The organism is Epilithonimonas caeni DSM 17710 (genome assembly GCF_000426465.1).
GTDB lineage: Bacteria > Bacteroidota > Bacteroidia > Flavobacteriales > Weeksellaceae > Epilithonimonas > Epilithonimonas caeni.
In genome coordinates this window covers 288358-403700 of sequence record NZ_AUFK01000014.1, presented here as the reverse complement: position 1 = coordinate 403700, position 115343 = coordinate 288358, and the positions used below count along the sequence as shown (strand labels likewise).

Sequence of the window (115343 nt, the reverse complement as noted above, 5' to 3'; positions counted from 1 at the left end):
TTCGGCCCCGGTTACTGAAACGACAAGGCAGACTACAGTTTCCGAACCTGAGAAAAGTTCCTCATCTGTAACTTCTTCAGAAGATGATTATGTGACTTACACTGTTCAGAATGGTGATACAATGTTCAGTATTATGAACAGATTCAATGTGACATTGGACCAGTTGATTAGCCTTAATCCAAATCTTTCTGATGGACTGAAAGCCGGAATGGTTTTGAAAATCAAGAAACAAGATCCGATGTATTCTAAAAAAAGCGGTGATGTTTTGAGTGTTGTTGTGATGCTGCCTTTCGGATACGATGCGAACGATGCCAAGTACAGAACAATGTCTATGGATTTCCTGACGGGTGCAAAATTGGCAGCTGAGAGAAATGCAACTAATGGACAAAAACTGGACATCAAAGTGGTAGATGCCGGCAACGAAACGACTTTCAAGAACAGTCTTTCCCAAATCAATCCTGATAATACAGATTTGATTGTTGGGCCTTTTTTCAAATCAAGTGTTCTTGAAGTTCTGAGATTTGTAAATGATAAAAAGATTCCTGTCGTTGCGCCATTTGCGAACTCGGAAGACCTTTTTGATTACAGCAATCTGATTATCATCGAAACTGAAAACTCTGTTTATTCGGATAGAATCGTAAAAGAAGTAGGTCAGGTTTATCAGGACCAGAAAATCTACATCGTGGCAGATAATTCCAAAGCTAATGCTAACGCGATTAAATCCGGTTTGGAAAAATCATTGTCAAAACCCAATGTGGTTATTGTTAATTCTTCATCAGAAATTCAATTAGAAAACAATATGATGACAGGGCAATCTGTTCCTGTGATTGCAATTCTGGCTGACGATGACGAGTCTGCGGGTGCTGCATTTGCTTCAAAAATTATTGCGCTTGGAAAGCAAACAGATGGCGTAAAAGCCTTCAGTATGTTCTATAGTCCAAGCTTTGAGAAAAATGTGGATGACCTTTCAAAAGCGAGTCTGGTTTATCTGATGGACAGAAAAATCAACTACGAGGGCGATTTCGAAAAAGAAATTCTTGCCGCTTACAAAGGCAAATATTGTAAAACACCATCAAAATATGCCGTTATCGGTTTTGATGTGATGAACGATATGTTGACGAGAGAAAACAAAAAAGGTGAAATCTTCAAACAGATCGGCAAATCACAAACGCAGCTGGCTACAAAATTTGAATTTGTAAAAGCAAAACCAAATGGCGCTTACATCAACAACGGTTACAGAGTAGTGAGATTGATGCAGTAATATAATTGATAGGCGATGAATGATAATTGATTCAAGATTCGCTGATTCGATATTAATAATAAACAAAATTTAAACATTGATGAATCATCATTTATCATTCATCAATCATCATTTATAAAAGTATGAAAGCACTTGTATTTCCTGGGCAGGGTTCACAGTTTGTCGGGATGGGAAAAGAATTGTACGATTCCCGAAAAGATGTGAAAGACCTGATGGATTCTGCCAATGATATTCTAGGTTTTGATATTGTTTCTGTAATGTTCAACGGAACTGACGAAGACCTTAAAAAAACCAGCGTTACCCAGCCGGCTATTTTCCTGCACTCGGTTGCTGCAGTAAAAGTAGCGAACGGACTGGGCGCAGAAATGGTTGCCGGACATTCTTTGGGCGAATTTTCTGCTTTGGTCGCCAACGGCGTTTTATCTTTTGAAGACGGATTGAAATTGGTTTCCGAAAGAGCACAGGCGATGCAGATGGCTTGCGATATCAACCCAAGTTCTATGGCTGCCATTCTCGGTCTGGAAGATGCGAAAGTTGAAGAGATCTGTGCAGAAATCGAGGGAATTGTTGTTCCTGCCAATTACAACTGTCCCGGACAATTGGTGATTTCCGGAGAAACAGCGTCTGTGGAAAAAGCTTGTGAAGCCTTGAAAGCCGCCGGCGCAAAAAGAGCTTTGTTGTTGCCTGTTAATGGTGCGTTCCATTCGCCATTGATGATGCCGGCTCAGGAGAGATTGGCTGCTGCGATTGAAAACACGAAGTTCAGAAATGCAACGATTCCGGTTTATCAGAACATCACGACAACTGCGGTTTCTGACCCGGAAGAAATTAAGAGAAATCTTATCGCACAGTTGACGGGTCCGGTAAAGTGGACTCAGAGTGTTCAGAATATGATAAAAGACGGCGCAACTAATTTTATAGAAGTTGGACCAGGAAAAACACTTCAGGGTTTGATAAAGAAAATCAATCCGGAAGTGACTGTTGCTTCTGCAATTTAATTAAAGAATTTTAATCCGAAGTGCCGAAGTAGGCTGCATAAGATTCTACGCTTTGTCTGCTAAATCTAAATTCCCTGTGGGAAATTTAGCAAAGCTCCGTAGGAGCGAGATGTTGTAGAAAAAATAATAAACAATTAAGTGAGCTCCGTAGGAGCGAAATGATTGTAATATTGATGGTCAGCTTTTCTTGAAGCTCCGTAGGAGCGAGATGTTTATAGGAAATAATGACCAATTGAGTGAGAGCTCTATAGGAGCGACACATTGGTCTTTAGATTAATAATTAAAAAATAATAGCGCATATATGAAGAGAATCTTCTCTCCCGGTAAATTAATGCTTACCTCAGAATATGTTGCTGTTGATGGCGCTCTTGTCCTGGCTGTTCCAACAAAGCTGGGACAAGAGCTTTTTTATACGGAGAATGAAGACCAAAAGTCATTGATAGTTTGGGAAGCTTATCATCAGAATCAATTATGGCTAAAGGCTAAAATTGATTATAAAAATTGGGAAATTATTGAAACCAATGATTCCAAAGCGGCAGAATTCATTCTTAAAACGCTCAGAAATGTTCAGAGTCTTTCTGAATCCAAACTAAAAAATGATACTTCTTATCACATCAAAACCAATCTTCAGTTTCCTTCAGACTTTGGATTGGGAAGCAGTTCTACATTAATGAACAATCTTGCAGAATGGGCAGATATCGATGCTTTTATTCTGAACGAAATCAGTCTTGGCGGAAGTGGATATGATGTTGCGGTTGCGAAGGAGAAATCTGCAGTTCTCTACAGCCGTTTTCCGGAAAGGACTTATCATAAAATTGATTTCGATCCGAGTTTCAAAAATGAACTGATTTTCATTCATCTCAACCAAAAGCAAGATACAAGAGAAGGAATTTCTCATTATAAGTCCAAGCCGACTTCAACGGAATTAATCAATGACTATTCTAAATTAACCAAATTGATTGTCAACAGTCAGAATTTGGAAGAATTTTCAGAATTAATGACCATTCACGAGCAAAAACTGTCCGATTTCCTCGGAGTTCCAACTGTGAAAGAAAAATATTTCCAAAATTGTCCGGGCTTTGTCAAAAGTTTGGGAGCTTGGGGTGGAGATTTCGTTCTGACGTCCAAATTTGGAGATTATGAAAGCTATTTCAAAAAGCAGGGTTTCTCCAAAATCTTTCAATGGTCAAGTTTAATTAGTTGATTATTAATTAATTATAAATTTCATTTAAACTGATGAAAGTCAGTTTATAAAAACTTTGATAATTCGCCGATATTTTTACATTTGTCGCAACACCCTTAATCTTCAAAAAAATTAAAAATGGACAAGTTAAAATCTTATCTTGAACGTCAAGGTATTTTCAATCCGAAAGAGATTATCCACAACCCCACTTACGAAGAAATTTTCCAGGCGGAAATGGACCCGAACAATTCCGGATTTGCTAAAGGCGTTTTGACAAAGTCGGGCGCTGTGGCTGTAAAAACAGGAATTTTTACAGGAAGGTCTCCAAAAGACAGATATATTGTAAAAGACAATATCACTCAGGATACGATCTGGTGGGACGGAAACATCAACCGCCCAACTACAGTCGAAGTTTTTGATGAGTTAAAAGATATCGTGACCAAAGACCTTTCCGGCGACAGAATCTACGTTATCGATACGTTTTGCGGTTCTAACGAGGATACGAGACTGAAGGTTAGATTCGTGACAAAAGTGGCCTGGCAGGCTCATTTTGTGATGAATATGTTCATCCGTCCTTCTCACTATGACCTTCAGAATTATGGAGAACCGGATTTTGTGGTCATCAACTCTTCCGAATCTGTAAACCCTAATTGGAAAGAGCACGGGCTTAATTCGGAAGTGTTTGTAATGTTCGATTTGACAAAGAAAATGCAGATTATTGGCGGAACCTGGTATGGTGGTGAGATGAAAAAGGGCATGTTTTCCATTATGAATTATTATCTTCCCCTGAAAGGAATGGCATCTATGCACTGCTCCGCAAACGTAGGAGAGGATGGGGATGTGGCTGTTTTCTTTGGACTTTCCGGAACCGGGAAAACCACACTTTCCGCAGATCCGAAACGTTACCTGATCGGTGATGATGAGCACGGCTGGGACAACAATGGTGTGTTCAATTACGAAGGTGGTTGCTATGCAAAAGTGATTGATCTTAGTAAGGAAAAAGAACCGGATATTTACGGTGCTATCAGAAGAGATGCATTGCTGGAAAATGTGGTTACAGATGACGAAGGTAATGTAGATTACGCTGACGGTTCTATTACGGAAAACACAAGAGTTTCCTATCCGATTTATCATATCAGCAAAATTGTCCTTCCTTCCAAAGCTGGTCATGCAAGTAAGATCATTTACTTGTCGGCTGATGCATTCGGGGTTTTGCCTCCGGTTTCTATCTTGACAGACCAACAAGCCCAATATCATTTTCTTTGCGGGTATACATCCAAATTAGCAGGAACAGAATTGGGAATCACAGAACCGACACCTTCTTTTTCACCGGCATTCGGAGAAGCATTTTTGACGCTTCATCCGACAATGTATTCTAAAACGTTAATTGGAAAAATGAAAGAGCACGGTGCGAAAGCTTATTTGGTAAATACAGGCTGGAACGGAACCGGAAAAAGAATTTCTTTGAGAGACACCAGGGCAATCATCGATGCGATTATCGATGGAAGTATTGATAAAGCTGAAACCAACAAAGTTCCTGTGATGAACCTGGAGTTCCCGATATCGTTGCCAAACGTTTCCGAAAACATCCTTGACCCGAGGGATACCTATGAGAATAATTCGGATTGGGAAGCCAAAGCTAAAGATCTGGCTGCGAGATATATCAAGTATTTTGAGCAGTTCACCGATAATGACGAAGCTCTGGAACTGGTTTCTTCGGGACCGATTTTGTCAGAAGTTCATCAGGACTAAAAGATAATAGAAACGCTTCTAATTGGAAGCGTTTTTTTATTTAAAAGGCTTCGAGAGCCTCAGCCTGACAGCATAAACTATTGAATTAATTTCCCATCTTGTTGCATAATAACTTTATTTTTTTGTTCAACTGTTAAATCGATTTCTGGTGCATCTTTTACCCCAATGATTCCCCTGTAAATAATGTAACTGAACTCGTCTTTTTTGAAAGTAATGGTGTGATTGCCTCCGCTTCCTTCCATTCTGATTTCGCCATTGGCCAAAATCAAATCGGGTTTTGTAGATTCTTTTTTGCCTATTTTCCATGAAGCATAGCGGTATTTTCCGTTACTCAATTCATCAATTCTAACCAGATAATTTTTGGTAGTGAATTTATAAACAGGCGATTTATATTGTTTCAAAGACGAAAACAGATTTTTCTTTTCGTTAGCAATAATGTTGTTTTTTTGATTTGTTTCAAATTGGCTTTGATAATTAAGCGCTGTAATTCTTCCATCGGTATCAATCCACAGGTCTCCGTTATCCAGCATTATTCCGCGCCAGCCAACTTCTGACCATTGATCAAGTTTCGAATTTGAGATTTAATCAATGATTTTCTCATCAAAAATCTGATTGAACCTTTTCTTGAGATCAGCACCGTTTTTAACATTGGGAATTGGATATTCTCTGCTCAAAGGATAATTAACAATTTTAGAAATCCCATCAATATTTTTAGCCTGAAATAACCCGATTACTTTCTGAATATTATCAGTTTTAGTTTTATCCAGTTTTTCATTTTGAGAAAATACGAGACTGGAAATTATTAAAAATAAAAATAAAAACTTGTATTTCATGAGTAATCAATTGTTATTTGAGGAAAGGATTATGCTCTTTTTCGAAACCGATTGATGTTGATTCTCCGTGTCCGCTATAGACTTTGGTGTTTTCTGGTAAAGTCAGCAATTTATTGTTGATACTTGAAACCAGTTGTTCGTAATCACCTTTGTAAAGGTCAGTTCTCCCGATGCTCATCATAAAAAGCGCATCACCGGAAATCACAAATCCATTGTTTTCATTATAAAAAGCAACACTTCCCGGCGAATGTCCCGGAACATCGTAGATCTCAATGGTTTCCGGTCCTAAATCTAATTTTTCTCCTTCTTTGATCTGCTGAATCTTTCCTTTGAACGCCGGAAAGAAAAAACCATAATTTTTTGCGGTAAAAGATGCACGATCAAGAATTTCCATCTCATCAGGATGTATCAGGACCGAAACATTAAATGTATCATGAGCCCATTGTAGACCGATAATATGGTCAATGTGAGCGTGAGTGAGCAATATATTTTTTATTCTAAGTTCATTCGTTTTGATGAAATCATGTAAAGTTTCGGTTTCCGCTTCGGGCATATTTCCCGGATCTATAAGAAAAGCGTCCTTTTCATCGTTATAAATGATGTATGTATTCTCTGAAAATGGATTAAATGCAAAGGATTTTACGTGCAGCATTCTTTTTATTTTAATTGTAAAAATATAAAACATTAACTTAGCAAGATGAAGGTTATTAAACTATTTTTTCTTTTTTTAGCTGCAATTTCTTTTGCGCAGGAAATTAAAAGCATCCAGGTTTTCAATCCCAAGACCAATGATGAGACAGCTGTCATCGGACAAGGGGAGCAATTGATTTTGAGATTTGACGATCTTTCAAATACAAGCCAGCTTTATCGTTATACTTACAAACATTATAATAAGAACTGGGAAGACGATGGTCTTTTTTTTACAGAATTTGCGAATGGAAGCATGAATGCATTGATAGAGAATTTCCAGTTTTCTTTCAATACCTATCAGAAATACACACATTACCAGCTGACTTTTCCAAACGAAAAGATTCAGCCCAAGATTTCGGGTAATTATGAGATCATTGTTTACAAAGACTCTCAAGACAAACCTTTGTTCAAAAGAAGATTTTGTATTTATGAAGATGGGGCCAGTTTGGGAATCAATGTCACAAGATTTATAGATGCCAGAAACCCAAATGCAAAACAACGAATAGAAGTCCAAGCTACGGGAAGCGGTGCGGGAATTACCAATAATCTTTCCTCACTCTCTTTGAGTGTCATCCAGAATAACAATTGGGGAATCGCATTAAATAACCTTCGCCCAAGTTCCACATTGGGAAACCAGCTTTTGTTCCAACAATTGAATTTGGCCTTTCCTGGAAATAATGAGTTTTACTACTTTGATAATAAGACCATGAATCAAGCTATGGATATGGTGGCCAATACGGAGAATATAGATGGCGCAAATCAGACCTATCTTTATCCTGTCTGGGCTTATCCGGCAGATTATCAGTATCAGCCGGATGTGAATGGGGCTTTTTATTTCCGAAGAAATGATCTGGGAATAGAAAGAGATCCTTCCAGAGAAGCCGATTATTCCTGGGTGCATTTTGCTTTGGACAGTCAGAGATCTGATAAAGAATTCTATGTTCTGGGGATGTTCAATGATTATAAAGCTGACAAAACCAGCCAGATGCAATATGATGAGAAAGCTCAAAAATACATTGCCAAAATCTATCTGAAGCAAGGCTTTTACAACTATATCATCGCAACAAAAGATGCTGATGGAAAACTAAATTATGGCGAAGTGAACGGTAATTTCTGGCAGACAGAGAATCTTTATCAGGCTTTCCTATATTACACACCTTTCGGCAGGAATTTCGATGGGTTGATCGGGTATGGAGAATTCCGGACGCCGGTCAGGTAGATGGACTGCTTATTCATTCGCTCTCTTTACATACAGATAGATCGCAATAGGGGCAAACACGATATTTGGAAGCCACATTGCCAAAAGTGGGGGTAAAGTTTTGTTCTCGGAGACAACATTCAAAACCTGAAAAGAAAATACGAATAAAAAGGCCAAAGCAATTCCCAAAGCGAGATTCAGTCCAAGTCCACCTCTTTTTTTCTGAGAAGACAAAGACAATCCTAAAAAAGTCAGAATAATAATGGAGACAGGCATGGATGTTCTTTGGTAAAGTTCATTATAGAAAGAAGTGACATTGTTATTACCTTTCATTCTTTCACGCTTTATCATTTCTAATAATTCGGGTGTAGTTTTGTTTTGGGCTACCAGTTTATCAGGAAACAATTCGGAAGGCGGAAGCTTGAAATCCTGGATCTTGGTGGTCCCATTTCCAAGAATTTCCGTATTATCTTTTTTTATGGTCCTTTCCGTATAATTGCTGATGACAAAATGCTTTTTCTTTGCATCCCACTGGATGTCGGTTGCCATGATCTGATAGGTCAGATTCTTGTTCTTGTCAAATTTTTGATACATATAACCGGAACCACGGTTTTCTTTTTTGTTGTAGCTGTTGACAAAGATATATTCGCTGGGATTGATGTTCGAAGCGATGATCATATTCCCCAAAAGCTTTTCTTTATTGATCGCATTGTAGGTATAAGGTTCCAGCACATTTTTCTTGATGTTGGACCACGGCAAAACGAAATGATTGACTCCAAGCGTGATAAAGGCGATCAGCAAAGATGTGATGAGATAAGGCCTGGCAAATCTGTGAAAACTTGCACCACTGCTAATGACAGCCACGATCTCCGTATTATTTGCCATCCTGGAAGTGAAGAAAATTACCGTGATAAAGACCAGGATCGACATAAAGGTCAGAATCAGGTTCATGATCCAGAACGGATAAAAATTAAGTAAGAAGTAACCTACCGTAAAACCATTGCTCTCAATTCTTGGCGTTTTTGCCTGAACATCCACAACCATGATAATCACAGATAATAGTACCAACATAAAAATGAGGGTTCCCAAATATTTTTTGATGACGTACAGGTCTATGATTTTCATAAAGTCAGATGTTGGATGTCAGAAGTCTGAGGATAGATCTTGGTTCTTTTACTTTTCTCTTTTACAATCTTTGTTTTAACTGAGGAATGATCTGCTCTTTCCATTGGTAGAAATCTCCTGCGATAATGTGCTCTCTCGCTACTTTTACCAAGTCCAGATAAAATGCCAGGTTGTGAATCGATGCGATCTGCTTTGCCAGATATTCTTTCGCTACGAAAAGGTGACGGACATAGGCTTTGCTGTACTCTTGGTCCACAAAACTTGTCCCAAACTCATCCAAGGGCGAAAAGTCAGTTTTCCATTTTTCGTTTTTCATATTCATCACACCTTGCCACGTGAAGAGCATAGCGTTTCTTGCATTTCTCGTTGGCATCACACAATCCATCATATCAACCCCAAGTCCGATGCTTTCAATGATATTCCAAGGTGTTCCGACACCCATCAGGTATCTTGGTTTTTCTTTTGGAAGAATATCCGTCACTTCATTTGTGATTCTGTACATTTCTTCTTCCGGCTCTCCAACAGAAAGTCCGCCAATAGCGTTTCCTTCTGCTCCGGCCTCTGAAATGACCTCTGCCGAAATTTTTCTCAGATCGGAATAGCAAGAACCCTGAACGATCGGGAACAATCTCTGTTTGTGTCCGTACAGTTCTTTGTTCTCTTCCGTCCAATCGATGCATCTTTTCAGCCAACGATGTGTAAGCTCCATTGAGGTTTTCACAGCGTTATAATCACTCGGGTAAGCGATACATTCATCGAAAGCCATAAAAATATCGGCACCGATCTGTCTTTGGATCTGCATAGAAACCTCTGGTGACATAAACTGCAAACTGCCGTCGATATGAGATTTAAATTTCACGCCTTCTTCAGTGATCTTTCTGCTTTTTGCCAAAGAAAAAACCTGATAACCGCCGGAGTCTGTCAAAATCGGTCTGTCCCAGTTCATAAATTTGTGGAGTCCGCCCGCTTGCTCCATAATGTCCATCTTTGGACGAAGCATCAAATGATATGTATTCCCAAGGATAATTTGCGCTTTTATATCGTCTTTCAGTTCTCTCTGATGGACGGTCTTTACCGATGCAACGGTCCCGACCGGCATAAATATTGGGGTTTGGATTTGTCCGTGGTCCGTCGTAATCACTCCAGCTCTCGCTTTTGATTCTGAAGTTTTTTCGATTTCAAAAAATTTCATTCCTTAATATTATTAATCTCCCAAATTCGGTTTTTACCGAAGAGGATCCATTCTACAAATCTATCTTGCCTGTGGTGGCAGATCTGGGTTTTCTTTTAATTTTTTATTGATGTAAGCTTCCGCTTTCGGGTCTTTTGCCTTGATCAGTTCCTGGGCCTGATCCATAATATCTTTCAGGTCGTCAGGCTTTGTCATGTAATACTTATAACTATCCGAGAATAGCTGGCCTTTGATATTATATTTTTTCAGAATAAATCTTGTGGCATTCTCAGAATTGATATTTTCCCCGATGGTATAGCTCTGGTCATTGATGGCAAAATCGGCGATGATCTCAGCCATTTTTTCTTTGGACAAAATATGCTCAGGTTTTTGTATTGCCTCCTGACAAGAAAAAACACAGAAAATCATCAATATATAAAAGAAATACTTCATGGTTACAATTTTCCGATTAGGCTTTTCCATTTAAGATTCAGAACTCCGAAAACAGCTTCCTGGATGATCCCGCCATTCATTTTGCTTTCGCCTTCGGTCCTGTCGGTAAAGATAATTGGGACTTCTACGATCTTCAGATCTTTTTTGAAGACGCGGTATTTCATTTCGACCTGGAAACCGTAGCCTTTCAGTTTTATCTTGTCCAAACCGATAGCGATCAGCGTTTCTTTTCTGAAACAAACAAAACCGGCTGTCGTATCGTGGATCGGGAGTCCGAGAACAAACCGGACATACTTGGAAGCGAAATAAGAGAGCAAGACCCTTCCCATCGGCCAGTTCACGACATTCACACCTTGAGAATATCTGGATCCGACAGCCATATCCGCATCTTTACAGGCTTCATAAAGTTTTATCAGATCCTTCGGATTATGGGAGAAATCGGCATCCATCTCGAAAATGAAATCATACTCGTTATGAATTGCCCATTGGAATCCGTGGATATAAGCTTTGCCTAATCCGTCCTTTATTTTTCTGACCGTCAAATGGAGCTGGAGCGGATATTTCTCACGAAGTTCCTTTACAATGTCTGCAGTTCCGTCAGGAGAAGAATCGTCAACCACCAAAACATGAAAGTCCTGCTGCAGGTCAAAAACAGCAGAAATGATCTTTTCTATGTTTTCTTTTTCGTTGTAAGTAGGAATAATGACTAATTTCTTCATTCTGCAAATAATTGGCAAAGATAATCTTTTACCTGCTAATGTTTTTTAGTCGTTTGTAAATTAACTTTTTTTAACCCGAAAATAAACCCAGCCTTAAATAATTATAGTTGGGTTTGTTTAGTTAAGCAATGGTACCAATATATTGCGAGTTTGAGACCGCTACGTTATCATTTGAACGGAAGGCCATCCAGACATGGAGTATTTTTCCCTGAAAATTGATCGGTACATTGGCTGAGTAGAAAGCCTCTGAACGAATTGCGGCGTTCTCGATAAAGAACGATAGATTCTCGTCCTCTGCTGCCAGGAGGATCTGGGCAAGATCATTCTCCCTTTCGACATTCCCTGCTGAATTGTCCTGCCATGCGATGTCCAGCTTGGCTCCGGATAATTTTATCGAAAGAGGAACTGCTGCCAAAAGATTTCCTCTTGAAAAAGCCAAAGCGGAGTGATCGGGGGTAATGGATGAGGTTGCATGGTCTATTTTGAAGTTCTCCATCAGATTGGTCATTGCCAGATTATAGCATGATCTCATTCCGCTCCTGTTCCCGAAATGCCTGCAGGCGTATCCTTTGTAGGACTGCATGAACTCTGCGCACCGTTTCATCCTGTTCTGGATGAGAAGCTGTTTGGCGGTTGGCTGAGTATTACGTTTTCTAGGGCGAGTTCTGGTGATCTCGTTTCCATAGACATTGGCCACCACGATACGTCCTGTACGTCCTGAAGTGCCTGATAATAATGAGTCGTATAATTTTCCCATAATACATGTTTTTGATAAGTTGTTTTTTAAATTGTTTTTTATCAGCTGATGTTGCAAATGTATCATGATGATACGACAGAAGTTGGCGTGTTATTTTTTATTTGGATTTTTTTATGAATGGCACATGAAATTTTAACAGATCACAGGTTTTGTTCTCGCAGATCTCCATGATCTGGGCAGATTTATTTGTTTCTATGATTTTCTGTTAACATAATATTGGGTTTGTATATCCCCTGTATATCCATTCTATATCCAATTTATATCTATTCTATATCCGATGTATATCCCTTGTTCGATGCTCGTTCGATGGTCATATGATTTAGGCTTGCCATTTCATTAAAAAAGCCCATTAAACCCATTTAACATAATAAAAAATAATGAAAAATATTTTGAATGCAGTAAAAAAACAATTAATTTTAGAAAAAATAAAAAGCGACAAGTTTTGTCGCATCTCCTTGCCATCATTGCATCGAGAGAATAACAGTTAAAAAAACTCATACCATGAAAAGACTCAGCATCAGCGTGGGCGTCCTTGTCCTGTGCCATGTCCATGCCCAAAAGGTAAGCTGGCAGAAGAACGTAGATTCCAATACCCAGGATTTCCTTTCCGGGCTTGCTGTCACGATAGACGGCCAATACCTGGTATCCGGTTCATCCATCCAAAAGGATCAGAACCCAAACTCCAATCAAAACAAAGGCTACGACTACCACATCCTGAAGCTTGACCAGCAGGGCCAGAAGGTCTGGGAGAGGTATTTCTCAGGGAATCGTCACGACTACCTCAGTTCCACCGTTTCCACGAGGGAAGGCGGTTTTCTATTGGCCGGCACTTCCTATTCGTCTTTGGCATTAGATAAAAAAGCAAAATCTAATGGTTCCTCTGATATATGGGTGATTAAAATAAATGAAAATGGCGAAGAAGAATGGCAGCAGACGATAGGAACAAGATATAGTGAAGAAGCAAGAAGTGTAACCCAGACAACAGATCAAGGATATATTGTAGCAGGCTCAACCAATCATCCCACCCTTCGACAAGCTCGGGGCAAGGGTTATGGCTCCAAGGATGTCCTTGTGGCCAAACTTGACAAGAACGGAAAGGTCATCGGCCAGCTCATCTTGGGTGGCAAAGGCCTGGACGAGGTTGAGAAGGTGATCCCAACGAAGGATGGTGGTGTCCTGATGGGCATCTATTCCAGAAGCGGGGCAATTAATGAAGAATTAAAAATTAATAATGAAGGAGACTCGGCAGACCATGGGGGTGCAAAGGCCTCAGCAGGTGTAGATGCTTCGACCCCGCTCGGCATGACAGGCGAAGGGCCAATAACCATCAACTATCAACCAAAAACCACAGATAACCATGGCGAAGGTGATTACTGGATCGTGAAATTGGACAGGAACAATAAGGTACAATGGGAGAGGAACTTCGGGGGAAGCGAGGACGACCATATCCGGACGCTGGCTCTGACGGACACGGGCTACATCATCGGAGGCGAGAGCAGGAGCGAGACCTCGGGCAACAAGAGGGCGAAGCTGGAGGAAGGGACAGACCTTTGGGTATTGGCCTTGGACGAGGATGGCAATGAGCAGTGGCAACGATCTTACAACTTCGGAAACAGGGATGTGCTGATGTCCTTGAATGAGATAAGGGAACAAAGGGAAAAGAACCAGGACGGGACGAAAGGATTCCTCATTGGTGGTTACACCCAGAGTGAGGGCAAGGTTGAGAAGAACGATGAGACGTTCTGGATGCTGTACATCGACAGGAATGGCAAGGAGGTCTGGAGAAAGTATGTGGAGGGCAGGGACAAGAAGAGGGAGGAAAGGCTGACATCGGCATTGCTGAACAGGGACGGTTCGTACATCCTGGCTGGAACGAGTGCGGAAGAGTTGGGCAAGGAGAACTGGAAGGTGGTGAAGCTGCTGGACAGTGATTTGGAGGACCTGCTGGAGAACAAGGATATCCGGATCTACCCGAATCCTGTGAAGGATTATTGCTACGTGGAGATAGGATTGGACTTCGAGAGTGCGGATATCTATGTCTATGATATGACGGGGAAGGTGATACAGCAATCGCAAACGAAGAATAAAGTTACTAAGGTCGATACCTCAAGATTGCCACAGGGGGTCTACATCATCAAAGCGAGCATCCCGACACAGAAAGACAAGAAACTGACCACTAAAATCGTGAAAGAATAAAAACAAATTATGAAAAAGAGATTACAATTATCATTAATCCTATTATTTACTATTGCTATAGGAATTAAAGCACAGGATGAAGTAGGTAATGCTTCTAACATTGCAAAGACCATAGATATGTACCCCAAGACACCTGAAGCTGCGGCATTATCACAGTTTGTAGATATTCCGGCAGGTAATTTTACCGGTGTTGCTGATTTTTCCATACCTATCTATACCATAGAATTTGATGGTCAGCAGATACCGATAGCTCTAAGATATACTACGACGGGCATCAAGGTTGACCAGATCGCTACACGGGTTGGGCTAGGCTGGGTACTGGATACGGGGCCATCCTTATCGGTACAGGTCATCGGTAATCTTGATCTCGGAGAAAGACCAGATATTCCCTATTTTAATCCAAATGGAGGTCTGGATCAGAATGATCCTACTTACATCCTTGCAGGCAGAGCGGCTGGAGTAAGATTGCCTTATTATGACGGTGAGCCTGATATTTTCACATATAGACTACTTAACACATCAGGTAAATATATCCTTGATAGAAAAGGAGTAAAGGGTACTCCAATTCCTTACAACCAGATAAGTATCACAGGTTCTGATTATCGTAATAATATGGATATTATAGATGAACAGGGATTCAGGTATATTTTCAACAACAATGCAGGAGATATTATCAGGAACAAGAATAGTTGTATAAGCCCTGGGCAGTTCACTTATGATACTCCAAGTTTTAAGACCGATCAGATCATATCCCCAAAGAACGAGAAAATAAAATATGTCTATAGCTCTTTTAATGCATATACTAGATATATAACTAGTATACAGACCCAAGTAAGTCTAGGCTTGTTTGTTGGCGGGCCACAACCTGCCTATGGTCCACCAATTGGTCCAAGTGTAGGAGGTAAGTGCATCAATTATGCGGATTCAAATGAAACCGGACTAACAGAGATACAATTCAATGGAGGTAAGGTATTATTCACATACAGTAATAAGACAACAGATCCACAACGCTTGGATCTTCCGGGAGAGATCTATCTGAAAGGTATAACTGTGGTAAATGATAAAGGGCAAGTTATCAAAGATTTTACTCTCCAATATGATCACTTTCCATCCTCAGATCCGTTACCTACAACATCAAGTCCCGGATTTATGTATATGGGCGATTATATTGCTGGCTTAAACTATAGACTGAAGTTAACAGGTGTTACGGACAATCTTACTAATGGCAAATATGTATTTGACTATTATGGTAATAATCTACCGATCCGTACATCCAATGACCAGGATTTTTGGGGCGTGTATAACGGAGCCAATAATGGAACAAAAGCAATCGCTTCTACGGATACCCCATATTACAGCAGAGATACAAAGTATTTGCGTGCTAATAAAGAACCAAATATAAATTATGGAAAAATTGGAAATCTAAAACGTATCACGTATCCTACAGGAGGTTATACCAATATAGAATATGAGGCAGATAACAATGGCTCACTAACAACAACAGTGATCTATGACTATCATACAGAAGATTATATAGAAGACCATTACTATGATGCAAGATATGATTATAGTGTCAATCCGGACCTTACAGAATCGACCTTCTACATTCCGGAAAAAGCAACGAATAAAAGTTTGTCATTCTCAAAAAATCCCCCAGACGGTATTTATACCAACCCATATTCTTGTAAATGGCATCTGAAAAATTTGGATACTGGTATTCAAATTGAAGGAACAACTGCCACTTCTCTGTATGACAGAACCGATATTGCCGGAAATTACCGATTATATATGGACAGAGGAGGTGATTATCCCCCTCAAAAATGTACCGCAGTCTATATGTGGGATGAAATTACAACTACCACTACAGGCGAACCTACACCTATAGATACAATTACTGTAGACACAAAACCATTAGGCACCATAAGGGTGAAAAAAATAGAATCCTTTGATCAAAACAATGGAAAAATCACAAGGGAATATACTTACAGAATACCTACAGAAAATCATGTGTTGCCCTATTTGGAATCGAGTGGTGTCATACATGGAGATGAGTACTTCAATAGTCGTGTTGTAAGAATAGGTCCCTCACCATCCCAATTCTCAAATGACAAATCCTCCATAGAAACCTTGGTGGTCAATAACCCGGGCTGGCAAATCTCCAGTATCAATGGTAAACCAATAGCTTATACCTTTGTGCAGGAACACTATAAGGATGAAAGCCATCCGGAGAACTCTTACCGAAAGGAATATGAGTTCATTAATACCCAAGATTATGACCTCATGTATAGTGAGGATAACGCAACCAGTCTAACATGGTCACCGGGCAATATGGAAAATGGACTATTAAAAGAAGAAATACTGTTCAACTCAAATAACCAAAAGGTCAAGGAAACTTATAAAAGCTATCTGTTCGACGGCCACTTCAATTCACAATATGGTAGCGCTACATACAATGATTTTGGTATGGGCTATGGATTAAAAATCTATCCGGCATCTGTAAGAGAGGGCTATGGTAGCGTAGGTGGTCCTGCAGTTATGTATAATTTTAATTATAGATTATATACACTTCGAAACACCTGGATCCGAGAGGACAGCACAAGGGTACGTGATTATGTCAACGGGACAGACTATATCGAGACCCTGCAAGTGAACAACTACTCTATCCCAGCATACAAACATACGTACCCAACGGAGTCCGTATCAAGCGGAAGCGGGAACACGATGAAGACGACCTTCCGGTATCCACAGGACGTGTCGGCGGCAGAGCTGGGTGCGGCGCAGTCACAGAGTGTGCTGAATTCTATGCTGACAAAGAATCTTCTGTCCACCCCGCTCATCGTGAAGAGTTATAAGAACGGGGTCGTCAACTCGGAGGTCAGGACCTTTCAAGAAGAGTACAATACGAATGTGTCCGGAACGACCATGATACTTCCAGAATATATCTATGTGAAGAAGGGGGAGAACGCCGCCGTGGAGGACAGGAAGATCACCTTCGATTCCTACGACACCTATGGGAACCTGACACAGTACACCCTGGAGAACGGTATCCCCGTCTCTGTGGTCTGGGGCTACAACAAGACAATGCCCATCGCCAAGGTAGAGGGTGCCCTGCTGTCCACGATCCCATCAAGTGCCATAGATGCCATAGTGAATGCCTCCAATACGGACAACAATCCTCCGTTGGCAAATGCAGGTCAGACCGAGCAGGACCTTGTTGACGCGCTGGATACTTTCAGAAAAGGTCTTTCCAGCTACCAGGTAACGACCTATAGCTACGACCCGCTGATCGGTGTGCGATGCGTGACCCCACCATCGGGACAGCGGGAGTACTATACCTATGATGATGCCGGCAGGTTGCAGGAGGTCAAAAGGATGGAGAAGGACGGCTCGGGGAACGAGGTGCTGCGTGTGCTGAAAAAGAACGAATACCATTACAAGGATTAAAATGAAAAGCTAAAAATCAATAATGAAAAATATATTAAAAGATAAAAGCTTCAGTTTTAGCATCCATATTGTACAATTGTATAAGATCTTGACAGAGCACAAAGAATATGTTCTTTCCAAACAGTTGTTACGAAGTGGTACGGCTGTAGGAGCATTGATAAGAGAGGCTGAGTTTGCTCAAAGCCGGGCAGATTTCATCCATAAGCTCCATATCTCCCTAAAAGAAGCCAATGAAACATTATACTGGCTGGAGCTACTTCACCAGACAGATCATATTGATGATGTACTTTTTGATGAGAGCGCTTTTCTTGCCAAGGAACTTATCAGTATGCTCGTTTCTAGTATTAAAACCTCAAAAACAGCTTTAAACCATGAAAAAACACAAAGATCAAAATAAAATAACGGAAAGAGATAGAAACAAAGGGATGGAACAAGGTTTTTCATTCTTCACTTTTAACTTTTCATTGAAGAAATATTTATCACTTTTCATTCTATACTTTTCATTCTTCATTTCAGCACAGACCCAGACAGAGAACTATGTGTTCAGCACGACCTGCCTTACGGCCGATTGTGTGAAGAGGATGGAGGTCATCCAATACTCCGATGGACTGGGCAGGCCCAAGCAGATCCTGAATGTCGGCGCATCCCCTACAGGGAAAGATGTAGTGACCCATATCGAATATGACGGGCTGGGAAGACAGGTAAGGGATTATCTGCCTGTGCCACAGTCCGGGGTAAGCACCCGGAATATATATCCTGCTGCCAATGCGACCAATGCATCTATCTATGACAACGAGACCATCTATGGTGAGAAGATGATGGAGAACTCGCCGCTGGGCAGGATCCTTCAACAGACGCCACCGGGCAATGCCTGGCAGGGACATCCTGCCACGTTTGACTATAAGGGCAATGTGCAAAATGAAGTGCTGAAGTTCACCACCACAACGTCTGTCCAGAACGGTGCGAACTATGTGCAGTCCCTCGCCATCAGCGGGCATTACCCTGCCAACAGTCTCTATAAGAACAAGGTGACGGACGAGGACGGGAACACCACTTCCGAATATAAAAATGCGCAGGGGCAGACCCTGCTTATAAGGAAAAGTGTCCTGATGGATCCCGTGGAAGGACCCTCCGGCGCTCCCGCAGGTCCCGGTGCGAACCTCGAGAATGTGGACACCTACTATGTCTATAACGAGTACGACCAGCTGGTCTTCGTGATCACACCGATGGCCTCCAGGGAACTGAAGAACAACCCGAACCAGACCATCACGAATCCTTCTGACAACAGCATCATCAAGGAGCTGTGCTACCAGTACCGGTATGACGGCAGAGAAAGACTGGTGGAGAAGAAGCTGCCGGGCAAGGGCTGGGAATACTTCGTCTATGACAAGCAGGACAGGCTGATCATGACGCAGGATGCCAATATGGGAACATACGGCTACTGGACCTTTGCGAAGTTCGACCAGTATGGGCGACCGGCCTACTCTGGACTATGCGACCCAGGCGCGGGGAACAGGAGCTCCAGCAACCTGCTGCCGGATGCCTACAGACAGAGCCAGCAGACCGCCGCGGATAACGTGGGCAATAACAATGTCTATCGCAGCAACGACCTTGGAACGAACTATGATGAGGTCAGGATATTGTACACGGTTGATAATACCTATCCTGCGGCATCCTCGGTGAGACAGTTGCTGAGCATCAACTACTATGACAAATATCCCACGCTGTATGACAGCAATATCTCAGGGGAGCCCGATCTGCCTGTGCGCGAGACCACTATCCTGGGGCAGCGGACGCTGACCGATGATGCACAGAACAGCAAGCTGAGCACCAAGGGGCTTCCCGTAGCAAGCTATGTGAAGAATGTGGACGAGCAGCGGTGGACCAAGACCTTCATCTGGTACGACGAGCTGGGAAGAAGCATAGGCACCAATACCATCAACCATCTGGGAGGGAAAACCGTTTCCTACTCCCTGCTGGACTTTACAGGTGCGGTACAGAGAACGGAGACCTGGCACAACAGGGTGGCCACCGAGGCCCCAATCCATATCATGGAGGATTTTGTGTATGACGACCACAAACGCCTGCTGAAGCACTACCACGAGGTGGTGGGCAGGACCCCGAAGGAACTGCTCGCCGAGAACCACTACAACGAGAAGGACCAGGTGGACTGGAAAAAGACAGGTACCTTGTCTGATGGCAATTTTACAGCACTGTCTGCCCCATTGCAGCAGATATTCTACGACTACAACATCCGCAATTGGATGACGGGCATCAACCTGAAGCAGGATGACACTACAAGGCCACTGGACCCGGCGAGGCTGTTCTCCTACAAGGTCAGGTACAATGACCCTGTGAACAGTGGCATCACGAGCTACAACGGGAACATCACAGAGGTGGACTGGAGCTACGAGGGAGAGAATGCCAACCGCTACGAATATATCTATGACGGGCTGAACCGCCTGCTGAAGGCAGACCACAAATCTGTGAGGACGACGGGTACCCTGGACTCCAAACACTACAACGAGCAGCTGACCTATGACCTGAACGGCAACATCCGGACCCTGAAACGAAATGCGAGACCGCAAAATTTAGCACAAAACGGTGTGCTGGTGGACAATCTCTTCTATACCTACGAGAATGGCAACCTGAGCAACAAGCTGTTCACCATCAACGACAGCTCCCAGAATACCAGTGGCTACCCAGTAGGTGGTGGCATGATGACCTATGACAACAACGGGAACATGCTGAAGATGCCGGATAAGGGCATCACCCAAGATATCCTGTACAACCATATGAACCTGCCGAAGCATGTGAAGCAGGGGAACAACGATGTGAACTATACCTACCGTGCAGACGGGGTAAAGGTACACAAGCAGTTCCTTGTGGACGGGCAGAGCATAGATACGGACTATCTGGATGGCTTTGTCTATACCACGCCTTACACCTCCAAGCTGGATGGAACATTGTTGGAAAACCCGGAGAAGACATTGGCTGGCCAGCCTGAGGCCTTTGAGCTTGAGCAGAAGGTGATCGTGGAGCCTGGTGAACCTGGTATCCCGATGGAGGCGGTGAGCAGCCCGGACTTCTTCCCGACAGCGGAGGGTTTCTATGATTACAAGAATTCTAAGTATATTTACCAGTACAAAGACCATCTTGGGAACGTACGTCTGAGCTATGAGAGAAGTGCGGAGGGTGGCAGTGCAGAGGAAGTAAGCCGTAACAACTACTACCCGTTTGGGTTGAACCACATCAACATCACGGCCAAGACCGGGCATACGGTGTACAATCCATCTGTTAGCTTTGAGAACTGGAAGTACAACGGCAAGGAGCTTGAGGAGATAGGGATGTACGACTACGGTGCACGGTTCTATATGCCGGATATAGGTAGATTTGGGCAGTATGACCCTTTGGCAGAGAATACGTTTGAGCCGTATGCATATGTGTACAACAACCCTGTAAGGATGATAGATCCAACTGGAATGGAGGGAGAGGAATCTTCTGATTCTGGCGGCGGAGGCGGAGAGACTGGCGGCGGAGAAAATTGGAAAGAAACCGGAGGCGGCCGAAAAGATTATTCGTACATAAACCAACTTCCAGAAAAGTGGAAAAATATTGATAAAGGCAATGGAAGCCAGGTAACCACTGGATGCTGTCCGGCTGGTATTACGGCACAGAGAAAGACTTCTGATGGTACTACTGAAAGTGATATTGAAGGGGTTACTGTTTATGGGAAATTAAAATCCTCTTCAGCTTCATCTTCTAATAGTACAGGAATAACAGCTGGTGCTATTATATCCGATATTTGGAATAGTAGTATTGCGAGATCTATTGTCCCAGACAGAATGGGAGTTACACTTAGTACTTCCGCTGGTGGAGGACTAGAATTCGGAATTTCAGGAGGTATAGAAGTAATATTACGAGGTAAAGATGCGGGGCTTTATGTAGATCCTTTTAATACTGCAAGTTTGGGACTTAGCTTAGGAGCAGGAGGAACAGGTAATTTGAATTTTTTTACAAGCCGTTTTTCTGGTAATGTTTCTAATTTGAGTTTGAATAGTGTTGTAGGAACAGAGGCTTACATAACAGGAACAGCCGCAGCTGTAGGAGGAATAAATGGAGGGTATTCTGTAAGTTTTGATCCTAAGGCTCCTTTCAGTGGAGATAGATGGCACACAATAACAGGTGGGATTTCAGTAGGAGCTAAAGGTTCAGTAGGAGCAGGCGTTACTATTTCTAACACAAGAATCGGGATAGGTTTTGATGGAAGGCCAAGAGTAGCAGATTATTCAGGATTGTTAACAGGTAATTAATCATATTTAATATGGAGTTAAATAAAAAAAATATCATTTTATTCATTTTATTTATATCTTGTTTCGTTATCTATTTTTCTTACAATAAATACAAAATCAGTAAAAATTCATACAATAATAAAATTTATGGTTTAGTTGATGAATTAAGAAATATAGGCAGAGGAAATGGTTATGTTCAAGTTAAATTTAAAGGATGTAAAAAATTTGATGAGCTATGTATCTTATATTTGGGTGAAAATCAAAATGATTTAAGAGTGGGTGATTCGATTTATAAGGCAAAAAACTCGTATGATTATCAAGTTTACAGAAAAGATAGTTTTGGAAACTTTCAGCTTTATAAGACACTACGAAATAAACCTAAAAAAAAATGAGCAATTTAAATTGCTCATTTTTTTTTAGATAAGGTGTCAACATTTATTCGATATTCAAATATTTTTATTCCTTTTTTTTCGTTATGTAAAGTAATGTACTCTTGAGAGTCTATATTTTCTCTTTTTGCATAATAAACTAAAAGATATTCGCTTTTGGGGTTATTTCCTTTAATAACTAATGTTTCCCAATGCACAAGGGAATCATTTAGTATTTTCCCATATACATTATTGGTTTTTTCAAATAATTCAAGAAACTTATCCTTATTTGTCACTTTAAAAAAATCTTGACTAAAAAGAGGGAGTACTTCTTTTGTGTTACCCTTTTTAATAATGCTATAAAATTTTTGTGTTATTTTTTCTGCATCCTGTTTATCTTGTTCTCTATTTTTATAGACTGTATTAAAATTGCAACCTGTGAGTAATATTATGAATAGAATTGAACTATATTTTTTCATTTGATTAATTTATACAAATATAATAAGATTACTTAGTTTAACAGTTATACGATTATCAAAATTCTAAGTATATTTACCAGTAAAAGGACCATCTGGGTAATGTGAGGTTGAGCTACACTAAAAATACTGATGATGGCAGTGCAGAGGAAGTAAACCGTAACAACTACTACCCGTTTGGGTTGAACCATATCAACATCACGGCCAAGACCGGGCATACGGTGTACAACCCATCAGTCTCGTATGAGAACTGGAAGTACAATGGTAAGGAGCTTGAGGAGACAGGGATGTACGACTACGGTGCACGGTTCTATATGCCGGATATAGGAAGGTTCGGGATGTATGACCCGTTGGCAGAGAATACGTTTGAGCCGTATGCATATGTGTACAACAACCCTGTAATGATGGCTGACCCTACCGGTATGGAAGGTGAAGAAGCCAACTCTGATCCGGGAGGCGGAGATGGCGGAGACGGTGGAGTAACTGGTGCCGGCGGTTCCATTGGTGCTATGGAAAGAAGAAATCTACCGGAAAAATGGGCAGGTGGAGGTAGCCAAGTGACTACAGGATGTTGTCCTCCACCCAATAGTGGGGGTGCAAATGCGGGAGATAAATACACTGATAGTGATGGCGTTAATTGGACAAGAGGTGATAATAGCTGGATATCTGGAGGAGAAACTCAAATAGATGGAGTAAGTGTAACAGGTAAATTAAAATCTTCATCAAGCAGTACAAGTTCTGTTGGTAATACTATATCAAACATTTGGAATGGCAGCTTTGCAAGAAATATAATATCAGATAGTTATTCTCTAGGATTATCTTCTAACGTGGCCGCATTTTTAGGGGCTGGTTCGACACCTATTAATTTCACATTATTAACAAGAGGAAAGGAACCTGGACTATACTTTACTCCAACAGTAAGTGCTTCAGTTGGTACCGGTATTGAGGGAAATGCAGGAATAACTTTTGGAAATGGAACATATACAGGTGATCCAAGAAAAATTCAAAGTTCGTTTTTGCAAGGACATGCCGTAGGTGTATCAGCAGGACTGGGACTGGGAGTTGATGCTTCAATTGGTGCTTCTTATGCCCCTGTGGATATTAAAAATCCAATAAAGGGAGGTGGATTTATTAATTTTTCAGGACAGGTTGGAGTAGGAATACAAGGAAGTCCAGTTACGGCAGTAAATGCCCAATTAAATTACTATTATACACCTGTCGTGAAACCTATTTTCCAAATCAAATAATAAAAAATAGAAATGAAATCGTTTAGATATTATCGCTTTATTCCTATTTTGTTAGGGATGATAGCATTTTGTTATTTTTATTTATACAGATATGTTTATTTAAACAATAAATACTTTGAACAAAATAAAATAAATTCAAAAATTATTAAAGTTTATAACTATGAAAATAAGTCATTGCAATTTTATTATACTGATGATTATTGTATAACTACCACAGATACGAAAGGAGATACTTTAAAGATAGGTGATTCTATATCCAAAGAATCAAATACGGAATCTTTTAAAATTTACAGGAAAAACCAATTAGGCAAATATGAATTTTATAAAAACTATCTGATGAAACAGTAGCAAATAAAAATCCCCAATATTAATTGGGGATTTTATTTTTAGCACATTAAAATCTAATATCGTATCCTAAAATTTTAATAGAATCATTTTCTTTATATAGAGTAAATTTTTCTTGTGTATTCTTAATATCCCTTTTTACATCATAAATTAATACATATTCATTTTTTGGATTTGTACCTTCTACAGCAACTGTTTCCCAGTGTATTAAAGAATCACTTATAATATTCCCACATTCTTTAGAAGACTCATCTAAAATTTGATTGAATTTTTCCTTTGAAGTTATTTTAAATAATTTTTGGCTCATTAATTTGATAGCTTTCTGTCTATTATTACTATTCATTAGTGAGTAAAATTTTTCTGTCACTTTTTCTGCATCCTGTTTATCTTGTTCTCTATTTTTATAGACTGTATTAAAATTACAACCTGTGAGTAATATTATGAATAGAATTGAACTATATTTTTTCATTTGATTAATTTATACAAATATAATAAGATTACTTAGTTTATAATTAAACAGTTATACGATTATCAAAATTCTAAGTATATTTACCAGTACAAGGTCTATCTGGGTAATGTGAGGATGAACTACACCAAAAATACTGATGATGGCAGTGCAGAGGAAGTAAGCCGTAACAACTACTACCCGTTTGGGTTGAACCACATCAACATTATATCAAAGACTGGGGGAAATACGGTGTACAACCCATCAGTCTCGTATGAGAACTGGAAGTACAACGGGAAGGAATTGGAAGAGACGGGGATGTACGATTATGGTGCACGTTTTTATATGCCTGATATCGGAAGGTTTGGACAGTATGACCCGTTGGCAGAGAAGACCTTTGAACCTTACGCTTATGTGTACAACAACCCTGTAAGGATGATAGACCCAACGGGAATGGAGGGAGAAACATCCGATAATAGTGGAGTCGAGACAGATGCCAATGGCAATGAAACAATAAGCGTTATTGGTAATATAAAAATATCTGCAGGGACCGCAGCTATAAATGTGAATCGTTTTGGCGATAATTCTGATAGCGGAAGTGATTCCAGGGATAATGGTAGAGGTGCAACAGATGATGGTGGTTTCAACAAAGGGGATATCTCAAAAGAAGGAAATGTAGAAGTAGGAAAGGATTATGAAGAGTCAGACAATATGTATAAAAGTTCTATCACAAGTTCATCAAATGAGACAAACTGTGGACCATGTATTAGATTTTTATTAAAACTTTTATTAAAAAAAGGTGCTAAGGAGGCAGCAAAGCAAACGGCAAAACAAAGTGCAAAGCAAGCGGTTAAACAGGGAACAAAAGAGGCTGTAATTGAATTAACAAAGAAAAAATTCGGGCATACCTTTATTAATCATGGGAAGGATGCTACAAAATTTATCATGAACAGAGCAAAAGGATCTGGTGCATCTCAAGGACAATTTTTAGATGATCAAAAAGCGGCCAAATTCATTTTAGATAATATTAGCAAAACAAGTAATGGAGCTGTAAATATTCCAATTCCTAAAGGATTTCCAGCAAGGGTTATCATGCCGGATGGGACGATGAAAGCTGCTACTCATATAAGATTGGTTCCTGGAGGAGGTGGAGTTAAAACGGCATATCCATTAATACCATAATTTGAAAATGATAATAAAGAAAGAAATATTTGAACAACTTAGTAAAGAATTAAGATTACCTTATACAGGTATAGAACAAGATTGGGATTTAGAAATGGCAAATTCCAAAAGATTAAAGGATTTTATTGAATTTTATAGGGGAAATGAATTATCCTCAGAAAAAAAAATAGCAATAATGTCACTAATAATTGCTTCTTATGAAGATTTTCTAAACGAAAATGATTTAAAAAGGGATAATAAATGGATTGAAATCAAATCACTAATAGAGTCTCAAAAAGTAATTTTTCAAGAATTGATAAATCGCTGGGCATTACCAAATGAATTGAATAATAACAATATTTTCAAAATTACTCCTTTAATGAGAACAGTTTGATGATTATTGAAGTTGAAATCATGTTCCAAACTTAGTGATGGGTATGATTTTAAATATTAAATCGTTGATAATCAAGTAAAATAATAATTTTAAAGTTGTTGAACAATGGTAGGTCTAGCCTACTATCGTTTGCTTTTGTAGGTAAATGATGCCTTAAATGATTGAGCATCATAACAGGTGTTTCAGATTTAGTGATGGAGTTTTTACAAAGGAGAAGATGTTCTTTAAAATAAAACCAGTACAAGGACCATCTGGGTAATGTGAGGCTGAGCTACACCAAAAATACTGATGATGGCAGTGTAGAGGAGGTAAGCCGTAACAACTATTACCCGTTCGGATTGGGTCATGTTCCAAACTTAGTGATGAGTATAGTTTTCAATGTTAAATTCGTTGAAAATCAGATAAAATAATAATTAAAAAATTTAAAAGCGAGAGTAGGAATTACCTGCTCTCGTTTATTTTTGAAGAAAAAACATATCGCAAATGATTGAGAATCATAACAGGTGTATCAAAGTTAGTGAGTCGGGTATCTGTACTTTTTGCTATTCTGTAGATATCACAAAGAACGGACATACCAAAACCGGGAAACAACAATATTTCTGTAAAAACTGTGGTCTAAGATTTCTGGATCATTACTCATACAATGCATACAGGAAAGAAACTGATTTTAAAATCGGTCAATTAATAAAAGAAGGTCTCGGTATCCGCTCGATCGCAAGAGTATTGAACATATCTGCCACAACAGTACTCAAAAGAATCCAAAATATTTCTGAGAATATTCGTATTCCTGTTCTGTTATTTGGAAAGACCTACGAACTGGATGAGATGCGATTTTTCATCAAAAAGAAAAGTAATCTGATGTGGCTGGCCTATGCGATTGATAAAACGACCAAAAAAGTTGTGGCCTTCTATATCGGCAGAAGAAATAACAGGACACTCAATGCCGTGATAAAAACATTGCTCAATGCCAAAACAGAAAATATCTATACAGATAAACTGAGAAATTACCAATATCTGATTCCCGAAGACATCCATATTACCCAAAGATATGGGACCAATGGGATCGAGAGAAAAAATCTAAATATCAGAACCCATCTCAGGAGATTCGGGAGAAAAACCATTTGTTTTAGTAAAAGCATGAGAATCACCCAGGCAGTTCTGAAGATCTATTTTTGGTTATGAAAGTTTCAAAAAGATGTCCATGCCATGATTTTTTAATTTAAAACTAACATTTCAGAAACTTGGAAGACCTATAGAACAATTATTAATCTTGATCTGATGAAAATTTCCATAGAGACCATCACTTATCTCTTTTATTGGACAATAATTTTTGTGGTAGCCGGTTCAATGATTGTTTATGGTTTAGGTAAGCCTGTCCAGTTTCAGGGTTTTGAGAAATCGGCCGATTCCAATTTATCAGAAGGTCATCAATTGATGTGGTCGTTCTATTCCTATTCGTTGGCTTATCCTATTATCATTGGTATTCTGGAGATCTTGGGCGGAATTTGTTTATTACTTAATAGGACGAGGATCTTCGGATGTATTTTATTGACCATCATTCTTTCGAATATCATTATTCAGGATTATATTTACGATATAAAAGCTTTGAATTCAGCGATATATTACCAGGTTCTCGTCTTTGTCATATTATTTTTTGAATATGATAAAGTCAGGAGAATAGTTCAAGAGTTGTTCAAAACGAGCGAGACAAAAAGAAATTTCTTATTGGTGTTGGTCGCTTTTGTTATCTCGATATTATTCAAATACATAGAGGCAAAAATTTAACACTCCATTTACCCTTAAATCAAAATTTTTGGAATAATTTTAGCTAATAACTTTCAAAACAAATTTTTATGGAGCTTATTTTCGAAAACAAAAAGTCTGGGAATGGTGGATTTATATCCATGAAAAATCATCAGGAAGAAATCGGGAGATTGACCTACACGATTGTTCCTGAACTTAAAAAGTTGATTGTGAGCTATGTAATGGTTTTTCCAAAATTCGAAGGGAAAGGATTGGGAAGGACTTTGGTAGAAAAATCGGTAGAATTTGCAAGGAAGAATGGGTGGTCTATCAAAGCGCATTGCTCATATGCACACGCAGTTCTCAGCAGAAAAACAGATGTTGAAGATGTTTTCGTCGCTTAAAAATAAATTTATTGCCTTGGTAATAATAAAGTTACGGCTCGCAAATGCGAGCCGAGCTTTTTTATCTAATGTGTGAATTATCTATTCATAGACATCAGGAATTCCTCATTATTTCTTGTCCCTTTGATCTGTTTCTGGACAAATTCCATAGCTTCCAGAGGATTCATATCTGCCAGATATTTTCGCATGATCCACATGCGTTGTTGCGTGGCCTCGTCCAAAAGAAGGTCGTCTCTTCTCGTGCTAGATGCAACCAAATCTACAGCAGGATAAATACGTTTGTTGGCAATTTTTCTATCCAACTGCAGCTCCATATTTCCAGTTCCCTTGAACTCTTCGAAGATAACTTCGTCCATTTTGGAGCCCGTATCGATCAAAGCGGTTGCAATAATGGTCAAAGAACCTCCATTTTCGATTTTTCTGGCGGCGCCGAAGAAGCGTTTCGGTCTGTGGAGCGCATTGGCATCCACACCTCCGGAAAGGATCTTTCCGGATGCTGGCGTTACTGTATTGTAAGCTCTTGCCAAACGTGTAATAGAATCCAGAAGGATCACCACATCGTGGCCGCATTCTACCATTCTTTGTGCTTTGGATAAAACCAGATTTGCCACTTTTACGTGTTTATCAGCCGCTTCATCAAATGTAGAAGCAATGACTTCTGCATTCACGCTTCTCTGCATATCGGTAACTTCCTCAGGTCTTTCATCGATTAGAAGGACCATCATGTAAGCTTCCGGATGATTGGCAGAAATAGCGTTGGCGATATCTTTAAGTAAAATTGTTTTACCTGTTTTCGGTTGTGCAACAATCATCGCTCTTTGCCCTTTTCCGATTGGCGCAAATAAATCTACAATTCTTGTAGAAAGTGTAGAGTTTTTACCTGCCAAATTGAATTTCTCCTGAGGGAAAAGCGGTGTCAAAAATTCAAAAGCTACTCTGTCTTTGATGAATGCCAGGTCTCTTCCGTTAACTTCCGTTGGTTTCTGGAGAGAAAAATATTTTTCACCTTCTTTTGGCAATCTTACAATTCCTTTCACAGTGTCTCCGGTCTTCAGACCATAATTTCTGATCTGATTGGTAGAAACATAAACATCGTCCGGAGAAGAAATATAACTGAAATCTGAAGAACGAAGGAAGCCGTAGTTGTCCGGAAGGATTTCCAAAACGCCTTCTATGGTTACAATTCCATCAAAGTTGAATTCCTTTTTTGGGGCTGCAACTTCTGGCTGTTGTGTTTCGGATTGTTCTTTTTGATTGTTGTGTTGTTGAGAATTGGGATTTTGTGCTTTTTGCTGACCTCTATTGTTGTTATTGGTCTTTTGCTGCTGCTGATTGTTTTGCTGCTTAGGCTGTTGCTTTTGTTGAGGCTTTCTTTCCTCTTGCTCAGGCTTTTCATCAGTCTTTGGGGTTACTTCCTCGGTGGAAGCTGGAATGGTAGAAGCTGGTTCCTCTGTCTGAGTTGGAGTGATTCTCGCTCTTGGCGCTTTTTTCTTTGGCGGATTCGGAGCTTTTACTTCTTCCTTTACAATCTCCGCCGGAACTTTTTCAGTGCTGGTGGCAGCAACAGTTTCCGTTGGAATTATATTTTCTTCTTTCGGCTTCTCTGCGGGCTTCCTGCCTCTTTTCTTTGCAGGAGCGGCATTTCCTGAAGGATTCTCTTCTGTTTTTTTTGTCATATTTTCTTGAGTAGCGTTAAGATAATCTTTAATGATCTTCGGATTGGAAGCCTGATAGTCCAGAATAGCGAAAACGGTTTCTTCAGGAGAGCTTTTCTTAGCCAATTTAACGCCTAGATCTTTAGAAAGTTGAGCCAATTCCTCATCGGATTTTGACCGTAGCGTTTCAATATTAAACATATAAATACGTAAAAGGTAATTTTTATTTGTGTATAAGTAAGAATGAAAACCAGGAGGTTACCATTTTTATTGAGTGATTACAATGCAAATCTACATTAATTTTTGAATTACGCAAAAATTATTTTATTTTTGCAATCTATTTTAACCTTTTTTATAAAGGATTTATAATAAATATGTTACAAAGAATACAAACTGTCTGGATATTTTTAGCCGTTTTGGGAAGTGTCTTCCTTAACATTACCGCACAGGATTTTGATATCCTTGGAAAATATTTGACGATCAATGCTTCGACGGTGATTTTAATATTATTCGGGGTATTGAGTATTTTTAGTTTCAAAAACAGGAAAAGACAAATATTGCTGAACAACATCAGCCTTATTATAAACGCTTTGTTGGTTGGTCTTTTGATTTACTGGTTACTAAATTTATCCGGAGGAATTCAGTTTCCTGAGAAGGGTATTGAGCCGATTTTCCCATTCATCTCGATGATATGTTTGCTTTTGGCAAATGTTTACATCAGAAAAGATGAGAGGCTCGTAAAATCTGTGGACAGACTTCGATAGGCTTACGACGATTTTTTTGAGTGAGAACAGCTTCCTTTTTGGAAGCTGTTTTTTATTTTGATAGATTTGTGTAAAAGATTGGTAGCGTGGACACATTCAATCATTTAAAAACAATCATCAGCATTATCCTGAGTCTGGGAATCGGAACGTTGTTGAATGGAAGCGTGAGATTCATACAGCATCCCGGGAGGAACAAACCATTTTGGTTACATCTGTTATTGGTTCTGTATGTTTTTATTTTGATGATCCATTTCTGGTGGTGGGAATACCGTCTTAGAGCCATTACGTCCTGGACCTTTACACAATATATCTTCATTATTGGTTACATCATTTTGTTTTTTGTCCTTTGTACATTGCTTTATCCGACAGATGTGAAAGATTATGGCAATGATTACAAAAATTATTTTTTCTCCCGAAGAAAATGGCTTTTTGCTTTCCTTGGGATAATGTTTTGCCTAGACCTTGTAGATACACTATATAAGGGAAAAGATTATCTGGACTCGCTAATGCCATTATATGGAATACGGATGATAACACATATTCCGCTAAGCTTTGCACTGGTTTTCATTAATTCAAAAAAGAATATCTATTATGCAGGCGTTTTATTATTTTTCATTTTGTTCGAGATTTTCTTTATTTATAAACGATATTACCTTTATGTTTGATTATTGGTAACAATTTGGATAAAAAAGGGACTTATAATACTTAATTAATAAATCTGAACTATGAAAAAAGTAATCTCCATTGTTTTAATTGCCCGATCGTTTCTGTCTTTTGCTCAGGATATTTCCAAAGAAAGAGTTGTCGGTATCGTCTCAACTTTAGCTTCTGATGAAATGAAAGGCAGGAAATTCGGAACGCCTGAAAATGATAAAGCTGCGGAATACATCGCTCAGGAATTCAAAAAAAATAGCCTGGGTTACTGCTTCGGAGATTCTTACCTGGTTCCTTTCGAGTACAAAGGACAAAAAGGTTACAATGTTTGTGGAATCAAAAAAGGAAAATCAGAACAGAGTTTGGCTTTTTCAGCACATTTTGACCACATTGGAACTAATGACAAGGAAGGAGATAATATCTACAACGGAGCTGATGACGATGCAAGCGGAGTTTCTACAGTGATTGGCCTGGCTGATTATTTTAAAGATAAAAAGACAGATTATTCAATGGTTTTTATGGCTTTCAATGCGGAAGAGATCGGATTGATTGGTTCAAAAGCATTATCTGAAAATCAAAATCTTAATCCTGTTTTCAATAATATCAAAGCGCTCTTCAATTTCGAAATGCTGGCAACGGAATCTCAGTTCGGGAAAAATGCAGTTTTTATGACAGGCGATGAGCTTTCTGATTTTGATGAATTGATCAATGCAAACGCAGTCAATGGTTTAAAGGTTTATCCAGACCCATATCAAGGCCAGCAATTATTCTATAGGTCTGATAATGTGAATTTTGTAAAAAGAAAGATTATTGCACATTCTATCTCGACAGTTGATATGAACAAAGCTTTTCATTACCACGCTGTGAATGATGATATCAATATTGTAGATGCAGACAATCTGACCAACATTATCAATAATTTCGCTAAAACGATTGAAAAATTCGATACCAAGAACTTCCAGCCGAAGTATAACGATAAGGTAAAATACGATTTCTAACGTCTTGACAAGTAGTAGAAAGAAGTGTTTTATAGATAAAATATAATGATTGTGAGTCTTTTATCTTTTATCTATTTTCTTTCATCTATTGCAAGCTATTTATTTTCCGTATTTTTGCCTTTCAATTTTTCTTAATGAAACCATACCAACGAATTTTAGGTTTTGCAAAACCGCATCAGAAATACCTTTGGGGAAGTATGTTTTTTAACATTCTTTACTCGCTGTTGCAAATCTTTTCCATAGGGACATTGCTTCCGATTCTCAGCATAATGTTCGGAACTTCTGATGAGATCGACACTACAAAAGCGCCGGTTTGGAATGGTAGACTGGCGGATTATTTTTCCTATGTGAAAGATTGGGCATATTATACAATTCAAGTCAATATTAATGAACATGGCGGGATCAAAGTTCTTGCGATTCTCTGCTGCATGACGGCTTTTGCTTTTCTATTGAGGAATATCTTCCGTTATATTGGCTCTTATTTGCTGGTTAATTATCGAGTTGGTATCACAAGAGATTTGAGAACGGCGATGTACGACAAGTTTCTGAAATTGCCGGTTTCTTTTTTCACGGAACAAAGAAAAGGTGATATGATGTCCAGGATATCCAACGATATCGGTGGTGTAGAAAGCGGAATTATGGGTTCTCTGGTGGATATTGTGAACTCGCCGTTTATGATTATTTCATCATTGACTGCGTTGTTTCTGCTTTCTCCAAAATTGACCTTGTTTTCATTGGTCGTTTTCCCGATTATGGGATGGATCATTTCCTGGGTTGGAAAAAGTTTGAAAAAACAGGCTAAAAATGCACAGGAAGAATTAGGGAATCTTTTCTCTTTGGTTGATGAAACCTTGAAATCTTCAAAAGTGATCAAGATTTTCAATGCGGATAAAATTCTGAAAAATCGTTTTAATAAAACCACAAGTCAGTGGCAACATCATGCCATATCGATGAGCAGAAGGCGGGAATTGGCTTCTCCAATGAGTGAGTTTCTGGGTTCTGTGACGATGTTGTTGATCACTTGGTACGCCGGAACAGAGATCATCAACGGAACCAACCGTGATCCTGCGACTTTTTTAGCATTTATTGCAGTTTTCTTCCAGATTTTAGATCCGGCAAAACGGTTGTCAAATGCAGTTTCTAATATCCAGGGTGGAATGGCGAGTCTGGAAAGGGTTTCCGAAGTTTTGGATTACAATCTGAAAGTTGATGAAATCCCTAATCCGACACCAATTTCTGAATTAAAGGATAAAATTGAATTCAAAAATATTGGGTTCTATTACGAGAAATCTAATCTGATTCTGAAAAATTTCTCCATCGATCTGCCAAAAGGGAAGACTGTGGCGTTAGTTGGACAATCCGGAAGTGGAAAAACAACAATTGCTAATCTATTGGCCAGATTCTACGACGTTTCCGAAGGCGAAATCCTGATTGACGGACATAATATCAAAAATCTGAAACTGACGGATTATCGCAAATTGTTGGGAATGGTAACTCAGGAATCTGTTTTGTTCAATGACTCGGTTTACAATAATATCCTGATGGGAAATCCCGATGCAACCGAAGAACAAATTATAGAATCGGCTAAAATTGCCAATGCTCACGATTTTATTTCACAGCTTCCGGAAGGCTATCATACCAATATCGGAGACGACGGAAACAAACTTTCCGGTGGACAGAAACAGCGTGTTTCCATTGCAAGGGCAGTTTTGAAAAATCCACCAATTATGATTCTTGACGAAGCGACTTCTGCTTTGGATACTGAATCCGAAAGATATGTTCAGGACGCTTTGGAAAAGATGATGATGAACAGGACATCTTTGGTGATTGCACACAGATTATCCACGATCCAGAAAGCTGACCATATTGTCGTGATGGAGAAAGGCGATATTGTAGAGCAAGGTTCTCATCAGGAATTGATGGAAAAAGACGGCACTTACAGAAAGTTGGTTGAGCTTCAGAATTTTGATTAATGAATCCAATTCAGGAATATTTTTACCGGATCGATGAGCCTGCGAGGAGTGCACTTCTGTTTATCCGGGAAAAGATTCTAAATTCTGATGAACTGATTACCGAAACTTTCAGCTTTGGACTTCCTTTTTTGAAATATAAAAAGAAGATGCTCTGCTATTTCTATTATAGTAAACAACATCAGAAACATTATCTCAGCTTTTATCACGGCGATAGATTGGATTATCCCAAGCTCTTATCTGAAGGCAGGAAAAAATTTAAAATCTTACTTCTGGATATGGAAGAAGATTTACCAATGGAATTGATTTTTGATATTCTTGATGAGGTTAAACCTTATATCAAATAAATTTTTGATTTTTAAGTGAATTTCACCCGACTTCCAATCCGTTCTTCACAGGCAAACTCGGACTTAACAAAGTTACTTCACTTTTATTTTCGCCATAGACACCAAGAACAAGGCATTCACTAAAGAAATTGGCGATTTGTTTCTTCGGGAAATTCACAACAGCGAGAATCTGTTTTCCTATCAATTCTTCTTTCGAATATAAAGTTGTGATTTGAGCAGAAGATTTTCTAATGCCTAGATCTCCAAAATCGATTTCCAGTTGATAAGAAGGATTTCTGGCTTTTTCAAAATCATTCACAGAAATGATGGTTCCGACTCTGATGTCGATTTTCTCAAAATCACTCCAGGATATTTCAGGTTTTGTCATTGTTAAATATTTTAAGGCTTCGACAGGCTCAGCCTGACACGGCTATATTATTGTATTAGAGATGTCACACGTTGTCTCGAAGGATTGTTGAAGTGTTGTCAGGATTTTTTAATTCCTTCAAAAGCTTTTCAACATCAGCTTTTTGTTCAGCATATTTCTGTTGTAATTCACTTCCTTCAGCCATTCTTCCATAATATATCAAAGCCTTTTCGCCAAAGAAATTCTTGTAATAATCCGAAAGTTCCGGAATCTGCGGAAAATTGGTGTGAAATAACATTTCGTAGTAAGCCTGCCATTCGCGTTCGTTTTTGTCCGTAATCATCATTTTGGGTGATTTCTGGCGGACGTGTAACATTTCGTGGGCAAGCATATTAAGAACTAATGTCAAATCAAAATCAAAAAGATTTTTTGGAATCAGAACTTCCTGCATATCTCCGATTTCTCCATTAGCAGTCAATAATATCGAGTTCTTTTCTAATTCCTCCCGAAAACCAAATCCTAAAAAGTTCTCATCATCCAATTCGAATTCATGGATTAGGAATCTTGCTGCATCCAGGATTTCGCCGGTTTCTTTGTAAGCGTTGAGGTTGAATTGTATTTTTTCGTAGTTCATTTGTGCTAAATAAATTTGTTCTATATGGGTTCAAATTTACAATTTAGTGACAAATATTTCAAAAGAAGTTGAATCTGCGGCCGTGATAGTAACGGTTACCCCGCAACGAGGCGGCGGAACGCAGTGGAGCCGCCGAGTGAGGAGTATGAGTGGATAGCGCGAATGTCCGCCCATAAAAAAATCGCACCCGAGAGATGCGATTTGATTTAGAATTCCATTTGAACTTCCAGTTTTTCTGCCAGAAGTTTGGAAACTTTTACTTTCAGTGGTTCGATATCGATATTTTGCATTGCATCGTTGGCGAAAGCGTAAAGCAACAATGCTCTGGCTTCTTTCTTGGAAATCCCTCTCGCTCTAAGATAGAACATTGCGTCTTCGTTCAGCTGTCCGACGGTACAACCGTGCGAACATTTCACATCGTCTGCGAAAATCTCCAGCTGAGGTTTTGTGTCAATAGTTGCGCCTTCGTCCAGCAAAATATTGTTGTTCTGCTGATAAGCGTTGGTTTTCTGAGCAATCTTGTTCACAAATACTTTTCCGTTGAAAACACCGTGCGATTTGTCTTTGAAAATCCCTTTGTAATTCTGGTAAGATTCGCAGTTTGGCGTGTTGTGATGAACGGCCGTGTGGTGGTCTACCAGTTGGTCTTTACCGATAATCGTGATGCCGTTCATAAACGAGTTGATATTCTCGCCGTTGTGAATAAAATCCAGATTGTTACGAACCAATTTTCCTCCGAAAGAGAAGGTGTTCACAGTTGTTAAGCTGTCTCTTTCCTGCTTCGCAAATGTGTGGTCCACAAGGTAAGATGTATTACTGTCGTTCTGCAATTTGTGCCAATCAGCTTTTGCATTTTGGTAAGTGAAAATCTCTGTCACAGAGTTGGTGAAAACAAAAGATTCATCAAAATTGTGATGACTTTCAATTACTTCTACTTTTGCTCCAGCTTCTACAATCAGAAGATTCCTTGTGTTGTAAAAAGTGTTTTCTTCCTGACTGTCAGAGATGTAAAAGACGTGAATCGGTTTTTCGATAACGATATTCTTGGGAACTTTCAGGAAAAATCCTTCGTTGAAATAAGCCAGATTCAGGTTGGTGAAAGCCAGGTCTTTGCTCGCAATCGTATTGAAATATTGATTGAAAGTTTCCTTTTTTGCTGAATCATTTAGAGCTTCATTCAGCGTCAGGAATTCTGCATTTTCAATGGAAATGTTAGAATATTCTTTGTGAAGTTTCCCGTTGATAAAAACAATCCAGTCAAAATGTTCCTCGCCCAGATGCAATTCGTCCAATTGCTCTTTGGTGATATGATGCGCTTCTGAAGGAAAAAAATTGTAATCTTTTTCCGTGATTTCCTTCAGATTCGTGTATTTATATTCTTCATCTTTTTTGGTAGGAAAACCTTTCTCTTCAAATTTCTGAAGTGCGGTTTTTCTCTCTTCGTTCAAAAAAGAATGACGAAGCGATTCCAAAAAATCTGAATGTTGATTTATTGTTTGTTCAAATAAAGCCATTGTAATGGTTTGATTTTGCATCGTTTAGAAGATTAAAATTAAATTTGAATTAGTTCAAAAGCCAATCGTAACCTTTTTCTTCCAATTCAAGTGCTAAGGATTTATCTCCTGTTTTTATGATTTTTCCATCTGCCAGAACGTGCACGAAATCCGGCTGAATATAATTTAAAAGTCTTTGATAATGCGTGATCAACAGAACAGCGTTGCCTTCGCTTCTAAATTTGTTAACCCCATCAGCAACGATTCTCAAAGCATCGATATCTAATCCTGAATCTGTTTCGTCAAGGATTGCCAATTTTGGGTTCAGCATCATCATTTGGAAGATTTCGTTTCTTTTTTTCTCTCCTCCAGAGAAACCTTCGTTCAATGAACGGGAAAGGAAATCTTTTCTGATTCCTAATTTCTCAGAGTTTTCACGAATTAATCCCAACATTTCCTTAGCACCCATTTCTTCCAGTCCGTTGGCCTTTCTGGTTTCGTTAAGAGCAGCTTTGATGAAATTGGTAACCGTAACCCCAGGGATTTCCACAGGATATTGGAAAGAAAGGAAAATGCCTTTGTGTGCTCTTTCCTCAGGCGCATCTTCGCCGATTTCTTCTCCTTCGAAAAGAATTTCGCCTTCCGTTACTTCGTAATCTTCTTTTCCTGCAATTACAGAAGAAAGAGTCGATTTTCCTGCGCCGTTCGGTCCCATAATAGCATGAACTTCGCCTGGTTTTATTTCAAGATTGATTCCTTTTAAAATTTCTGCGCCATCTTCAATTTTGGCGTGTAAGTTTTTTATCTCTAACATACGTTTAAATTTATCGCAAGGCTAGACAAAGATTTTTTTTATCCTCCTTTGCTTTTTTAAGTGAAACAAAGGCGCTAACGCTTATCAAATGAAATACTATTGTTTCTTATTTTGTATTAATAATCAAGACCATTTGCGATTCTCATTACACCATTTTTAAATAGTTGAGAATTAAAATTGATAAGCATTCCTAACTTATAATTTCCTAGTCTTAAATAATTTTTTAATTGTGATGCGTGAAAATTATTTAAACTTTCAACAGATTTAATTTCTAAAACAACCTTGTTTTCAATTAATAAATCCATTCTAAAAGCATTTTCCAGTAACAATTCTTCATATTGGATGTTCAGAGGTTTTTGTCTTTCGACTTTTACTTCTGCTTTTTTTAATTCATAGAAAAGACATTTTTCGTAAATACTTTCATATAAGCCTATGCCCAATTTTCTATGAATCTTTAATCCATTTTCAAAGACAATCTTTGAAATTTCATTCTCTGACATTTGTGTTATTTTTCGCAAAGATAAACAAGTTAATTGTAGAAATTCAATTTAAAACTTGTATTGCTTTCTTAAGCTTTAGTGGCTTTGTATTTCTTTAAAATGTTTTCAAACAATCAAAAAAATCTTTGTCTAACCTTGCGATAAAAATCTAACCAACAGAACCTTCCAAAGAAATCTCCAGTAATTTCTGAGCTTCAATGGCGAATTCCATTGGAAGTTTATTCAAAACTTCTTTACTGAATCCATTTACAATCAGGGCAATTGCTCTTTCTGTATCGATCCCTCTTTGGTTACAGTAGAAAATCTGATCTTCCCCGATTTTCGAAGTCGTTGCTTCGTGTTCCAATTGTGCAGTCGGGTCTTTGATTTCGATGTAAGGGAAAGTATGAGCACCACACTCATTACCCATTAACAAAGAATCACACTGAGAAAAGTTTCTCGCTCCTTTTGCAGTTGGCATTACTTTTACCAAACCACGATAAGAATTATTGGATTTTCCGGCAGAGATACCTTTTGAAATAATGGTTGATCGGGTATTCTTTCCGATGTGAATCATCTTTGTTCCCGTATCTGCATATTGATGCATATTCGTAACTGCGATTGAATAAAATTCACCTACCGAATTATCACCTTTCAAAATACAGCTCGGGTATTTCCAAGTTACGGCAGAACCTGTTTCAACCTGAGTCCAGGAGATTTTTGCGTTTCTCTCGCAAAGTCCTCTTTTTGTTACAAAATTGAAAACTCCACCTTTTCCTTCTTCATCTCCGGGATACCAGTTCTGAACAGTAGAATATTTAATTTCAGCGTCATCCAAAGCGATTAGTTCCACAACCGCAGCGTGTAGCTGATTTTCATCTCTTGACGGTGCTGTACAACCTTCAAGATAAGAGACATAACTTCCTTCATCAGCAATCACCAAAGTTCTCTCGAACTGACCCGTTCCGGACTGATTGATACGGAAATAAGTTGACAATTCCATAGGGCATCTTACACCTTTTGGAATATAGCAGAAACTTCCGTCAGAAAAAACTGCAGAGTTCAGGGCGGCGTAAAAATTATCGCCTCTTGGAACTACTTTCCCAAGATATTGTTTAACCAATTCCGGATGTTCCTTGATCGCTTCGGAAATAGAGCAAAAGATAATACCTTTTTCTCTCAAAGTTTCCTGAAACGTAGTTTTTACCGATACTGAATCTACCACAATATCAACCGCAACGTTCGCTAATCTTTTCTGTTCCTCGATATTGATTCCCAATTTTGCAAAAGTCTTCAACAATTCCGGGTCCACTTCATCAAGACTTGCCAATTCAGGTTTTGCCTTTGGAGCTGCGTAATATCTGATTGCTTGAAAATCAGGTTTTTGGTATTTGATGTTCGCCCAGTCCGGTTCTGTCATTTTCAGCCAGATTCGGAAAGATTCCAGACGCCAATCGGTCATCCATTCCGGCTCTTCTTTCTTGGTAGAAATTGCCCGGATGATATCTTCATTCAGACCAGTCGGGAAATCTTCATACTCGATATCCGTTTCGAATCCGAATTCGTACTTTTTATTTTCTAAATCGACGCGTAGATCGTCTTCTGTATATTTGCTCATTTTTTAAGATTTCAGATTTCAGACATCAGATTCCAGACTGTAAAAGTCTTGTATCTCATATCCAACATCTCGTGTCTATAGACTAAAACTCTCTCCACAACCGCAAGTTCTTGCAGCATTTGGATTATTAAAAATAAAACCTTTTCCGTTCAAACCTCCTGAATATTCCAGAGTTGTACCAGCAAGATAAAGGATGGATTTTTTTTCGATTATCACTCGTACACCGTTATGTTCAAAGATCTGGTCGGTCTCATTTTTCACATTATCAAATTTCAAGACGTATTCTAGTCCGGAACAACCGCCACTTTTTACGCCCACTCTTATATAGTCGGTCTCAGGATTGAAGCCTTCTTCAGCCATCAACTGAGCCGCTTTGGATTTTGCCTGATCGCTTACTTGTATCATTGTTTTTATTTAGACTGATTTTAGTCTACAAAAGTACGAACTAATTTCCGCAATCTCAAATCGATGACATCTATTTTAACGATTTTAAATAGACTTTATCATTTCGTTTGATAATGAATTACAGTTTGTTAATGTTAAATTGTTATCAAAAAATGAACAAATATTAATTCTGATAGTTCTTATAATTAACTTTGCCCGAATTTGTTAATCAAACAATCAGTTTTAATTATGAAGAAGATTTTTATTTTGATGATGCTGTTTTCCATTTTTGGGAAAATGATGAGCCAGACCGAAAGATATATTTATCAGACCGAGGTGAATCCGGATACTATCAATCTCGTAGATATGAAGATGGAAAGAACTTTTCTGGATGTGAAAAATGGCCAATCATTGTTCATTAGTGAAAGTAAATTGTTGAGGGATTCTCTAGTTGCAGTTTTGAAAAGCCAAACAAACCCGGATATAAAAAAGTCAAAAAAAGACAAACCGGAATTTCCAAAACTGGCGAATGGAAAATCGATCCAACCTACTTTTTTTGAATATTTCATCAAGAAAAATAATGAAGATAAAACGGTAAGTCTAGTTGAAAATGTTGGTTCAAAGCAAGTTTATTATCAGGAGGACCGAAAAATGAATTGGAATATTTCTGATCAAATTTCTGACCTTAATGGCTATAAAGTCCAGAAAGCCACTACGAGTTTTGGTGGAAGAACCTGGACCGCCTGGTTTGCCCCAGACATCAAAGTATATGACGGACCTTACAAATTTTCCGGATTACCAGGGTTGATCGTAAAGCTTGAAGATGAGAAAGGAGATTATAAATTCAATTTCCTGAAAAAAATATCAATCCCAAATTCTTTTTCGGAGGATATAAGACCTGATGCAAGAAAATCAACAAGAATTAACTTCCAAGGTGACAAGGCATCTGTTAAAATGGAAATGGTGAAAAATAAAGACCCTGAGATCAATCTCGATAATTTCAATCCCGGAGGAGGAAGAGGAATGCATCAACGCAATGGAGGATTTGGTGGCCAGCCCGGACAAGGAATGAATGGGGGAATGCCAAATGGAGATATGGGAGGACAAGATATGCAAATGGGTAATCCGACTCAAAATGCCACACCAAGTCATGGGAACGTTATGAATTTTGGAAATACAAATCCAATTGAATTAAGCAATAGACAATAGAATATGAAACTAATAAAATTATTTTGCCTGTTGGCGATGCCATTGGTAATAGCCCAACAAAGTACTCGTTTTATTTACCAGGTTACACAGACACCGGATTCTACAAATACGGAGAAAAAAACGGAATTGGCCTATTTGGATACCGATGGGAAAAGATCACTTTTCTATGCCGAGAATTCCTTGAAGAGAGATTCTCTCATGGACAGAATGAGAGCAACCAGGAATTTTGACAGAGAACAAATGCAAAATTTGAGAAGCAATCTTCAGTTTACCATTGAAAAAGACCTTACCAATCAAAGTTTGACCTATAGATCAAGAATTGGCAGAGATAATTATTCTTATCCGGAAACTCCTGTTTTTGAATGGAAAATCTTGCCGGAAACTGTGAAGATTGGAGATTATCAAACCCAAAAAGCAGAGACGAAATTCGGAGGAAGAACTTGGTATGCCTGGTTTACACAAGAAATTCCTTTTCAGGATGGGCCTTACAAATTCTCTGGTTTGCCGGGATTGATAGTAAAAATTCAGGATGCAAAAGGCGATTACTCTTTCGATTTGATGCAAACGAAAAAAATAGCAGAGATATATCAACCTTTGAATCGAGGACAATTCATCACTCTTTCCAAATCGAAGTATATAGAGATGGAGAAAAAGATACAAAAAGACCCTGTAAGTTTCGTCAATGCTTTAAGGAATAGTGGAAGAGGCGGTGGAAACCGGCCACCAATTGATCCAAAAGAAATGCAGGAAAGACAAAAGCGGATGGAGGCAGAAATAAAAAGCAGAAATAATCCAATTGAGCTAAAATAAAAAAACGGGACAAATATTTGTCCCGTTTTTTTATTGCGATTTTCTGATGTCTTTTATTTCTTCGATCTTTTCTTCGAAGTGATCTTTTTTCTCAGGATGTTTTTCTGAAAGTATCTCGTAAGCCTTTATTGCTTTGGAGTATAATTTTTGTTCCGTATATAATTTGGCCAGGGTTTCTGTCATGAGGTGAGAGATGTCGTCCTTTTTCTCCTTCACAACATAGTTGCTTTCTTCTTTTAACTGGGATATTTTCGGGTTGGTCTCTATGAAGTTGTCAATGATCTTTTCTTTGGTTTTGGATGGCTCTTCTTTGGTTTCCGGTCTTTCAATTTTCAGCCAACTTTGCCAGGTATTGATAAAAGCTCCCACATTGCTTTCAGGAGTTTGCTTGGTTTCAGCTTTTTCCGGAATTGGAATGATTGCTTTCTTCTCTTCGATTTTAGAAACATCATTTCCAAAGAAAGAAACATTTAAAATAGGTCTTTCTTCTTCAGGAATTTCAATTCCCTTTTCTTCTTCTTGAGCTTCTCCTGCAATGATTTCTGTTTGAATTTCAGCTTCATCAATTTTTTCAGGCGTTGAGGCAACGTCAACTTCCGTAATGATCTTCGGAATTTCTCTTTCTTCTGTCTCATTTTTACCAATCAATGCATCCGGAATATTTACAGAGAATGACATTGGTTTCCATTCAGAAACAGGTTCTTGAACTTCAGTTTTAGTTTCAGTGATTTTTGGTTTGATTTCAGCTTCAGGAGTTTCTTTTTCGGTGATTTCGAAGGTTTGCGTATTTTCAAAATTGATTGGACTCTCTTCAGCTTTTTGTTCCTGAATTGGATCTTCGACTGTTTCCTGAACTTTTTGAGGTTCAGAAATTTCAAAAGACTGCGTGTCCTCAAAACTGATCTGGCTGTCATCAATATCATCTTCAGGAATATTTTCTACAAAAGGCTCTTTATATTCTGATTTAATGACAGATTTTTCTTGGATTGGTTTTTCCTCTGATTTCTCTTTTCTCGAAGGATTCAGATAATCCAGATGATTTTTCGGAATTGAGAATTTCACATTCGGAAGAAACTCCTGAACTCCATTAAAGCTTATATCTCCCGATGTTATTTCGGGTTCAGATTCCTGTTCTGTTGAGATCGCTTCTATTTTCGGTTCTTCCGGGATAGAAATGACATCAATGTTTTCTTGAACAGAAATAGATTCTTCTGCAGGATTTTCATCAATTATGATTTGAGTATCAATGCTTTCAATTTCTTCTTTTAGAACGAGTTGTCCAGACTCTTGAGAAGCTTCCAGGTCAACTTCCGGGTTTTTCTCTTCGAGGAAATTTTCTTCACCTTCGTAGAGCAGTCGGTTCTTTTCTCCACCTACAACTATGAATTCTGAGTTCTCTGCATTTTCAGTTTCGATAATTTTTTCAACATCAAATTTATTCAGGACAGAATGGGTTTCTGTATTTTCAATTTCCGTTACGATTTCAGATTCTGCAGGTTTTGCGTCTTCTGTTATTTTATCGTTAGTTGATTGATTTTCAGTTTTTTCTTCAGGTGTAATTGATGTTGGCGTGATTTCTTTTTTAGAAATTCTTTCAGAATTAATGAAGTGATAAAGTATCTTTTTATCTGTCGTGTAGGCTGCGGTTTTAGAAAGATTTTCCTTATAATTTTCCGGTTTGTAAAGATTGATCCCGTAAAGATAGAGTGCCCTTATACTTTGCGCATAAGGCATCTTTTCTGATTCGGATCTCAAAATGTCCAGATCGGATTCGGTTATGATTTTCGGATTTTTTACTAATTCTAAAACTCTAGTATTCATTCTTCTTACCAATTGGCTACAATATCATTGAAAATTTTGTTGATGATCCTGTCGTTCACAATTCTCACTTGTGCAGTTTCTATCGTGTTCAGGTCTAGGTCGCTATTGAAAACGGCTTCGTCACTGTAAGTTCGGTCAAAGCTCAATGTCGGGTCTTTGCTATTTTCATAATGGACCTTCACAGAGATTGTCAGCTTGTTTTGCTGTGCTTGTATTGTGTTTCCGGATGTCGTTGTCGTTGCAGACCCGATACTTGTAGGAGTGATATTATAATCGCTGATCTCTCCTTCTATCAAAAGGTCTGGATTTTCCACTGCACCTTTCAATGTTGTTCTTTGGAGAAAACGATTCTGTAAAGCGACTGTAAAATCCTGACTCAAACTAGGAAGGTTGTTTGCGGCATTATTCGGAAAAGTGTTGATCTTCACCGTTTTCATATCTTCTCTCAAAGATGAACCCGTGAATGAATAACAGGAGGTTACTGATAATAATGTTAAAATTAAAAGCCCAAAAAACTTTTTCATAATTAAAATTTTTGACCGATTTCTCTTAGTTCATCGTGTTCTATTTGTGCAAGACCATCTTTGAAGGCAAAATAATGAGCTACATTTATAAAAGGTAAAGTTATAAACAACCCAATTCCACAAAGTATAATTCCCAGTTCTCCCAAAAATGCAACTACGATGGAAAAGAAAAGTATAGATAAAAGATTTCCTTTTGTCATTATTTTAGAGATATTCCAAGCAGATTTCAAATCTTTTATTTGCTTGAATGTAATTAGCGCAGGAATGTAAAAAGATTGAAGTAATAAATAAATCAATACAAAATATACAGATATAAAATAAATCACTCCAAGACCTCCAACAAAACCAGAAACAATATTGTCATTGTCCGCAAAAATTGCCAAAAAGCCAAACGGAATGAAAATTAGAAAAATGCCTGCAAAAATGTACAATTGAAAAATAAAATACGGCACAAAATCATCAAAATTAAAAATTTCTCCAGCTCCGGTTGGGATTCCTTTATCAATTTTGTAACAGATCCTATAGAAATTACCTGCAGCTAAAATTCCGCAAAAAGGAATAATGGACATAATCATAAAACATAGGAATGAAAGTATTATCGTTCCTAAATCTTTCTTCATTAAGTCAATCGCTTGAGAAATATATTCACCAAATTTGAAATTTACGCTTCTTGGTTGTAGGTTTGCTGACATTTTATTCTTCTAGATTATATTGTTTTATTTTTCTGTAAAGTGTTCTTTGCGAGATTCCCAATTCATCCGCTGCTTTGTTCCTTCTTCCTTTGTGCTTTTCCAAGGCTTTGATTATCAAATCCTTTTCATTGTTTTGAAGTGAGAGGGATTCTGGTCTAGCTTCCTCAATTTCAATGTCTTCTACATCGTTGTAATGATGGTCTTCGTCCTCAGAAATAATCATTGGGTTATGGATCTGGTTTTGATTACTGTTGTTGTTTTCGAAGTAAAGCAAAGAATTTGGGTTTGCGTTCTGAGCAGATTCCGGAGTGTAGATCCTATTGATCAGATTTTTTTCCTGAGAGCTAAGGTCCGCACTTCCTCTACTTTTTATAAGTTCCGAAGTTAAGGATTTTAAATCATTAATATCATTTCGCATATCAAAGAGGACCTTGTACATAATTTCTCTCTCCGAGCCGAAGTCTCCGGAAGTTCCGGTTCCATTTGTTTTAGAAACAACTGCTGGTAAATTAGCATTCATCGGGATGTATTCTGCTAATTTCACAGAATTGATTTCTCGATTTTGCTCAACGACAGTCATTTGCTCGACTAGATTTCTCAACTGACGAACATTTCCCGGAAATGCATAGTTTTCAAGGTAAGCAACGGCATCGTCTGTCAATTTCAACTCGGGCATTCTGTATTTTTCAGCAAAATCAATCGCAAACTTTCTGAATAACAAATGGATGTCACCTTTTCTTTCCCGCAAAGGTGGCATGTCGATTTGAACCGTGTTCAGACGATAATACAAATCTTCACGAAAACGTCCGTCCTGAATGGCTTTCATCATATTCACATTCGTTGCAGCTACGATTCTTACGTTGGTTTTCTGGACTTGGGAAGAACCTACCTTCATAAATTCGCCACTTTCCAAAACTCTCAAAAGACGAACCTGGGTCTGAAGCGGTAATTCTCCGACCTCATCAAGGAAAATTGTTCCGCCGTCAGCCACTTCAAAATAACCTTTTCTGGTAGAAGTTGCACCTGTAAAAGCACCTTTCTCGTGTCCAAATAATTCTGAATCGATGGTTCCTTCCGGGATTGCACCACAGTTTACAACGATGTAAGGTTGATGTTTTCTTCTTGATTCTGAATGGATTATTTTCGGGATGAATTCTTTCCCGACGCCACTTTCTCCAATTACAAGAACGGAAATATCTGTCGGAGCAACCTGAATTGCTTTTTCCAAAGCGCGATTAAGTGCCGGAAAATTTCCGATGACTCCAAAGCGGTTTTTTATAGATTGTAAGTCTGCCATTTTTTTAATTTTTTGTCCGAGATCTGCACTTAGAAATCGGAAGATTTTTTGATTTTGAATTTTTTTTAAATTGAATTTACAGTTCAGCAATCTGCTTTCTGTAAACTTTGTTGAAATGATGAGTCTAACCTTAAAGCATTATTTTTTCCTCATCATAATTTCCCAATGCTTTGGTTTTCAAATCCAAATAATCTTTGTTTCTGATCTTCGAAACTTTACCTCTAAAATAAATATTTTCTGCAAGATCGTAAACTTTGCTTTGTTTTTCAAAATTTTCTAAAGAATGATAATAATCGATTTTTTTACCAATAATAACTTTTGGTATCCAGTCTTTAAGAGATCTGGTAATGTTTAAAAGGTGTGAAGTAGTATTTTTATCAATTACTGTCAGCTTGTAGCTGTAATTTGTTTTAAAGATCCTAAATCTGTCGTCTCCATTGCAATTGACAACAAAACGGATCCTTACCCGGTCATTTTCTTTTTTTACATCTTCAATCTTATATTTTTTCTGAAATTCTTCGATAGCCAATTTTTCTCCTTTGTATTGGAATCCTTTCGAGTCATTAAAATATTGAGAAATATGTTGTCCGTTGCAAAGGCTAAAATCTTTTTTATCAGTTTTGTCATCAAAAACGATATTACCAATATAATCCCATTTTGAATTTTGTGAAAGGATCAAAATCGGTAAAAAACATAATATGTTTAGAATGTTCTTCAAAATTATTTATAGTTTTTTATAAACTCAAAAACAGGGTCTATACCATTAATGTAATCATCAAAAGATACTTCTACAACGTGATCAGGTTTTATGGTATTGATGTTTTTCTTTTTTGTTCTGATGAAATAATATGTGGAATAGGTCAATTTCAACTTGGAATTTGGCAATTCAAAACTTTGAATTTCTCCATAATGATTAGGCTTTCCCGATGTTTCTTCTCCTACGAAAATAGCTTTGGTTTCCTCTTGGAAATCTGTCGCGTTCAGTATTGCAGAAGAAAACGTATCACGGCCTAGAACAACAAAAAGATGACCTTTTCTGTTGATGTCACGATTCTGGGACAGCTTTTTAACAAATTCTCTGCCTTGTTTTGAACTACCACCTCCATTTTGCCGCATATCAAAAATCAGTTTGTCAACCTTATTGTCCTTGATGATCTTGAAAACTGAATCTTCAAATTCTCCAAAACTCAACGGATTCTCAGAAGATGGATTACGCTTTTCGTTGGTTGTGCAAACATTGTAAAGAACATAAAGGATTTTATCCTCGTCAAAATATTTCTTCTCGAAATATTTCCTCTTATTTTCCTGAACAAAAGTCAAGGTTTTTGGTGTGATTCTTACTCGGTTTTGCTTTGTTATTGCAGATGGGAAAACGGTTTTCTCAGATATTTTTCCGTCCTTTTCATATTTTATCTTTACTGCATCAGTTTTGGAAAAACCAAAATTTTTGAGCGTTTGATTATAAGGCAAAATCTCCGGAATACGATTTCTGAAAATCCCGGAATTTTCATTTGGGAATAAGGTCGATAAACTGTCTGTTACAGTTTTAATGTCAAAATCATTAATAGCCAATATCTTTCCTCCCAATAATTCTTTGTTTTCGGCGTTGGTAAATGTAATGTAAAAATCATTTCCAAAAAAATATGAGCCTAATGGCAGGATTTCATTGTTGTTGATGAATTTCCTTAATGACAAATTAGTGTGCGTATCGCCTTGTTTTGCAAGTGCTTGTTGCAGTTTCAAAGCCGTTTGAAAATCAGTAAGATTACTCGATCTGGCAATTATATTATTAAGTTCTTTCGTAAAATCCGCCTCAGGGCGAAGAGCAAAAAGATTGTAGTGCTTATTGGTAAGATTGTTTTGCAGATATTTTATATCCTCACTCCATTTTTCGCTACCCAATTGCGCAGAAATACCCAAGGATAAAAAAAAGAAGAAAATTAGAAACAGTCTTTCCATTTGTGCTTTACGAATTTACAGAACCGTTTCCCCCAAAAGCGTTCCCTGCGTGTTCCCGTGGACGAAAACGGATACAATGTCACCAATTTTCTGTCCTTCCAGCATATCGAAAACACAAACCGCATTTTGAGAGTTTCTGCCTTTCCATTGGTTCTTATTCTTTTTAGAGACTCCTTCAATCAATATTTCGTGAACTCTACCAACATAAGAGGCCATTCTTTTTTTGGACAATTCACCTTGTAAAGCGATCACTTCCGCCAAACGTCTTTGCTTGACATCAGCAGGAATGTCATCTTCCATCTTTTTGTGAGCAGGTGTTCCAGGTCTTTCAGAATAAGCGAACATATAACCGTAATCGTATTCCACTTCTCTCATCAATGACAATGTATCTTGATGGTCTTCCTCTGTTTCTGTGCAGAATCCGACAATCATATCCTGTGAAAAAGAAATGTCGGGAACGATCTCTTTAGCTTTTTTGATTAGATCCAGATATTCCTGGCGGGTGTGCTGGCGGTTCATCAAACCAAGAATTCTGTCACTTCCGCTTTGAACCGGCAAGTGGACGTATTTGCAAATATTATCATACTTTGCCATCACTCGGAAAACATCCAGGCTCATGTCCTGAGGATTGGATGTTGAAAATCGGATTCTCATATTCGGGACCGCATTCGCGACCATTTCCATAAGTTGGGCAAAATTTACGGCAGTCAGTTTTTGCATTTCGGATGCTTTTGCAAAATCTTTTTTTGGACCGCCACCGTACCAAAGATAAGAGTCAACGTTTTGACCAAGTAATGTGATCTCTTTGTAACCGTTATTCCAAAGATCAAGACATTCTTCTATGATAGAATGCGGGTCACGGCTTCTTTCTCTTCCACGGGTGAAGGGAACAACACAGAACGTACACATATTATCACAACCTCTTGTAATTGTAACGAACGCAGTAACACCATTTCCCCCTAAACGAACAGGGTTGATGTCTGCATAAGTTTCCTCTTTCGAGAGGATTACGTTGATGGCGTCCCTGCCGTCGTCAGTTTCTTTGAGAAGATTCGGGAGGTCTCTGTAAGCATCTGGACCAACTACCAGATCTACGAGTTGCTCTTCGTCTAAAAATTTGGTTTTCAGCCTTTCCGCCATACAACCAAGCACACCAACGGTCATATTGGGGCGTTCTTTTTTAAGATTTTTGAATTGAGCCAGACGCATCCTCACCGTTTGCTCTGCTTTTTCACGGATGGAGCAAGTATTCAATAAAATCAAATCAGCTTCTTCCGCTTTCAGAGTTGTATTGTAACCTTGCTCATTAAGGATGGATACAACAATCTCGGAATCGGAGAAATTCATTTGGCAACCGTAGCTTTCCAGAAATAATTTTTTGGAATTTCCGGATTTTTCAGCAATGGCAAAAGCTTCTCCTTGTTTGGTCTCGTCTATATATTTTTCCTGCACTAGATTAAGATTTAAAGTTCAATATTTGGAAATCCAATGTTGAAGAACCTTGAACCCAAAACTTTGAACTGTTTAAGTCTGCAAAGATACAAAATATTGTGACAGAATGGCAGATTGAAATATCTTGAGAATTTTAATAATTGCTATTAGGATTTGTTGAATTGAAATTGGTAGAAAATCTTATGGGAAACGCAAATCTTTGTTTGATAGGCAAGCCAGAATACAATGCGGGATTCCATTTTTTATTGATTCTTTTCAATGCTCTGAAAAAATCTTTGTTAAAATCCTTGTTGTCTATTTCCGGATAAATTCTCGCATTGATAATTTCCCCGCTTCCGCTGATGTAAAACTCTATATTAACGTTCCCGTTGATGTGATAATCTTGGAATAATGCCATGAAATTATTGTGAAAATCTTTGTCGAATTTTTTCTTTCCTTCAAAATACTCAGCATTGGAGATGTGATCAGAGGCTTTATAATTCTCTTTGTAATTACTCATCAGATCTTTTGGATAGAAAACGAAATCTGTAATTGCCCCGAATTTCCTTCCTTTTACCTCTGCGGGTGACCAATTCTTCAGACTTTTCAAAACAGACATTGACAGGTCATATGCGCATTTGTTTTTGGAAATATTCAGCGTGTCGCTATCTTGTACCACTTTCACTTTTCCTTCGGCTGATACGAGAATTCTCGGAACATATATCTCCTTTGGATCACATTCTTTTGCGTTGCTTTTTATCAAAAATTCGTGGGCCTCTTTATAGAAATTTATGATTCCGTCTTTGTAGAAAGTTTGGCCTTTTGGATATTCATCTAAAATTTGAGAAAAAAATAAATTTGAAAATAATAATAGAATAAAATAAATGTTTTTCATGGCTTTAATATTCTTCATCAGAATGGTCAGAAGTAAAATTGATCTCGAAAATAATATTTGAACTTACCGGAACTCCGTTTTTTATTGCAGGTTTCCATTTTTTCTTGATACGCTTCATGGCAAAATTCATATCCTGCTTGAATTCCTCATCGTTTCTGACTTTAGGATAGATCTTCAGCTCACTCATTTTTCCTTTCTCGTCGATGGTAAGTACAAAAGAAAATTTTCCATTCACTCCATAGGCGGTGATATCTACATAGGCGTGTACCATCTTCATGAACTCGTTTCGGAAAGCTGTTTGTCCGCCGGGAAATTCCGCCTTGGAATCAGAAACAATTTCAGTTTTGGAAGTTTCGGATTGGGAAAAAACGGGATTGCTTATCAATAGTGAAGTTATTAATAGAAAGATTCTCATTTTATAATGGTTAAAAATTTTGTCAAATATATTAAAATGACTGCAGAAATTGATTCCGCTTTATTGATCTTTGCCCGTGTAAAAATTATAATCCTTGATAACAATGCTAATGAATTGTCTTTGAGTCAGTTGTATAGATTCGGGGTCGAGCTTTAAAATTTCAACGATTCTTTTCGTCAATCTATTAATGATCTCACGATCATCGGACTTCAATGCTTTTTGGAAATTTTCCTTGATAATCCTTACATCATTGTCACTCAGTAGAACAACTTGGGGGAAAGTCGGGACATGATCTTCTTTCAAATGTTCCAGGATCGTGTGTGAAATATTGACATTGTTTTTAAGAGAAATAACGGCTGTCCCTGTTGCGATATCGCCCAAACGCTGATGGTTTTTTGATATTAATGAAGTGATAAATGCTATGATTCCCATGCTACCGATAATATCAACCAAACGGAAGATCCAACGCATCAAATAATCTCCAAAACCTGCCTGATAACCATCGATTTTTACGACTTTTATTTTCATTAATCTTTTTCCGAAGGTCTGTCCTTCCATCAGGCTTTCCAAAACCAAAGTGTAAATATGGACGGGTAGTGTGATGATCAGGATGATTGCACCAACAGACCAGCCGTCCATACCTCTGGTGAAGTCTGAAAAGTCAAAAACATTGCGCAGGATCCAAAATATGATGAAAACATATATCACTTTGATGAAAGAATCGATAAAAAAAGCAAAGATCCTTTCTCCAACACCTGCCAATGTAAAATTTACATTTACATTTTGTGAAGTATTGATGGCGATCTGATTCATATTTTTATTATTTTAGCATTATGAGAGAAGTGGCTTTTATAAAGCAAAATAAAGCAAAATGGTTGGAAATCGAACAGGTTATCAATGGAAAAATGAAAAAAGATCCGGATGACCTTTCGTCCCTTTACATCAATCTTATTAACGATCTCTCCTTTGCGCAGACCTATTATCCTAAAAGTAAAACAACGGTTTATCTCAACTTCCTCTCTTCCCAAATTTTTCAAAGAATCTATAAGACCAAAAGAATAGAAGAAAACCGGGTCAGGCATTTTTTTGTAACAGAAGTTCCAATGACGGTTTACCAATACCGGAGATATCTGTACTATGCTTTTTGTTTTTTTGTTTTGTTTGTAGCAATAGGTGTTATCTCATCTATTTATGACAAAGATTTTGCGACACTGATCTTAGGAGAAGGTTATGTAAACCAGACCTTGGAAAATATCAAAAAAGGCGATGCAACGGCAATTTACGGAAGCGGATCCAATTGGAGCTCGTCCATAATGATCATCGTTAATAATCTGGTAGTTGGAGCAAAACTTTACATATATGGGATTTCCGGAGGAGTAGGAACTTTGTATGCCTTGATGCAGAACAGCATCATGCTAGGAGCATTTCAGTTTTTTTTCAAAACACAGAATGTTCTACTGGAAAGTGCTAAAGGAATCTGGCTGCACGGTGCTTTTGAGATCTTTGGAATGGTGGTGGAAGCCATGGCGGGATTGATTTTAGGTGCATCTATTTTGTTTCCGAAAACCTTATCAAGATTAGAATCTTTCAAGCAGGGTTTCCGAGATAGTTTTAAAATTTTTTTAAGTACAGTCCCATTTACCATATTTGCCGGAATTATAGAAGGTTTTGTAACCAGATATGCGCAGACAATGCCGTTGATTCTGAATCTGGTCATCATCTTTGGAACGTTGTCTCTGATCGCTTTTTACTATTTTATATATCCATTTATCGTCATAAAAAAACTAAACCAAAATGTACTTGTCTCAGGGGATAAAAATCGATGGTCTGTTCAGCAATAAAATTGAGTTAATTTGAAGCGGATGAGATTTAGAATCCTTCTTTTGTTATTTTTTTCTTTACTGGGAAGCTCTGTTTTTTCTCAGTACGATACTGTGCAGGAAGTGGAAGTTGTTGAGGATTCGATAAGTTATGATTCTGAAGAAGAGTTTGTCTTGACGGATTCTTTGGTCAGATCCGATTATTCTACGAACAATACACTTTATCCGAAAAGTTTCTCTCCAGATTTCAAAAACAAATACAAAGGAAACGAGTTCGATTATGGGGTTTCAAAACCTCAAGAATCTCTTTGGGATATTATCAAAAGACAGATTGCCAAATTATTGTCCAGGATCTTCAAAGGCATCGACCCAAATAAAGCTACCAATTACACGGTGATCATTTTACGAACTATTGGTATTCTGGTAATTGGATCTTTGCTATATCTTCTTATCAGGTATCTGATGTCGAAAGAAGGAAATTTCTTATTTGGTAAGAAGAATCGAAAAATTAATATTACATCCAAGGATCTAGAAGAAAACATTCACGAGATCAATTTTCCCCAGAGTATCTTGAAATTCGAAAAACAGCAAGACTACCGTTCAGCGATCCGTTATCATTTTTTATTTGCACTTAAAAAATTATCGGACAAAGATCTGATCAATTGGAATCCCGAAAAAACCAATCGGGATTATCTTAAGGAACTGAAAGACATTAATTTGAAAGAAAATTTCAGCCGTATTATTTATGTCTATGATTATATCTGGTATGGCGAATTCGATGCAGAGGAGAAAGATTATCAGTATTTTAAAACTTATTTTAATAAATTCTAAAAGTCAATTCACTACCGCAGGCCAATGAACAAAACATTCAAAATATACGCTATTGTTTTTATCATCATATTGATTTTGGTGGCGATGTTTAGTGGAAATAGAAAATCTGCTTTGGATTGGCGAAAGAGCTTTGATGTCGATAAAAAAACACCTTTTGGACTTTATATTTTTAATCAGGAATCGGCTGGTTTATTTCATGGGAAATTAGAAAAAGTAAGAGCTTCTCCTTATTCTTATTATCAAAAAAATGATCAGAAGAAACCACATAATATCTTGATCATTCAGAAAAAACTGGATGATGTTTCCTGGCAATATATTTTAAATCAGGTTTCCGAAGGTTCCGATGTGATGTGGTTTACCAACGACACTACTGCAAAATTGAGAGATACATTGGGTTTTAGATTCAAGACTGTAAGCAGTGAAGAAAATTATTATCTGCAACTCACCGATAAAAAATTGGGGGAAAGCAGGTTGTTTATTGATAAATTTCCTGAAAATCAAGGGTTTTCCTATATCAGGAATGATATAGAGATTCTTGGAAAAACATTGCATAAAGCTAAAAGTGATGAATCTTCCTTTAGCGCGGATTTTGTGAAAGTTAATTTCGGGAAAGGGCATTTTTATATCCATTCAGAGCCTTTGGTCTTGACCAATTATTATATTTTAAATTCAAAGAACAAATATCTGGAAAGTGTACTTTCTTATCTTCCGAACAGGGAAACAGTGTGGTTTATCAAAAATGATACACCTTTATCGATGTCGCCGATGAGGTTTATTCTCAGTAATCCACCGCTTAAATATGCGTGGTATCTGCTAATAACAGGTTTTGTTGTCTTCGTTATTTTCAATGCCAAAAGAAAACAACGGATTGTTCCAATTGTTGAACCTCTGAAAAATACGTCAGTGGAATTTATCCGGAGTATTGGAAATCTTTATCTACAGGAAGGTGATTTTCATGAGATGATGGCGAAGAAAGCACAATATTTTTTGAATAGAATAAGAATAGATTTGATGATTGATACTCATAATCTTGATGAACAATTTATTAATAAACTACATCTGAAAACCGGAAAAAATATTGAACTAATAAAAGAGGCTGTTACACTTGTAAAAAAAGGACAAGATCCTTATGCAAGCGTGATGAAGGAAGACCTTGTAAGAATGAATCAATTACTGGATGATATTTTAAAGTGAGTTCCGTAGGAACGAAATGTTTGTAGATAATATAGTTATAATTAATTTGAGCTCCGTAGGAGCGATACAAAAACACAAAATGGCAAATACATACATTCAAATTTACATCCAGTTTGTCTTCGCGGTAGAAGGAAGGCAAAATCTGATTCATCCAGCCAAACGAGAATTGTTACAAAAATATATTTCAGGAATCATTAAAAATAATAATCAAAAATTATTGGCTATTTATGCAAATCCTGACCACACTCACCTTCTGATAGGATTCAATAGTCTGAATTTCAAAATCCCTGATTTGATTCGTGATATAAAATCAAATTCTTCCAGATTTATTAATGAAGAAAATTGGTTTGATGGAAAATTTAATTGGCAAGAAGGTTATGGTGCCTTTTCATATTCCAGAAGTCAGATTGATAAAGTCATTAATTACATCAATAATCAGGAAGAGCATCATAAAAAGAAAAGTTTCCGGGAAGAATATCATGAACTTTTGAATAAATTTGAAATTCCTTTTGAAGAAAAATATTTGTTCGAATTTTACGATAATTAAAGTGTCGCTCCTACGGAGCTCCGCAAAATAACTATCGCTTTTTATTACAAACATTTCGCTCCTACGGAGCTTCATATAAACTAGATAAGAACTATGGAAGAACAATACCAAGACAAAGCGCCCGAATTCCAGTCCAGGCTGGATATGATGGAATTGCGGAATAATCTGGAGCGTGTAAAAACAGAAATCGCAAAAGTCATTGTAGGACAGGAAAATATGATAGAACATCTTTTGGCAGCATTATTGTCCAATGGGCATGTTTTGATAGAAGGTGTTCCCGGTGTTGCAAAAACAATTACCGCAAAATTGTTGGCTAAAACCATCTCTGTAGATTTCAGCCGAATCCAGTTCACACCGGATTTGATGCCTTCTGACATTTTGGGAACTTCGGTTTTCAATGTGAAGGAAGCGGATTTCAGATATAAAAAAGGTCCAATTTTTTCCAATTTTGTATTGATTGATGAGATCAACCGTTCGCCCGCAAAAACCCAGTCTGCTTTGTTCGAGGTGATGGAAGAGCGTCAAATCACTATGGACGGAATCAAATACCCAATGGAAGAACCGTTCTTGGTGGTTGCAACTCAAAATCCAATCGAACATGAAGGAACGTACAGGCTGCCGGAAGCACAGCTTGACCGTTTTCTTTTCAAAATCGAAGTTGGTTATCCAAATCTTGAACAGGAAATTGAAATCATCAAAAATCAGCATCACAATAAGTTAGAGGATAAGACGGATGTTGTACAAACAGTCATTTCCGGATATCAACTGAAACAATATCAGCAGTTGGTAAAAGATATCATTGTCGAGCAAAACCTTCTGGAATACATTGCGAAAATCATTATCAATACGAGAGAAAATCAGTTTTTATATTTAGGAGCTTCGCCAAGAGCAAGTTTGGCTTTGCTGACAGCAAGCAAGGCTTTTGCCGCAATCCGGGGTCGTGATTTTGTAACGCCGGAAGATATCAAAGAGGCATCGTTGGCGGTATTGCGTCACAGAATTATTGTTTCTCCGGAACGTGAAATGGAAGGTTTGACAGCTGATGAAATAATCAGACAGATTTTGGAAAGCATCGAAGTTCCGAGATAATAAACCACAAAATAATTGGAAATCCTTCGACAGGCTCAGGATGACATCACTAATACTAACAGTAATATTTGAACAGTGTCAGGCTGAGCTTGTCGAAGCCTTTTTGTGAAAAGAAAAAGTGAATTGAATTATCAAAATGAAAACATTAAAACAAACATACCTCAATAACAAATTCTTCTTCGCCCTATTCTGCGTAGGATTTTGCTATGTTTTGGCATTTTTCTTTCCGTTGTTGATGTGGATTGCCAACTCGTTATTGATTTTTGTTTTATTGTTGACAATAGTTGATGCTTTGATTCTTTTTCTAAATAATGAAGGAATCAATGCGCAAAGAATTTTACCGGAAAAATTATCAAACGGCGATGAAAATTCCGTTAAAGTTGATATTAGAAATAATTACAATTTTAATATTAGCACCAAGATCATTGACGAAATTCCCTTTCAATTTCAAAAACGAGATTTCCTGATTCAGAAAAATATCGAAAGCGGAAACAATACATTTTTTGAATATATTCTCGAACCGAAAGAACGTGGCGAGTACAGTTTCGGAAGTCTGAATATTTACGTCAATTCTCCAATTGGTTTGGTTTCCAGAAGATTTACATTTCAAAAAGATGCGAAGTTGGCAAGTTATCCGTCATTCATTAATCTCAGAAAATATGAATTGATGGCGCTTCAAAACGAATTTATGTTAGGCGGGATAAAGAAAATCCGAAAACTGGGTCACACGATGGAGTTCGAGCAGATTCGTGATTATGTCCAGGGCGATGATATCAGAAGCATTAACTGGAAAGCGACTTCCAAATCCAGCAAATTGATGGTCAATCAGTTTCAGGATGAAAAATCTCAACGGATCATCATGCTCATTGACAAAGGCAGAACGATGAAAATGCCTTTCAGTGGATTGAGTTTGCTGGATTATTCCATCAATGCTACAATGGCACTGTCTCATATTATTCTAAAGAAAGGCGACCGCGCCGGAATGATGACTTTCTCAAAAAAAACAGAAAACAGAGTCGCAGCAGACAACAGGTCCGGACAACTGAAAAGAATTTCCGAAGCACTTTATAATGTTCAGACCAATTTCTTCGAAAGTGATTTTGGAAGACTTTATCAGGAAACGAAATTCCATCTGAATCAAAGAAGTTTGGTCTTATTGTTTACTAATTTTGAGACTTTAGATGGCCTTGACCGACAGATGAAATATCTGAGAGGAATTGCCAAAAACCATTTGCTGGTGGTTATTTTCTTCAAAAATTCCGAGGTGCATAAACTCCTCAATACAAATCCGGAAACCATGCAGCAGATCTATGATGAGATCATTGCGGAAAAATTCGAATTTGAGAAAAAACTGATTATTCAGGAGCTCAGAAAATATGGGATTTACAGCATCTACACGTTTCCTGAAAACCTCGATATAGATGTCATCAACAAATATCTGGAGATAAAAGCGAGGGGAATTTTGTAAATTTGATTTTAATTACAAATCTTATTTAAACGAAGTGGCCTTGTGAACCTAAAAACATTGAATTGCAATAAAAAACTTTGTGAGCTTTGTGTTCAAAAAAATAATATAATTTAAAAATGAAAATCACACTTAATAGAATCAATGATGATTTTTTGTTTGAATGTTCCAATGAGCAGGGAAATTCTATTTTATTAGATAACACGACTTTGCCGGGAGCGAAAGGAGTGTCTCCAATGCAGTCGGTTCTAATGGCCGTTGCCGGTTGTAGCGGAATAGATGTCGTTTCAATCCTGAAAAAACAACGCCAGACAATTACAGATTTCAAAGCGGAAGTGGAAGGCGAAAGAGTTCAGGTGGATGAAGCAAAACCTTTCAAATCTATCAAAGTAAAATTTTTCCTCGAAGGCGAAATCGACCCGAAAAAAGCTAAAAAAGCGGCAGAATTATCTTTTGAAAAATATTGTTCCGTTTCAAAAACGCTTGAGCCAAATGTAGAGATCACTTATGAAGTTAGCGTGAACGGAGTAGTTGTGCAGTAGAGTTTGAGGGTCGGAGAGTTGAGAGAAAATTTAAAACTCAAACTCTACTACACTCCGACTCTAAAACTTATTATCGACTGGAAAGTCTCGGCTGAATCAGCTTCGCAACAGTAGATGTCCATCCCGTTTGATGAGAAGCGCCAACACCGCGGCCGTTATCTCCGTGGAAATATTCGAAGAACATAATGTAATCCTTGAAATTTGGGTCTTGATTGAACTTCTCAACACCACCGTTAAACGCTCTGTTTCCATTCTTATCTTTCAGGAAAATATTACAAAGTCTGTCACTGATATCTTTTGAAACTTCTTCCAGATTCTTTTGAACGCCACTTCCTTTCGGATATTCTATTGTCAATGCATCACCAAAAAAGAAATGGAAGCGTTGCAGACTTTCCACAATCAGGAAATTTATCGGAAACCAAATCGGTCCGCGCCAGTTGCTGTTTCCACCAAACATTCGGCTGTCACTTTCCGCAGGGGTATAATAAACCACATGTTCCTGTCCATGAACTGTGAATCGGAAAGGATTTTCCTCATAAACCTTAGACATCGCACGGATTCCGTAATCACTTAGAAATTCGGATTCATCAACCAGTCTGTCAAGAACTTTCGTCAATCTCGTTTTTCTCAGAATACTCAAAAGATGTTTGTTCCCTTCGCCTTCTACATACCATTGCGAGACGAGTTTCGTCAAATCCTGCTTGTTTTTCAGGATCCATTCCATTCTTTTTTTGAATTCCGGAAGTTTTTCCAAGAGACTGTGTTCCACAACTTCCACAGCAAACATCGGAATCAATCCGACAATACTTCTCAGTTTCAGATTTACACTGTCTCCGTTGGATAACTGAAGCAGATCGTAGAAAAATCCGTCTTCTTCATTCCAAAGTCCTTGCTTGCCTTCACCAATATTCTCCATTGCTTCAGCGATATAAAGATAATGCTCAAAGAACTTAATCGCCATATCTTCATAAACCGGATTGTAGGTTGCCAGTTCCATTGCGATACGCATCATATTCAGCGCGTACATGGCCATCCAACTTGTTCCGTCAGCTTGTTCCAGATGTTCGCCGTCGCCTAGTTCCATATTTCTATCGAAAGCACCGATGTTATCCAGACCAAGGAATCCACCACCAAAAAGATTGTTTCCGTTATAATCTTTTCGGTTGACCCACCAGGTGAAATTCAGTAATAACTTCTGGAAAACTCTTTCAAGAAAAGCCAGATCAGGTTTCCCATTATTCTTTTCATCGATTTTGAAGACCCGGAAAGTTGCCCAGGCATGAACCGGTGGATTAACGTCATCAAAATTCCATTCATAAGCCGGAACCTGACCATTCGGATGCATATACCATTCCTTCGTCAAAGTAATCAATTGATTCTTAGCAAATTCCGAATCAATCACACTGAAACTCACGCAATGGAATGCCAGATCCCAAGTCGCATACCAAGGATATTCCCACTTATCAGGCATCGATATAATATCTTTGTTATGAAGATGTTCCCAGTTGCTGTTTCGTACAAAACCTTTTCGCTGGATTGGGAAATTTGGGTCACCTTTCAGCCATTTTCCGATGTTGTAATGATAGAATTGTTTGTTCCAAAGCAAACCTGCGAAAGCCTGTCTTTGTACATTTTTCTCGTCTTCGTTATCGATATCTTTTTGGATATTCGCATAGAACTCATCCGCTTCTTGTTTTCTTCTTGAAACGATGTCATCAAAATCCCAGAACGCATCCTCCATAATATGAGGCGACAATCGGAATTCGAAAACCTTGTTACTGTTCGCTGCTATGATCTCTTCACAATGAAGAGAAGCTTTTGTCCCGGTTTTAGAAGGATTGATTGTATCAAGACCTTTCGTAATATATTGATTGATTCCGTCTTTGAAAAACCCTTCTGTTTTTGGAAGATTGAATAACCTTGCGCGATTCGTTTCATTCTCACAAAACAATGCATCCACATTTTTATTTCTGGAATATAATTTCTTTATACTAAGACTATTATGATGAACATCTATTTCGCCTTGTTTAGAAAAACCGAGTTGCCCTTTGTAATCATTATAACCCCACATCCAGTTATTTCTGTACCAGACTGTTGGCAAAACCACGATTGGAGCGGGCTGATTACTTCTGTTATGAACATCGATTCTTACTAAGAAATCATCCTCGCCAGCTTTCGCATATTCAATAAAAATATCAAAATACTCATCGTTGTCGAAAATTCCCGTGTCAAAGATTTCATACTCAGGGTCTTTATTTGAGCGTTGCGCATTCGTATTGATGAGGTCATCATACGGAAACGCATTGATCGGATATTTGTAAACCATCTTCATATAGCTATGAGACGGCGTATTGTCCAAATAATAAAAAATCTCCTTGATATCTTCCCCGTGATTTCCCTGATAATTGCTCAGTCCGAAAAAACGTTCCTTGACTCTGCAGTCATTTTTATTCCAAAAAGAAAGGGCAAAGCACAATTGCTGTTTCTCATCCGAGATTCCCGCGATGCCTTCCTCCGCCCAGCGGTAGGTCCATGCTTCCGCCATATCGTGACCGGTAAATCCCCACGCATCGCCATTGGTACTGTAATCTTCGCGCACATTTCCCCATTGGCGGTGGCTCACATAAGGTCCCCACTTTTTCCAATGCGGATTTTTTAATTTTTCTTCTTCATTCATTTTTCTAATTATTTTTCGAGAATAATTATTCTTTTTATTAGGAGCATCACGGTTGTGCATCTGTTAGAACATCCCAACCCGCTGTCCACTATATCTTTTTTGTTTTTCAGACGCTTTGTCATTCCGAACAAAGTGAGGAATCTAAAAAACAAAAAAGGATGCCGTTCCCATCGGGGCTATGTTGAGGTTTGTCCCTTCTTTCAACGGATAAATGATAGTCGATAATCGATAAATGATAATAAGAATAAGTCATTTAAAAAAACATTTTCCAAATTACCATCCGCTTAAAAAATCGATTCATCGGTTCTCTGCTTTCTTAAAATTCTTCGCCCCTCAAAAAATCTTTGCGATTAAAAAACCACAGCGAATCAATCATTTATCACTTATCATTCATCATTTATAATCACCCGTTGTCTGCAAAACTTTCCAGCGTCGTCATTCCGCCATCCACATAGATACTCGCACCGGTAATATAATCCGAATAATCACTCGCCAAAAATACGGCTAAATTTCCAATATCTTCCGGCTGTCCGATTCTGTCATACGGAATCAGCGTCATCAAAGAATCAAAAGATTCCTTATTATCCCAAGCTGATTTGTTGATAGGTGTTTGTATAGCGCCCGGACAAATATTATTCACACGGATTTTTTGCTTCCCATATTCCTGAGCCAGCGTTTGCATCAGCATTCTTAGTGCGCCTTTGCTGGAAGCGTAATTCGCGTGTCCGGCCCACGGAATCGTCTCGTGAACACTGCTGATATTGATGATCTTTCCGAGCGCTTTGGATTTTTCGGTCATTCCACGTTTCAGGAATTCTTTAATTGCCTCTCTTGAACATAAAAATTGCCCGGTAAGATTCACATCAATTACTTTCTGCCATTGTTCGAGGGTCATATCAATAAAAGCAGCGTCTTGTTGCAAACCTGCATTATTAATAAGAATATCAACAGTTCCGTATTTATCAATGGTGGTTTTGAACATAGCTAACACCTGGTCTTCCTTACTCACATCACATTGGATGATAAAACCTTCGCCACCATTTTCCTCAATGGTTTTCAAAGTTTCCTCCGCTTCAGGTCGAGAATGTTCAGATGAATGATTTATGATCGTGATCGCGCCGGATTTTGCCAGACTGATAGCAATTCCTTTCCCGATTCCACTGCTGGAACCCGTCACGATAGCAACTTGTTTATTAAGATTGATTTCCATAATTTATTGTAAAATGAAATTTTTTAAAGCAAATATTATACGCAAGTTCTGGTAAAATATATTATTAACAAATAATTATTTTAGAAATTTCAGCCGAAATTTGGAATAAGTGAACTTTGTGAAGTATATTTGCAGCCAGAATTGTTCATTTACATATTGAAAATGTTATCGAGAAAGGTGGAGAGATTAGACTCTGTGAAACCTTGGCAACCCTTCGGAAACGAAGAAGGTGCTAAATTCTATCCGCAATGGCGGAAAAGATAACCAAACATTTATTCTACATTTCCCGTAGCATTTTCAATTTATATCATCAAAATTGAAAAACGAGCTACAACATATCAATATTAATAACTTCACGACTCAGAATGGAAAAGTTCTCGATATTCCATTAAGCTATCAGCTTTTTGGAAAAGAGCTGTATTCTGCTCCGATTGTTTTGATTAATCACGCTTTGACGGGAAACTCTGATGTTGCCGGCGAAAATGGCTGGTGGAAATCTCTGGTTGGAGAAGGAAAAATAATTGATACTAGTCAATTTACAATTATTTCTTTCAATATTCCCGGAAATGGGTTTGACGGATTTTTCATTGATACTTACGAAGATTTCACGTCCCAGGATATTGCATCTGTTTTTCTTGAAGGATTGAAAAATCTGAAAATCGAAAAACTATTTGCACTGGTTGGCGGTTCTGTTGGCGGTTCAATTGGTTGGGAAATGCTGACTTTGCAGAATGATTTAGCAGAAAGATTCATTCCGATTGCGACAGATTTCAAAACATCGGATTGGTTACATTCTCAATGCCTGGTTCAGAAATTTCTTTTGGAATCAGAAGAGAAACCGCTTGAGAAAGCCAGAGTTCATGCAATGTTATGCTACAGAACACCGGAATCTCTTAATTCAAGGTTTAATAGAGAAATAGATCCTGAGAAACAAATTCTGAAGTCTCACGACTGGCTCAACTTCCATGGAAAACGGCTGAACGAAAGATTTAGTTTAAAGGCTTATAAATTAGTTAATCATCTTCTGATGAACATCAGCGGAAAGGAAAATGAATTGGAAAACATCGATGCAGAGATTCATTTGGTGTCAGTCGATTCGGACCTTTTTTATCCGGCTTTTGAAATCAAAAATACTTACGATCTTTTAAAATATAAAAATAAAAATGTTCACTATCACGAAATCAAATCCATCCACGGACATGATGCTTTTCTAATGGAATATGAACAACTGAACACAATTTTAAAACCTATTTTTTTGAACTGATGACAGACAAGAACGCAATTAATATTTACAGAAACAAAGCTTTGGTCAACTTCGAAGGAAAAAATTTCCTCGGTCAAATCGGTGTAGATTCACGCATCTTCCAAGCTTTAAATGGAGGAGGGATCAGTGTCGGTGTTATTTCCCAACAAGCGATTGAAAATGGAATTTCTGTTCTTGTAGACGAAGTTGATGCGGAAGATGCCGTCAAGTTTCTTAAAAAAGAATTTGAGCAGGAAGCGAAGGAAGGTCACGTCAGCAATATTTATAGCATTGATAATTTGAGCGTTATCGGTTTTGTTTATGATAATTACAATAAGATCTTATCGGAACTTCAGCGTAACAAGATTTATCCTTTATTGTTGAGTCAAATCGCTTCTGCCGGAAGAGTAAATATAGTCGTAATAGCAAATCAGACTGAGATCACAAAGAATATCATCGAAACCGAAATCTACGGAAAACCAAAAACCGTTCACCTCGCTTTGATTGGCCACGGTAATGTTGGAGGGACTTTGGTTGAACAAATACTTGATTCTGCTTACGACATTCTGAAAAGAAAAAGAGTCGATTTGAAAATCGTCGCAATTGCAAATTCCAAAAAAATAGCTTTTAACAAAGCTGGTTTCGGAAGCGATTGGAGACAAAAAATTAAATATTCTCAAACGGAATCCAGTGTCCAGTCTTTGGTGGATTTTGCCAACGAACATCATCTGGAAAACCTTGTAATGGTGGATAATACGGCAAGCAAAGATTTTGTTAAAAATTATACGGTTTTTGTGGAAAATGGATTTGACATTGTTGGTTCCAACAAAATCTACAATACTTTACCAATTTCGGAATATCGAAATTTCAGAAAATTATTAGAAAAAAATAAAAAGAAATATCTTTATGAAACCAATGTTGGTGCTGGTTTACCTTTAATTGATACGATTAAATTATTGCATCTTTCAGGAGAAAATATTACAAGAATCAAAGGTGTTTTTTCCGGAACATTAAGTTATGTTTTCAATAATTTTTCGCTTCGTAACGATAAATTCTCGACCATTATCAACGAAGCTCTGGAAAAAGGTTTTACCGAACCGGACCCACGCGAGGATTTATCTGGAAATGATGTCGCAAGAAAATTGTTGATTCTGGCAAGAGAACTGGATCTGATCAATGAATTTGATGACATCAATATTCAGAATCTTGTTCCGGAAACTCTGCTGTCTGTTTCTAAAGAAGAATTCCTTTCAAGATTGGAAGAATTAAACGACGAATATCAAAAAATCAAAGAAAACCAGAAACCTGACCACGTCCTAAGATATGTCGGCGATTTGCACGGCGATTTGCAAAAAGAAAAAGGCGAATTGGATGTGAAACTAATTTCCGTGCCAGCCAATTCGGCATTAGGACAACTGAAAGGTTCTGATTCTATTTTCGAAATCTACACAGAAAGTTATGGTGAGAATCCAATCGTGATCATGGGAGCAGGAGCTGGAGCCAAGGTAACTGCCAGAGGCGTTTTCGGAGATATTTTGAGACTTAGCGAAACAAAATAAAAAATTCAGAAAGAACTCCAAGAGTTCAATATGAATAGCCGCCGGTAAAACTGGTGGAGACAAAATCAAAAACCAATCAACGAACCCGAAGGGTTCAACAAAAGTAGCCGTAGGTGAAACCTATGGAAAATAGCAGACAAAATGGAAAACCAAAATTTTGAAACACAAGCCATAAGGACTCAAACCGAAAGAACTCAGTTTGACGAACATTCCACGCCGTTATATCTCACGTCAAGCTTCGTATTTGAAGATGCGGAAGATATGCGTGCAAGTTTTGCAGAAGAAAAAGACAAGAATCTTTACAGCCGTTTCAGCAATCCCAACGTTACCGAATTTGTAGATAAGATTGTAAAAATGGAAGGTGCGGAATCCGGTTACGCTTTTGCAACAGGAATGGCGGCGATTTATTCAATATTTGCAGCGTTGCTTGATGCGGGCGACCATATTGTGAGTTGTCAGTCGATATTTGGTTCTACTCACACATTATTCACAAAATATTTTCCAAAATGGAATATTGAAACATCTTATTTCAAAGCAGAAGATGCGGAAAGCGTAGAACAATATATCCAACCGAATACAAAAATCTTGTACCTGGAAACACCGACAAACCCGGCAATCGAAGTGTTGGATTTGGAGTTTTTCGGACAGATTGCAAAAAAACATAACCTGATTTTCATCGTTGACAATTGTTTTGCAACACCTTACTTGCAGCAACCGATTAAATACGGGGCAGATTTGGTCGTTCATTCAGCAACGAAATTGATTGATGGTCAAGGGCGGGTTCTAGGCGGTGTTGCGGTTGGAAAAGCAGATTTGATTCGTGAGATTTATCTGTTTGCGAGAAATACAGGTCCGGCAATGTCGCCATTCAATGCCTGGGTTTTGAGCAAAAGTTTAGAAACTTTGGCGATTCGGGTAGAAAAACATTGCGAAAACGCACTGAAAGTGGCTGAGTTTCTGGAAAATCATCCCAATGTAGAATTGGTAAAATATCCGTTCCTGAAATCTCATCCAAGCTACGAAATTGCCAAAAAACAAATGAAATTAGGCGGAAACATCGTGGCTTTCGAAATCAAAGGTGGAATCGAAGGCGGACGAAATTTCCTCAATAGAATTAAGATGTGTTCCCTTTCCGCCAACTTGGGAGACACAAGGACGATTGTTACACATCCGGCTTCCACAACGCATTCCAAACTTTCCGATGAAGAGAGAAACGAAGTTGGAATTACTGCCGGATTGGTACGTTGCTCTGTTGGACTGGAGAATATTGATGATATTATCAACGATTTGAAACAGGCTTTAGACTAATAGAATTTATGGAATTTGGAGCAACAAGATTTTTGCTTCGAAACAAGATTCCAACCCGCTGTCCGCTATATCTTTTTTGTTTTTACAACATTTGTCATTCTGAGCTTGTCGAAGAATCCAAAAACAAAAAAGGATGCCGCTACCATCGGGGCTATGTTGAGGTTTTGTCTTCCAATCAACGATGGAAAGAATCCGAAGGATTCAATTTGAATAGCCGTCGGTAAAACGGATGGAACATTAGAAAAAAATAAGTGAATTATGAACAATTCAGAACAATTATATAAAGCATTGAATGATAGAATCCTGATTCTCGACGGAGCAATGGGAACGATGATCCAACGCTACAATTTCACCGAGGAAGATTACCGCGGAGAGCGATTTAAAGACTGGGAATCTCCGCTCAAAGGAAACAACGATTTGTTGTCTTTGACTCAACCTAAAGCTATTGAAGAGATTCACAGAAAATACCTTTTGGCAGGCGCAGATATCATCGAGACCAATACATTTTCCGGGACAACCATTGCAATGGCGGATTATCATATGGAAGATCTGGTTTACGAACTTAACTATGAATCTGCCAAAATTGCTAAAAAAGTTTGTGACGAATTTACTTCTCAGAATCCCGACAAACCAAGATTTGTTGCAGGTTCAATCGGACCAACCAACAGAACCGCAAGTTTAAGTCCTGATGTAAATGACCCGGGTTACAGAGCGATCACTTTTGATGAGCTCAGAATTGCCTACAAACAACAGGCAGAAGCTTTGCTTGATGGAGGTTCAGACATCCTTTTGGTTGAAACAATCTTTGATACCTTGAATGCAAAAGCGGCACTTTTTGCCATTGATGAAATAAGAGAAGAACGTAATATCACTATTCCAATTATGGTTTCAGGAACGATTACCGATGCTTCCGGAAGAACTTTGAGCGGACAAACAGCGGATGCATTTTTGATTTCCGTTTCTCATATGGATTTGATAAGTGTTGGTTTCAACTGTGCTTTAGGAGCAAAACAATTGACGCCTTACCTGGAAATTCTTGCCAATCACACAGATTTCGGAATTTCTGCTTATCCAAATGCCGGCTTACCGAATGCTTTCGGTCAGTACGATGAAACTGCCGAGCAAATGGCTGAACAAATCAAAGAGTATGTGGATAAGGGATTGATCAATATTATTGGTGGTTGCTGCGGAACAACACCAGACCATATCAAAGCGATTACAGATTTGGTACAAGCTTACCAGCCGAGGAAACTTAATATAACAGTATAACAATGTATCTATTTACCAATTATCAAACAGAGTGTCATTCTGAACGAAGTGAAGAATCTCATTGTTACATTGGTAAACTTTTACATTGGTAAATTAATTATGGAAACAGATTGTAAAAAAAAGTATCTGAAATTATCAGGCCTTGAGCCTTTAATTATAACTCCCGAATCCAACTTTATCAATGTTGGGGAAAGAACCAATGTTGCCGGTTCCAAAAAATTTCTTCGTTTGATTAAGGAAGAAAAATATTCTGAAGCACTCGATATTGCAAGAAATCAGGTTGAGGGCGGTGCTCAGATTCTGGACGTCAATATGGATGATGGACTTTTGGACGGAAAATATGCAATGGTCAAATTCCTTAACCTTGTTGCTTCCGAACCGGATATTGCCAGAATCCCGATTATGATAGATTCATCAAAATGGGAAATTCTGGAAGCAGGATTGCAGGTCGTTCAGGGAAAACCTGTCGTTAATTCCATCAGTTTGAAAGGTGGTGAAGAAGAATTCATCAAACAGGCGAAAGCTATAAAAAGATATGGTGCGGCCGCCATAATTATGGCATTTGATGAGATTGGACAAGCTGATAATTACGAAAGAAGAATCGAAATTTCCAAACGGTCTTATGATATTTTGGTTAACCAAGTTGGTTTTCCTTCCGAAGATATTATTTTCGACCTTAATATTTTCCCTGTTGCCACAGGAATGGACGAACACCGCAGAAATGCCATTGACTTTATCGAAGCAACACGCTGGGTTCGAACCAATCTTCCAAATGCTTCCGTGAGTGGAGGCGTTTCCAACGTTTCGTTTTCGTTCCGCGGAAATGATTCTGTGCGAGAAGCGATGCATTCGGTTTTCCTTTACCACGCCATAAAAGCCGGAATGAATATGGGAATCGTAAATCCTACAATGTTGGAAGTTTACGATGAAATCCCAAAAGACTTGCTGGAATTGGTAGAAGATGTAATGCTCGACAGAAAAGACGATGCAACAGAAAAACTTCTCGATTATTCCGAAAGGGTCAAATCCACAAAAAAAGAAAAAGCGGAAGATTTGGCTTGGCGGGAAATGCCTTTGCAAGAAAGGATTACGCATTCCTTAGTAAAAGGGATCGACCGTTTTATAGAAGAAGATACCGAAGAAGCAAGGGGAATTTCAAAACGTCCGCTTGATGTTATCGAAATCAATCTGATGACGGGAATGGGCGTTGTCGGCGATCTTTTTGGAAGCGGGAAAATGTTCCTGCCTCAGGTTGTGAAATCGGCGAGAGTAATGAAAAAAGCCGTAGCATATCTTCAGCCTTTCATTGAAGCACAAAAAGACCAGACTCAAAAATCCAATGGTAAAATACTGATGGCGACTGTAAAAGGCGATGTTCACGATATCGGGAAAAATATTGTAAGCGTGGTTTTGGGTTGTAATAATTATGAGATTGTGGATTTGGGTGTAATGGTTCCGGCAGAAAAAATTATCCAGACGGCGATTGATGAGAAAGTAGATGTGATCGGATTGAGTGGGTTGATTACGCCAAGTCTGGATGAGATGGTTCATATTGCTGATGAATTAGAACGTAAAAACCTTAATTTCCCTTTATTGATTGGAGGTGCAACTACTTCTAAAGCTCACACAGCTGTAAAAATTTCGCCTAAATATTCGAACACAGTTGTCCACGTGAATGATGCTTCCAGGGCTGTTGGTGTTGTAAGTGCACTTTTGAATCAGGATAAATCCAATGCCTATGCTTTAGAAATTAGAAAGGATTATGATGAATTCCGTGAAAAATTCCTGAATCGCCAGGTTGATAAAGAATATGTTCCGATTGCAGAAGCGCGTGAGAAAAAATTCAAAATCGACTGGGAAAATGAAACTATATCAACACCAAAAAAATTAGGAATTACCATCATCGAAGACCAAAATCTGGATGAATTGGTGGAGTTTATAGACTGGTCGCCGTTTTTCAGAAGCTGGCAATTATTTGGGAAATTTCCTGAGATTCTGGCTGATAATGTGGTAGGCGAGCAAGCCACGATTTTGTACAATGAAGCGCAGACAATGCTCAAAAAAATTCTGGAAGAAAAGAGTTTCAAAGCCAAAGGGATTTTCGGGATTTTCCCTGCCAATGCTAGTGAACAGGATGATATTTTGGTTTATAATAACAATCGGAACGTGATTTCGACTTTTAGAACTCTGCGCCAGCAACATAAAAAATCTGAAGGAAAAGAATATTTTGCCTTAAGTGATTTTATTGCACCGGAGAATTCCGGGAAACAGGATTACATCGGAACGTTCTGCGTTTGTACAGGTTTCGGAGCCGATGAGTTGGCAAAAGAGTACGAAGAACAAAACGACGATTACAATGCGATAATGGTAAAAGCTTTGGCAGACCGTTTCGCAGAAGCTTTCGCCGAATATCTGCATAAAAAAGTAAGAACCGAATATTGGGGTTATTCTGAAAATGAATCGTTGGATAACGACGAATTAATCAAAGAAAAATATCTCGGAATTCGTCCGGCTCCGGGTTATCCGGCTTGTCCTGACCATTTGGAAAAGCTGACCATTTGGGATTTATTGAATGTTGAAGAAAATATCGGCGTTACGTTGACCGAAAGTCTTGCAATGTGGCCGACAGCAGCAGTTTCCGGATATTATTTTGGAAATCCAAATTCTAAATATTTTGGAGTAGGAAAAATTGATGAGGACCAACTGAAAGATTATGCTGAAAGAAAAGATGTTGAATTAGATTATGCCAGAAAATGGCTCGCTCCGAATTTAGTTGATGGTTGATAGTTGTCGGTTTATGGTAATTTACCATCGACTTAAAATCCAACAACTAAAAACTAACAACAAACAACTAAAAATTTAAAATGAAAATTACTGACCATATAAAAAACGCCAACGGCAAAACACTTTTTTCTTTTGAGATTGTTCCTCCCCAAAAAGGTGTTGGGATTGCTGATTTATATAAAAATATCGACCCGTTGATGGAGTTCAAACCACCTTTTATTGATGTAACCACTTCTCGGGAAGAATATATTTTTCTGGAAAGAGGAAACGGTTTGATGGAACGAAAAATCACAAGGATGCGTCCCGGAACATTGGGGATTTGCTCTGCGATTCAGAATAAATATAACGTAGATACGGTTCCACACGTTTTATGCGGAGGATTTACAAAAGAGGAAACCGAATATCTTTTGGTAGATTGTATGTATTTGGGAATCAATAATATTGTGGCTTTGCGAGGTGATGCGATGAAAGGTGAAAAATATTTTGAACCTTCTGTTGGAGGGCATAAATATGCTTCGGATCTGGTAAAACAAATTCACGATTTGGGAATCGGAGAATATCTTCACGGTAAGATAGAATCTGATACGGATAACAGTTTTTGTATTGGTGTTGCGGGTTATCCTGAAAAACATATCGAAGCACCGTCTATGAATTATGACCTCCAAATGTTGAAGAAAAAAGTAGAAGCCGGAGCAGATTATATTGTGACGCAAATGTTCTTCGACAACCAAAAATTCTTTGACTTTGTAAAACAGGCCAGAGAAATAGGAATTGATGTTCCAATTATTCCTGGAATCAAACCGATTGCTACAAAGATACACTTGCAAATGTTGCCCCAAGTTTTTAAAATCGATTTACCTGAAGCTTTGATCAATGAAGTGTTGAAATGTAAAACAAACAATGATGTACGAGAAGTCGGAATAGAATGGGCAATCAACCAATCTAAAGAACTTTTAGATTTTGGAATTCCGGTTCTGCATTTTTATTCGATGGGGAAAAGCGATAATATTCTGAAGATAGGAAGAGAAGTATTTTAAAATTAAAAAAAAGATGCAATCTGCATCTCTTTTTTATTATTTATTTAAGAAATTAGCCAATGCAATAAGGTCAAGTTCCTGATTGAATTTGATTTTCTTTGTTTTGATGAAATCTTTTACAGCATCCTTTTTATCACTAGGAAGCGCACTTAGTAAATCTTCACTTTTCTTAGTGAGTTTTATTATATTTTCATCTGTCTTTATGTAATAAACAGGTTTTTGATTTTCAAACTTTGCAGGAGTTCCAGGAATCAAAGTGTTAGGAGCTGGAACTTCTGGACTGAATTTTACAGCAATCTTCTTAAGAAGTTTATTTTTTCCTTCTGTTAGGACTAAGAAGTAACCAGCAAAACCTTCGTCATCATTAGCCAAAATAAATTTCTCATTAGTAGCTACAAAAACAAATTTTGAAAATGTATTTTCTTTGGGTATTGCATAAATGTCACTATCGTTCCGCACTTCAAAAGCATCCTTGTACATGTTATATCTTACAGGAAGTGTAGTTCCTGTATCTCCAATCCTTGCTTCCGAAAAACCATTTTTATAAAAAGGATTACCTTGTATATCAGAATATTTTAAAACAGATTTTCCACTATTGATCTCATCCATTGATTTAACGAAATGTGCATTTCTAGCTAAATCAATTTGTTGCGCTTGCAAAAATGTCCCACCAAGTAGTAGGCTTGCTGTAATGAATATTGTTTTCATCAATTATTTAAATTTATTGTAAAAATACAATTTATATTGATTGTATAAAAAACAAACTTTATTGTTAATTTTACATTTCAAGTTTTTTTATGAAATTATCAGGACCTTTCAAACAAATAATTACCCTCAACAACCTTCTATTAAAAGGAAAATTAGACAATGAATCTTTAGAAATCGTTTCCAATGGAGGAATTTTGACTGGAAATGGAAAAGTTATCGAAACAGGAGATTTCGATTTTCTAAAACAAAAATTTCCAGATTCTGAAATTGATCTGATCGAAGGCGAACAGATTGCACTTCCTGCTTTTGTAGATGCGCACACGCATATTTGTTTCGGAGGAGATCGTGCTAACGATTTTGCAATGCGAAATGCTGGAAAAACCTATCTCGAAATTGCAGAATCCGGCGGTGGGATCTGGAGTTCTGTGGAACATACAAGAAAGGCTTCGGAAGAAGATTTAGTTGAAGGGATTTTGGAAAGAGTCAATCAGCTTATTAAACAAGGTATTACAACGATTGAGATAAAAAGTGGTTATGGATTGAATGTTAAAGAGGAACTTAAAATGCTCCGAGCTGTTAAAAGAGCTCAGGGCCACACAAAAGCAACTCTTATTCCAACCTGTTTATCAGCTCATCTCAAACCAAAAGATTTCGAAGGTACTTCCGGGGAATATCTTAATTATATTTTGAAAGAAATTTTACCAAAAGTAAAAGAAGAAAACCTTGCCAATCGAGTTGATATTTTTATTGAAAAATCAGCTTTTCAACCGGAAGAAAGTAAAGCTTTTCTTGAAAAAGCAAAGAAATTAGGCTTTCAAATCACTGTTCATGCAGATCAGTTTACAGCCGGAAGTTCCAGAGTTGCTGTGGAAGTTGGCGCAAGGTCAGCAGACCATTTGGAAGCTACAATTGATGAAGATATTGAATTTCTGGCCAATTCTAATACGGTGGCAATTGCATTGCCGGGTGCCAGTCTAGGCTTGGGAGAACCATTCTCTCCTGCCAGGAAAATTCTTGATAAAGGTGGAATTCTTGCTATCGCAACAGACTGGAACCCAGGTTCGGCTCCAATGGGAAACCTCGTAACTCAAGCTTCCATTTTAGCAACTTATCAGAAATTGACGACGGCGGAAGTCCTTGCTGCCATTACTTTCCGGGCAGCTTTTGCTTTGGGGCTGGAGGATAGAGGGATTTTGGTACAAGGAAAAAAAGCGGATTTCATTACTTATGAAACGGATAATTTCCAAAATATCCTTTATCGGCAAGGGAGTCTTTTGCCGGCACATGTTTACATTAATGGAGAAAAGATTTTATAATGAGAGAAAGAGACAGCATTATTTTTGATCTGGACGGAACACTTTGGAACGCTTCGGAAACCGTTGTAAAAGCTTTTAATGATAGCATTCAGGAGATCGGATTTGATATCAATATTACATCTAAGGCCGTAAGAGACTTTTCAGGGATGAAAATGGATGACATTTTTGCTCAGCATTTTAGTTTTATTCCAAAAGATAAGTTGCAAAAGTTCGAAAAGATCTATGCAAAAAAAGAAAACGAATATCTTAAAAATTACGGTGGCGAATTATTCCCAAATGTAAAAGAAACATTAGAAAGATTAACTGAAAACTACCGACTTTTCATCGTCAGCAATTGTATGAAGGGTTATATCGAGAACTTCATCGGGTTTTTTAGTTTTAATGATTTGTTTGAAGATTTCGAATGTTTCGGAAACGATGGTTTACCAAAAGACAAGAATATCACGCTGATTGTGGAACGCAATAATTTACAAAATCCGGTCTATGTTGGCGATACAATTTGGGACAAAGAATCTTCTGAAAAGGCTGGCGTAGATTTTATTTATGCTACTTACGGTTTTGGGAAAATCGAAAATCCAAAAGTTCAGATCCAAAACTTTGAAGATTTACTTTCTATGAAATTATAAAAAACAAAAAACCTTATCAGTCTGATAAGGTTTTATTTATTAAGATCTTGTAGATTATTTAAATTCAATCGGAAATTTAACTTGAGAATTATCCCAACCAGCATACAGATCTGCTCCGGACTTTGTCTGTACAAATGTCACGGAAAAATATTCGATTGGAGAGCTTGTTTTCTCAACCGGAACATTGAATCTTACAACGTCTTTACTTTTGTCATAAGCATAGGCGCCCCATTTATCGATGTCAGAATTTAGAACAATTGTCCATTCTTTTTCAAATGGAATAGCGAAAATACTGTAAGTTCCTGCAGGAATTTCCTTTCCACCGATTACTACTGGCGTATAGAATTTGATTTCAGAATTTTCATTTGCCCCGAATCTCCAAATATCTCCGAATTTCACAAGGTTTCCGAAAACAACTCTGTTCTTTTTTTGCGGACGGGAGTAAACCACTTTCACTTTCGGACTATCCGATTTGGAAGAAGTTACCTGAATTGGATAATAAGCAGCATCCATTGGACTTACATCCACAGAAAAATAATTCAGTTTTGTCGGGTCCAATTTTGCTTGAGAAAATGCGCTAACCCCTACTAACAAAGAAGCGGCGATAATTAGGTTTTTCATATAATATTTATTATTTTTTTATTTCGGTTATATGCAATCGTCATTTATAAAGTTTTTATAGCGACAATTTCATGTTATATTTTAATTTTTAATAACTTTTCTATGGCATTCTCTAATGTTTCCTGTTCTTTTGCAAAACAAAAGCGAATCACTCTTTCATCAATTTTGTCTTTGTAAAATGCTGAAAACGGGATAGTTGCAACTTTGTGCTCTTTCGTCAACCAATAACAAAAATCTTTGTCTTGCTTATCAGAAATTGCGCCAAAATTGGCAGACAGAAAATATGTTCCCTCACAATCCAATAACTGGAAAGGCGTTTCCTTCAAAGCACTTTTAAGATAATCTCTTTTTATTTGGAAAAATGTTGAGATTGATTTGAAGTCATCAACATTTTGCAAATATTTAGAAATAGCAAATTGTGCCGGCGTGTTCACACAAAACACATTAAATTGATGAACTTTCCTGAACTCATTCATCAAATCCGAAGGCGCACAAACATAACCGATTTTCCAGCCTGTAATGTGCAACAATTTCCCAAAAGAGCCAACGATGAAGGTTCTTTCTTTTAGTTCCGGATATTTTGCCAATGTCAGATGCGGTTTTTCATCAAAAGTGATACTTTCATAAACTTCATCACTAAGAATAATGATATCCGTATTTTTTACAATCGAGATCAGTTGATCGATATCGTTTTGTTTCAGGATTTTCCCGGAAGGATTATTCGGATTGTTGATGATGATCATCTTGGTTTTTTCGGTAACCAGCTTTTTGACTTCGACCCAGTTAATTTCATAATCCGGATAAAGCATTTTGACATTTTTTACAATGCCGCCATTCAGGATAATTGCGGGTTCATAACAATCGTATGCCGGTTCAAAAATAATGACTTCATCACCTTTTTTTACAAATGCAGAAATAATAGTGAAAATCCCTTGAGTGGCTCCGGCTGTTACATTGATTTCAGAATCCGGATGATAATCCACGTGATATTGAAGATAGAATTTTCTGGAAATCTCTTCCCGGAGTTCTTTGATCCCAGACAAAGGCGCATACTGATTATAACCTTTTTTTGAAAATTCACCGAGGTATTGGATTAAATTTTCATCAGGTTGATAATCCGGAAATCCCTGAGAAAGATTGACTGCGTTTTCCTGCTGTGCCAATAAGCTCATTTCTGTGAAAATCGTTGTTTTCACATCAGGAAGTTTGGAGTTTGGTAATCTGAAAGCCATTCTGATTGTAAAAATAAGTAATTATTACTTTAAAAAATCAAAACCTTTTGAGAATATTTTAAACGCAATGAACACAAAGTTTCATTGTAATAATTGAAAATATTTTAAGTTTCGTAAGGGCACTTTGTTCAGCAATTATTTTCATTTTGTTAAGTTTTACGCCTTTGCGGACTTGAAAGCAGTTGGTTATTTATAAAAATCTTTGCGGACTTTGCGTTTAAATCAAAATAATGATTTCGTAAATTTGCAAAAATTAAGTTTTTGAAACGTCTTATCTCCATCGTTGGAACTACAGGAATCGGGAAAACCCGATTGGCAATCGATTTGGCTAATCATCTCGATACCGAAATTATCTCCTGCGACTCGCGCCAGTTTTATAAAGAAATGAGAATTGGAACAGCAATGCCAACCGATGCAGAATTAGCGGAAGCGAAACACCATTTTGTCGGGAATCTTAGTGTGGACGATTATTATTCGATTGGGCTGTTTGAAGAAGAAGCTTTGAAAAAATTGGATGATATTTTTGCAGAAAAAGATATGGCCATAATGGTTGGAGGAAGTGGAATGTACGAAAAAGCTGTTGTGGAAGGAATGAATGATTTGCCAGTAGCGAATGAGGAAAATCAAAAAAAATTGATTTCGATCTTTGAGAAAGAAGGCATTGAACCTCTACAAAAATTACTTGCAAAACTTGACCCGGAATATTATTCTATAGTTGATAAAGATAATTCCAGAAGGCTTTTAAGAGCAATTGACATCATTTGGCAAACAGGAAAAACGTACACCGAAAATCTTAGTACACCAAAAATAAAACGTGATTTTGAAACCATTAGAATCGGAATCGATGCGCCAAGAGAAATCATCTACGAAAGGATCAATCTGCGTGTTGATAAAATGATGGAAAACGGATTATTGGAAGAAGCAAAAGGTTTGATCGCTGATAGGGACAAAGTGGCTTTGCAAACCGTTGGCTATTCAGAATTGTTCCGGTATTTTGATGGAGAATGGAATTTGGATTTCGCTGTTTCAGAGATCAAGAAAAACTCCAGACGCTATGCTAAACGGCAAACGACCTGGAATCGGAAATTGGAAAATGTAAATTGGGTCAACTATGATAATTCTCTGCAAGAAGCATTATCTTTGTTATCAAATTTACCAAAGTGAAAATTTACCAATTTACCAATCGGATTTTTTAAAATGGTAAATTGATACACTGCTATATTAAATAAAATATTATGTCAAATACACCTTCGAATATGTTGGCTTTAGGAACAAAAGCTCCAGATTTTAAACTTCCTGATCCATCAAAAAATAACGAATTACAAAGTCTTGGATTTTTGAAAGGAAAAAAAGGAACTTTGGTTGTTTTTATGTGTAACCATTGTCCATTCGTTCTTCATATCATCGATAAATTAGAAGAATTGTATGAAGATTACAAATCTCAAGGAATTGAGTTTATCGGAATTAATTCTAATGATGTGGATCGGTACCCTGCAGATTCTCCGGAGATGATGGTGGAGTTTGTGGTTGAAAGAGGCATAAAATTCCCTTATCTGTACGACGAGTCTCAGGAAATTGCAAAAGCTTATGATGCGGCTTGTACTCCGGATTTTTACTTTTTCGATGAAAATCTAAATTTGATCTACCGTGGGCAAATGGACGATTCTAGACCAGGAAATCAGAAAGAAATCACGGGTGAAGATCTGATTATCGCTTTCGAAAATCTTTTGGCCGGAGTGGAGCAAGAAGATTTTCAGAGACCCAGTTTAGGTTGCAATATCAAATGGAAATAATAAAACAAAAACCGGAAATCAGTTTCCGGTTTTTTATTAAAGTTTATCAATGTAGGTTTTAAGAAATCGTTTCTGAGATTCAAAAGCGATCTTATCCAAGTCAAGTTCTGAAACTTTTATCCAAATGGTTTCAGAGATCTCGGATTCTTCCAATTTGATTTCAAATTTTTCTTCAACGTCATACAGGTAGAATAGGTCTAAAGTGTTGTAATCAATATTTTTATAAGGATAGATGTTCGGCTGGCTTCCCAGATATTTAAACTCTTCAGGATTAATTATTAATCCCAATTCCTCATTTAGCTCTCTTGAACAAGTTTCTTCAGAGCTTTCTTTTGGGTCGGTAAATCCACCGGGTAAATCCCATTTCCCTTTTCCAGGTTCTTGATTTCTTACTGTAAAAAATAATTCATCCCGATATTTTATGATCACCGCAACAGCTGCAGCAGTATTATGATACAAAACAAAATCACAATTGCTGCAACTAAATTTGGTAATATTATTCCACAATAATTTTTCCTGCCCACATTTGGGGCAGAATCTCAAGTTTTCCATTGGATAAATTTAAGAAAACTACGCGATGTTTCTGTTTCTTGGATGGAAATTTAAAATAACATCTCTCAACTCCTCAGTTTTCAGATGCGTGTAGATTTGAGTTGTTGTGATACTGCTATGTCCTAACATTTCCTGAATGAATCTCAAATCGGCTCCGTTCTGCAACAAATGGGTTGCAAAAGAGTGTCTGAAGGTGTGTGGCGAAATACTTTTGCTGATTCCAGCTTTTTGAGTCAATTCCTTAATGATGATGAAAACGATAACCCTAGACATATTGGTACCTCTAGTATTTAGAAATACAATATCCTCATGTTTTTTGTTGACTTTGATTTTGTTCCGGACGTTCTGTATATAGTGGTGCAGATATTCTGCCGTAGAGTGTGCAAGGGGAACAAGCCTGGTCTTTTCGCCTTTCCCTTCTACAATGATAAATCCTTCTTTGAAATTAATATTTGATATTTTCAAATCCACCAGTTCAGAAACGCGTAGACCACAACCGTACAGAACTTCCAGAATACATTGGTTTCTTTGTCCAATGTCTGTTTTTTTATCAATGCTGTTTATTATTCTGTCGATATCATCCATACTCAAGGTATCGGGAAGATATAGACCCAATTTTGGACCTTCTAGAAGAGAGGAAGGATTGTCATCTCTATACTCTTCTTCCAAAAGAAATTTGAAAAATGCCTTTATAGAAGAAATTCCTCTTGCCTGGGATCGTTCGCTGATTTTCTTTTTCGAAAGTTGGTAGATGAATTCCTGTAGGTTTTCGTAAGATATATTCTGTGGAGATACGTCTTCTAACTCTGTTGTTGCAAAGCTTTCCAGCTTTTTGATGTCTCTGATATAAGCGTCAAGTGTGTTGTCAGAGAAACTTTTCTCAAATTTTAGAAAATTTGAGAAGTCTGTAATTTTTTCGGACCAGTTCATAATTTGTGTTTTATTGTTTTTGTATTATGTTTTATTTATTTCATAAATGATATAATTCTTGTTCAGTGATATTTAAAATCTCGATTCCCGCATTCTTTAAAAATTCTAACCCGCTGTCATCAGAGTAGCCGGTCATATACACCACTTTCTCTATTCCGGATTGCAATATAAGCTTGCTGCACTCTTTACAAGGAGACATTGTTATATATAATGTTGCACCTTTAGAGGACTGTGTACTTCCAGCAATTTTTAAGATTGCATTAGCTTCTGCATGTAGAACAAACCAGTTTGTTTTTCCTTCTTCATCCTCACAATTGTTCTCAAATCCAGAAGGAGTTCCGTTGTAGCCGTCAGAAATGATCATTCGGTCTTTTACAATAAGAGCCCCTACTTTTTTTCTCTTACAATAAGATAGATTCGCCCATTCAGACGCCATCTTAAGATAAGCAATGTCGAACTTGTTATAATCCATTCTGCAAATTTAATTGAAAATAGGTTTTCTTTTTTCAATAAATGCAGAAACGCCCTCTTTAAAATCATCTTGTGCGAATAGCTCTCCGAAAGAATTTATCTCTTTTTCCATTCCTTTTTCTGAGTCGCTTGCATTCACCGCTTTTATTGCCTTTGCAATTCCCTGTGGCGAGTTTTTAACGATTTGCTCAGCCAATTCCTTCGTTTTAGGAAGCAATTCTCCGAGAGGGAAAACTTCATTCACCAAACCAATTGATTTGGCTTTTTCAGCAGTGATCATTTTTGCGGAGAAAATCATTTCATTGGCAATTCCTTTTCCTACTAATTTTGGTAATCTCTGCGTTCCTCCATATCCTGGAATTAATCCCAAGGTTACTTCCGGCAAACCAAGTTTTGCATTTTCAGATGCATATCTTATATGACAGGACATTGCCAATTCCAATCCTCCGCCCAAAGCAAAACCATTGATTGCCGCAATCACCGGCTTGCTGAGATTTTCTATTTTATTAAAGATCAAATGCCCTCTTTTTGATAGTTCGGTTGCCTGTTCCTTAGTTAGGGAAGGAAATTCTTTAATGTCTGCTCCGGCAACGAAAGACTTTTCTCCGCTCCCGGTTACAATGATACAATTAACAGTCTTCTCAGAATCCAGATGATCAAAAACATTTTCCAGATCGTTAAGAACCCCAGCATTCAAGGCATTTAAGCTTTCCGGCCTGTTGATCGTAACAATGGCGATTTTTCCGTCTATCGTTAATTTTATACTTTCGTAATTCATTTAAAATAGGAGATTATATTTTAATCTCTAAACTAATTCGAAAACTAAATTAGAAATTTCTGCAATATAAACAAAATATTAATGAACAATTAACATTTTTTATTGTTGATTTATTAACCTTTGTAAATTATAATAATGAAAACTTTTTATAGAATATTCCATTATGTATTGAAAACATACATATTTTTAATAGTTGTTGTTTCTTGCGGAGGTCGGAATCCCTCAAATCACAGTTCGGGATATAGATTTACAACAGCTTCATATTATGCTGACAAATTTAATGGAAGGAAAACGGTTAGCGGGGAAGTTTATAGACACTATAAAATGACAGGTGCCCATAGATCACTTTCTTTCGGAACCAGAGTGAAGATCATTAATATAGATAATGGTAGATTGGTTATCATAACGGTGAATGACCGGGGCCCGTTGAAGCCGTCTCGGGAATTTGACCTTAGTCAGGGGGCTTTTAAAAAGATCGCAAGCTTGAATGCAGGCATCATAAAAATAAAATATAAGATATTGAAATAAATCATCTTTTGAGATCGTCAAATATCTAAAAGGATTCATTACATAATATTTAAAATGTTTAAATTTGCAATGCTTAAAAAAAACAAAACAAATAAAAATCTTAAAATAACATCAAGACAATGAGTTACATTTCATTTATCGAAGCAAGACAAATTTTAGATTCCAGAGGGAATCCTACAATAGAAGTAGATGTTTTCACAGAAAGTGGAGCTATGGGACGCGCAGCTGTGCCTTCCGGAGCTTCTACAGGAGAGCACGAAGCAGTGGAACTAAGAGATGGTGCGCCAGAATTCCTGGGGAAAGGTGTTTTGAAGGCTGTTGAAAATGTAAAAGAAGTTATCGCTCCAGAATTAATTGGTCTTCCAGTTTTCGAACAAAACTTGATCGATGCTGTAATGATTCAGCTTGATGGTACGTCTAACAAAGGGAAATTGGGTGCAAATGCAATTTTAGGTGTTTCTTTGGCAGTTGCAAAAGCTGCAGCTAACGAACTAAGATTACCTCTTTATAAATACGTGGGTGGTGTAAACGCTAATACGCTTCCTGTCCCAATGATGAACGTGATCAACGGTGGTTCTCACTCAGATGCGCCGATCGCTTTCCAGGAATTCATGGTGATGCCGGTAAAAGCAGACTCTTTCTCTCACGCTTTGAGAAAAGGAACTGAGATTTTCCACAGTTTGAAATCTATCCTTCACGGAAGAGGTTTGTCTACTGCTGTAGGTGACGAAGGAGGTTTTGCCCCAACTTTCACAGGAACTGAGGATGCTTTGGATACGTTATTGCAAGCTATTGAAAAAGCAGGATACAATCCTGGTGACGATGTGATGATCGCTTTGGATTGTGCCGCTTCAGAATTCTACAAAGATGGGATCTACGATTACAGAAAATTCCAGACTCCGGATGCTGCTCAATTTACAAGCAGTGAGCAGGTGTCTTACTTGGCTGAATTGGCAAACAAATATCCAATTATCTCTATAGAAGATGGTATGCAGGAAAATGATTGGGAAGGCTGGAAATTGTTGACTGAGAAAATCGGGGACAGAGTTCAATTGGTTGGCGATGATCTATTCGTAACTAATGTTGAAAGACTTTCTAGAGGTATCAAAGAAAATACAGCAAACTCTATCCTTGTGAAAGTGAACCAGATCGGCTCTCTTTCTGAAACAATGGCAGCTGTACAAATGGCTCAACAGAACAAATATACTACAGTAATGTCTCACAGGTCCGGAGAAACAGAAGATGCTACGATTGCTGATCTTGCAGTTGCACAAAACTGTGGACAGATCAAAACTGGTTCGGCCTCCAGATCTGATAGAATGGCGAAGTACAACCAATTGTTGAGAATTGAAGAAGCTCTTGGAGAAACTGCAATTTTCCCTGGTTTGGATGCTTTCAAGATCAAAAGATAAGATTTAACAAAAAATTATAATTTAAGGCATTTGGAATTTTCCAGATGCTTTTTATTTTTTATTTATTTGAGAATCAATTTGTTAATTATTTGGTTTTTTCATAAATAATTATTTTTTTTATTCAATTATTGATATTAATATAATCGATTGTGAGATATGACTTTTGTCAGTTGAGCATTAAGACTGAAAGTGTTATATTTAGCAAATAAATTTTTTTAAAATGTCAGATAATAAAGTTATATTGAATTACGATGGAAAAAGCTTCGAATATCCAATCGTAGATAGTACTATCGGTGACAGAGGAATTGATATTTCTAAATTGAGAGATCAAACAGGTTTGATTACTTTGGATCTTGGGTACAAAAATACAGGTGCTACAATTAGTGAAATTACTTACCTGGATGGTGATAAGGGGGAATTGTTCTACAGAGGTTATCCAATAGAGCAGATTGCTGAGAAATCCAATTTTACAGAAGTGATGTATCTTTTGCTTCACGGGGAGTTGCCGACGGCCGACCAGTTTTCTTCATTCGAGAACAATATCAAGAAATATAACTTCGTGGCGGACGAAATGAAAAGACTGATCGATGTCTTCCCGCGTTCTGCTCATCCAATGGGTGTTTTGTCTGCTTTAACTTCTGCTTTAACGGCATTCAACCCGAAGGCAGTAGATGTTAAGTCAAAAGAAGAAATGGACCTTGCAGCAGAATTGATGATTGCAAAATTCTCTCATCTTTGTGCCTGGACTTACAGAAAAACCCAAGGTTTACCAATTAACCATGGTGATAACAGTCTGAATTATGTAGAAAATTTCTACAAAATGGCATTCAGATTACCAAATGAGGAATTTGAATTGGATCCGGTCGTAGTTGCTGCATTAGATAAATTATTGATACTCCATGCTGATCACGAGCAAAACTGCTCTACTTCTACTGTTAGAATGGTAGGTTCTGCACACACGGGATTATTCGCATCTATCTCTGCAGGTGTTTCTGCACTTTGGGGGCCATTGCACGGTGGTGCTAACCAGGCAGTTATCGAAATGCTTGAATTGATTGAAAAAGATGGCGGCGATGTGAACAAATGGGTTGCCAAAGCTAAAGATAAAAACGATGGCTTCAGATTGATGGGCTTCGGACACAGGGTTTACAAAAACTTTGATCCAAGAGCGAAGATCATCAAAAAAGCGGCTGACGATATTCTAGGAAAATTAGGAATTCAGGATAAAGCACTTGATATTGCAATGCAACTAGAAAAAGTAGCTTTGGAAGACGAATATTTCATCGAAAGAAAATTATATCCAAACGTAGATTTCTACTCAGGAATCATCTACAGAGCTTTGGGAATCCCGACAGAAATGTTCACTGTAATGTTTGCATTGGGAAGATTGCCGGGATGGATTGCCCAATGGAGAGAAATGAGACTGAAAGGAGATCCTATCGGAAGACCAAGACAGATCTATCAAGGTTCGCAACTTCGTGACTATGTGGATATTGCAAACAGATAAAAATTTCTGAAAATCAATATAAAATCCTCGAAAGTAATTTTTCGGGGATTTTTTTTCGGCAATATTATAATTAATCTGAAATTTTCTCCAACAATCTCGCTCTGGCAGGTGTTATTAACTAAAATAAAATATTACAGGTTTGAATCGTTTAATTATATTTGCGTGATTCTGAAATTATGAGATCGCTGTTGTTTTTACTAGAAAATATCTTCTAAATCTGCGGTGACATATGACCTTTAGAAATGACTGTAAGTAACTTATGAAACTAAATATCAAAAATGAGACTGGAAGACTGAAATCCGTAGTTCTTGGACAACCGAAATCTAATGGTCCGGTTCCGACTCTGGAAGAAAGTTATGATGCTAAATCTTATCATACGATCGAGAATAATATCTACCCAAAGGAACAAGATATTATCTCTGAAATGACAGAATTCGAAAAGGTTCTGAAAAAGTATGATGTTGAAGTTTTCCGACCGAAAATCATCAAAGATTACAACCAGGTTTTTGCAAGAGACGTCGCGTTCGTGATAGAAGACAAAATGATAATTTCGAATATCATTCCGGATAGAGCGGACGAACAGGAAGCTTACAGGCATATCATCGATAAAGTGTCCTGGAGGAATATTATCAATCTTCCGGAAACGGCGCATATAGAAGGTGGAGACGTGATTGTCTGGAACGGATTTCTCTTCATCGGAACCAGCTACAGCCCGGATTATAGAAATCTGAAGACGGCAAGAACCAATGAATATGCCATCGAAATTCTGAAAGAATATTTCCCGAAGAAAAGGATCATCGACCTTGATTTAAGAAAAAACGATACGAAGCCCTACGAAGGTATCCTTCATTTGGATTGTACATTCAATATTGTTGGGAATGACAAATGTATCATTTACAAAAATGGATTTGTAGATGAGTCTGATTATCAATTGTTGGTTGATATTTTTGGAGAAGAAAATTGTTTCGAGATCAATGATAGAGAAATGTTCGATATGGTTCCGAATATCTTCTCAATTGCTCCGGATATAGTGGTTTCTGATAAAGCCTTCACAAGACTCAATCATCATCTCAGAGACGAGTGGGGTATTACAGTGGAAGAAATCCCTTATCGTGAAATTTCCAAAATGGGAGGATTGTTGAGATGTTCGACTTTGCCGTTGGTGAGAGAATGAGTCAGATATTTCTCGCTGATTCAGCAAATTTTGCAAAATTTTAGTTTGGGAGATTTACTAAATCTGAAAAATCTGCGAGATAAATTAAATTTTAAATTTAGTTCGATAATATGCAAACTACAGATACAGTTTTAATGATAGAACCTGTTGCTTTCGGTTTCAACAAGCAAACGGCTGTTAATAATTATTTTCAGGTTCAACAGGAAGGCAATGTTCAAGGAGAAGCTTTGAAGGAATTCAATACCTTTGTTGAGAAACTGAGAGCAAAAGGCATCAACGTCATCACCATAAAAGATACGCTTGACCCCAAAACACCAGACTCCATTTTCCCGAATAACTGGGTTAGTTTTCACAGAGATGGAAAAGTGGTTCTCTACCCGATGTTTGCCAAAAACAGACGTTTGGAAAGACGAAATGACATTCTTGACCAAATCGGGGAACAATTCAAAATCAACGAAATCATCGATTATTCTGAAACCGAAAAAGACAATAAATTCCTGGAAGGAACAGGAAGTATGATTTTCGACCACGATAACAAGATCGCTTATGGTTCGGTTTCGCTCAGATTGGATGAGGATCTATTCAGAAAATTCTGTAGTGAGTTTGGATTCAAGCCTGTGGTTTTTCATTCTTATCAGACTGCCGGAGAAGAAAGGTTGCCTATTTATCATACCAATGTGATGATGTGTGTAGCTGACAAGTTTGTAGTGATTTGTCTGGATTGTATAGATGACGAACTGGAAAGGGAAAAAGTCATTGAAACGATTAAGGGCTCTGGTAAAGAGCTGATAGAAATCTCCGAAGACCAAATGCAGAACTTTGCTGGAAATATGCTTCAGGTCCAGAATCATTTTGGAGAAAAATTCCTGGTAATGAGTCAAAGTGCTTACAGATCTTTGAAGCCTAAACAAGTTTCCGCAATCGAAAAATATTGTGAAATTATCTATTCCGATTTGGAAGTGATAGAAACCAACGGTGGCGGAAGTGCCAGATGTATGTTGGCTGAGGTTTTTCTGCCGAAGAAATAAATTTTTAATAAGCTGTAAATATTTACAGCTTTTTTATTAATCCTATTGTAAGGTTTTCAAAAAATTCTGATATTGCTTCTTGATAACCGTTAATGATGAAAACTTTAGAAATTTATCAGGAAGGATTACACGTTCTATTGACTCTGAAGGTTGAAAATCCAGATTTACTGACAAATTATTATTCCTATTTAGATTACGCCAAAAAACTTTTGGCAGAATGTGATACAGAAGTTGTTGGAGAAACGTTTCATATTTTTGATAATGATAGTTTTACTTCAGCAATTATTCTGAAAGAATCACATCTTTGTATCCATACCTGGCCGGAGTTCCAACAACTGACTTTAGATTTGTTGCTTTGTAATTATTATAATGATAATACAGAGAAAGTTGAAAAAATCACCTCGAAATTGCTAACTTACTTCGAGGCAGAAATCATCAAAGAACACAAAATCCTGAGATGATGAAGACCTACGTTTGCCCGAGTTGTAAAACCGAAAATATTCTCACAATCGATATCGAGATTGAACAATATATTTGTAGATCTTGCTCTAATTTAATTAATCCTGAGACCGGAACGATTTTAAAAACTGTCAAAAAACCAACGGAGAATGTAGTTTTGGAGATTGGTCAAAAAGGTAAAATTGACGGAACGGAATATCAAGTCGTTGCGATTGTTGTTCGCAAATATGGAAGTTCTGTTTTTTGGAGAGAATATTATCTGAAAGACAAAGATAAAAATGACGCATTCCTGAGTGAAAGCAGTGGACATTGGGTTTTTCTTCAACCGAAAGAAATGCCGAAAAAGGAGTTCAAATTTCACGCAGAATTCAATGGGAAAAATTATAGGTGGTACGAATCCACTCCCAATAATATTGATTCTGCAACCGGTTTCTTCGAAGATAAAATTAAATTTTCCCTGGCCAATTATAAAGAATTTGTGAACGGGACCGAAATGGTTTCTATAGAACAAATAGGTACAGAAAAAACTTTTCTTTGGGGAAAACATATTCCGAAGAGCGAAATCAAGCGACAATTCAAACCGAGTCATATGCCGAATTATTCCGGAATAGGGATTGTTCAGCCTTATTATATTAACATCAGACAATTGATAAATATTTTAGCAATTGTTGCATTGTTGATGAGTCTTTTACAGCTTTATAACACAGTTTCAAGAACTAATTATGAGGTTTTCAGTGACAGAATCAGATTTGATTCTGTAAGGAATAAAGAATTGATTTCGAAGTCGTTTGATTTGCGTGGCGCTTCTGCTCCACTTAATGTAAAACTCTATTCCAATGTTGATAATTCCTGGGCCAACGTAGAATTGAGTCTCGTCAATGAAAAAACGAATGAGATAGAATACACGTCTCAAGACATTGAACAATATCACGGCTACGAAAGCGGAGAAAGCTGGTCAGAAGGAGATAAGAACAAAGAATTTAATTTTTGTGGTGTTGCGCCCGGAAAATATCATTTCGCCATCAATGCGCAAAAACAAGGCTTTGAACAGCCAAGTGGAGAAACATTCTATTCTCCTGACGGAACAAAATCTTTTATTTACGATGAGTTTGGATTCGTGGATGTAACAACTCTGGCGACGGGTGAAAAGATTTCTTATAATTTATCTAATCTTCAAACTAATGATTCCATAATCTATTCTGAGTTAGAAAAGGCTAAAGAATTCAAACTCAAAAATCCAAATTTTTCAGCAACATCACCTGATACGGATACGCTGAATCCGGCATTCGATATTCAGGCTTTTTGGAGACCTGTAAGTTTTTGGAATTACTTCATTATTATAGGAATAATGGTGGCGTTGGTTCTTCTGAATTATTGGGGAAAATATCTTTTTGATAAGGAGAAATGGAAAAACAGTAACTATTCTCCTTTTAACGAGTATACAAACTGATGGAAAAGATGATTAATTATATTAGAAATAATAAGCTATTGCTGTCTTTAGGAATATTTTTTCTAGGTTGGTTTCTGTATTTGACTTACACGGGAAACCAGTTTTGCGATTGTGCAAAAATGGAAAAGTACAGAGATGGAGCAACCAGATATCGCTCACACGGAACTTCGGTTTACAGATATTATCACAAATAAATTTTAAAAACATTGATTATGGGAGATTTTAATTATTTACCAATACTTAATTCGATATTATATTCTTTTTTGGGAATTGCCATTTTGTTGATTTGCTATGTCATTATTGAAAAATTAACTCCGGAAAAGACCTGGCACGAGATTTCAAAAAATAATAACACCGCATTAGCAATTATTTTAGGCGCGTTTATTATCGGGATTTCTATTATTATCAGCGCAGCGATTCATGGATAAAAAACGGATTTCGTTTGAACTGCTTTTACTTTTTTCGGTATTTGTCATCGCGACTTGCGGATTGATTTATGAATTGGTTGCAGGCGCTTTGGCAAGTTATCTTTTGGGAGATTCTGTAAAACAATTCTCTTTCATTATCGGCGTTTATCTTTTTTCGATGGGCGTGGGTTCTTACTTGGCAAAATTTATTCATAAAGATTTGCTAAATAAATTCGTTGAAATCGAAATTCTTGTCGGTGTTATCGGAGGAATCAGCTCAGTAGTTTTATTCTATTTATTCAATACGGTTCATCATTTTGAGCCTGTTTTATATCTTTTTGTATTTCTGACAGGATGTTTAGTTGGGTTGGAAATTCCATTACTGATGAATATTCTCAAGGATAAAGTCGCTTTCAAAGATTTGGTTTCTAATGTTTTTGCGTTTGATTACATTGGTGCTTTGCTGGCATCCATTCTTTTTCCACTGGTTCTGATTCCAAGTTTAGGAATTATAAGAACGCCGCTTTTTTTTGGTTTGATTAATATTTCCATTGCGATTTTCCTTTCGTTTTATCTGGAAAGAGAATTGAAAAATCCAATCGGACTTAAAATTAAATCGATTTTTGCCTTTCTAAGTTTATTGGCACTTTTTATTTTTTCGGATAGACTTTTGACCTTTTCCGAAGAGAAAATGTACGGAGAGAATATTATCTACGCAAATAATTCACCTTACCAGAGAATTGTTTTTACTAGGAATAATCAGGATTTCCGACTTTATCTTAATAATAATCTTCAGTTTTCTTCTGCTGACGAATACCGTTATCACGAAGCTTTGGTTCATCCGGCGATGTCTATGGCCAAGACTATTTCCAATGTTTTGGTTCTGGGCGGAGGCGATGGTTTTGCGGTTCGAGAAATTTTGAAATATAAAAATGTAAAGAATATTACTTTGGTTGATTTGGATGGAGAAATGACCAATTTTTTCCGAGATAATGAAACAATGAAAAGGCTGAATCATCAATCATTTTCTAGTCCTAAAGTTGAAGTGATTAATAAAGACGCTTACATTTGGGTAAAAGGGAACAAGAAGAAATATGATATCATTATCATCGATTTTCCAGACCCTTCGAACTATAGCTTAGGAAAATTATATTCGCTACAGTTTTATAAAGAACTGGAGAAAGTAACCACAAACGACACTAAAATAGTCGTTCAGACCACATCGCCTTATTTCGCACCGAAATCTTTTTGGTGTATCGAGAAAACCATTAATCAGATTTTTCCATTTACAACAGCCTATCACTCTTATGTTCCTAGTTTTGGAGAATGGGGATTTTGTCTCGCCTCTTTTCAGCCTATTGATAACAAAATTATAAGAAGGCTTCCGGATTTGAAATTTTATGATTACAATTTTAAACAAATGTCTTATTTCAGCAAGGATATGAAAGCAAATAATCTGGAAGTGAATCGTTTGGATAATCAGATTCTGGTAAGATATTTTGATGAAGAATGGGGCAAAGTCCAGTAATTTGTCTCAATATTTTATTATATTTGTATCAAATAGTGATACTTAAAATTATAAAATTATGATAGCTGAAATCGAAAAATATATAGAAATCCAGAACAGTATAGATCTAATTCTGAAAGAATCTCCTTTCAAAATCTCTTACATTATTGAGAAAACAGGGATTAAAAAGCCAACCTTTTTCAAAAAAATGAAAGACAAAAGATTTACTTCCGAAGAGTTGCTAGCTATTGCCAGAGTAATGGAGCCGGTTTACAGAACCGAAACCAAGGAAGAAATTTTGGAATCGTTGAAAAAAGCAGAGGAAGACATAAAGAATGGAAACACAATTCCTTTTTCTGAGTGGAAAATGAGTCGTGACGAACGTTTGAAAAAATATGCAAATGAGGCAAATAGAAATATTAACTAATGCAGATTCCGATTTTAAAAATATAGAAGAATATCTACGAAAGCGTTTCAAAATTATAATTAAATTTTGCCAACTTCTACCAATCAATTTTCCCGGAAATCTTTTCTCAAGACTATCTTTTGGGCAGGATTGATGTTGCCATTTCTACAATATTGCAAACAGAAATCAAAATCTTTTTTACTCAAAATCACAGGAACCAATTCTGTTTTGGGGCATAGACTTTGGGCAAAAGATTTTCCGAAACCGACAGAAGAAATCAAAACAAAATTTCTGATTGTTGGAAGTGGAATTTCCGGACTTTCGGCTTGTCGGTATTTGAAAAATAATAATGAGAATGATTTTCTTTTAGTCGAGATGGAGAATCATCTCGGAGGAAATGCTTCCAACGGAGAAAACCGGTTTTCAAAATTTCCTATCGGTGCACATTATCTTCCGATTCCGAATAAAGAAGATTTGGAATTGATTGAGTTTCTGAAAGATTGTAAAATCTATCTCGGCGATGACGAAAATGGGTTGCCTGTTTTAGATGATGAGCAACTGACTTTTCCTAAACAAGAACGCTTATTTTTCAAGAATGAATGGCAAAATGATTTGATTCCTCAAAACGGAATTTCCTCTAATGCTAAAGAAGAAATTACAGGTTTTTTTAAATTAATGGACGAATTCCGAATCAAGAAAGATAATTCTGGAAAATATTGGTTTGATATTCCGGTTTCAAAATCCAGTGACGAAGCCAAAAACCTCGACCAAATAACTTTTCTTGATTGGCTTGTTAATAATCATTTTCAATCTCAAGAATTACTTTGGTTATTGGATTATTCCTGCAAAGATGATTATGGTTTAGGTTTGAAATACGTTTCCGCTTGGGCTGGAATCCATTATTTTGCAGGAAGAAAAAATAATTGGGCGACTAATCGTCAAGATCAGGTTTTCACCTGGCCGGAAGGAAACGCAAGATTGGCAAAACATCTTTCAGAATTTGTTGAGAATAAACATTTGAAACATCATCTTGTTTTTGATGTCAATTCGGATAAAGATAATGTTGAGGTTTTAGTTTTTGATAATCAATCGAAAATCTCAAAAAAAATTATTGCTGAGAAAGTTCTTTTTGCAACGCCGCAATTCGTCAATCAATATATTTTCAAAAGCAGAAAACTGAAAAATTTCAATTATGTTCCTTGGTTATTATCCACTTTAACATTGAAAAATGAATTTGGTGGTGCAGAAGAACTGGCTTGGGATAATGTGATTTTTGGAACGGAAGGTTTAGGTTACATCAATGACCAACATCAGAACCTTAATCAAATTGTTGGAGAGAAGGTCATCACACATTACAGAAGTTTTTCTACAGATAATTGTAAAAAAGCACGAAGACAATTATACAATCTGAAGGCAGATGAATTGAAAAATCTGGTTCTTGATGATTTGAAAGTCGCACATCCGGAAATCGAAGATTTTATAATTGATATTCAGTTTCATAAATTGGGACACGGGATGATTTCGCCTGTTCCGGATTTCATTTTTGGAGTAGAAAAACAATTAGCAAAACAAAATGTTGATAACAAAATTTTCTTTGCTCATACCGATTTATCAGGAATTTCTATTTTTGAGGAAGCTTTTCATCAGGGAATCAGAGCTGCAAAAGAAATGATTGGAATATGAAATCCCCAAGATTACATTTGACCTTTAACAAAATAAATATCTTGAAATGAAACAGCCTTGGATTCATAATGCGAAAACCGATTGGCGATTCATCTTGTCTCCACCATTTTTGGTATTGACAATTATAGTTTTGTTTCAGGGACAAATTCAGAATCTTGAAAATCATTATTCATTCTATACATGGTTGATTCTTATTGTTTTTGTGGATGTTGCGCACGTTTATTCGACTTTATTCAAAACTTATTTTATCAGAGAAGAATTCCGAAGAAGGAAGCTTTTGTATTTGGGAATTCCTGCAGTTAGTCTGATTCTCGGTTTGATTTTTTATCAATTCGGGAGTTTGTTCTTTTGGTCGGTTTTGGCTTTGGTTGCGGTCTTTCATTTTGTTCGTCAGCAATATGGATTTATGCGATTGTATGCGAGATTCGAGAAGAAAGGTTTTTCAAAATTTTGGGACGGTATCGCCATTTATTCTGCAACTGTTTTTCCAATGTTGTATTGGATAAAAACGCCTCGGGCTTTCAATTGGTTTGTAGAAAATGAGTTCAGCTGGTTCGATTCACTTCCTAATTTTGTTCCCGGAATCACTTTAATTTATTGGATTATTTTAGGGATTTGGATTCTGAAAACGATTTATTTTTTCATTAAGGATAAAACTTTAAATATTCCTAAAAACGCCATTATTGTCGGAACTTATTTATCCTGGTATTTTGGAATTGTTTATTTTAATAATGATTTGATTTTTACATTGCTGAACGTTATTTCCCACGGGATTCCTTACATCGCATTGATTTACATCAGAGAAATTAAACAAAAAGAAAACTCGTCATTAAAAAACCTTTCTATCTTTAAAACCAGTTTTGGAATTTTATTATTTGTATTGATTATCATCGGATTTGCTTTCTTCGAGGAATTGATTTGGGAAGTTCTGGTTTGGAGAGAGCATTTCTCAATTCAATCATTCGAATTATCAATGTCCTGGCAACAGTTTCTGGTACCGTTATTGGTTGTTCCACAGTTGACGCATTATCTTTTGGACGGCTTTATCTGGAAAATCAGAAAAAATAAAAAACCCCCGAATAACCAATATCGGGAGTTTCATTGAAAAATTTGATTTAATATATAATGAACGTTTATCTGGTGCGGTTTTTTATATCCTTGTCTGCGCTGCTGATATCTCTTATTTTCTGAACTTTTTTGTTCCCGAAGTTATAAGTGATGCTGAAGTTCACACTTTGATTATATTGATTTTGATTGATGTAATTGTATTTTCCGTCTGCTTGGGAATAATCGCTGATCTCGACTTTATTGGTTTTCAGAATATCATAGATCTCTAAGGCAAATGTCCAGTCGTTCCAGACTTTTTTGATATTGGCATCCAGACTCATCAATGATTTAAGCTGTCCCAATTCGATTTGCTGGTTGTCAACATACCAATAGTTTACGCCCAGGAACCAAGTTTTCTTTTTGTCAAGTCGTACGGTATTATTGGTTTGGATCAACAAACTGTTAGATTTGATTTTGTTCACATAATCCGGGAAAACATCGCCTGTAATTGGGTCGGTATTCAGGAAACCATTATTGATATTTCTCTGCATTCCGATATTGAAATTGGTCGTCAGATATTGTTTGAAAAATGACTTCTGCATTCCTATCATTGCAGACATCTCCTGCTTATCTCCAAAATTGGTTCTGATGTATCTCAATTGGTCTTGACCAACTGTTCCGGTTGGAGAGACTGGGGCTCCAATCAAAGAAACCTGCGTGATGACATCTTTTGTATAAGAGTGATTCAGAATCAAGAAATAAGAATTCTTGAACATATAGGTCAACTCATTGGTATAAACCGAAGCCGCTTTTACGAAAGGATTATTCTGAGTATAATTCACATCTGTCAGGTAATTTTTAACCGGATTCAGCTCCCAGAAACTTGGTCTTCTCATTCTGCTGGAGAAGGCGTAAGAGATATTGTTTTTATCATTGATGCCATAATTCAGACTGATGTAAGGCAAAAAGTTATTGTAATTTCTCTCGAATCTATTCAAGGCAGGATTTTCAGAATTATCGGATGTTCCGACACTTTTTGTGATCTCATACCTTGCACCGATCTTTCCAGAGAATTTGTCAGAGAATTTCTTTTCAAGCGTCAAATAAAATCCATAGATGTTTTCATCGTAGATAAAATGATTGGGATTGAAAATTGGATTTTTAACAATCACATTTCCGGCATCATCATATTCTGCAAGATTATCATTTTCGTCGTAATATGAAGTAATGTTTTGGGTGTCGTTATCTGTTTTTGTCTTGTTATAATTTCCACCGATAGACACAGTGAAATCATTTTTAAATCTCTTGATATAATCTCCTAAAAAAGAAAAGTTATTGATAACCTGAGGCGTGTTTTGTGTGATTTGTACTTGTAAACTATTTAAATTCTGAAACATATCAGACCTGAATGTTCTGTTGTCGGCATTTTGAAAACGTTTATAATGCAGATATGCCGCATTCAAATTCAATTTACTTCCAAGAGTATCTGTTTTCAATTCATAATTCAAGTTAAATGAGTTGTTGTACGAACGGGAATTTTCAAGGTTTTTGGTGTAATTATAAGTTGTTGATTCAATACCATTTTTTGGAGCAACGACTGTGTTGAATAAATTAGAAGTCGAACCATAACTTCTGTTTGCCCAGGAATTCCACGTCAAAGCCAAATTGCTATTGTCATTCAATTGATAATCAATGTTTAAATAACCTCCAAGGTTTTTGTTCGGGTCGGTCACTCTACCTTCTGACTGATTGCTGGAAGTCGAAGTTCCATTTTTCAGAATATAATATTGTTCCTGGATATTTTGACTCGTGTTAATATTAGAGCTGATTCCCAGTTTATCTTTTCTATAATTCAATGAAAGACTTGCATAAGAAGAGTTGTAATAACTTTGGGAATTTCCCATTCTCATATTCCCGTTCAGTCCATCGGTCATTTTTTTCTTCAGGACAATATTGATGATTCCGTCCGAAGATTCAACCTGATATTCACTTCCGGGTAGCGTGATCACTTCAATTTTCTGAATGTTTTCCGCCGGTGTATTTTTCAGGAATTGCGTTAATGACTCGGCATCCATATTGGTTTTTCTTCCGTTAATGAAAATCACAGCGTTGTTTTTCCCAATGATCTTCAAAGTTTTATCATCGGTTGAAGAAACCAGTGGTGTTTGTTTCAATATGTTAAAAGCGGTGTTTCCTTTAGCAACAGGCGATGCTGCAACATCATAGACAAAACGGTCGCTTTGCTTTTTGAAGACTTGTTTTGTAAGTGTAACGGCTTCTATGTTTTTTGTATTTGCAGTATCTTTCTTTGATTCTTGTGCATATATCAGTCCCGAGAAGAAAAGTGCTGCGATGAGAGTTTTGGCTTTCATAATTTTATTTTTTGAGAGTAATAGTTTATTTTTTCTTGATTAAGTTCTTGAGCGTATCGCATCGTTGGCAGATTTTACCTCTCTGGCTTTTTTCAATTTTTGATTTCCGAAGTTGTAGGTCACATTGATATTTAGTTCTCTTCTGTATTGGAAATTTCTTACCGTATTGTAGTTTCCGTTATTTTGTATGGTTCTGATATCAACTATATTTTGATTGAAAAGGTCATTCACTTCTACGAGGAATGTGAAATTTCCCATTATTTTTTTGATGTTCACATCGAAACTCTGTTGTGTGTGAAGTTTTCCAATTTCCATTTCTCTTGACGGCATCAGCCAGTAATTAATACCCAGATACCAATCTTTTTTTGCTGATAATCTTACCATATTGTTGGCCTGGAAGAAGGTATTCAACGTTTTTACATTAATTGTAAAAGGCAGTAATTCTTCTGTGTCTCCTGGGATTTGTTGCGAAGTTGGGTCTTTCGTTACACTACCTTTGTAAGTTGCATATTCGAAGTTTGCAGAGTAATTGGTTGTCCAGACGTCGCCGAACCAGGCTTTGTTCATTCCTAAGGTCAATCCCAATTGTTTGTTGTTACCATAATTGGTTCTTATATATCTAAGGAATTTTGTTGTGATTTTTATCGGATTTCCATTTTCGTCATATTCGGGATTTCCATTTTCATCTCTTTTAATTTTTGTTTCAGTTCCTTGCAAAGGCAATTGACCATAAGCATTATCTGCATAATTGAAACTTACATTGGCATAGAAAGCATTCTTGTACATATAATTGATTTCCTGATTATAATTCTTCGAAGCCTGCATAAAAGGATTGTTCTGAATATAATTGGTAGGCGTAAAGTAAGTTCTGGAGGGATTCAGTTGCCCAAATCCCGGTCTTCTCACCCGGCTGGAAAAACTGTAGCTGATATTGTTATTATCGTTGATTGTGTAGTTCAATGTGGCGTAAGGCAGGAGATTGTTATAATTTCTTTCAAAACCTATATCAGGTTTTCCCACAATGTCGCCCGTACTAAGCGTAGCTTCGAATCTTGTTCCCACTTTTGCAGAGAGTTTATCAGAGAATTTTCTCTCGAATGTGGCATAAGCTCCGATAATGTTTTCTTTATAAATGAAATGATTGGAAAGGTTGGTATTGATTATAAAAGTGTTTCCATTATAGTCATTTTGTCTGGTGTCACTATCCGTATTGGTGTGATTGTAGCTTGAACCAATCGCAAACGCACTTTCATTTCTGAATTTCTTGATATAATCGATGTTTGCTGCATAATTATTAATGATTTGGGGAACTGCCTGCTGGAAAGCACTGTATCTGCCGTCAGCTTTTAATGGAAAAGTCTCACCAAGACTTACTTTGTCTCTGTTGAACCACAAATAGGAAATGTTTGAACTCAATTTGCTACCAAGTGTATCGGTTTTAACTTCATAATTCAGGTTGAAGTTGTGGTTTCTCGTTTGTGCATCTTCTTGGTTTACAGTTTTGTTTGATAATATTCCATTTTCATAATTCGTCATATCCAACACAGAACCGAAGCTCTTGTTATATCGCATATTGTAGCTGAAACCAAGATTTTGTTTTTTATTGATCTCATAATCGATGTTGATACTTCCACCATAATTCTTATTTGGGTCGTCCATCGTTCCGTAAGAATCATTTCTGAAAGTTTCGTCACCATTGGAAAGCGTATATTTCTCTCTTTCTCTGTAACTTCCCATATTGAAATTGGAATTGAACGACCACTTGTTTTGTCTGGCATTAAAGGCAATCCCGGACGAAGGATTATTATAAAAACTTTGGCTGTTATTCATTTTTAAGGTTCCGTTGTAGCCATTGGTTTTGCTTTTTTTCATCACGATGTTGATGACACCTTCATTGGCTTCTACCTGAAACTCACTTCCGGGAACGGTTACCACTTCTATTCTCTGGATATTTTCAGACGGTGTATTTTTCAGCATTTCCGTAATCGCTTCTGCGTCCATTAGCGTTCTTTTTCCATTGATGTAAAAAACAACGCTGGATTTTCCCATTATCTTGAAAGTTTTTCCGTCTGTGCTGGATAGCATTGGCGTTTGCTGAAGAAGATTGAAAGAGTTGGTTCCTTTTGCAATAGGAGAGGAAGCAACATCATAAACAAACCGGTCAGATTTTTTTACAAAAACTTTTTTGCTAAGTTTCACTTCTTCTATAGTTTTTGTTTCCTCTGTTTTTTTCTGAGTCTGTTGCGCAGAAATCATTCCTGAGAAAAAGATAACTGCAATTAGTATTTTAGTTTTCATAGTAGCTAAGGTATTTTGTTGTTACTAATATTTAACATTGCAAAGATATGTATTAAAATTAGTATTATGCAATACAAAGTAGTAAATAAATTTATTTATTGATTACAACTGATTGGTTTTCAGTTATAAAAATTTATATACTTAATTATGAGACAATCGGAAATAGAAATTTGTTACATCCAAAATGGAATAAAAATGAAAAAAGCCACTGTAAAAATTACAATGACTTCATTATCTGAAAGTTCAGATATGGAATTTTAAGGTTTTATTTTAAGATTTAAAGTCTATTTAAATTTATAGTAAAATATTTTTTACCACATAGACACATAGGTTTTTAGTGAAAATTAAGATTAAATAGTAATTTTTTGACTTTATCTTTTTCCTTTTTTCAGACTGAATATTCAGATTGCTATGTGCCTATGTGGTTTTAATATTAAATCAAAACAGCATTTGGATTTTCAAATTCATCATTCTTTTCGAAATGGGAAAGACTTGTCAGAGTAGAAGTCGCAATCTGTTCAAGGGCCTCCTGAGTAAAAAAAGCCTGATGTGCAGTTACCAAAACATTCGGGAAACTCATCAGCCTTTGGATCGTGTCATCTTCAATGATCGTATGGGAAAGGTCCCGGAAAAATAATTTTTCTTCCTGTTCATAAACATCAATCCCTAGATAACCGATATGTTTGGATTTTAGTCCGTTGATGACGGCTTTTGTGTCAATCAATCCACCTCGGCTGGTGTTGATGATCATGACATTTTGTTTCATTTTTTGGATTGATTCTTCATTGATCAGGTGATGTGTAGATTCCATCAATGGACAATGAAGTGAAACAATATCGGATTCAGAAAGTAATTGTTCCTGAGAAACATAATCGATTCCGATATTTTTTAATTCCTGATTTTCTGTAATATCAAAAGCTAAAACCTTTGCACCAAATCCTTTCGCAATTTTTGCAAAAGCGGCACCAATATTTCCCGTTCCAATGACACCGATCGTTTTCTGATAAAGATTAAAACCCATCAGGCCATTCAAGGCAAAATTCTGTTCCCGGACCCGGTTGTAAGCTTTGTGGGTTTTTCTGTTAAGCGTGAGAATCATGGCCATTGCGTGTTCAGCAACTGCTTCCGGAGAGTATGCCGGGACTCTGGAAACTCTCAGCCCGAGACGCTTTGCAGCTTCCAGATCTACATTGTTGAATCCTGCACACCGCAATGCGATATATTTTACACCTTTGCTGGCAAGCGATTCCAAAACTTCCGCATTTAGTTTGTCATTCACAAAGGCGCAAACAGCATCGGAATGGTCTATGAGATTCAGGACGTGCGGACCAAGATGGGTTTCATAATAATCCAGTTCAAAATTGAATTGCTGATTGGCTTTATCAAAAAATTCCTTGTCATAAGGTTTTGAAGAAAAGAATGTGATTTTCATATTTTAAAGTTATCAAGTTTAATTTCAAATAGAGAATTTTCCTCATTGATATTCATCATTCATTGCGATTTTTCCGGGCTAATTTCTTATCGACCCAAATGGTTGCAAATGGGAAGAAAGCAGCACATAATGCAAAAATAGAATCCTCATCATCCCAATCGAAAATCTTTCTGACAGGCAGCAACAACAAAAGATACAACGTGAAAAACAGTCCGTGGATATTTCCAATGATAATAATGTAAATTGTAGGTAAAATCCCGTTTTTATCTTCCCTAATCCAATACATAGCCGTAAAAAGCAAAAACCAGGAAACAGCTTCTGCAAGGCAGATTTGTTTAAACCATTTGATGAGTTTTTCTTCGGGATATTTTGAGAAATATTTTTCTATGATGTTCATTTTTTTTCTTTTTCAGATTTCAGGATTTTTGCCAATGTTAACTTGTAATTTTTATCATATTCCAGGTCTTTTCCATTTTCGTCTTCGCCATCTTCTATAACATATCCAAAATCCTTGATCTTATTTCCTTTGATTTTATAAAAGCTTGTCCAATTTCTTCCAGACATTACCAAACAATCTATTAAGTCATATTCCTTCAGATAATTTGGATTTTTGATTTCATCAAAACCATCTATTTTCCTTAATTTCTGATTTTTTAAATCGACTATAAAAAGATTGTAGGTCAAATTGCTTCTCACATCAGAAGTGTTTTCTATCAAAATATCTTTGATCCCGTCACCATTGAAATCGATGAACTCAATATTTTGAAACTGACTGTGCAATCTTTCCTGATGTATTATTTTTTCTTTTCCATTGATTTTTTTTGAAAAAATGAATAATACATTTAATATAACCTGATCTTTCGGATCAAATTCCAAGGAAACGAAATAGCCTTTTTTATTAAAAATCGAATCACAATTTATTCTTACTACCTTTTTGTGTTGGGCAAAAAGCAAAGTTTGAAAGATCAAAAGGATAATTAAAATAAAGCTTTTTTTCATCCACTATTTATTTATAAAAACTACTTCCATCAAGATACTCAAAAACTTCCGGTGGAAGCATTGGCCTCACATTTTTACCTTCTTTAATCATATTTCGGATCTCGGTTGCAGAAAGTTCTATGATTGGCGCATCGATTTGATGAATGTTTTCGTGTTGCGCAACTGTCAGTCTGAGGCTCTCGAAGACTTCATCTTTTTTCTCTTCACCTAAAATTCTAGGATAAACAATAATCTGATGATTTTTCAGAAGTAATTCATAGTTTTTCCATTTGTGGAGACTTCCCAAATTATCTTCTCCCATGATCAGTGAAAAAGAAAAATCGGGATGTTTTTCCTTAAGATAAGTTAAAGTATCGATCGTGTAACTTGGAGTCGGCAATGAAAACTCTACATTGGAAGCGCGCATTTTCGGATAATTTCTGATCGCCAGTTGGACCATATCCAGCCTGTTATGGTCTTTCAATAAGGATTTTTTGTCTTTGAAAGGGTTTTGAGGGCTTACGACAAACCAAAGTTCCTGCATATCAGAGTTTTCCAGAATATAATTGGCCAATATCAAATGACCAATATGAATGGGGTTGAATGAACCGAAAAACAATCCGATCTTTTTGCGATTTTCCAAAATTACCAATGATTTATAAATCTCAAATTTAGAAAATTAAAATGTCAATCTGAAATCGAATTCTCATCCAAAAACAACATTTTCTCATTAGATGTTTTTAAAATCAATTGCTTATAACTAATTTTGCGGCAAACACAACGGATGAGAAAAATTCTACTTTTTCTACTGATACCTTCTGCATTATTCTTATCGGCACAATCTGCGGATTCTCTATTGGCTTTGCTTAAAAATGAAAAGAACCTTGAGAACATTCCAGCTTTACAAAATCAGATTTCCGATACATACAAACATTCTGATCCGGAGCAGATGCAAAAATTTGCAATTCTTGCCTTGAACAATGCCAAAAAGTATAAGAGTCCCTATCAACAGGCCATTGCTTATCAGAATATCGGAACTTCATTTTTGATTTTTGGAGATTACGATAAAGCCTTGCGAAATTTTGATATATCGGAAAAGATCCTTTTGAAAATCACTTCTGATCATAAGGAAATAAAAGAAACATTGGCAAAAACATTAGGGAGCAAAGGTGTTGCCCATTCTGAACAAAATAATTACGCCAAAGCCTTGGATAATGATTTTGAAGCGCTGAAAATTTATGAAGAGACAAAGAACGAGCTCCAGATCTCCAAACTTTATAATAATATCGGTGTTATTTATAAATCCATTGATGACAAAGAAAAAGCGCTGCAGTATTTTTTGAAGGCCAACAAGATTTCAAAAAATAAAGACGAGGCAACATTTGCTGCAAGTGCATCAAATATTGGACTGATCTATCTTTATCAAAATAAGCTGGAAAATTCGAAAAAATATTTTGATGAAAGTTTTGGATCTTATCAAAAAAATGAGAATCCCAGGGCTTTAGGAGAGCTTTACAATAATTATTCACAGTATAATTTGAGTAAAGGGCAAGTTGATGAAGCCAAAGCCAATCTGAAAAATGCTGAAAGAGAGTTTTTATCGATTGATGACAAATTCGGTTTGTCCTATACCTATTTATTTTTAGGAGAGATCTTTTTTAATGAAAATAACTTGGGCGAATCTTTAAAATTTGCAAATAAAAGTCTTGAACTTGCGAAAGAACTTGAATTGACTGAAACAACTATGAATGTTGAAAAATTGCTTTCAGAAATATATGATAAAAAGGGAGACCAGCAACAGGCTCTATCACATCTCAAAAATTATGACATAGAAAAAGAAAAATTCGATATTGTAAGAAATGAACAGCAACGTTTGAAAACCGAACTTAATTTCCAATATGAAAAAGAACAGCTGGAAAAACGGGAGAATGCAAGCCGAGAAAGGCTGAAAGGTTTTTTTATCATTGCATTGGTGGGAGTTTTTCTGTTGGGAACATTTTTATATTACCGAAATCGAGAAAAGCAAAAAACGATTCTCCTTCAGAAACAATTGGCCGAATTCGAACATAAAGCTCTACATCTGCAAATGAATCCGCATTTTGTCTTTAATTGCTTGGCGGCGATCTCAGCATTTGTGATGCAGAATGGAAAAGATGAAGCGATCCGATATCTTTCCAAATTTTCAAAACTAATGCGGCTTACTTTGGAGTTTTCAAAAGAATCCTCCATTACAATCGATAAAGAGATAGAAGCGCTTAAGAATTATCTGGAACTGGAGCAATTGAGGTTCAACCATAAATTCGATTTTAAAATCTACAAATATCCGGAAATTGAAGATGATACAGCAATTCCATCTTTGCTGTTGCAACCTTATGTGGAAAACGCGATCATTCATGGCGTGGTCCCGAAAGAAGGGAAAGGTTTCATTGATATTACTTTTCAACAGATCGATGAGAACCTTATTTGCACCATCACAGATAATGGGGTGGGAATCGAAAGATCAAAGATGGGGAAAACCAATTTTGTGAATGCACACAAATCTATGGCGATGGAGATCTCACAAAAAAGATTGGAAACTCTGGAACAATTGGAAAATAAAAAGATCGAATTGGATATTACAGAACTAAATAATAATGAAATTGTCCTGGGAACACAGGTTCTGATAAAACTGCCATTAGAATTTATAAAACACAAATGATGATAACTGCAATTTTAATAGATGATGACCATAATCTCAGAAACGGGATGAGAGCGATGTTGTCTTTATATGCTCCCGAGATAGAAATCCTGGGCGAGGCGGAAAGCGTAAAGACAGGAATACAGCTTATAGAAAAAACAAATCCTCAAATTGTTTTCCTGGATATCATGATGAATGATGGCTCTGGATTCGATATATTGGAAAAGCTTAATACCAAATATGGGAAGATCTCTTCCCATATCGTCTTTGTTACGGCCCACGAAAAATTTGCGATAAAGGCTTTTAGGTTTAGCGCATTGGACTTCCTTCTGAAACCGATCGATCCGGAAGATCTGCAGACGGTTATCAGAAAAATCAAAAATATAACTCATTTGAACAATGAGAATAAAAACATCCAGCTGCTTCTGGAAAATATCACAAGAAAAACCGACAATTTCAAAAAGATAGCCCTGTCAACTTCGGACGGAATCCACCTTTTTGAGATCAAGGATATTATCCGATGCGAGTCAGTGGATAATTATACCAAATTCTATATCAAAAATCATAATAAGGTAATTATGATATCCAAAACTTTGAAAGAATATGAAGAGTTGCTATCAGATCATGGATTTGAGCGCATCCACCAATCCCACTTGATCAATCTGAATGAGATGAGATCCTATATCAAAAAAGATGGCGGATTCGTAATCATGTCGGATCATTCACAACTCCCGGTATCTCAAAGAAAAAGGGATAGACTACAAGATCTGATCAGCAGATTTTGAATTCTAATTCAAAGCCAACGAATTCTAAATGAAGTAATGACTTAATGACCTTATAGATTAATTTTACCCACGATAAACACAAATGATGAAAACAAAATTTCTTTTTTGGCTTGCATTCCTTTCTATAGGAATGCAGGCTCAAAACATTGACTTTCCAGATGCTAATTTTAAGGCAAAATTACTGGAAGCAGACACTTCTAATCAGATTGCGAAAGATCTTAATGATAATTATTTTAAGATTGATGCCAATAATGATGGAGAAGTGCAAGTTGATGAAGCAGAAAATGTAAAAAAATTACATATTGGTAATTCAAATATTTCTTCCATTGAAGGGATAGGAGCTTTTAAAAATTTGCAATTATTAGATTGTTCTTATAATAATCTAACCGCATTACCTTCTAATCTTCATATTTCGCCAGGACATTGCGGGATTGCACTCATAGCAAATCATAATTTTATAACTAACAATGGTATAAATTGGGCCAGTCTGAATGTCTTGGGCCTAACTATAGATCTGTCTTATAATGCTTTTGCAGATGATGTAATAATTAATGATAATATTGATAATATCATTTCTTTTGATCTAAGCCATAATTCAATTAAGAATTTTATTGCAAATGCTAGTATTTCTTCAAATGCAGGTGATGCTGCTTCTTGTGGAAGTGGTAATTCATTTATAGGGATTAATTTGAGTCATAATGCCTTGCAGAATATTCAATTTAAAGAAACTTCTTCAATTGTAAGTCTGGATATTTCAAGTAATCCAATTGCAAGCTTTGACTGTCCAAAGTTATCGATTGAATCAGCAGATATAAGTAATACAAGTGTATCGTATTTTAATGCAGAAAATATTGCAGGCGTCTATTGTACCAATAATACTGCAACCAAGTTAAAAATAAAGGGAATCCGAAATACTTATTGGACAGATGCTTATAGTATCATTTTTAACAATCCTAATTTGAAAAGTATTGATTTGACTGAACTAACTACTTCCAATGCCTATTATGGACATAGTTTCTATAGCAACCCGAATTTGGAACAAATACTTACAAAAAATGGAAATATCGATTGGAATTATTCGAATATCGATCTATCAAACAATCCTAAGCTCAAGTATATCTGTTGCGATGAAAATGAAATAAATTATGTACAAGATAAGATAAACCAATATGGTATAATCAATTGTACTGTGGACTCGAATTGTGATCCTGTTCTTGATTTAGATGCAGGACTTAAAGCTATGCTTTTAAAATCAAATTCGATCGATGGTTTTTGGAGAACTAAAGATGTGAACGGTAATTTATTGGTTGTAGATGCCAATAATGATGGGGAAATACAAAAATCCGAAGCAGAAGCTGTAGGTTATCTGAATTTTTTACAAGGTCAAGGATATACTGATAAGTTTGAAACAACAAAAGGAATTAATCAATTCACAAATTTAAGAGAATTCAGTGGTATTTTTTTGTCGATGAATTCGATTAATGCAGGTGGTGGTACTGTTGGTTCTATAGATATAACAGGATTGCAATATCTTGAATATCTTGATTTCAAGGAATTCTCTGTTGAATCTGTAAAAGTGGAAAATTGCGCCAAATTAAAGACTGTTGCAACAGGTGATCCTTATAATTATCCTGGACATACAACATTTTATGATTTTAAAGATTGTCCTTTGCTAGAAGATGTTAAGGCAGTGGACAGTAATTTGGAATCTCTGAAATTTCAAAATTGCCCATCTGTTAAATATATCGATGTTACCGGAAATAAACTATCATCATTAGATGTTACATCGCTTCTGAATCTGGAAAAATTATATATTGGTAATTATCACGATTATTCTAAAGACCATTTCTGGAGTATCCGTGATAATATGGTAGTTGACGTGCCAAATAATCAGATTACAACAATTGATCTATCATCTAACAAAAAATTGAGGGATTTGGATTGTAATAAAAATGCGCTACTATCTTTAGATGTTTTAAGTTGTCCATTATTAGAACATATTAATTGCAGCAATAACCAATTAACTTCTCTCGATGTTCATGGATTGAATCTAACATTAGGAAATGTTAGTTCTATGAATGCAAAAGGTAGTCTTGATTGTAGCTATAATAATATTACAAATTTGAATATAGACAATACAATAATTACATCTCTTTTCTGCAATAATAATAACATTAGTACTCTTGATTTATCCAAAACATCCATAGGATATTTAAATTGTTCATATAATAATTTGTCAAATATAGATTTGACAAATCAATTGAAGCTATTATCCGTAGATTGCCGGCATAATAATTTAACATCTTTGGATCTAAATCATAATTTTTATCTGAACGATATTATTGCATTTAATGACAATCCTGGACTGGAAAATCTTTTCATGAAAAATGGAAATAACCAAGCTTGGTTATTTGATTATTCTTTAAATGATGGCATATCACCATTTAGAAATACAGATATAAAATACATCTGTGCTGATGATTCTGAGGTGGATGAGTTGAAAGCAAATCTTCAAATGTATAATTTGTTTAGCACTAATATCAACTCCTATTGCTCTTTCACTCCAGGCGGGTCTTACAATACAATCTCAGGAACCGTAAAAATAGATAGCAATAACAACGGCTGCGATACTTCAGACAATCCTTTCGAATTTCTGAAATTGAAAATCAATGACGGAACAACGTCTGGAGAGACTTTCGTTCAACAGAATGGAAAGTATGAATTCTATACACAAGCGGGTAATTTTAATATGACGGCTCTTGCAGAGAATCCAGCTTTATTTACAATTTCTCCGGCTAATTTTTCAACTAGTTTTGCAGATTCCGACAATAATATTTTCACCCAGGATATTTGCGTCACAGCCAACGGAAATCAAAACGATGCGGAAGTTGTAATTGCACCGCTTACAGGAGCAAGACCGGGATTCGATGCAACATATAAACTGGTGTGGAGAAACAAGGGAAATACAACCTTGTCCGGTAAGATAGTCCTAAATTATGATCAAAACAAGATGACATTCCAAAGTAGTTCTATGCCTTATGCAGCAATCAGTAACGGCTCTTTAGAATTCAATTACAGTAACTTGAAACCTTATGCCAATGAGGCTACGGAACTGACTTTCACGGTCAATACACCAACCGATCCAACGAACCCTGTTAATTCTGGTGATACTCTTTCATTCAATGCGCAGATCACACCCAACGCGAGCGATTTGACCCCGGAAGACAATAATTTCAAATTCGATCAGACTGTTGTCAATTCATTTGATCCGAACGATATTACTTGTATGGAAGGCGAGATCATTCCTACGACGGCTGTTGGCAAATACATGCATTATGTTGTTAATTTTGAAAATACCGGTACAGCGGAAGCAGAGAACATCGTTGTGAAAATGAAGATAGATCCTGCAGAATTCGATATCAATACGTTACAGCTGCAAAACGCATCTGCAGATGTCACAACTGTAATTACGGGGAACGAGGTAGAATTTAAATTCAAAAAAATAAAACTGAAGGCAGGCGGTCATGGTAACGTATTGCTAAAAGTAAGGTCGGTAACAGACCTCCAAGAAGGGGACAGTGTGGATAATAGTGCGGATATCTATTTCGATTATAATTTCCCTATAACTACGAATGAGTATGTTACCACAATTCTGGATGAACATTCTCTGCTAAATGCCAAAATCAATTATGAGGCATCTGAATTTGCTTCAAACAATTATAAAGTGAATTTTGATGCGAGCCTTAGTACGGGAAATATTGTTTCATACGCATGGGAATTCCCGAATGCAGCGTCTGTGTCTTCCACTTCTGCCGTTAAACCTATAGTGACTTATAATGTTGCTGGGAATTATACCGCTAAGTTGACCATTTCTGATGCAGACAATAATCTATCTGTAAAGACTATTTCTTTCAAAGTAGGAAATACTACAGCGGATCTTTCTACAGGGAGGGATAATAATGGAAATGCCATTGCAATAGATGCAGATGATGATGATTGGAAAGGTTATGATATCAATGGTACGGAAATTACTCCAAAAACAAGACATACATATCCTGGCTGGAGCTATGCTGATATAGGAAATGGAAATAACAGCCAATGGATCAGCCTTAACAACTTCGAAGGATATTATAACTATAAGAGCAGGACATTTACGATTCCAAATAATGCGACAGATGCCAAGCTGAATCTCAGAAGTTTATCTTTTGTAAGAAATTGGACCTATCTGGTAAAAGTGGAAGCCGATGGTAGCGAAACGGAAACAGAGATCACCAAAACACAATGGCAGAGTGACGGATTCAAAGGTTGGCTGAATAGCAGAAGCCCAAAAGTCGATAATTATTCATTATCTCCAGGAACTTATTATATCAAAGTTTTGGTCTATTCCAATAATTCTGCCGTAAGAGAATCGCTGGATGTGAATGCAATTGTTACATGCTCTACAGGTCTTATGAATGCAAATAAGTTAGTTCCGCCAACGATAACACTTCAGACCCAAGATGTGATAAAACAGAATGTAAGTGTCTATCCGGTTCCTACACATGGCGAATTGAATATTGATAGTGATTCTGATGTATTGTCTGTAGAGGTTCATGATGTGGTCGGACGTATTTTGCAAAAGAAACATTTTGCACCATCAAGAAAGGTGAAACTTACGATCAATAATGGTGAGGGAATTTATTTCCTAAAAATAATGACAAAACAAGGAATTGTCAATCAAAAGATCATCAAAGAATAAAAGGAGATCATATTAAATAAAAAGTCCCGATTCTATTTTGAATCGGGACTTTTTTTATTCATGGAATTTCACATCTCGGATATTCAGGAAATGCGAAACATTGCCTTTCCAATGGTTTTCTTCTATCGTAAAAGCAAGGTCAAAGGTCTTCGTTTTAAAATCTTCTGCAAATTGTCCAAATCGGAAGCCGACACATTCTATATTTCTTCCTGTATTGGGCTGAGAGATATTAAATTTGAGATGGGAGCTTTCCTTTCCCATCAATCTTACATAACCATTGACTTTTACATTTTTCAGAACCAAGATGGGTTTCATATTCTGAGGGCCGAAAGGTGCTAACTTTCTATGGAAATTAATGAACTCTCTGTTGAGGTCCTCGGGATTGACGACGCTGTCCACATAAATGGTAGGTTCTTTCTGATGTTCCTGGATGTTATTTTTAACATAATCTTCAAAACGGACTTTGAACTCATTAAATTTCTCTTTCTCCATAGAAAGTCCTGCCGCCGCCTGATGGCCGCCAAATTTCATAAAAAGATCAGAACAGAATTCCAAAGCTTTGTGAATGTCAAAATCGGAGACTGATCTCGCAGAAGCTACCAATTCTCCATTGTTTCCTTCTGTAAAGACCAGAGTCGGCTTGAAGTAATTTTCTATCAGTCGTGAGGCTACGATCCCGATTACACCTTTGTTCCAGCTTGGATCATAAACGATCGTGGAAAAACGTTCGGTTTTTTGCAATTCCTCAACTTGATTCATCGCTGATTGTGTAATATTGATGTCCATTTCCCGGCGTTCATCATTCAGATTGATGATCTCATCTACAATTTGCTGTGCTTGTTTCAGATTGTCAGAGATCATGAGCTCCACAGATGCTTTTGCATGGGAGATTCTTCCGGCGGCATTTATTTTTGGAGCAATATCGAAAACGATATTCGAAATTTCAAAATGGGCTAATTTCTCTTCCGGAATCAAAAGTCTTAATCCGAATTTTCTCGTTTTTCTAAGGAACTTCAGCCCTTGTTTTGCCAGGACCCGGTTTTCTCCTGTCATTGCAACAATGTCAGAAGCAATACTGATAGCTAAAAGGTCGGTCAGTTCGAACAACTCACTTTCCGGAATTTTATAAATTGTATTAAGGCCTTGGCAAAGTTTGAAGCCAACGCCACAACCACTTAGTTCTTTATAAGGATATCTGCAGTCCTTTCTTTTAGGGTCCAGAACTGCGATTGCTTTTGGAAGTTCGTCTCCGGGTAGATGATGGTCACAAATAATGAAATCAACACCCACAGAATTGGCAAGGTCGATTTTATCGATAGATTTGATTCCGCAATCTAATGCAATGATCAATGAAAATCCATTCTCTTTGGCAAAATAGATTCCTTCGTCTGAAATCCCGTAACCTTCAACGTTTCTGTCAGGGATGTAAAAATCAAGATATTTTTTATCGACGATCTTGCTCAGATACAGATGCATCAATGCAACGGCTGTTGTTCCGTCTACATCATAATCTCCGTAAACTAATATTTTTTCTCCGTTTTCTATGGCTGTAGCAATGCGTTCTACTGCTTTTTGCATATCAGCCATCAGGAAAGGATTGTGGATATCTGTGCCGTTTGGTTTGAAAAATTCGCGTGCTTTCTGATAATTGTCGATGTCACGCATAACCAAGATCTTGGACTCTAAAGTTCCAAAACCAATAGAAGAAATCAGTCCGTCAACAATCTCTTCATCAGGCTCGGGTTTATAGATCCATTTTTGACTCATAGTTACAAAAGTAGTGAAAAAAAATGGCTTGGGAAATTAAAACGGTTGCCAAATCATCAGCAACCGTTATTAAAATTTAAAGAAATCCCAGCTTATTCTTTGATGATTTTTTTAGTCTCGATTCCGGAATCGGTTTCTATGGAAATCAGATAATTTCCTTTTGGAAATGTTGAAATATTAATTTTTGAAAGATCATTACTTTCTGTTTTGACTAATGAACCAGCAGCATTGTATAATTTGATCGTCTTGATGGTTCCATCAGATTTAATATTAATGAAATCAGAGGTTGGGTTCGGGAAAATATTGATTTGAGTCTTATTAATTTCAGAAACCGAAAGTTGGTCCATATCTTTAATAATGATATTGTCAACGATAAAACCACTGCCATCATTGTCAAATTCAAAATTCAAATCGTTCGCTCTTACAACTTTTGGTCCTAGAGCAGAGGTATGGACGAGTTGATTGTCAAGATAGTATTTTACATTTTTTTCTATAACGTGGTCTATTTCAATTCTTAAGTTGTACCATTTATCAGGAATCCAGCTTCCGAGATCCAAGAAATTGACATCACTGTCGGCATACAATTTACCGCTATACATAAAATTAAATCCGCCGGCCCAAGAGTAATTGTCATTATTGTTATAGTATAATGATAACATATAATAATCTGAACTGTTCAGTTTCTCCAATTTAACATCTGCTGAAACAGAAAGTCTGTTGTACTCCGGAATTTTTTTGAAGAGAAATGTGAAGTTTTCAGTGTAATTATTGGTGCTGGTTACTTCAACAGAATTATTGCCATCGGTTGCTTTTCCGGAAACAACTTTGAAGTTATTGTTTGGAACATTATCTGTTTTCACGGTCCATTCTTTTTGACCGACAACAGTTCCAAGATTGTAACCTTCGGAAGTTTCAAAAGAAATTCTTTGCTGGCCGAAACTCGAAACTGAAAGTAAAGCAGTTGCTAAAAAAGATAATAAAATTTTCTTCATAGATTAAATTAAAACGGGAAGCGAATTTAGAAAAATTTAAATAAAAAAGAGCAGATCAAAACTGACATTGGAACGCCATCAGGATCGCTCTCACTCTGAACTATGACTGGTGGAATAGCGCTTATCAGACTCAAAAAAAATACCGCTCAATTTTTTGAGCGGTATTGGAATTATGATAATTAAAAAACGTTCTAATAAGCTTTGATCAGACAGCCTAAAAGATTAGGCAGTTTAAAGGAAATTATTTTTTAACAACCCGGAAAGACTGAGTTGTTTCATCTTCTAGATATGCTTTGAAGATGTATACTCCTGTTGGAAGTTTTTCGGTAGAAACCACACCATTCTTAGCAGATAATTTGATATGATTTAATTTTTGTCCTGCCATACCATATATTTCTATACTTTCCACTTTTTGTGATGCGTCAAAATTCAAAACATCTTTAACAGGGTTTGGATAGAATTTTAGATTTTTACCAGACACTTCGTTTGTTGCAAGGTCAGAGGCTACGCAAGTACCTTTTAACTCATATACGAAGTCGCTACCGGTAGGAGCTTCGATCCAAGCGCCATTGTCATACAACATCATTGGATTGCCCAGGAACTGGGCTGTTGTTGATTCCCATCCGGCGGCATCAGAATCCATTGACATCCAATATTTCCCTGCTTCAAGTTTTACTTCCTGATTCAGTTTTACCTCATATTTGTGAACGTAGTATGGAATTCCGTCCCATTTCGGTCCGGTTGTATCTTCTACAATTTGTCCTCCTGTTGTTAAAATTTCCTCCCCGGGACTTTCGTTGTTATCTTTATAGAATTTAAATGTAAAAGTTGTTCCAAAACCTACTGTTGTTGGGAGAACGCTGGTAATATTAAACCTTGTGCCTACAGGAACATCTATATCAATAGCTGCGGGACGGGAAAAGGTCCAACCTTCTTCCTGATTGTTTGAAGGAACTTCTTGTCCACACGCATTAGGGTCTGTTACATAGATGTTGGCTACTGCATAATTGCCAGTATTTGGTTCTGTTACACGTACTTTTGCAATACCTGAAGCAAGACCGGTAACAAGACCATTGGAATTGACAGATGCATAATTGCTTCCAGAGTCCAGAGTCCAATTAACATTGGAAGTATCAGTCCCATTTAATTTAGCCTGGAGCTGAACAGTTTCACCAATGAAGATATTAGCATCTTGTCCTTGTACAGGAGCAACAGTTAATGGCATTGGCGTACAGTTTCCTACCAATGTGTAAGATCCGGCAAATCCACCGCCTGCAACAACTACCCAGCCATTGCCGTCTGACATATCCTGAAAGTAGCTGCTGCCAAGTCCGGGTTCTATTGTTGAGTTCCAGTATACAACTGATCCATCTTCCACATTAACGACTGGATTTAGCCAGTAAGTTCCTTCATTGAATGTAATAGAAGGGAAATTGATTTCAATCTCATATTCAGAGCTCCCAAAGCCGTCGTCTTTGATAAATCTTTGTGAAGTAGGAGTCAGATTGTATACCTCTGTGATTGCTGCACCAGGCTGTCCGTTCTGTTTACTTTGTAAAAAATGAATATCTACCTTAGAAACTGGTGACGTAGAAGAAGTTAGAATTCTTAATCTTAATTTTGACATTTCAAAACGTGTTCCTACTGGGATGAAGAAGTCGTCTGTTCCCCTAATTCCTCCATCACTTATTCTGAATCCGACAGAAGAAGGTCCCTCATTGCCCTGCTTACAACCGTTTGCAAACACGTCAATGCGTATTTCATCATAGATTGAGCTTTTCGTACTTGTCGCACGGATGATCGCATAACCATTGGCTAAGGAAGTCACTTTTCCATTAGCGTCCACAGATACGACATTGGAACCTTCCTGTATGGTCCAGTTAACATATTGGTCTGCTTCGGCAGGTAAAATGGTAGCCTTTAGCTGTAAGGTATTTCCAATCCCAAAAATTTCCGTAGGCTCATTATTTAGGGTTGTTAATTCTATTCCTGTCTGTTCTACTGTACTGTTTTGGTTGGTAATCGTGACATCAATTGTGTCAAAAACAGCAAAGTTAAGTGCAGATGCAGCCTTGATCGTTACTACAGCATTCGAGGCTATTGCGGATACCAAGCCTGTTGGGCTTACCGTAGCGAATGTACTGCCGGACTCTACAGACCAGATCACATCTTGACTGGCATTAGCAGGTAATATGGTAGAATTTAATTGCAATGTTCCTTTATCTGTCGTGATATTTGGTGCAACATTGTTCTGTGTTGTGATTTCCAAAGATGTTGGTGCAACTTCTTCAAGGTTAAGTTTTTTAACGCACAATTTTGCCAGCTGCGAATCTACATAAGCCAAAAATAAATCTCCAGTACTGTTTACTGCCAATGAATTATATATACCCTGTCCTTGAGATGCATAGCCAGTGCCAACCTGACTCCAAGAGTCAGTAGAAGAATTGTAGCCCATAACATAATTTCTTAGCAAATTAGCGTCTTCCCAATTGCTTACCGCAACATAGACCTTGTTATTAGCTCCAATGGCTATGCTTGAATGTTTCGTTCTGCCCGGAGAAAAGTTAACTGGTCCAACCTGAGACCAGGAAGTACCGTCAAATTTTTTGACATTCAATTTATTTCCACCCGCAGAGTTAGATTGATACGCGACATAGATATTATTGTTTTGGTCAACTGCCAATGATGAGCTATAGTCTTCACTAGTAGGTGATGGTGCAAGGTCTGTAACGCCGCCTGCTGGTTGCCATACATCGGTAGAGCTGGCGTTTTGGTCGTTGACATAGACGCGGACATTCCCAGAAGTATTAAAACTGACATAAACCTTACCATTAGTAGTTGTAACAATATCAACAAAGTTAGGCACTCCGCCTGCGAATCCGGTGTTTCCAACCTGAACCCAAGAACCATTTACGAACTTTTTCACTGTTCCATTGCCCTCATTATTGACTGCAAAAAGTACATTGTCCGATGAAATAATTGATGAGTTAAAATTGATTATGGAATTGGTAACATTAGGTAAGGATGTCCATGTTCCATTTTGGAACGCTCTCACCTGATGTCCTGTCTCAGCTCCTACGGCTTGGTTCAGAAAGTATGGTACACCTTGATTGTTTACTGATAAGGAATTGTATCCCGCTGTAGTCGTCGTAATGCCTTGGCTTCCGACATAGGACCAGGATGTGCCATCGAATTTTTGTACCGAACCTTTCAAGGCGGGAACGTCATAA

General features: G+C 37.2%; 102 protein-coding genes and 1 riboswitch (2 of these 103 only partly in view). Of the genes, 56 read left to right on the top strand and 46 right to left on the bottom strand.

Annotated elements, in window-relative coordinates:
* From K319_RS0110095 to pckA, 4 genes are all read left to right on the top strand, one after another.
* Window positions 1-1261, top strand: partial view of an amino acid ABC transporter substrate-binding protein gene (locus K319_RS0110095; protein WP_034671630.1) — the 3' portion only. The gene continues 722 nt to the left of window position 1, outside the view; 1261 of the gene's 1983 nt are visible here — the last part of the coding sequence; its start codon lies off the left edge, out of view; it ends in the stop codon at window positions 1259-1261.
* Between the two features lie 122 nt (window positions 1262-1383).
* On the top strand, window positions 1384-2259 hold the full coding sequence (gene fabD, locus K319_RS0110090) for an ACP S-malonyltransferase (RefSeq protein WP_027383559.1): 876 nt from the start codon (window positions 1384-1386) through the stop codon (window positions 2257-2259).
* A gap of 301 nt (window positions 2260-2560) precedes the next feature.
* Complete coding sequence (locus tag K319_RS0110085; protein WP_027383558.1) at window positions 2561-3463, top strand: GYDIA family GHMP kinase; 903 nt, start codon at window positions 2561-2563, stop codon at window positions 3461-3463.
* Between the two features lie 117 nt (window positions 3464-3580).
* Window positions 3581-5194 (top strand): phosphoenolpyruvate carboxykinase (ATP), encoded by a 1614-nt coding sequence (gene pckA, locus K319_RS0110080; RefSeq protein ID WP_027383557.1) that lies wholly within the window; start codon window positions 3581-3583, stop codon window positions 5192-5194.
* 77 nt (window positions 5195-5271) lie between these two features.
* Here pckA and K319_RS21040 read toward each other — a convergent pair whose 3' ends face one another.
* Genes K319_RS21040 through K319_RS0110070 form a run of 3 tightly spaced genes read right to left on the bottom strand, consistent with a single transcriptional unit; the run spans window position 5272 to window position 6679 of the window.
* Window positions 5272-5724, bottom strand: a complete 453-nt coding sequence (locus tag K319_RS21040; RefSeq protein WP_051230590.1) for a hypothetical protein — start codon at window positions 5722-5724, stop codon at window positions 5272-5274.
* 51 nt (window positions 5725-5775) lie between these two features.
* A complete protein-coding gene (locus K319_RS21035; RefSeq protein ID WP_051230587.1) occupies window positions 5776-6027 on the bottom strand; it encodes a hypothetical protein in 252 nt (83 codons plus the stop codon).
* Between the two features lie 13 nt (window positions 6028-6040).
* The gene (locus K319_RS0110070; RefSeq protein WP_027383556.1) at window positions 6041-6679 is read right to left on the bottom strand and encodes an MBL fold metallo-hydrolase; all 639 of its coding nucleotides are present in this window, start codon (window positions 6677-6679) and stop codon (window positions 6041-6043) included.
* A gap of 45 nt (window positions 6680-6724) precedes the next feature.
* Between K319_RS0110070 and K319_RS0110065 the strand changes: the two genes are divergently transcribed.
* The gene (locus tag K319_RS0110065) at window positions 6725-7936 is read left to right on the top strand and encodes a type IX secretion system plug protein (protein ID WP_027383555.1); all 1212 of its coding nucleotides are present in this window, start codon (window positions 6725-6727) and stop codon (window positions 7934-7936) included.
* 9 nt (window positions 7937-7945) lie between these two features.
* On the opposite strand, the gene K319_RS0110060 is transcribed toward K319_RS0110065, so the two are convergent.
* From K319_RS0110060 to K319_RS0110040, 5 genes are all read right to left on the bottom strand, one after another.
* Window positions 7946-9040, bottom strand: coding sequence for an LptF/LptG family permease (locus tag K319_RS0110060; protein ID WP_027383554.1), 1095 nt, complete (start codon window positions 9038-9040; stop codon window positions 7946-7948).
* Window positions 9041-9101: 61 nt separating this feature from the next.
* Window positions 9102-10232, bottom strand: coding sequence for a tRNA guanosine(34) transglycosylase Tgt (gene tgt / locus K319_RS0110055; protein ID WP_027383553.1), 1131 nt, complete (start codon window positions 10230-10232; stop codon window positions 9102-9104).
* A gap of 60 nt (window positions 10233-10292) precedes the next feature.
* Window positions 10293-10664, bottom strand: coding sequence for a DUF4296 domain-containing protein (locus K319_RS0110050; protein WP_027383552.1), 372 nt, complete (start codon window positions 10662-10664; stop codon window positions 10293-10295).
* Between the two features lie 2 nt (window positions 10665-10666).
* Entirely contained in the window at window positions 10667-11383 is a 717-nt protein-coding gene (locus K319_RS0110045) for a polyprenol monophosphomannose synthase (protein WP_027383551.1), read from the bottom strand.
* Window positions 11384-11504: 121 nt separating this feature from the next.
* Window positions 11505-12140: a DUF6266 family protein gene (locus K319_RS0110040; protein WP_027383550.1), complete on the bottom strand. Its 636-nt coding sequence runs from the start codon at window positions 12138-12140 to the stop codon at window positions 11505-11507.
* A gap of 501 nt (window positions 12141-12641) precedes the next feature.
* Between K319_RS0110040 and K319_RS0110035 the strand changes: the two genes are divergently transcribed.
* Genes K319_RS0110035 through K319_RS0110015 form a run of 5 tightly spaced genes read left to right on the top strand, consistent with a single transcriptional unit; the run spans window position 12642 to window position 22464 of the window.
* Window positions 12642-14336, top strand: coding sequence for a T9SS type A sorting domain-containing protein (locus K319_RS0110035; protein WP_027383549.1), 1695 nt, complete (start codon window positions 12642-12644; stop codon window positions 14334-14336).
* A gap of 9 nt (window positions 14337-14345) precedes the next feature.
* Complete coding sequence (locus K319_RS0110030) at window positions 14346-17780, top strand: RHS repeat domain-containing protein (protein WP_156907087.1); 3435 nt, start codon at window positions 14346-14348, stop codon at window positions 17778-17780.
* Window positions 17781-17802: 22 nt separating this feature from the next.
* A complete protein-coding gene (locus K319_RS0110025) occupies window positions 17803-18177 on the top strand; it encodes a four helix bundle protein (RefSeq protein WP_084403432.1) in 375 nt (124 codons plus the stop codon).
* Complete coding sequence (locus tag K319_RS20150; RefSeq protein ID WP_051230583.1) at window positions 18152-22093, top strand: DUF6443 domain-containing protein; 3942 nt, start codon at window positions 18152-18154, stop codon at window positions 22091-22093. The genes K319_RS0110025 and K319_RS20150 overlap by 26 nt, the downstream gene beginning before the upstream one ends.
* An 11-nt stretch (window positions 22094-22104) precedes the next feature.
* Window positions 22105-22464, top strand: a complete 360-nt coding sequence (locus tag K319_RS0110015; RefSeq protein ID WP_027383546.1) for a hypothetical protein — start codon at window positions 22105-22107, stop codon at window positions 22462-22464.
* Window positions 22465-22478: 14 nt separating this feature from the next.
* Here the strand turns inward: K319_RS0110015 and K319_RS0110010 are convergent, their stop codons facing one another.
* Entirely contained in the window at window positions 22479-22919 is a 441-nt protein-coding gene (locus tag K319_RS0110010; protein WP_027383545.1) for a hypothetical protein, read from the bottom strand.
* 101 nt (window positions 22920-23020) lie between these two features.
* Between K319_RS0110010 and K319_RS21865 the strand changes: the two genes are divergently transcribed.
* Window positions 23021-24163, top strand: a complete 1143-nt coding sequence (locus tag K319_RS21865) for an RHS repeat-associated core domain-containing protein (RefSeq protein WP_316930927.1) — start codon at window positions 23021-23023, stop codon at window positions 24161-24163.
* Window positions 24164-24557: 394 nt separating this feature from the next.
* Here K319_RS21865 and K319_RS0109995 read toward each other — a convergent pair whose 3' ends face one another.
* Window positions 24558-24977 (bottom strand): hypothetical protein, encoded by a 420-nt coding sequence (locus K319_RS0109995; protein WP_027383542.1) that lies wholly within the window; start codon window positions 24975-24977, stop codon window positions 24558-24560.
* A gap of 114 nt (window positions 24978-25091) precedes the next feature.
* Here K319_RS0109995 and K319_RS0109990 point away from each other — a divergent pair, with 114 nt between their 5' ends.
* From K319_RS0109990 to K319_RS0109970, 5 genes are all read left to right on the top strand, one after another.
* Window positions 25092-26135: an RHS repeat-associated core domain-containing protein gene (locus K319_RS0109990; protein WP_027383541.1), complete on the top strand. Its 1044-nt coding sequence runs from the start codon at window positions 25092-25094 to the stop codon at window positions 26133-26135.
* A 7-nt stretch (window positions 26136-26142) separates the two neighbouring features.
* Window positions 26143-26508: a hypothetical protein gene (locus K319_RS0109985; RefSeq protein WP_027383540.1), complete on the top strand. Its 366-nt coding sequence runs from the start codon at window positions 26143-26145 to the stop codon at window positions 26506-26508.
* Between the two features lie 483 nt (window positions 26509-26991).
* Window positions 26992-27690: an IS1 family transposase gene (locus K319_RS0109980; protein WP_027383539.1), complete on the top strand. Its 699-nt coding sequence runs from the start codon at window positions 26992-26994 to the stop codon at window positions 27688-27690.
* Between the two features lie 96 nt (window positions 27691-27786).
* The gene (locus tag K319_RS0109975) at window positions 27787-28293 is read left to right on the top strand and encodes a hypothetical protein (RefSeq protein ID WP_051230581.1); all 507 of its coding nucleotides are present in this window, start codon (window positions 27787-27789) and stop codon (window positions 28291-28293) included.
* A 68-nt stretch (window positions 28294-28361) separates the two neighbouring features.
* Window positions 28362-28655: a GNAT family N-acetyltransferase gene (locus K319_RS0109970; protein ID WP_034671627.1), complete on the top strand. Its 294-nt coding sequence runs from the start codon at window positions 28362-28364 to the stop codon at window positions 28653-28655.
* 77 nt (window positions 28656-28732) lie between these two features.
* On the opposite strand, the gene rho is transcribed toward K319_RS0109970, so the two are convergent.
* Window positions 28733-30511 carry a transcription termination factor Rho gene (gene rho / locus K319_RS0109965; RefSeq protein ID WP_027383536.1) on the bottom strand — a complete coding sequence of 593 codons (1779 nt, stop codon included), beginning with the start codon at window positions 30509-30511 and terminating at the stop codon, window positions 28733-28735.
* Window positions 30512-30684: 173 nt separating this feature from the next.
* Here rho and K319_RS0109960 point away from each other — a divergent pair, with 173 nt between their 5' ends.
* The 5 genes from K319_RS0109960 to K319_RS0109940 all read left to right on the top strand — a co-directional run bounded on the left by K319_RS0109960 (window position 30685) and on the right by K319_RS0109940 (window position 35043).
* Window positions 30685-31074: a DUF4293 family protein gene (locus K319_RS0109960; protein ID WP_027383535.1), complete on the top strand. Its 390-nt coding sequence runs from the start codon at window positions 30685-30687 to the stop codon at window positions 31072-31074.
* 86 nt (window positions 31075-31160) lie between these two features.
* Window positions 31161-31739 (top strand): hypothetical protein, encoded by a 579-nt coding sequence (locus tag K319_RS0109955; RefSeq protein ID WP_051230579.1) that lies wholly within the window; start codon window positions 31161-31163, stop codon window positions 31737-31739.
* A 60-nt stretch (window positions 31740-31799) separates the two neighbouring features.
* Window positions 31800-32726, top strand: a complete 927-nt coding sequence (locus K319_RS0109950) for a M28 family peptidase (protein ID WP_027383533.1) — start codon at window positions 31800-31802, stop codon at window positions 32724-32726.
* A 134-nt stretch (window positions 32727-32860) separates the two neighbouring features.
* Window positions 32861-34699: an ABC transporter ATP-binding protein gene (locus K319_RS0109945; protein ID WP_027383532.1), complete on the top strand. Its 1839-nt coding sequence runs from the start codon at window positions 32861-32863 to the stop codon at window positions 34697-34699.
* Window positions 34699-35043 (top strand): DUF1801 domain-containing protein, encoded by a 345-nt coding sequence (locus K319_RS0109940; RefSeq protein WP_027383531.1) that lies wholly within the window; start codon window positions 34699-34701, stop codon window positions 35041-35043. Before K319_RS0109945 ends, K319_RS0109940 begins: the two co-directional genes overlap by 1 nt.
* Window positions 35044-35065: 22 nt before the next feature.
* Here the strand turns inward: K319_RS0109940 and K319_RS0109935 are convergent, their stop codons facing one another.
* The 7 genes from K319_RS0109935 to K319_RS0109905 form a co-directional block, all read right to left on the bottom strand.
* Window positions 35066-35410 (bottom strand): tRNA-binding protein, encoded by a 345-nt coding sequence (locus tag K319_RS0109935; protein ID WP_027383530.1) that lies wholly within the window; start codon window positions 35408-35410, stop codon window positions 35066-35068.
* 64 nt (window positions 35411-35474) lie between these two features.
* Window positions 35475-36023, bottom strand: coding sequence for a hypothetical protein (locus K319_RS20145; protein ID WP_051230578.1), 549 nt, complete (start codon window positions 36021-36023; stop codon window positions 35475-35477).
* 206 nt (window positions 36024-36229) lie between these two features.
* The gene (sufD, locus tag K319_RS0109925) at window positions 36230-37537 is read right to left on the bottom strand and encodes a Fe-S cluster assembly protein SufD (protein ID WP_027383529.1); all 1308 of its coding nucleotides are present in this window, start codon (window positions 37535-37537) and stop codon (window positions 36230-36232) included.
* 49 nt (window positions 37538-37586) lie between these two features.
* The gene (gene sufC, locus K319_RS0109920) at window positions 37587-38330 is read right to left on the bottom strand and encodes a Fe-S cluster assembly ATPase SufC (protein ID WP_027383528.1); all 744 of its coding nucleotides are present in this window, start codon (window positions 38328-38330) and stop codon (window positions 37587-37589) included.
* 116 nt (window positions 38331-38446) lie between these two features.
* Window positions 38447-38830, bottom strand: a complete 384-nt coding sequence (locus K319_RS0109915; protein WP_027383527.1) for a GxxExxY protein — start codon at window positions 38828-38830, stop codon at window positions 38447-38449.
* A gap of 148 nt (window positions 38831-38978) precedes the next feature.
* On the bottom strand, window positions 38979-40427 hold the full coding sequence (gene sufB, locus K319_RS0109910) for a Fe-S cluster assembly protein SufB (RefSeq protein WP_027383526.1): 1449 nt from the start codon (window positions 40425-40427) through the stop codon (window positions 38979-38981).
* A 75-nt stretch (window positions 40428-40502) separates the two neighbouring features.
* Window positions 40503-40832, bottom strand: coding sequence for a HesB/IscA family protein (locus K319_RS0109905; protein ID WP_027383525.1), 330 nt, complete (start codon window positions 40830-40832; stop codon window positions 40503-40505).
* 228 nt (window positions 40833-41060) lie between these two features.
* On the opposite strand from K319_RS0109905, the gene K319_RS0109900 reads away from it, so the two are divergent.
* Both K319_RS0109900 and K319_RS0109895 read left to right on the top strand, forming a co-directional pair.
* The gene (locus K319_RS0109900) at window positions 41061-42020 is read left to right on the top strand and encodes a GLPGLI family protein (RefSeq protein WP_027383524.1); all 960 of its coding nucleotides are present in this window, start codon (window positions 41061-41063) and stop codon (window positions 42018-42020) included.
* 3 nt (window positions 42021-42023) lie between these two features.
* Window positions 42024-42830 (top strand): GLPGLI family protein, encoded by an 807-nt coding sequence (locus K319_RS0109895; RefSeq protein WP_027383523.1) that lies wholly within the window; start codon window positions 42024-42026, stop codon window positions 42828-42830.
* 30 nt (window positions 42831-42860) lie between these two features.
* On the opposite strand, the gene K319_RS21030 is transcribed toward K319_RS0109895, so the two are convergent.
* The 10 genes from K319_RS21030 to K319_RS0109845 form a co-directional block, all read right to left on the bottom strand.
* On the bottom strand, window positions 42861-44651 hold the full coding sequence (locus K319_RS21030) for a hypothetical protein (RefSeq protein ID WP_027383522.1): 1791 nt from the start codon (window positions 44649-44651) through the stop codon (window positions 42861-42863).
* Window positions 44652-44656: 5 nt separating this feature from the next.
* Window positions 44657-45175, bottom strand: a complete 519-nt coding sequence (lptE, locus tag K319_RS0109885) for an LPS assembly lipoprotein LptE (protein ID WP_034671626.1) — start codon at window positions 45173-45175, stop codon at window positions 44657-44659.
* 2 nt (window positions 45176-45177) lie between these two features.
* Complete coding sequence (locus K319_RS0109880; RefSeq protein ID WP_027383520.1) at window positions 45178-45867, bottom strand: hypothetical protein; 690 nt, start codon at window positions 45865-45867, stop codon at window positions 45178-45180.
* 1 nt (window position 45868) lies between these two features.
* Complete coding sequence (locus K319_RS0109875; protein WP_027383519.1) at window positions 45869-47164, bottom strand: sigma-54 interaction domain-containing protein; 1296 nt, start codon at window positions 47162-47164, stop codon at window positions 45869-45871.
* A 130-nt stretch (window positions 47165-47294) separates the two neighbouring features.
* Complete coding sequence (locus tag K319_RS21025) at window positions 47295-47882, bottom strand: hypothetical protein (protein WP_156907086.1); 588 nt, start codon at window positions 47880-47882, stop codon at window positions 47295-47297.
* Between the two features lie 2 nt (window positions 47883-47884).
* Complete coding sequence (locus K319_RS0109865; protein WP_027383518.1) at window positions 47885-49123, bottom strand: S41 family peptidase; 1239 nt, start codon at window positions 49121-49123, stop codon at window positions 47885-47887.
* Window positions 49124-49138: 15 nt separating this feature from the next.
* Window positions 49139-50575, bottom strand: a complete 1437-nt coding sequence (gene miaB, locus K319_RS0109860) for a tRNA (N6-isopentenyl adenosine(37)-C2)-methylthiotransferase MiaB (RefSeq protein ID WP_027383517.1) — start codon at window positions 50573-50575, stop codon at window positions 49139-49141.
* A gap of 133 nt (window positions 50576-50708) precedes the next feature.
* Complete coding sequence (locus K319_RS0109855; protein ID WP_169712662.1) at window positions 50709-51449, bottom strand: energy transducer TonB; 741 nt, start codon at window positions 51447-51449, stop codon at window positions 50709-50711.
* A gap of 4 nt (window positions 51450-51453) precedes the next feature.
* A complete protein-coding gene (locus K319_RS20130) occupies window positions 51454-51864 on the bottom strand; it encodes an energy transducer TonB (RefSeq protein WP_051230573.1) in 411 nt (136 codons plus the stop codon).
* Window positions 51865-51924: 60 nt separating this feature from the next.
* The gene (locus K319_RS0109845; RefSeq protein ID WP_027383515.1) at window positions 51925-52677 is read right to left on the bottom strand and encodes an RDD family protein; all 753 of its coding nucleotides are present in this window, start codon (window positions 52675-52677) and stop codon (window positions 51925-51927) included.
* Between the two features lie 20 nt (window positions 52678-52697).
* Here K319_RS0109845 and K319_RS20125 point away from each other — a divergent pair, with 20 nt between their 5' ends.
* From K319_RS20125 to K319_RS0109810, 7 genes are all read left to right on the top strand, one after another.
* Window positions 52698-53705: a stage II sporulation protein M gene (locus K319_RS20125; protein WP_051230571.1), complete on the top strand. Its 1008-nt coding sequence runs from the start codon at window positions 52698-52700 to the stop codon at window positions 53703-53705.
* A 21-nt stretch (window positions 53706-53726) separates the two neighbouring features.
* On the top strand, window positions 53727-54515 hold the full coding sequence (locus K319_RS0109835; RefSeq protein WP_034671625.1) for a hypothetical protein: 789 nt from the start codon (window positions 53727-53729) through the stop codon (window positions 54513-54515).
* 24 nt (window positions 54516-54539) lie between these two features.
* Entirely contained in the window at window positions 54540-55709 is a 1170-nt protein-coding gene (locus K319_RS0109830) for a hypothetical protein (RefSeq protein WP_027383513.1), read from the top strand.
* Window positions 55710-55788: 79 nt separating this feature from the next.
* Window positions 55789-56256, top strand: a complete 468-nt coding sequence (locus K319_RS0109825; RefSeq protein WP_027383512.1) for a transposase — start codon at window positions 55789-55791, stop codon at window positions 56254-56256.
* 93 nt (window positions 56257-56349) lie between these two features.
* The gene (locus K319_RS0109820; protein ID WP_027383511.1) at window positions 56350-57345 is read left to right on the top strand and encodes an AAA family ATPase; all 996 of its coding nucleotides are present in this window, start codon (window positions 56350-56352) and stop codon (window positions 57343-57345) included.
* 136 nt (window positions 57346-57481) lie between these two features.
* Window positions 57482-58813 carry a DUF58 domain-containing protein gene (locus K319_RS0109815; protein ID WP_027383510.1) on the top strand — a complete coding sequence of 444 codons (1332 nt, stop codon included), beginning with the start codon at window positions 57482-57484 and terminating at the stop codon, window positions 58811-58813.
* 116 nt (window positions 58814-58929) lie between these two features.
* Window positions 58930-59352, top strand: coding sequence for an OsmC family protein (locus tag K319_RS0109810; RefSeq protein WP_027383509.1), 423 nt, complete (start codon window positions 58930-58932; stop codon window positions 59350-59352).
* A gap of 70 nt (window positions 59353-59422) precedes the next feature.
* Here K319_RS0109810 and K319_RS0109805 read toward each other — a convergent pair whose 3' ends face one another.
* Window positions 59423-62029 (bottom strand): MGH1-like glycoside hydrolase domain-containing protein, encoded by a 2607-nt coding sequence (locus tag K319_RS0109805; protein ID WP_027383508.1) that lies wholly within the window; start codon window positions 62027-62029, stop codon window positions 59423-59425.
* 403 nt (window positions 62030-62432) lie between these two features.
* Window positions 62433-63239 (bottom strand): glucose 1-dehydrogenase, encoded by an 807-nt coding sequence (locus K319_RS0109800; RefSeq protein ID WP_027383507.1) that lies wholly within the window; start codon window positions 63237-63239, stop codon window positions 62433-62435.
* Window positions 63240-63401: 162 nt separating this feature from the next.
* A riboswitch (SAM riboswitch) is annotated at window positions 63402-63506 on the top strand.
* Between the two features lie 49 nt (window positions 63507-63555).
* Here K319_RS0109800 and K319_RS0109790 point away from each other — a divergent pair.
* The 6 genes from K319_RS0109790 (at window position 63556) to metF (ending at window position 72439) form a co-directional block, all read left to right on the top strand.
* Window positions 63556-64503 carry an alpha/beta fold hydrolase gene (locus K319_RS0109790; protein ID WP_027383506.1) on the top strand — a complete coding sequence of 316 codons (948 nt, stop codon included), beginning with the start codon at window positions 63556-63558 and terminating at the stop codon, window positions 64501-64503.
* Complete coding sequence (locus K319_RS0109785; protein WP_027383505.1) at window positions 64503-66041, top strand: ACT domain-containing protein; 1539 nt, start codon at window positions 64503-64505, stop codon at window positions 66039-66041. Before K319_RS0109790 ends, K319_RS0109785 begins: the two co-directional genes overlap by 1 nt.
* A 141-nt stretch (window positions 66042-66182) precedes the next feature.
* Window positions 66183-67349 (top strand): O-succinylhomoserine sulfhydrylase, encoded by a 1167-nt coding sequence (locus K319_RS0109780; RefSeq protein WP_027383504.1) that lies wholly within the window; start codon window positions 66183-66185, stop codon window positions 67347-67349.
* 258 nt (window positions 67350-67607) lie between these two features.
* A complete protein-coding gene (locus K319_RS0109770; RefSeq protein WP_027383502.1) occupies window positions 67608-68618 on the top strand; it encodes a homocysteine S-methyltransferase family protein in 1011 nt (336 codons plus the stop codon).
* Between the two features lie 99 nt (window positions 68619-68717).
* The gene (gene metH / locus K319_RS0109765) at window positions 68718-71402 is read left to right on the top strand and encodes a methionine synthase (protein WP_027383501.1); all 2685 of its coding nucleotides are present in this window, start codon (window positions 68718-68720) and stop codon (window positions 71400-71402) included.
* Between the two features lie 80 nt (window positions 71403-71482).
* Entirely contained in the window at window positions 71483-72439 is a 957-nt protein-coding gene (gene metF / locus K319_RS0109760; RefSeq protein WP_027383500.1) for a methylenetetrahydrofolate reductase [NAD(P)H], read from the top strand.
* A gap of 36 nt (window positions 72440-72475) precedes the next feature.
* Here the strand turns inward: metF and K319_RS0109755 are convergent, their stop codons facing one another.
* Window positions 72476-73147, bottom strand: a complete 672-nt coding sequence (locus K319_RS0109755) for a hypothetical protein (RefSeq protein WP_027383499.1) — start codon at window positions 73145-73147, stop codon at window positions 72476-72478.
* A gap of 89 nt (window positions 73148-73236) precedes the next feature.
* Between K319_RS0109755 and hutI the strand changes: the two genes are divergently transcribed.
* Window positions 73237-74463 (top strand): imidazolonepropionase, encoded by a 1227-nt coding sequence (gene hutI / locus K319_RS0109750; RefSeq protein ID WP_027383498.1) that lies wholly within the window; start codon window positions 73237-73239, stop codon window positions 74461-74463.
* Window positions 74463-75089, top strand: coding sequence for an HAD family hydrolase (locus tag K319_RS0109745; protein ID WP_027383497.1), 627 nt, complete (start codon window positions 74463-74465; stop codon window positions 75087-75089). Before hutI ends, K319_RS0109745 begins: the two co-directional genes overlap by 1 nt.
* Window positions 75090-75143: 54 nt before the next feature.
* Here K319_RS0109745 and K319_RS0109740 read toward each other — a convergent pair whose 3' ends face one another.
* Window positions 75144-75710, bottom strand: a complete 567-nt coding sequence (locus K319_RS0109740) for a DUF2911 domain-containing protein (RefSeq protein WP_027383496.1) — start codon at window positions 75708-75710, stop codon at window positions 75144-75146.
* 74 nt (window positions 75711-75784) lie between these two features.
* Entirely contained in the window at window positions 75785-76942 is a 1158-nt protein-coding gene (locus tag K319_RS0109735) for a methionine aminotransferase (RefSeq protein WP_027383495.1), read from the bottom strand.
* A gap of 261 nt (window positions 76943-77203) precedes the next feature.
* Between K319_RS0109735 and miaA the strand changes: the two genes are divergently transcribed.
* Entirely contained in the window at window positions 77204-78106 is a 903-nt protein-coding gene (miaA, locus tag K319_RS0109730) for a tRNA (adenosine(37)-N6)-dimethylallyltransferase MiaA (RefSeq protein WP_027383494.1), read from the top strand.
* Between the two features lie 71 nt (window positions 78107-78177).
* Window positions 78178-78735: a thioredoxin family protein gene (locus K319_RS0109725; protein WP_027383493.1), complete on the top strand. Its 558-nt coding sequence runs from the start codon at window positions 78178-78180 to the stop codon at window positions 78733-78735.
* Between the two features lie 36 nt (window positions 78736-78771).
* Here the strand turns inward: K319_RS0109725 and K319_RS0109720 are convergent, their stop codons facing one another.
* From K319_RS0109720 to K319_RS0109705, 4 genes are read right to left on the bottom strand one after another with little or no spacing between them, the layout of a single operon-like run.
* Entirely contained in the window at window positions 78772-79287 is a 516-nt protein-coding gene (locus K319_RS0109720) for an NUDIX hydrolase (RefSeq protein WP_027383492.1), read from the bottom strand.
* 18 nt (window positions 79288-79305) lie between these two features.
* Window positions 79306-80217, bottom strand: coding sequence for a site-specific tyrosine recombinase XerD (gene xerD / locus K319_RS0109715; RefSeq protein ID WP_027383491.1), 912 nt, complete (start codon window positions 80215-80217; stop codon window positions 79306-79308).
* Window positions 80218-80257: 40 nt separating this feature from the next.
* Entirely contained in the window at window positions 80258-80689 is a 432-nt protein-coding gene (locus K319_RS0109710) for a deoxycytidylate deaminase (protein WP_027383490.1), read from the bottom strand.
* Between the two features lie 9 nt (window positions 80690-80698).
* On the bottom strand, window positions 80699-81466 hold the full coding sequence (locus tag K319_RS0109705; protein WP_027383489.1) for an enoyl-CoA hydratase-related protein: 768 nt from the start codon (window positions 81464-81466) through the stop codon (window positions 80699-80701).
* 135 nt (window positions 81467-81601) lie between these two features.
* Here K319_RS0109705 and K319_RS0109700 point away from each other — a divergent pair, with 135 nt between their 5' ends.
* The 13 genes from K319_RS0109700 (at window position 81602) to K319_RS0109635 (ending at window position 94132) form a co-directional block, all read left to right on the top strand.
* Complete coding sequence (locus K319_RS0109700; RefSeq protein WP_034671623.1) at window positions 81602-81994, top strand: septal ring lytic transglycosylase RlpA family protein; 393 nt, start codon at window positions 81602-81604, stop codon at window positions 81992-81994.
* Window positions 81995-82113: 119 nt separating this feature from the next.
* Window positions 82114-83406 (top strand): phosphopyruvate hydratase, encoded by a 1293-nt coding sequence (gene eno / locus K319_RS0109695; RefSeq protein WP_027383487.1) that lies wholly within the window; start codon window positions 82114-82116, stop codon window positions 83404-83406.
* 220 nt (window positions 83407-83626) lie between these two features.
* Window positions 83627-84913: a citrate synthase gene (locus K319_RS0109690; RefSeq protein ID WP_027383486.1), complete on the top strand. Its 1287-nt coding sequence runs from the start codon at window positions 83627-83629 to the stop codon at window positions 84911-84913.
* Between the two features lie 259 nt (window positions 84914-85172).
* Window positions 85173-86087, top strand: a complete 915-nt coding sequence (locus tag K319_RS0109685) for a dimethylarginine dimethylaminohydrolase family protein (protein WP_027383485.1) — start codon at window positions 85173-85175, stop codon at window positions 86085-86087.
* Window positions 86088-86197: 110 nt separating this feature from the next.
* Entirely contained in the window at window positions 86198-87115 is a 918-nt protein-coding gene (gene ctlX / locus K319_RS0109680; RefSeq protein ID WP_027383484.1) for a citrulline utilization hydrolase CtlX, read from the top strand.
* 92 nt (window positions 87116-87207) lie between these two features.
* Complete coding sequence (locus K319_RS0109675) at window positions 87208-87576, top strand: S-adenosylmethionine decarboxylase family protein (protein WP_235696100.1); 369 nt, start codon at window positions 87208-87210, stop codon at window positions 87574-87576.
* Complete coding sequence (locus K319_RS0109670; RefSeq protein WP_235696099.1) at window positions 87573-89024, top strand: DUF4178 domain-containing protein; 1452 nt, start codon at window positions 87573-87575, stop codon at window positions 89022-89024. The genes K319_RS0109675 and K319_RS0109670 overlap by 4 nt, the downstream gene beginning before the upstream one ends.
* Window positions 89024-89218 (top strand): hypothetical protein, encoded by a 195-nt coding sequence (locus K319_RS0109665; RefSeq protein WP_235696098.1) that lies wholly within the window; start codon window positions 89024-89026, stop codon window positions 89216-89218. Before K319_RS0109670 ends, K319_RS0109665 begins: the two co-directional genes overlap by 1 nt.
* An 18-nt stretch (window positions 89219-89236) precedes the next feature.
* Complete coding sequence (locus K319_RS0109660; RefSeq protein WP_027383480.1) at window positions 89237-89452, top strand: DUF350 domain-containing protein; 216 nt, start codon at window positions 89237-89239, stop codon at window positions 89450-89452.
* Window positions 89445-90959, top strand: a complete 1515-nt coding sequence (locus K319_RS0109655; protein ID WP_027383479.1) for a polyamine aminopropyltransferase — start codon at window positions 89445-89447, stop codon at window positions 90957-90959. Before K319_RS0109660 ends, K319_RS0109655 begins: the two co-directional genes overlap by 8 nt.
* Before the next feature lie 58 nt (window positions 90960-91017).
* On the top strand, window positions 91018-91365 hold the full coding sequence (locus K319_RS20120; protein ID WP_051230569.1) for a hypothetical protein: 348 nt from the start codon (window positions 91018-91020) through the stop codon (window positions 91363-91365).
* A gap of 66 nt (window positions 91366-91431) precedes the next feature.
* Window positions 91432-93027 (top strand): flavin monoamine oxidase family protein, encoded by a 1596-nt coding sequence (locus K319_RS0109640; protein ID WP_235696097.1) that lies wholly within the window; start codon window positions 91432-91434, stop codon window positions 93025-93027.
* 46 nt (window positions 93028-93073) lie between these two features.
* Window positions 93074-94132, top strand: a complete 1059-nt coding sequence (locus tag K319_RS0109635) for a hypothetical protein (protein ID WP_027383477.1) — start codon at window positions 93074-93076, stop codon at window positions 94130-94132.
* 28 nt (window positions 94133-94160) lie between these two features.
* Here K319_RS0109635 and K319_RS0109630 read toward each other — a convergent pair whose 3' ends face one another.
* From K319_RS0109630 to nadD, 6 genes are all read right to left on the bottom strand, one after another.
* On the bottom strand, window positions 94161-96446 hold the full coding sequence (locus tag K319_RS0109630; protein WP_051230567.1) for a TonB-dependent receptor domain-containing protein: 2286 nt from the start codon (window positions 96444-96446) through the stop codon (window positions 94161-94163).
* A gap of 39 nt (window positions 96447-96485) precedes the next feature.
* Complete coding sequence (locus K319_RS0109625; protein WP_027383475.1) at window positions 96486-98744, bottom strand: outer membrane beta-barrel family protein; 2259 nt, start codon at window positions 98742-98744, stop codon at window positions 96486-96488.
* Window positions 98745-99177: 433 nt separating this feature from the next.
* A complete protein-coding gene (locus K319_RS0109615) occupies window positions 99178-100176 on the bottom strand; it encodes a 2-hydroxyacid dehydrogenase (protein ID WP_027383474.1) in 999 nt (332 codons plus the stop codon).
* A gap of 55 nt (window positions 100177-100231) precedes the next feature.
* Window positions 100232-100573, bottom strand: a complete 342-nt coding sequence (locus K319_RS0109610; protein WP_027383473.1) for a DUF3817 domain-containing protein — start codon at window positions 100571-100573, stop codon at window positions 100232-100234.
* A complete protein-coding gene (locus tag K319_RS21020; protein WP_027383472.1) occupies window positions 100570-101175 on the bottom strand; it encodes an XAC2610-related protein in 606 nt (201 codons plus the stop codon). The genes K319_RS0109610 and K319_RS21020 overlap by 4 nt, the downstream gene beginning before the upstream one ends.
* A 7-nt stretch (window positions 101176-101182) precedes the next feature.
* Window positions 101183-101797: a nicotinate (nicotinamide) nucleotide adenylyltransferase gene (nadD, locus tag K319_RS0109600; protein WP_034671651.1), complete on the bottom strand. Its 615-nt coding sequence runs from the start codon at window positions 101795-101797 to the stop codon at window positions 101183-101185.
* 141 nt (window positions 101798-101938) lie between these two features.
* On the opposite strand from nadD, the gene K319_RS0109595 reads away from it, so the two are divergent.
* The 3 genes from K319_RS0109595 (at window position 101939) to K319_RS0109585 (ending at window position 109354) form a co-directional block, all read left to right on the top strand.
* The gene (locus K319_RS0109595; RefSeq protein ID WP_027383470.1) at window positions 101939-103852 is read left to right on the top strand and encodes a histidine kinase; all 1914 of its coding nucleotides are present in this window, start codon (window positions 101939-101941) and stop codon (window positions 103850-103852) included.
* Window positions 103852-104616: a LytR/AlgR family response regulator transcription factor gene (locus tag K319_RS0109590; protein ID WP_027383469.1), complete on the top strand. Its 765-nt coding sequence runs from the start codon at window positions 103852-103854 to the stop codon at window positions 104614-104616. The genes K319_RS0109595 and K319_RS0109590 overlap by 1 nt, the downstream gene beginning before the upstream one ends.
* A gap of 85 nt (window positions 104617-104701) precedes the next feature.
* On the top strand, window positions 104702-109354 hold the full coding sequence (locus K319_RS0109585; RefSeq protein ID WP_034671622.1) for a DUF7619 domain-containing protein: 4653 nt from the start codon (window positions 104702-104704) through the stop codon (window positions 109352-109354).
* A gap of 54 nt (window positions 109355-109408) precedes the next feature.
* On the opposite strand, the gene recJ is transcribed toward K319_RS0109585, so the two are convergent.
* The 3 genes from recJ to K319_RS0109570 form a co-directional block, all read right to left on the bottom strand.
* Entirely contained in the window at window positions 109409-111121 is a 1713-nt protein-coding gene (gene recJ / locus K319_RS0109580; protein ID WP_027383467.1) for a single-stranded-DNA-specific exonuclease RecJ, read from the bottom strand.
* 92 nt (window positions 111122-111213) lie between these two features.
* A complete protein-coding gene (locus tag K319_RS0109575) occupies window positions 111214-112113 on the bottom strand; it encodes a T9SS type A sorting domain-containing protein (RefSeq protein WP_027383466.1) in 900 nt (299 codons plus the stop codon).
* Window positions 112114-112354: 241 nt separating this feature from the next.
* Window positions 112355-115343, bottom strand: partial view of an Ig-like domain-containing protein gene (locus K319_RS0109570; protein WP_084403430.1) — the 3' portion only. The gene runs 164 nt beyond the window's last position; 2989 of the gene's 3153 nt are visible here — the last part of the coding sequence; its start codon lies beyond the right edge, outside the window — the gene reads right to left on this strand; it ends in the stop codon at window positions 112355-112357.

Excerpts from the sequence above, each read along its gene's own strand:
- K319_RS0109745 (WP_027383497.1), top strand. The coding sequence starts at position 74,463 with ATGAGAGAAAGAGACAGCATTATTTTTGATCTGGACGGAACACTTTGG.
- K319_RS0109710 (WP_027383490.1), bottom strand. The coding sequence starts at position 80,689 with ATGGATTATAACAAGTTCGACATTGCTTATCTTAAGATGGCGTCTGAA.
- K319_RS0109665 (WP_235696098.1), top strand. The coding sequence starts at position 89,024 with ATGGAAAAGATGATTAATTATATTAGAAATAATAAGCTATTGCTGTCT.
- K319_RS0109635 (WP_027383477.1), top strand. The coding sequence starts at position 93,074 with ATGAAACAGCCTTGGATTCATAATGCGAAAACCGATTGGCGATTCATC.
- K319_RS0109970 (WP_034671627.1), top strand. The coding sequence starts at position 28,362 with ATGGAGCTTATTTTCGAAAACAAAAAGTCTGGGAATGGTGGATTTATA.
- K319_RS0109800 (WP_027383507.1), bottom strand. The coding sequence starts at position 63,239 with ATGGAAATCAATCTTAATAAACAAGTTGCTATCGTGACGGGTTCCAGC.
- rho (WP_027383536.1), bottom strand. The coding sequence starts at position 30,511 with ATGTTTAATATTGAAACGCTACGGTCAAAATCCGATGAGGAATTGGCT.
- K319_RS0109935 (WP_027383530.1), bottom strand. The coding sequence starts at position 35,410 with ATGACAAAACCTGAAATATCCTGGAGTGATTTTGAGAAAATCGACATC.
- metF (WP_027383500.1), top strand. The coding sequence starts at position 71,483 with ATGAAAATTACTGACCATATAAAAAACGCCAACGGCAAAACACTTTTT.
- K319_RS0109615 (WP_027383474.1), bottom strand. The coding sequence starts at position 100,176 with ATGAAAATCACATTCTTTTCTTCAAAACCTTATGACAAGGAATTTTTT.
- K319_RS20145 (WP_051230578.1), bottom strand. The coding sequence starts at position 36,023 with ATGAACTACGAAAAAATACAATTCAACCTCAACGCTTACAAAGAAACC.
- K319_RS0109585 (WP_034671622.1), top strand. The coding sequence starts at position 104,702 with ATGAAAACAAAATTTCTTTTTTGGCTTGCATTCCTTTCTATAGGAATG.
- hutI (WP_027383498.1), top strand. The coding sequence starts at position 73,237 with ATGAAATTATCAGGACCTTTCAAACAAATAATTACCCTCAACAACCTT.
- K319_RS21035 (WP_051230587.1), bottom strand. The coding sequence starts at position 6,027 with ATGAAATACAAGTTTTTATTTTTATTTTTAATAATTTCCAGTCTCGTA.
- K319_RS0110065 (WP_027383555.1), top strand. The coding sequence starts at position 6,725 with ATGAAGGTTATTAAACTATTTTTTCTTTTTTTAGCTGCAATTTCTTTT.
- K319_RS0109690 (WP_027383486.1), top strand. The coding sequence starts at position 83,627 with ATGTCAGATAATAAAGTTATATTGAATTACGATGGAAAAAGCTTCGAA.
- K319_RS20150 (WP_051230583.1), top strand. The coding sequence starts at position 18,152 with ATGAAAAAACACAAAGATCAAAATAAAATAACGGAAAGAGATAGAAAC.
- K319_RS0110025 (WP_084403432.1), top strand. The coding sequence starts at position 17,803 with ATGAAAAATATATTAAAAGATAAAAGCTTCAGTTTTAGCATCCATATT.
- K319_RS0109755 (WP_027383499.1), bottom strand. The coding sequence starts at position 73,147 with ATGAAAACAATATTCATTACAGCAAGCCTACTACTTGGTGGGACATTT.
- recJ (WP_027383467.1), bottom strand. The coding sequence starts at position 111,121 with ATGAGTCAAAAATGGATCTATAAACCCGAGCCTGATGAAGAGATTGTT.
- tgt (WP_027383553.1), bottom strand. The coding sequence starts at position 10,232 with ATGAAATTTTTTGAAATCGAAAAAACTTCAGAATCAAAAGCGAGAGCT.
- K319_RS0109990 (WP_027383541.1), top strand. The coding sequence starts at position 25,092 with ATGAACTACACCAAAAATACTGATGATGGCAGTGCAGAGGAAGTAAGC.
- K319_RS0109945 (WP_027383532.1), top strand. The coding sequence starts at position 32,861 with ATGAAACCATACCAACGAATTTTAGGTTTTGCAAAACCGCATCAGAAA.
- K319_RS0109950 (WP_027383533.1), top strand. The coding sequence starts at position 31,800 with ATGAAAAAAGTAATCTCCATTGTTTTAATTGCCCGATCGTTTCTGTCT.
- lptE (WP_034671626.1), bottom strand. The coding sequence starts at position 45,175 with ATGAAAAAGTTTTTTGGGCTTTTAATTTTAACATTATTATCAGTAACC.
- sufC (WP_027383528.1), bottom strand. The coding sequence starts at position 38,330 with ATGTTAGAGATAAAAAACTTACACGCCAAAATTGAAGATGGCGCAGAA.
- K319_RS0109900 (WP_027383524.1), top strand. The coding sequence starts at position 41,061 with ATGAAGAAGATTTTTATTTTGATGATGCTGTTTTCCATTTTTGGGAAA.
- K319_RS0109975 (WP_051230581.1), top strand. The coding sequence starts at position 27,787 with ATGAAAATTTCCATAGAGACCATCACTTATCTCTTTTATTGGACAATA.
- K319_RS0109940 (WP_027383531.1), top strand. The coding sequence starts at position 34,699 with ATGAATCCAATTCAGGAATATTTTTACCGGATCGATGAGCCTGCGAGG.
- K319_RS0109660 (WP_027383480.1), top strand. The coding sequence starts at position 89,237 with ATGGGAGATTTTAATTATTTACCAATACTTAATTCGATATTATATTCT.
- K319_RS0109805 (WP_027383508.1), bottom strand. The coding sequence starts at position 62,029 with ATGAATGAAGAAGAAAAATTAAAAAATCCGCATTGGAAAAAGTGGGGA.
- sufD (WP_027383529.1), bottom strand. The coding sequence starts at position 37,537 with ATGGCTTTATTTGAACAAACAATAAATCAACATTCAGATTTTTTGGAA.
- K319_RS0110040 (WP_027383550.1), bottom strand. The coding sequence starts at position 12,140 with ATGGGAAAATTATACGACTCATTATTATCAGGCACTTCAGGACGTACA.
- K319_RS21020 (WP_027383472.1), bottom strand. The coding sequence starts at position 101,175 with ATGAAAAAAAGCTTTATTTTAATTATCCTTTTGATCTTTCAAACTTTG.
- K319_RS0109675 (WP_235696100.1), top strand. The coding sequence starts at position 87,208 with ATGATGAAAACTTTAGAAATTTATCAGGAAGGATTACACGTTCTATTG.
- K319_RS0109960 (WP_027383535.1), top strand. The coding sequence starts at position 30,685 with ATGTTACAAAGAATACAAACTGTCTGGATATTTTTAGCCGTTTTGGGA.
- fabD (WP_027383559.1), top strand. The coding sequence starts at position 1,384 with ATGAAAGCACTTGTATTTCCTGGGCAGGGTTCACAGTTTGTCGGGATG.
- xerD (WP_027383491.1), bottom strand. The coding sequence starts at position 80,217 with ATGAACTGGTCCGAAAAAATTACAGACTTCTCAAATTTTCTAAAATTT.
- K319_RS0109880 (WP_027383520.1), bottom strand. The coding sequence starts at position 45,867 with ATGTCAGCAAACCTACAACCAAGAAGCGTAAATTTCAAATTTGGTGAA.
- K319_RS0109905 (WP_027383525.1), bottom strand. The coding sequence starts at position 40,832 with ATGATACAAGTAAGCGATCAGGCAAAATCCAAAGCGGCTCAGTTGATG.
- K319_RS0109685 (WP_027383485.1), top strand. The coding sequence starts at position 85,173 with ATGAAACTAAATATCAAAAATGAGACTGGAAGACTGAAATCCGTAGTT.
- K319_RS0109630 (WP_051230567.1), bottom strand. The coding sequence starts at position 96,446 with ATGAAAGCCAAAACTCTCATCGCAGCACTTTTCTTCTCGGGACTGATA.
- K319_RS0110045 (WP_027383551.1), bottom strand. The coding sequence starts at position 11,383 with ATGAAGAAATTAGTCATTATTCCTACTTACAACGAAAAAGAAAACATA.
- K319_RS0109670 (WP_235696099.1), top strand. The coding sequence starts at position 87,573 with ATGATGAAGACCTACGTTTGCCCGAGTTGTAAAACCGAAAATATTCTC.
- K319_RS0109835 (WP_034671625.1), top strand. The coding sequence starts at position 53,727 with ATGAGATTTAGAATCCTTCTTTTGTTATTTTTTTCTTTACTGGGAAGC.
- K319_RS21040 (WP_051230590.1), bottom strand. The coding sequence starts at position 5,724 with ATGCTGGATAACGGAGACCTGTGGATTGATACCGATGGAAGAATTACA.
- K319_RS0109895 (WP_027383523.1), top strand. The coding sequence starts at position 42,024 with ATGAAACTAATAAAATTATTTTGCCTGTTGGCGATGCCATTGGTAATA.
- K319_RS0109705 (WP_027383489.1), bottom strand. The coding sequence starts at position 81,466 with ATGAATTACGAAAGTATAAAATTAACGATAGACGGAAAAATCGCCATT.
- K319_RS0110010 (WP_027383545.1), bottom strand. The coding sequence starts at position 22,919 with ATGAAAAAATATAGTTCAATTCTATTCATAATATTACTCACAGGTTGC.
- K319_RS0109995 (WP_027383542.1), bottom strand. The coding sequence starts at position 24,977 with ATGAAAAAATATAGTTCAATTCTATTCATAATATTACTCACAGGTTGT.
- K319_RS0109815 (WP_027383510.1), top strand. The coding sequence starts at position 57,482 with ATGAAAACATTAAAACAAACATACCTCAATAACAAATTCTTCTTCGCC.
- K319_RS0109700 (WP_034671623.1), top strand. The coding sequence starts at position 81,602 with ATGAAAACTTTTTATAGAATATTCCATTATGTATTGAAAACATACATA.
- K319_RS0109810 (WP_027383509.1), top strand. The coding sequence starts at position 58,930 with ATGAAAATCACACTTAATAGAATCAATGATGATTTTTTGTTTGAATGT.
- K319_RS0109770 (WP_027383502.1), top strand. The coding sequence starts at position 67,608 with ATGAACAATTCAGAACAATTATATAAAGCATTGAATGATAGAATCCTG.
- eno (WP_027383487.1), top strand. The coding sequence starts at position 82,114 with ATGAGTTACATTTCATTTATCGAAGCAAGACAAATTTTAGATTCCAGA.
- K319_RS0110030 (WP_156907087.1), top strand. The coding sequence starts at position 14,346 with ATGAAAAAGAGATTACAATTATCATTAATCCTATTATTTACTATTGCT.
- K319_RS0110050 (WP_027383552.1), bottom strand. The coding sequence starts at position 10,664 with ATGAAGTATTTCTTTTATATATTGATGATTTTCTGTGTTTTTTCTTGT.
- K319_RS0109855 (WP_169712662.1), bottom strand. The coding sequence starts at position 51,449 with ATGAAAAACATTTATTTTATTCTATTATTATTTTCAAATTTATTTTTT.
- K319_RS0109725 (WP_027383493.1), top strand. The coding sequence starts at position 78,178 with ATGTCAAATACACCTTCGAATATGTTGGCTTTAGGAACAAAAGCTCCA.
- K319_RS21030 (WP_027383522.1), bottom strand. The coding sequence starts at position 44,651 with ATGAATACTAGAGTTTTAGAATTAGTAAAAAATCCGAAAATCATAACC.
- K319_RS0110060 (WP_027383554.1), bottom strand. The coding sequence starts at position 9,040 with ATGAAAATCATAGACCTGTACGTCATCAAAAAATATTTGGGAACCCTC.
- K319_RS20130 (WP_051230573.1), bottom strand. The coding sequence starts at position 51,864 with ATGAGAATCTTTCTATTAATAACTTCACTATTGATAAGCAATCCCGTT.
- K319_RS0109820 (WP_027383511.1), top strand. The coding sequence starts at position 56,350 with ATGGAAGAACAATACCAAGACAAAGCGCCCGAATTCCAGTCCAGGCTG.
- metH (WP_027383501.1), top strand. The coding sequence starts at position 68,718 with ATGGAAACAGATTGTAAAAAAAAGTATCTGAAATTATCAGGCCTTGAG.
- K319_RS20125 (WP_051230571.1), top strand. The coding sequence starts at position 52,698 with ATGAGAGAAGTGGCTTTTATAAAGCAAAATAAAGCAAAATGGTTGGAA.
- K319_RS0110015 (WP_027383546.1), top strand. The coding sequence starts at position 22,105 with ATGGAGTTAAATAAAAAAAATATCATTTTATTCATTTTATTTATATCT.
- K319_RS0109655 (WP_027383479.1), top strand. The coding sequence starts at position 89,445 with ATGGATAAAAAACGGATTTCGTTTGAACTGCTTTTACTTTTTTCGGTA.
- K319_RS0109780 (WP_027383504.1), top strand. The coding sequence starts at position 66,183 with ATGGAAAACCAAAATTTTGAAACACAAGCCATAAGGACTCAAACCGAA.
- ctlX (WP_027383484.1), top strand. The coding sequence starts at position 86,198 with ATGCAAACTACAGATACAGTTTTAATGATAGAACCTGTTGCTTTCGGT.
- K319_RS0109590 (WP_027383469.1), top strand. The coding sequence starts at position 103,852 with ATGATAACTGCAATTTTAATAGATGATGACCATAATCTCAGAAACGGG.
- K319_RS0109625 (WP_027383475.1), bottom strand. The coding sequence starts at position 98,744 with ATGAAAACTAAAATACTAATTGCAGTTATCTTTTTCTCAGGAATGATT.
- K319_RS0109825 (WP_027383512.1), top strand. The coding sequence starts at position 55,789 with ATGGCAAATACATACATTCAAATTTACATCCAGTTTGTCTTCGCGGTA.
- pckA (WP_027383557.1), top strand. The coding sequence starts at position 3,581 with ATGGACAAGTTAAAATCTTATCTTGAACGTCAAGGTATTTTCAATCCG.
- K319_RS20120 (WP_051230569.1), top strand. The coding sequence starts at position 91,018 with ATGATAGCTGAAATCGAAAAATATATAGAAATCCAGAACAGTATAGAT.
- K319_RS0109985 (WP_027383540.1), top strand. The coding sequence starts at position 26,143 with ATGATAATAAAGAAAGAAATATTTGAACAACTTAGTAAAGAATTAAGA.
- sufB (WP_027383526.1), bottom strand. The coding sequence starts at position 40,427 with ATGAGCAAATATACAGAAGACGATCTACGCGTCGATTTAGAAAATAAA.
- K319_RS0109785 (WP_027383505.1), top strand. The coding sequence starts at position 64,503 with ATGACAGACAAGAACGCAATTAATATTTACAGAAACAAAGCTTTGGTC.
- K319_RS0109595 (WP_027383470.1), top strand. The coding sequence starts at position 101,939 with ATGAGAAAAATTCTACTTTTTCTACTGATACCTTCTGCATTATTCTTA.
- K319_RS0109575 (WP_027383466.1), bottom strand. The coding sequence starts at position 112,113 with ATGAAGAAAATTTTATTATCTTTTTTAGCAACTGCTTTACTTTCAGTT.
- K319_RS0109830 (WP_027383513.1), top strand. The coding sequence starts at position 54,540 with ATGAACAAAACATTCAAAATATACGCTATTGTTTTTATCATCATATTG.
- K319_RS0110035 (WP_027383549.1), top strand. The coding sequence starts at position 12,642 with ATGAAAAGACTCAGCATCAGCGTGGGCGTCCTTGTCCTGTGCCATGTC.
- K319_RS0110085 (WP_027383558.1), top strand. The coding sequence starts at position 2,561 with ATGAAGAGAATCTTCTCTCCCGGTAAATTAATGCTTACCTCAGAATAT.
- K319_RS0109740 (WP_027383496.1), bottom strand. The coding sequence starts at position 75,710 with ATGAAAAACCTAATTATCGCCGCTTCTTTGTTAGTAGGGGTTAGCGCA.
- K319_RS0109865 (WP_027383518.1), bottom strand. The coding sequence starts at position 49,123 with ATGGAAAGACTGTTTCTAATTTTCTTCTTTTTTTTATCCTTGGGTATT.
- K319_RS0109735 (WP_027383495.1), bottom strand. The coding sequence starts at position 76,942 with ATGGCTTTCAGATTACCAAACTCCAAACTTCCTGATGTGAAAACAACG.
- K319_RS0109845 (WP_027383515.1), bottom strand. The coding sequence starts at position 52,677 with ATGAATCAGATCGCCATCAATACTTCACAAAATGTAAATGTAAATTTT.
- K319_RS0110070 (WP_027383556.1), bottom strand. The coding sequence starts at position 6,679 with ATGCTGCACGTAAAATCCTTTGCATTTAATCCATTTTCAGAGAATACA.
- K319_RS0109875 (WP_027383519.1), bottom strand. The coding sequence starts at position 47,164 with ATGGCAGACTTACAATCTATAAAAAACCGCTTTGGAGTCATCGGAAAT.
- K319_RS0109980 (WP_027383539.1), top strand. The coding sequence starts at position 26,992 with ATGATTGAGAATCATAACAGGTGTATCAAAGTTAGTGAGTCGGGTATC.
- K319_RS0109915 (WP_027383527.1), bottom strand. The coding sequence starts at position 38,830 with ATGTCAGAGAATGAAATTTCAAAGATTGTCTTTGAAAATGGATTAAAG.
- K319_RS0109610 (WP_027383473.1), bottom strand. The coding sequence starts at position 100,573 with ATGAACATCATAGAAAAATATTTCTCAAAATATCCCGAAGAAAAACTC.
- K319_RS0109720 (WP_027383492.1), bottom strand. The coding sequence starts at position 79,287 with ATGGAAAACTTGAGATTCTGCCCCAAATGTGGGCAGGAAAAATTATTG.